Origin of the sequence: Saccharopolyspora oryzae (assembly GCF_027853915.1) — a bacterium.
Taxonomy (GTDB): domain Bacteria; phylum Actinomycetota; class Actinomycetes; order Mycobacteriales; family Pseudonocardiaceae; genus Saccharopolyspora; species Saccharopolyspora oryzae.
On the sequence record NZ_JAQGLA010000017.1, the window covers coordinates 1 to 105,667 of the forward strand.

General features: G+C 70.4%; 77 protein-coding genes and 2 pseudogenes. 40 read left to right on the forward strand and 39 right to left on the reverse strand.

Annotated features, from left to right (window positions below):
* Window positions 1-139 precede the first annotated feature (139 nt).
* On the forward strand, window positions 140-1,684 hold the full coding sequence (locus OU415_RS13980; RefSeq protein ID WP_270949155.1) for an MFS transporter: 1,545 nt from the start codon (window positions 140-142) through the stop codon (window positions 1,682-1,684).
* A 46-nt stretch (window positions 1,685-1,730) separates the two neighbouring features.
* Here the strand turns inward: OU415_RS13980 and OU415_RS13985 are convergent, their stop codons facing one another.
* A complete protein-coding gene (locus OU415_RS13985; RefSeq protein WP_270949156.1) occupies window positions 1,731-2,825 on the reverse strand; it encodes an NADH:flavin oxidoreductase in 1,095 nt (364 codons plus the stop codon).
* Between the two features lie 156 nt (window positions 2,826-2,981).
* On the opposite strand from OU415_RS13985, the gene OU415_RS13990 reads away from it, so the two are divergent.
* Both OU415_RS13990 and OU415_RS13995 read left to right on the forward strand, forming a co-directional pair.
* A complete protein-coding gene (locus tag OU415_RS13990; protein ID WP_270949234.1) occupies window positions 2,982-3,323 on the forward strand; it encodes a winged helix-turn-helix transcriptional regulator in 342 nt (113 codons plus the stop codon).
* A gap of 242 nt (window positions 3,324-3,565) precedes the next feature.
* Entirely contained in the window at window positions 3,566-9,052 is a 5,487-nt protein-coding gene (locus tag OU415_RS13995; RefSeq protein ID WP_270949157.1) for an ATP-binding protein, read from the forward strand.
* A 74-nt stretch (window positions 9,053-9,126) separates the two neighbouring features.
* Here the strand turns inward: OU415_RS13995 and OU415_RS14000 are convergent, their stop codons facing one another.
* Together OU415_RS14000 and OU415_RS14005 are read right to left on the reverse strand one after the other, a co-directional pair.
* Window positions 9,127-9,969 (reverse strand): SAM-dependent methyltransferase, encoded by an 843-nt coding sequence (locus OU415_RS14000; protein ID WP_270949158.1) that lies wholly within the window; start codon window positions 9,967-9,969, stop codon window positions 9,127-9,129.
* 85 nt (window positions 9,970-10,054) lie between these two features.
* Window positions 10,055-10,759 carry a MerR family transcriptional regulator gene (locus tag OU415_RS14005; RefSeq protein WP_270949235.1) on the reverse strand — a complete coding sequence of 235 codons (705 nt, stop codon included), beginning with the start codon at window positions 10,757-10,759 and terminating at the stop codon, window positions 10,055-10,057.
* Between the two features lie 113 nt (window positions 10,760-10,872).
* On the opposite strand from OU415_RS14005, the gene OU415_RS14010 reads away from it, so the two are divergent.
* Together OU415_RS14010 and OU415_RS14015 are read left to right on the forward strand one after the other, a co-directional pair.
* The gene (locus tag OU415_RS14010) at window positions 10,873-12,090 is read left to right on the forward strand and encodes an erythromycin esterase family protein (RefSeq protein WP_270949159.1); all 1,218 of its coding nucleotides are present in this window, start codon (window positions 10,873-10,875) and stop codon (window positions 12,088-12,090) included.
* A gap of 274 nt (window positions 12,091-12,364) precedes the next feature.
* A complete protein-coding gene (locus OU415_RS14015; RefSeq protein ID WP_270949160.1) occupies window positions 12,365-14,011 on the forward strand; it encodes an ABC-F family ATP-binding cassette domain-containing protein in 1,647 nt (548 codons plus the stop codon).
* 76 nt (window positions 14,012-14,087) lie between these two features.
* Here OU415_RS14015 and OU415_RS14020 read toward each other — a convergent pair whose 3' ends face one another.
* The 3 genes from OU415_RS14020 to OU415_RS14030 are packed head-to-tail and all read right to left on the reverse strand — an operon-like array spanning window position 14,088 to window position 17,632.
* Window positions 14,088-16,400 carry a heavy metal translocating P-type ATPase gene (locus OU415_RS14020; RefSeq protein ID WP_270949161.1) on the reverse strand — a complete coding sequence of 771 codons (2,313 nt, stop codon included), beginning with the start codon at window positions 16,398-16,400 and terminating at the stop codon, window positions 14,088-14,090.
* A gap of 25 nt (window positions 16,401-16,425) precedes the next feature.
* Window positions 16,426-17,364 (reverse strand): hypothetical protein, encoded by a 939-nt coding sequence (locus OU415_RS14025; protein ID WP_270949162.1) that lies wholly within the window; start codon window positions 17,362-17,364, stop codon window positions 16,426-16,428.
* Window positions 17,365-17,422: 58 nt separating this feature from the next.
* On the reverse strand, window positions 17,423-17,632 hold the full coding sequence (locus tag OU415_RS14030; RefSeq protein ID WP_270949163.1) for a heavy-metal-associated domain-containing protein: 210 nt from the start codon (window positions 17,630-17,632) through the stop codon (window positions 17,423-17,425).
* A 230-nt stretch (window positions 17,633-17,862) separates the two neighbouring features.
* On the opposite strand from OU415_RS14030, the gene OU415_RS14035 reads away from it, so the two are divergent.
* From OU415_RS14035 to OU415_RS14050, 4 genes are all read left to right on the forward strand, one after another.
* Window positions 17,863-18,300, forward strand: coding sequence for a Fur family transcriptional regulator (locus OU415_RS14035; protein ID WP_270949236.1), 438 nt, complete (start codon window positions 17,863-17,865; stop codon window positions 18,298-18,300).
* A complete protein-coding gene (katG, locus tag OU415_RS14040) occupies window positions 18,293-20,506 on the forward strand; it encodes a catalase/peroxidase HPI (protein ID WP_270949164.1) in 2,214 nt (737 codons plus the stop codon). The genes OU415_RS14035 and katG overlap by 8 nt, the downstream gene beginning before the upstream one ends.
* A 171-nt stretch (window positions 20,507-20,677) precedes the next feature.
* On the forward strand, window positions 20,678-21,646 hold the full coding sequence (locus OU415_RS14045) for a quinone oxidoreductase family protein (RefSeq protein ID WP_270949165.1): 969 nt from the start codon (window positions 20,678-20,680) through the stop codon (window positions 21,644-21,646).
* Window positions 21,647-21,704: 58 nt separating this feature from the next.
* Window positions 21,705-25,244 carry an AAA family ATPase gene (locus OU415_RS14050; protein WP_270949166.1) on the forward strand — a complete coding sequence of 1,180 codons (3,540 nt, stop codon included), beginning with the start codon at window positions 21,705-21,707 and terminating at the stop codon, window positions 25,242-25,244.
* On the opposite strand, the gene OU415_RS14055 is transcribed toward OU415_RS14050, so the two are convergent.
* Window positions 25,245-26,405: a L,D-transpeptidase gene (locus OU415_RS14055; RefSeq protein WP_270949168.1), complete on the reverse strand. Its 1,161-nt coding sequence runs from the start codon at window positions 26,403-26,405 to the stop codon at window positions 25,245-25,247.
* Window positions 26,406-26,802: 397 nt separating this feature from the next.
* Between OU415_RS14055 and OU415_RS14060 the strand changes: the two genes are divergently transcribed.
* The 3 genes from OU415_RS14060 (at window position 26,803) to OU415_RS14070 (ending at window position 30,396) form a co-directional block, all read left to right on the forward strand.
* Complete coding sequence (locus OU415_RS14060) at window positions 26,803-27,129, forward strand: hypothetical protein (RefSeq protein ID WP_270949169.1); 327 nt, start codon at window positions 26,803-26,805, stop codon at window positions 27,127-27,129.
* Between the two features lie 322 nt (window positions 27,130-27,451).
* Complete coding sequence (locus OU415_RS14065; protein WP_270949170.1) at window positions 27,452-28,852, forward strand: uracil-xanthine permease family protein; 1,401 nt, start codon at window positions 27,452-27,454, stop codon at window positions 28,850-28,852.
* 311 nt (window positions 28,853-29,163) lie between these two features.
* Entirely contained in the window at window positions 29,164-30,396 is a 1,233-nt protein-coding gene (locus OU415_RS14070; RefSeq protein WP_270949172.1) for a sigma-70 family RNA polymerase sigma factor, read from the forward strand.
* Between the two features lie 99 nt (window positions 30,397-30,495).
* Here the strand turns inward: OU415_RS14070 and OU415_RS14075 are convergent, their stop codons facing one another.
* The gene (locus OU415_RS14075; RefSeq protein WP_270949173.1) at window positions 30,496-31,128 is read right to left on the reverse strand and encodes a TetR/AcrR family transcriptional regulator; all 633 of its coding nucleotides are present in this window, start codon (window positions 31,126-31,128) and stop codon (window positions 30,496-30,498) included.
* Between the two features lie 119 nt (window positions 31,129-31,247).
* On the opposite strand from OU415_RS14075, the gene OU415_RS14080 reads away from it, so the two are divergent.
* Genes OU415_RS14080 through OU415_RS14090 form a run of 3 tightly spaced genes read left to right on the forward strand, consistent with a single transcriptional unit; the run spans window position 31,248 to window position 35,334 of the window.
* Entirely contained in the window at window positions 31,248-32,780 is a 1,533-nt protein-coding gene (locus OU415_RS14080) for an acyl-CoA synthetase (RefSeq protein ID WP_270949174.1), read from the forward strand.
* 12 nt (window positions 32,781-32,792) lie between these two features.
* Entirely contained in the window at window positions 32,793-33,968 is a 1,176-nt protein-coding gene (locus OU415_RS14085) for an acyl-CoA dehydrogenase family protein (RefSeq protein ID WP_270949175.1), read from the forward strand.
* Window positions 33,969-33,993: 25 nt separating this feature from the next.
* The gene (locus OU415_RS14090; protein WP_270949176.1) at window positions 33,994-35,334 is read left to right on the forward strand and encodes an MFS transporter; all 1,341 of its coding nucleotides are present in this window, start codon (window positions 33,994-33,996) and stop codon (window positions 35,332-35,334) included.
* A gap of 33 nt (window positions 35,335-35,367) precedes the next feature.
* Here OU415_RS14090 and OU415_RS14095 read toward each other — a convergent pair whose 3' ends face one another.
* The 4 genes from OU415_RS14095 to OU415_RS14110 are packed head-to-tail and all read right to left on the reverse strand — an operon-like array spanning window position 35,368 to window position 38,849.
* Complete coding sequence (locus tag OU415_RS14095) at window positions 35,368-36,714, reverse strand: acetyl-CoA carboxylase biotin carboxylase subunit (RefSeq protein ID WP_270949177.1); 1,347 nt, start codon at window positions 36,712-36,714, stop codon at window positions 35,368-35,370.
* On the reverse strand, window positions 36,711-36,950 hold the full coding sequence (locus tag OU415_RS14100; protein ID WP_270949178.1) for an acetyl-CoA carboxylase: 240 nt from the start codon (window positions 36,948-36,950) through the stop codon (window positions 36,711-36,713). Before OU415_RS14100 ends, OU415_RS14095 begins: the two co-directional genes overlap by 4 nt.
* A gap of 13 nt (window positions 36,951-36,963) precedes the next feature.
* A complete protein-coding gene (locus OU415_RS14105; RefSeq protein WP_270949179.1) occupies window positions 36,964-37,950 on the reverse strand; it encodes a 5-oxoprolinase subunit C family protein in 987 nt (328 codons plus the stop codon).
* Entirely contained in the window at window positions 37,947-38,849 is a 903-nt protein-coding gene (locus tag OU415_RS14110; protein ID WP_270949180.1) for a 5-oxoprolinase subunit B family protein, read from the reverse strand. The genes OU415_RS14105 and OU415_RS14110 overlap by 4 nt, the downstream gene beginning before the upstream one ends.
* Window positions 38,850-39,036: 187 nt before the next feature.
* On the opposite strand from OU415_RS14110, the gene OU415_RS14115 reads away from it, so the two are divergent.
* Window positions 39,037-39,804, forward strand: a complete 768-nt coding sequence (locus OU415_RS14115; protein ID WP_270949181.1) for a LamB/YcsF family protein — start codon at window positions 39,037-39,039, stop codon at window positions 39,802-39,804.
* A gap of 1 nt (window position 39,805) precedes the next feature.
* Here OU415_RS14115 and OU415_RS14120 read toward each other — a convergent pair whose 3' ends face one another.
* Window positions 39,806-40,738, reverse strand: coding sequence for a nitrilase-related carbon-nitrogen hydrolase (locus OU415_RS14120; RefSeq protein WP_270949183.1), 933 nt, complete (start codon window positions 40,736-40,738; stop codon window positions 39,806-39,808).
* A 9-nt stretch (window positions 40,739-40,747) separates the two neighbouring features.
* On the reverse strand, window positions 40,748-42,034 hold the full coding sequence (locus OU415_RS14125) for a glutamate decarboxylase (RefSeq protein ID WP_270949185.1): 1,287 nt from the start codon (window positions 42,032-42,034) through the stop codon (window positions 40,748-40,750).
* 285 nt (window positions 42,035-42,319) lie between these two features.
* Between OU415_RS14125 and OU415_RS14130 the strand changes: the two genes are divergently transcribed.
* Complete coding sequence (locus OU415_RS14130; protein ID WP_270949186.1) at window positions 42,320-42,694, forward strand: response regulator transcription factor; 375 nt, start codon at window positions 42,320-42,322, stop codon at window positions 42,692-42,694.
* 25 nt (window positions 42,695-42,719) lie between these two features.
* Here OU415_RS14130 and OU415_RS14135 read toward each other — a convergent pair whose 3' ends face one another.
* Window positions 42,720-43,997 (reverse strand): MFS transporter, encoded by a 1,278-nt coding sequence (locus OU415_RS14135; protein ID WP_270949187.1) that lies wholly within the window; start codon window positions 43,995-43,997, stop codon window positions 42,720-42,722.
* A 61-nt stretch (window positions 43,998-44,058) separates the two neighbouring features.
* Window positions 44,059-45,438 (reverse strand): M20 family metallopeptidase, encoded by a 1,380-nt coding sequence (locus OU415_RS14140; RefSeq protein WP_270949188.1) that lies wholly within the window; start codon window positions 45,436-45,438, stop codon window positions 44,059-44,061.
* Between the two features lie 191 nt (window positions 45,439-45,629).
* Here OU415_RS14140 and OU415_RS14145 point away from each other — a divergent pair, with 191 nt between their 5' ends.
* Window positions 45,630-46,529: a LysR family transcriptional regulator gene (locus tag OU415_RS14145; RefSeq protein WP_270949189.1), complete on the forward strand. Its 900-nt coding sequence runs from the start codon at window positions 45,630-45,632 to the stop codon at window positions 46,527-46,529.
* Between the two features lie 7 nt (window positions 46,530-46,536).
* Here the strand turns inward: OU415_RS14145 and OU415_RS14150 are convergent, their stop codons facing one another.
* Window positions 46,537-48,903, reverse strand: coding sequence for a sugar-binding protein (locus OU415_RS14150; protein ID WP_270949190.1), 2,367 nt, complete (start codon window positions 48,901-48,903; stop codon window positions 46,537-46,539).
* A 235-nt stretch (window positions 48,904-49,138) separates the two neighbouring features.
* On the opposite strand from OU415_RS14150, the gene OU415_RS14155 reads away from it, so the two are divergent.
* From OU415_RS14155 to fxsT, 5 genes are all read left to right on the forward strand, one after another.
* Window positions 49,139-49,867: a Crp/Fnr family transcriptional regulator gene (locus tag OU415_RS14155; RefSeq protein WP_270949191.1), complete on the forward strand. Its 729-nt coding sequence runs from the start codon at window positions 49,139-49,141 to the stop codon at window positions 49,865-49,867.
* 89 nt (window positions 49,868-49,956) lie between these two features.
* The gene (locus tag OU415_RS14160) at window positions 49,957-50,226 is read left to right on the forward strand and encodes a hypothetical protein (protein ID WP_270949192.1); all 270 of its coding nucleotides are present in this window, start codon (window positions 49,957-49,959) and stop codon (window positions 50,224-50,226) included.
* A 276-nt stretch (window positions 50,227-50,502) separates the two neighbouring features.
* Entirely contained in the window at window positions 50,503-52,260 is a 1,758-nt protein-coding gene (locus tag OU415_RS14165; protein ID WP_270949193.1) for a VMAP-C domain-containing protein, read from the forward strand.
* A gap of 19 nt (window positions 52,261-52,279) precedes the next feature.
* On the forward strand, window positions 52,280-53,389 hold the full coding sequence (locus OU415_RS14170) for an AAA family ATPase (RefSeq protein WP_270949194.1): 1,110 nt from the start codon (window positions 52,280-52,282) through the stop codon (window positions 53,387-53,389).
* Window position 53,390: 1 nt separating this feature from the next.
* Window positions 53,391-57,848, forward strand: a complete 4,458-nt coding sequence (gene fxsT / locus OU415_RS14175; protein WP_270949195.1) for an FxSxx-COOH system tetratricopeptide repeat protein — start codon at window positions 53,391-53,393, stop codon at window positions 57,846-57,848.
* A 10-nt stretch (window positions 57,849-57,858) separates the two neighbouring features.
* On the opposite strand, the gene OU415_RS14180 is transcribed toward fxsT, so the two are convergent.
* From OU415_RS14180 to OU415_RS14190, 3 genes are all read right to left on the reverse strand, one after another.
* Complete coding sequence (locus OU415_RS14180) at window positions 57,859-59,676, reverse strand: HEXXH motif domain-containing protein (protein ID WP_270949196.1); 1,818 nt, start codon at window positions 59,674-59,676, stop codon at window positions 57,859-57,861.
* 64 nt (window positions 59,677-59,740) lie between these two features.
* Window positions 59,741-59,935, reverse strand: coding sequence for a hypothetical protein (locus OU415_RS14185; protein WP_270949197.1), 195 nt, complete (start codon window positions 59,933-59,935; stop codon window positions 59,741-59,743).
* Between the two features lie 150 nt (window positions 59,936-60,085).
* Entirely contained in the window at window positions 60,086-61,612 is a 1,527-nt protein-coding gene (locus OU415_RS14190; protein WP_270949198.1) for an MFS transporter, read from the reverse strand.
* Window positions 61,613-61,931: 319 nt separating this feature from the next.
* On the opposite strand from OU415_RS14190, the gene OU415_RS14195 reads away from it, so the two are divergent.
* Window positions 61,932-62,840: an arginase family protein gene (locus OU415_RS14195; RefSeq protein WP_270949199.1), complete on the forward strand. Its 909-nt coding sequence runs from the start codon at window positions 61,932-61,934 to the stop codon at window positions 62,838-62,840.
* A 67-nt stretch (window positions 62,841-62,907) separates the two neighbouring features.
* Window positions 62,908-63,600, forward strand: a complete 693-nt coding sequence (locus OU415_RS14200) for a hypothetical protein (RefSeq protein WP_270949200.1) — start codon at window positions 62,908-62,910, stop codon at window positions 63,598-63,600.
* Between the two features lie 37 nt (window positions 63,601-63,637).
* Here the strand turns inward: OU415_RS14200 and gndA are convergent, their stop codons facing one another.
* The 6 genes and pseudogenes from gndA to OU415_RS14230 form a co-directional block, all read right to left on the reverse strand.
* Complete coding sequence (gndA, locus tag OU415_RS14205) at window positions 63,638-65,077, reverse strand: NADP-dependent phosphogluconate dehydrogenase (protein WP_270949201.1); 1,440 nt, start codon at window positions 65,075-65,077, stop codon at window positions 63,638-63,640.
* 383 nt (window positions 65,078-65,460) lie between these two features.
* Window positions 65,461-66,558, reverse strand: a pseudogene (locus tag OU415_RS14210) (acetoin dehydrogenase dihydrolipoyllysine-residue acetyltransferase subunit); the annotation flags it as partial.
* A 2-nt stretch (window positions 66,559-66,560) separates the two neighbouring features.
* The gene (locus OU415_RS14215) at window positions 66,561-67,574 is read right to left on the reverse strand and encodes an alpha-ketoacid dehydrogenase subunit beta (protein WP_270949202.1); all 1,014 of its coding nucleotides are present in this window, start codon (window positions 67,572-67,574) and stop codon (window positions 66,561-66,563) included.
* Between the two features lie 15 nt (window positions 67,575-67,589).
* Window positions 67,590-68,585 (reverse strand): thiamine pyrophosphate-dependent dehydrogenase E1 component subunit alpha, encoded by a 996-nt coding sequence (locus OU415_RS14220; RefSeq protein ID WP_270949203.1) that lies wholly within the window; start codon window positions 68,583-68,585, stop codon window positions 67,590-67,592.
* Window positions 68,582-69,733: an ATP-NAD kinase family protein gene (locus OU415_RS14225; RefSeq protein ID WP_270949204.1), complete on the reverse strand. Its 1,152-nt coding sequence runs from the start codon at window positions 69,731-69,733 to the stop codon at window positions 68,582-68,584. Before OU415_RS14225 ends, OU415_RS14220 begins: the two co-directional genes overlap by 4 nt.
* A 128-nt stretch (window positions 69,734-69,861) precedes the next feature.
* Window positions 69,862-70,254 carry a VOC family protein gene (locus OU415_RS14230; protein ID WP_270949205.1) on the reverse strand — a complete coding sequence of 131 codons (393 nt, stop codon included), beginning with the start codon at window positions 70,252-70,254 and terminating at the stop codon, window positions 69,862-69,864.
* Between the two features lie 236 nt (window positions 70,255-70,490).
* Here OU415_RS14230 and OU415_RS14235 point away from each other — a divergent pair, with 236 nt between their 5' ends.
* The 3 genes from OU415_RS14235 (at window position 70,491) to OU415_RS14245 (ending at window position 75,255) form a co-directional block, all read left to right on the forward strand.
* Entirely contained in the window at window positions 70,491-71,948 is a 1,458-nt protein-coding gene (locus OU415_RS14235; RefSeq protein ID WP_270949206.1) for a class I adenylate-forming enzyme family protein, read from the forward strand.
* Between the two features lie 77 nt (window positions 71,949-72,025).
* Window positions 72,026-73,831: a DUF3556 domain-containing protein gene (locus OU415_RS14240; RefSeq protein ID WP_270949207.1), complete on the forward strand. Its 1,806-nt coding sequence runs from the start codon at window positions 72,026-72,028 to the stop codon at window positions 73,829-73,831.
* Window positions 73,828-75,255, forward strand: coding sequence for a phytoene desaturase family protein (locus OU415_RS14245; RefSeq protein ID WP_270949208.1), 1,428 nt, complete (start codon window positions 73,828-73,830; stop codon window positions 75,253-75,255). The genes OU415_RS14240 and OU415_RS14245 overlap by 4 nt, the downstream gene beginning before the upstream one ends.
* A 76-nt stretch (window positions 75,256-75,331) precedes the next feature.
* On the opposite strand, the gene OU415_RS14250 is transcribed toward OU415_RS14245, so the two are convergent.
* The 3 genes from OU415_RS14250 to OU415_RS14260 all read right to left on the reverse strand — a co-directional run bounded on the left by OU415_RS14250 (window position 75,332) and on the right by OU415_RS14260 (window position 79,302).
* Window positions 75,332-76,624, reverse strand: a complete 1,293-nt coding sequence (locus tag OU415_RS14250) for a PucR family transcriptional regulator (RefSeq protein ID WP_270949209.1) — start codon at window positions 76,622-76,624, stop codon at window positions 75,332-75,334.
* Window positions 76,625-76,786: 162 nt separating this feature from the next.
* Window positions 76,787-78,100, reverse strand: a complete 1,314-nt coding sequence (locus OU415_RS14255; protein ID WP_270949210.1) for an MFS transporter — start codon at window positions 78,098-78,100, stop codon at window positions 76,787-76,789.
* Window positions 78,097-79,302, reverse strand: a complete 1,206-nt coding sequence (locus OU415_RS14260; protein ID WP_270949211.1) for a M20 metallopeptidase family protein — start codon at window positions 79,300-79,302, stop codon at window positions 78,097-78,099. The genes OU415_RS14255 and OU415_RS14260 overlap by 4 nt, the downstream gene beginning before the upstream one ends.
* A 114-nt stretch (window positions 79,303-79,416) precedes the next feature.
* On the opposite strand from OU415_RS14260, the gene OU415_RS14265 reads away from it, so the two are divergent.
* On the forward strand, window positions 79,417-80,457 hold the full coding sequence (locus tag OU415_RS14265) for an Lrp/AsnC family transcriptional regulator (RefSeq protein WP_270949212.1): 1,041 nt from the start codon (window positions 79,417-79,419) through the stop codon (window positions 80,455-80,457).
* Between the two features lie 39 nt (window positions 80,458-80,496).
* On the opposite strand, the gene OU415_RS14270 is transcribed toward OU415_RS14265, so the two are convergent.
* Window positions 80,497-82,062 carry an alkaline phosphatase D family protein gene (locus OU415_RS14270; RefSeq protein WP_270949213.1) on the reverse strand — a complete coding sequence of 522 codons (1,566 nt, stop codon included), beginning with the start codon at window positions 82,060-82,062 and terminating at the stop codon, window positions 80,497-80,499.
* A gap of 453 nt (window positions 82,063-82,515) precedes the next feature.
* Between OU415_RS14270 and OU415_RS14275 the strand changes: the two genes are divergently transcribed.
* The 4 genes from OU415_RS14275 to OU415_RS14290 all read left to right on the forward strand — a co-directional run bounded on the left by OU415_RS14275 (window position 82,516) and on the right by OU415_RS14290 (window position 91,458).
* Complete coding sequence (locus OU415_RS14275; RefSeq protein ID WP_270949214.1) at window positions 82,516-84,384, forward strand: HSP90 family protein; 1,869 nt, start codon at window positions 82,516-82,518, stop codon at window positions 84,382-84,384.
* A 52-nt stretch (window positions 84,385-84,436) separates the two neighbouring features.
* Window positions 84,437-87,223 carry a tetratricopeptide repeat protein gene (locus OU415_RS14280; RefSeq protein WP_270949215.1) on the forward strand — a complete coding sequence of 929 codons (2,787 nt, stop codon included), beginning with the start codon at window positions 84,437-84,439 and terminating at the stop codon, window positions 87,221-87,223.
* A 307-nt stretch (window positions 87,224-87,530) separates the two neighbouring features.
* Window positions 87,531-90,215 carry a sugar-binding protein gene (locus OU415_RS14285; RefSeq protein WP_270949216.1) on the forward strand — a complete coding sequence of 895 codons (2,685 nt, stop codon included), beginning with the start codon at window positions 87,531-87,533 and terminating at the stop codon, window positions 90,213-90,215.
* A 226-nt stretch (window positions 90,216-90,441) separates the two neighbouring features.
* Complete coding sequence (locus OU415_RS14290; protein WP_270949217.1) at window positions 90,442-91,458, forward strand: ROK family protein; 1,017 nt, start codon at window positions 90,442-90,444, stop codon at window positions 91,456-91,458.
* A gap of 203 nt (window positions 91,459-91,661) precedes the next feature.
* Here the strand turns inward: OU415_RS14290 and OU415_RS14295 are convergent, their stop codons facing one another.
* Both OU415_RS14295 and OU415_RS14300 read right to left on the reverse strand, forming a co-directional pair.
* Entirely contained in the window at window positions 91,662-92,003 is a 342-nt protein-coding gene (locus OU415_RS14295) for a VOC family protein (protein WP_270949218.1), read from the reverse strand.
* Window positions 92,004-92,097: 94 nt separating this feature from the next.
* Window positions 92,098-92,697, reverse strand: a complete 600-nt coding sequence (locus tag OU415_RS14300) for a TetR/AcrR family transcriptional regulator (protein WP_270949219.1) — start codon at window positions 92,695-92,697, stop codon at window positions 92,098-92,100.
* Window positions 92,698-92,811: 114 nt separating this feature from the next.
* Between OU415_RS14300 and OU415_RS14305 the strand changes: the two genes are divergently transcribed.
* Window positions 92,812-93,486, forward strand: coding sequence for a nitroreductase (locus tag OU415_RS14305; RefSeq protein WP_270949220.1), 675 nt, complete (start codon window positions 92,812-92,814; stop codon window positions 93,484-93,486).
* A 21-nt stretch (window positions 93,487-93,507) separates the two neighbouring features.
* Here the strand turns inward: OU415_RS14305 and OU415_RS14310 are convergent, their stop codons facing one another.
* From OU415_RS14310 to OU415_RS14330, 5 genes are all read right to left on the reverse strand, one after another.
* The gene (locus OU415_RS14310) at window positions 93,508-94,443 is read right to left on the reverse strand and encodes a 4-hydroxy-3-methylbut-2-enyl diphosphate reductase (protein WP_270949221.1); all 936 of its coding nucleotides are present in this window, start codon (window positions 94,441-94,443) and stop codon (window positions 93,508-93,510) included.
* Window positions 94,440-95,495, reverse strand: a complete 1,056-nt coding sequence (locus OU415_RS14315) for a polyprenyl synthetase family protein (protein ID WP_270949222.1) — start codon at window positions 95,493-95,495, stop codon at window positions 94,440-94,442. The genes OU415_RS14310 and OU415_RS14315 overlap by 4 nt, the downstream gene beginning before the upstream one ends.
* A 120-nt stretch (window positions 95,496-95,615) precedes the next feature.
* A complete protein-coding gene (locus OU415_RS14320) occupies window positions 95,616-96,473 on the reverse strand; it encodes a geranyl diphosphate 2-C-methyltransferase (protein WP_270949223.1) in 858 nt (285 codons plus the stop codon).
* Between the two features lie 13 nt (window positions 96,474-96,486).
* Window positions 96,487-97,551 (reverse strand): family 2 encapsulin nanocompartment cargo protein terpene cyclase, encoded by a 1,065-nt coding sequence (locus tag OU415_RS14325; protein WP_270949224.1) that lies wholly within the window; start codon window positions 97,549-97,551, stop codon window positions 96,487-96,489.
* Entirely contained in the window at window positions 97,551-98,858 is a 1,308-nt protein-coding gene (locus tag OU415_RS14330; protein ID WP_270949225.1) for a family 2B encapsulin nanocompartment shell protein, read from the reverse strand. The genes OU415_RS14325 and OU415_RS14330 overlap by 1 nt, the downstream gene beginning before the upstream one ends.
* On the opposite strand from OU415_RS14330, the gene OU415_RS14335 reads away from it, so the two are divergent.
* A complete protein-coding gene (locus tag OU415_RS14335; RefSeq protein ID WP_270949226.1) occupies window positions 98,848-99,255 on the forward strand; it encodes a hypothetical protein in 408 nt (135 codons plus the stop codon). The two genes, OU415_RS14330 and OU415_RS14335, sit on opposite strands and share 11 nt — an antisense overlap.
* A gap of 184 nt (window positions 99,256-99,439) precedes the next feature.
* Window positions 99,440-99,688: a hypothetical protein gene (locus tag OU415_RS14340; RefSeq protein ID WP_270949227.1), complete on the forward strand. Its 249-nt coding sequence runs from the start codon at window positions 99,440-99,442 to the stop codon at window positions 99,686-99,688.
* An 86-nt stretch (window positions 99,689-99,774) separates the two neighbouring features.
* On the opposite strand, the gene OU415_RS14345 is transcribed toward OU415_RS14340, so the two are convergent.
* Window positions 99,775-100,323 carry a GNAT family N-acetyltransferase gene (locus OU415_RS14345; protein ID WP_270949228.1) on the reverse strand — a complete coding sequence of 183 codons (549 nt, stop codon included), beginning with the start codon at window positions 100,321-100,323 and terminating at the stop codon, window positions 99,775-99,777.
* Between the two features lie 100 nt (window positions 100,324-100,423).
* A complete protein-coding gene (locus tag OU415_RS14350) occupies window positions 100,424-101,908 on the reverse strand; it encodes an AAA-type ATPase lid domain-containing protein (RefSeq protein WP_270949230.1) in 1,485 nt (494 codons plus the stop codon).
* Between the two features lie 177 nt (window positions 101,909-102,085).
* Here OU415_RS14350 and OU415_RS14355 point away from each other — a divergent pair, with 177 nt between their 5' ends.
* The 4 genes and pseudogenes from OU415_RS14355 to OU415_RS14370 form a co-directional block, all read left to right on the forward strand.
* The gene (locus OU415_RS14355; RefSeq protein WP_270949231.1) at window positions 102,086-103,084 is read left to right on the forward strand and encodes an amidohydrolase family protein; all 999 of its coding nucleotides are present in this window, start codon (window positions 102,086-102,088) and stop codon (window positions 103,082-103,084) included.
* Window position 103,085: 1 nt separating this feature from the next.
* Entirely contained in the window at window positions 103,086-103,838 is a 753-nt protein-coding gene (locus OU415_RS14360; protein ID WP_270949232.1) for a metal-sulfur cluster assembly factor, read from the forward strand.
* Window positions 103,835-104,860, forward strand: coding sequence for an NAD(P)-dependent alcohol dehydrogenase (locus OU415_RS14365; RefSeq protein WP_270949233.1), 1,026 nt, complete (start codon window positions 103,835-103,837; stop codon window positions 104,858-104,860). The genes OU415_RS14360 and OU415_RS14365 overlap by 4 nt, the downstream gene beginning before the upstream one ends.
* 318 nt (window positions 104,861-105,178) lie before the next feature.
* Window positions 105,179-105,667, forward strand: a pseudogene (locus OU415_RS14370) (PHP domain-containing protein); the annotation flags it as partial.

Below are 105,667 nucleotides of genomic sequence, written 5' to 3' on the forward strand. Positions count from 1 at the left end.
GAGGAGTTCTGCACGCACGTGCACCGCTCGATCGCCGCCGCTGAGCCGACTCGATAGAGCTCGTCGGTATACGGAATGTGCCTATGGCACAAGGAATTCCGTACTTGTCCGAGCTGAACCACCCCACGACGATCCTGCTGTGGAACTCGAGCGGAGCGGGACCAAGGCCGATGACGAGGAGAGCGCCGGACGAGATCTCGGCCAGGGACGGCGCAGGTGGCTGGTGCTCGGGGTGCTCTGCACGACCCTGCTGCTGGTCGGCATGGACCTCACGATCCTGCACGTCGCGGTGCCCACGCTGTCCCAGCACTTCATGCCCAGCGCCTCGCAACTCCTGTGGATGGTCGACAGCTACCCGCTGACGGTGGCGGCCTTCCTCATCACCTGCGGGACGCTGAGCGATCGCATCGGTCGCAAGAAGGTCCTGCTCGGCGGTTTCGCCGCGTTCGGGGCGGCGTCGGTCGGTGCGGCGTTCGCCACCAGCCCGGTGGTGCTGATCTGCTTCCGCGCCGCGCTCGGCTTCGGTGCGGCCATGATCGCCGCCGCCACGGTGGCCATCATCCGCATCACCTTCCCCGACGCCCGGGAGCGCGTGTTCGCGATCGGCGTGTGGTCGGCCTGCCACAGCGCGGGCGCGGCCATCGGGCCGATCGCGGCCGGTTTCCTGCTGGAGCACTTCTGGTGGGGATCGGTGTTCCTGGTCAACGCGCCGATCGTGATCGCCGCGCTGGTCGTGGGTGCGGTCGTCGTGCCGGAATCCCAGGACGGGACGCGGCGCCGGTGGGACGCGCTCAGCGCCGCGATGTCGGTCTTCGGACTGGGCGGGCTGGTGTACGCGTTGAAGCAGATCGGCGAGCACGGCTCGGTTTCGCCACCGCACCTCGTCGTCGGCGTGGCAGCGGCAGGGCTGCTTATCGCGTTCGTGTTGCGGCAGCGCAGGATCCGGGAACCGCTGCTGGACCTGTCGCTGTTCGCCGACCGGAAGTTCTCGGTCGCCACCGGGGCGATCCTGGCCAGTTTCGCCGGGTACATCGCGTTGATGTTCTTCGCCACGCAGCACTTCCAGCTCGTCTCGGACTACTCGCCGCTGCTGGCCGGGGCGGCTCTGCTCCCGATGGCGGTGGCGAACGCCCTCGGTGCGGTCTTCGCGCCGAAGGTGGCGGCGGCGCTGACCGATCGCGTCGCCATCACCCTCGCGCTGCTCGTCTTCGCGGGTTCGATGTTCGGCCTCGCGCTGGCCGGTACCGGCAGCGGGTACGGCGTCTTCGTCGGGTTGCTGTCGGCAAGCGGGCTGGGCGCCGGCGTGGTGATGACGCTCGGCGCGGACGCGATCATGTCGGCGGCGGACCCGAGGCGGGCCGGTGCGGCGGGTGCGATCCAGGAGACGTCGTTCGAACTGGGATCCGGGCTGGGCATCGTCGTCCTCGGCACGGCGTTGAGCGTGCTCTACCGGAACGCCCTTGAGCCGGTCGCGGGAGTGGGACCCGCGCAGCTCGCGGAAGCGCGGAACTCGCTCGGCGCGGCGGTGAAGATCGCGGCGGAACTGGGCGGGCAGGCCGGGGCGGCGCTGCGATCAGCGGCGATGATCGCCTTCGGCAACGGCTTCACCGCCGCTGTCGCATTGGGTGGCGGCCTGCTGCTGGCGATGGCCGTGGCGTCCTGGCTCGCACTCCGCGACCGGTGACGAGATCAGTCCGCCTCCTGCGACCGGGAGGCGGACTGGCCGGTGATCAGCGCGGGACGGCCTGGCCGGAGAGGGTGACGTCCGGGGTGAGCATCGCGCGGTCGAACTCGCGGAGCGGGCCACCGCCGGCCAGCACGCGGGGCCAGTCGGGGTTGGCCAGCGCACCGCGCCCCAACGCGACCAGGTCGGCTTCGCCGCCGGTGAGCAGCGATTCCGCCAGCGCGGGCACGTGCATCCCGCCGTTGGCGATCACGGGCAGCCCGGTGATCTCCCTGGCCAGCCGGGTGATCGTCACGCCCGGGGCGAGCTGAGCGCTCTCCGCCCAGTCCCGGCCCTCGCTGGCCAGGTGGAGGTAGTCGGCGCCCGCCGCGGCCACCGCGCGGAAGATCACCTCGGCGTCGCCGGCGCCACCCGCCCAGCGGTGGTCGAAGTCGTTGACCTTGGTCTGCGACAGCCGGACGCCCACCGGGAAGTCGGGTCCCACCGCGGCGCGGACCGCTCGGAGCACCTCGGCGGCGAAGTGCGCGCGGTTCGCCACCGAGCCGCCGAAGCGGTCATCGCGGAGGTTGGTGTACGCGGTGAGGAACTGGTCGACGAGGTAGCCGTTCGCGCCGTGCACCTCCACTGCGTCGAACCCGACCTCGCGCGCCCGGGCGGCGGTCGCGGCGAAACCGGCGACGGCCTGGTCGATCTCCGCCTCGGTGGCCTCCGCCGGAGTCCGGAACGGTCCGGCCCCGCCGCCGTAGGCAGGCATCTTCGCGCCCTTGGGTGCGACCGCCGAAGGAGCGATCGTCGGCCGGTCGAGCTGCGACAGGGCGCCCGCGTGCATGAGCTGCAGCGCGATCCGGCCCCCGGCGTCGTGCACGGCGCGCACGACTTCGCGCCAGCCCGCGGCGTGCGCCTCGGACGTCAGGCCCGGCTGGTCCGGGTAGGCCTGGCTGTGCTGCTGGTCGGTGTAGGTGCCCTCGGTGGTGATCAGCCCGAATCCGCCGAGCGCGAACTCCCGGTAGTAGTCGGCCATCAGCGCGGTGGGCACCCCGTCACCGGCGGTGCTGACCCTGGACATCGGGGCGACGACCGCGCGGTTGGGCAGCTCGGTGCCGCCGATTCGAACCGGCGTCAGGGCGGGGTGAATCGACATCTCGTTCCTCGTTTCGGTGAGCAGCAGCCGTGTTCCCGAGCTGCGGAACGATCATGTGCTCCACGCATGCGGTGGAACAAGTACGGTCTTTGAAGTGCCGTAGTGTCGATTTGTATACCGAGAGGTGATGATCTCGTGCGGGAGAGCGTTTCGGAGATGCCCGAGTACTGCACCGTCGAGGCGGCGATGGAGGTGGTCGGGGGCAAGTGGAAGATGGCCATCCTCAAGCACCTCACCGCCGGGCCGCACCGGTTCGGCGAGCTCCGGCGGGCGCTGCCGTCGGTCACCCAGCGGATGCTGACCCGCCAGCTGCGCGAGCTCGAAGCCGACGGGATCGTGCTCCGCACGGTGTACCCGCAGGTCCCGCCCAAGGTGGAGTACAGCTTGACCGCGATCGGGAAGACCCTGGAGGACGTCATCCACCGACTCGAGGAGTGGGGCGCGTGGTACCGGCAGCAGGATCTCCCGAAGCCGGCGGACCCGCTGAGCCGCGGTTGATCTCCCTGTGTGGCCTGGTGGTTGCAGGCGGTGCGGCTCGGGTGGTGCGCTGGGGCGTCGGGCGGGCCGGAGCGGGCCCGGGGCGGGGGCTTTTGGTGGGACCCTACAAATCTTGGTCTTGAATGCTGGCGCGCCGCTCCTCACGCTGCCGGGCGCTATGAGGCAATGTTGGGGTCACGTTCGGCGACGTTTCCGCACCCGGGGGCCGTCGCCTTTCTCGTGCGCAGAAGATGTGAGGCTCGGTGTTCAGTCGTATCGCCATCGTGAACAGGGGAGAGGCCGCTGTGCGGCTGATCCACGCCGTCCGGGAGGTCAACGCCGAGGGCTCGGCGCGGATCGAGACGGTCGCGCTCCACACCGACGTGGACGCCACCTCCACCTTCGTGCGAGAGGCGGATGTCAGCTACCTGCTCGGCCCGGCGTCCGCGCGCCCCTACCTGGACCTCGACGTGCTGGAACGCGCCCTGCGCGAGACCGGCGTCGACGCGGTGTGGGTCGGCTGGGGCTTCGTGGCCGAGGACCCCGCGTTCGCCGAGCTCTGCGAGAAGCTGGGCGTGACCTTCATCGGCCCGAGCCCGGAGGCGATGCGCCGGCTCGGTGACAAGATCGGGGCGAAGCTGCTCGCCGAGGAGGCCGGGGTTCCGGTGGCGCCTTGGAGCCGCGGGGCCGTCGAGAGCCTCGACGGTGCGCTGAAGGCGGCCGAGGAGATCGGCTTCCCGCTGATGCTCAAGGCGACCGCCGGTGGTGGCGGGCGCGGTATCCGGGTCATCCACTCCGCAGCGGAGTTGGAGGAGGCCTACGAACGCACCAGCCTCGAAGCCGAGCGCGCCTTCGGCAGCGGTGTGCTGTTCCTCGAGCGGTTGGTCACCGGCGCCCGGCACGTCGAGGTCCAGGTGATCGCTGACGGACAGGGCACGGCCTGGGCGCTGGGCGTGCGGGACTGCTCGGTGCAGCGCCGCAACCAGAAGATCATCGAGGAGTCGGCTTCGCCGGTTCTCGGCGCCGAGCAGGTGCGCGAGCTCAAGGCTGCCGCCGAGCGGCTGGCGCTGGCCGCCGACTACCGCGGCGCCGGGACCGTCGAGTTCCTGTACCAGCCCGCCGAGGAGCTGTTCGCGTTCCTCGAGGTCAACACCCGGCTGCAGGTGGAGCACCCGATCACCGAGGCCACCACCGGCATGGACCTGGTCAAGGCCCAGCTGCACGTGGCGTCGGGCGGCAAGCTCGAGGGCGCGGCCCCGGCCGAGATCGGGCACGCGGTCGAGGCGCGGCTCAACGCCGAGGACCCGGACCGCGACTTCGCGCCCGCGCCCGGCCGGATCTCCCTGCTCGACCTGCCCGCCGGTCCCGGCATCCGGGTCGACACCGGCGTCAGCGAGGGCGACACCATCCCCGCCGACTTCGACTCGATGATCGCCAAGATCATCGCCTACGGCCGCAACCGCGACGAGGCGCTCGGCCGCCTGCGGCGCGCGCTCGCCCAGACCACCGTGATCATCGAGGGCGGCACCACCAACAAGAGCTTCCTGCTCGACCTGCTCGACGAACCCGAGGTCGTCGACGGCAGCGCCGACACCGGCTGGATCGACCGGGTCCGCGACGAGGGCCGCCTGGTCTGCGACAGCGGCTCCGGGATCGCGCTGGCCGCGGCGGCCATCGAGGCCTACGAGGACGAGGCGCAGGTGGAGCGCCAGCGGCTGCTGTCCACCGCGCACGGCGGGCGACCGCAGGTCCAGCACGAGGGCGGCCGCGCGATCGACCTCAAGCTGCGCGGCGTCGGCTACCGGGTGCTGGTCGCCCAGGTCGGCCCGCAGCGCTACCGCGTCGGCTTCGCCAACGGCGACGACGTGCGCATGGTCGACGCCGAGCTCGAGCGGTTCGACGCCGCCACCGGCCAGCTGGTCGTCAACGGCCAGCGGTTCCGGCTGGTCACCAGCACGCACGGGCCCATCCACCTGGTCGAGGTGGACGGCGTGACGCACCGGATCAGCCGCGACGAGGGCGGCGTGCTGCGCTCGCAGTCGCCCGCGCTCGTGGTCGCCACCCCGCTGGAGGTCGGCGACGAGGTCGAGGCCGGGGCACCGGTGCTCGTCCTGGAGGCCATGAAGATGGAGACGGTGCTCCGCGCACCGTTCCGCGCCAAGCTGCGCGAATGCCTGGTCTCGATCGGCAGCCAGGTGGAGACCGGCGCTCCGCTGCTGCGCCTCGAGCCGATCAGCGAGGACGGCGACGAGTCCGCCAGCTCGGACAGCGCCGCCGCGGAGGTCGAGCTGCCCGCCGAGCCAACCGGTGTCTCGGCGCGCGACCGCGTGCAGCGCGGGCTGCAGGATCTGCGCAGCCGCCTGCTCGGGTTCGACGTCGACCCGCACGACCAGCAGCGCGTGCTCGCCGACTACCTCGCCGCCCGCGCCGAGGTGACCGAGGACGGGGACCGGCCGCTGGCCGGCGAGGTCGACCTGCTGTGGGTCTTCGCCGACCTCTCGGAGCTGAGCCGGAACAAGCCCGCCGCGCAGGACTCCACCGCTGACGTGCAGGTGCACAGCCCGCGCGAGTTCTTCCACACCTACCTGCAGAGCCTCGACGTCGAACGGGCCGGGCTGCCGGAGACCTTCCAGAACCGCCTCACCCGCGTCGTCGGGCACTACGGGGTCAAGGAACTGGACCGGACCCCGGCGCTGGAGGACGCGGTCTTCCGGATCTTCCTGGCCCAGCAGCGGGCCGCCTCCGACGTGGTCGTGGTGACCAAGCTGCTGAAGCAGTGGCTGTCCGAGCCGGTGCCGCCGGCATCGGTGCGCGAGACCGTGGGCCACGCCCTGGAACACCTGATCGTGGCGACCCAGGTGCGCTTCCCGGTCGTCGGCGACCTCGCCCGCAACGTGGTGTTCCGCTGGTTCGCCCAGCCGATGCTGCGCCGCACCCGCGCCGAGGTCTACGCCGACGTGCGCGGACACCTGCGCTACCTCGACGAGCACCCGGACGCCGCCGACCGCGCGGAGCGGATCGCCGCCATGGTCGCCAGCCCGGAACCGCTGGTGCGCCTGCTCGGCCAGCGGATCGGTCGCAACGGCTCGGACCACGGGCCGCTGCTGGAGGTGCTCAGCCGGCGCTACTACCGGGACCGGGCGTTGGAGGACGTCCAGTGCCGGCGGATCGGGGACCGCTCGCTGGTGACCGCCGAGTACGACCTGGACGGTCAGCGCCTGCAGCTGGTCGCCACGGCCGCCGAGTTCGCCGACCTCGGTGAAGCGGTCCGCGCCGTCGCAGAGGCGGCCAACGGTGCTGCCGAGCTGGTCGCGGACATCTACCTGACCTGGGACGACCAGCCCGCGGACGCCGACGCGGCCGCCGAGGCGCTGCGCGGTGCCCTGGCCGAACTTCCGCTGCCGAGCAGCCTGCGGCGCGTCACGACCTCGGTGGCGGGGCGCCGCGGTTCGGCGATGCACCACCACTTCACCTTCCGCCCGAGCGAGGACGGGCTGGTCGAGGAGCGCATCATCCGCGGCCTGCACCCGCTGGTCGGCCTGCGGCTGCAGCTGCACCGGCTGGAGAACTTCGACATCACCCGGCTCCCGTCGGCGGACGAGGACGTGCACCTGTTCCGCTGCGTCGCGCCGGAGAACCCGGCCGACGAGCGCCTCGTCGCGATGGCGCAGATCCGCGACCTGACGCCGCTGCGCGATTCCGACGGCCGGGTCGCGGCCCTGCCGGCTGCCGAAGCGGTGCTGGACGCCTGCCTGGACGCGATCCGCCGGGTCCAGGCTCAGCGCCCGGCCAAGAAGCGGCTCGACGCCAACCGGATCGTGCTCTACGTGTGGCCGTCGATCGACATCTCCCGGGAAGCCCTCGACGCGGTGGTGGCGCGCGTGGCGCCGCGGACCGCGGGCGCCGGGCTGGAGGAGGTCCTCTACCTCGGTCGACGGCGGGACCAGGAGACCGGCGAGCTCAGCGAAGTCGCGCTGCGGCTGTCCTACGGCGGCGCCGGTCTGCAGGTCGAGATGGCCGAACCGCCGACCGAGCCGATCCAGCCGCTGGACGACTACGGCCAGAAGGTGCTGCGCGCCCGGCGGCGCGGGAACGTCTACCCGTACGAGCTGATCGACGTGGTGGCCGGTTCCAGCGGCACGTTCGTCGAGTACGACCTGGACGACACCGGCGCTCTGGCCCCGGTCGACCGCCCGAAGGGCCTGAACAAGTCCGGCATCGTGCTCGGCGTGGCCAGCACCCCGACCGAGCGCTACCCGGAGGGCGTCAAGCGGGTCGTGCTGCTCGGCGACCCGACCAAGGCGCTCGGCGCGCTGTCCGAACCGGAGTGCTCGCGGGTGATCGCCGCCCTGGACCTCGCTGAGCGCGAAAACGTCCCGGTGGAGTGGTACGCGCTGTCGGCGGGTGCCCGGATCTCGATGGACTCCGGCACCGAGAACATGGACTGGGTGGCCGCGGCGCTGAAGCGGATCGTGCACTTCACCCAGGACGGCGGTGAGATCAACGTCGTGGTGGCCGGTATCAACGTGGGCGCCCAGCCCTACTGGAACGCCGAGGCCACGATGCTGATGCACACCAAGGGAATCCTGGTGATGACGCCGGATTCGGCGATGGTGCTCACCGGCAAGCAGTCGCTGGACTTCTCCGGTGGCGTGTCGGCGGAGGACAACTTCGGCATCGGCGGCTACGACCGGGTGATGGGACCGAACGGGCAGGCCCAGTACTGGGCGGCCGACCTCGCCGGTGCCCGGCGGGTGCTGATGGGGCACTACGACCACACCTACGTCGTGCCGGGCGAGTCCGCGCCGCGCCGGGCCCGCACGTCCGACCCGGTCGACCGCGACATCTCGGACTTCCCGCACGCCGTGGTCGGCAGCGACTTCACCACGGTCGGCGAGATCTTCTCGGCGGCGACCAACCCGGACCGCAAGAAGCCGTTCGACATCCGGACGGTGATGCGCGCCATCGCCGACCAGGACCACGCGGTGCTGGAGCGCTGGGCGGGCATGGCCGACGCGGAGACCGCCGTCGTGCAGGACGTGCACCTCGGTGGCCTGCCGGTCTGCCTGGTCGGGATCGAGTCGCGTTCGGTGCCGCGCCGGGGCTTCCCGCCCACCGACGGCCCGGACACCTACACCTCCGGCACGCTGTTCCCGCGGTCGTCGAAGAAGGTGGCGCGCGCGATCAACGCGGCCAGCGGCAACCGCCCGCTGGTGGTGCTGGCGAACCTGTCCGGCTTCGACGGCTCGCCGGAGTCGATGCGCAAGCTGCAGCTGGAGTACGGCGCCGAGATCGGCCGCGCGGTGGTCAACTTCGAGGGCCCGATCGTGTTCTGCGTGATCTCGCGCTACCACGGCGGTGCGTTCGTGGTGTTCTCCAAGGCGCTGAACCCGAACATGACGGTGCTGGCGGTGGACGGCTCGTTCGCCTCGGTCATCGGTGGTGCCCCGGCGGCGGCCGTGGTCTTCGCCGGTGAGGTGAACGCGCGCACCGCGAAGGACCCGCGGGTGCAGGAGCTGGAGGCCCGGGTCTCGGAGGCCACCGACGTCGAGCGCGTCACGCTGGCCGACGAGCTGGCGGAGCTGCGGTCGTCGGTGCGGGCCGAGAAGCTCGGCGAGGTGGCCGCGGAGTTCGACTCCGTGCACAGCATCCAGCGCGCGGTCGAGGTCGGATCGGTGGACGCGATCGTCCAGCCGGAGCGGCTGCGGCCGGACATCATCGCCGCCATCGAGCGCGGCCTGGCGAAGTAGGACTGGCAACGCGAGAGCGGCGAGGGATTGAACCTCCCTCGCCGCTCTCGTCGTTCAGTCCACTGTGCACTCGCTCAGCCGGTGGGCTTCCCGTCGAGGAAGCCGACCGCGCCCAGGACGTTCCCGCGGCGCGCTGCCGCGTCGTCGACGGGCTGGTCCGGGCGCCAGTACGCCGCGGGCACCACACCCGGTTCGACCAGCGTGTAGCCGGGGAAGAGCGCGGCGACCTCATCGGCGTTGCGGATGTGCATCTGCGGCGTCGAAGTCGAGGCGAGCAGTTCGCGGAGCTCGGCGATCTCCTGGTCGGTGCGGCTCAGCTGGGCGTTGTTGGAGACCGCCAGCGCGCTGCCCGGCACGCAGGCGTCCCGGTAGCGGGCGACCAGCGACGCGCCGTCGGGGCTCGGGATGATGTCGAGGATGCCGAAGGCCAGCACCGCGACCGGTCGGGAGAAGTCCAGCAGTCCGGTGACGGTGGGGGAGTTGAGCACCGCGTCGACGTCGCAGACGTCCGCTTCGGTGACCGTGACCCGCTCGTCGTGGCCGAGCAGGTGCCGGGCGTGGTGGCAGGCGACGGCCTCCCAGTCCACGTACGCCACGCGCGCTTCCGGGTTGTGCGCTTGGGCGATCTCGTGGACGTTGCCGACCGTCGGCACGCCGGATCCCAGGTCGATGAACTGGTCGATCCCCGCCTCGACGGTCAGGAAGCGCACCGCGCGGCCGAGGAACCCGCGGTTGATGTAGCAGTAGTCGCGCTCCGTCGGGGCGAACTCCAGCGCCTTCTCCGCCGTTTCGCGGTCGATGGCGAAGTTCGCCGAACCGCCGAGCAGGTAGTCGTACATGCGGGCGATGTTGGGGTTGTCGAGGTCCGCGTGCGAGACCTTGGCCGCCAGCTCCGCATCCCGGGAGTTCTGATGCATGTCGCACACGGTAACCGCTCGAATCCCCTTCGAGGAGGGGCGACCGAACGGGCGGCACGAGGATGCCCCGAATGGCGGCGGCCGGTCACCGCGACTGCTGCCTGTCGAGCGCGGTGAGGTAGGCGTCGAGCTGGGCTGCGCCGGCCAGGAGGTTGCGGCTGCGCGTGGTCAGCCGGTCCTGCCAGGAGTCGAGGAAGGTGCTCAGCGCTTCCGTCCCCCCGGCCTCGCGCAGCGAATCGATGAACTGCGCGATCTGGTGCAGCAGGTAGCCGCCTCGGCGCAGCTGCCGCGCGATCTCGGCGTCGCGCACGCAGTCCGGTCCGTATTCGCGGTAGCCGGTGGCGCGATTGCGTTCGGGGCGCAGGATTCCCCCGGTCTCCCAGGTGCGCAGCGTCGCCGGGTGCAGGTCGAGCCGACGCGCGAGTTCGCCGACGGTCAGCGGTTGTCCGGTGAGCGGCGTCGGTGTCGTGGTGGACAGAACATCCAGGGCCGTCGCGACTTCGGCGCGGGTGTCGCGTTCGGTGAGCAGCGCGACGTGGGCGGAGTCGATGAGCCGGTAGGCGGATTCGGTGTCGCCGCGGTTGGTCGCGCGCATGATCTCCACCGCCTGCTGGTGCCCGTGCCCGGCGCGCAAGGCGAGGAAGGCGCGGAGGGCCTGGGCGTGCAGGGCCGTGTAGCGCCGGTACCCGGTCTCGCTGCGTTCGGTCGGTGGGAAGACCCCGGCGTCCTCGTAGTTGCGGATCGCCTGCGCGGACAACCCGTGCTCCCGAGCCAGGTCGATGGGTCGCAGCTTGCACCTCCGATTGAGGGTTGAGCTCGGAACTTCCAGGTAGGTGTTGACCAAGTTTCACCCGAGTGTTCAACGATACGTTGAAGAGCAGTTCCTTCGAGAAGGGGTTGTTCATGCCTGCTGTCGCATCTGCGCGCGCCATTGCCCGCCAACTCGACGACCCGGCGGACCTGGGACGGGTCCTCGACGAGCTGCTCGCCGCGAGGGCGGAGCCGCCGGTCCTGCTCGGCCTCGGCGAGCCGACTCACGGGATCGAGGCGTTCCCGTTGCTGCGCAACGAGATCCTGGGCCTCCTGGTCGAACGCGGATACCGATCGATCGCGCTCGAGACCGACATCTTCGCCGCGTCCGCCGTCGACGACTACGTGAACGGGGCTGCGGCGGACATCGACGACGTGCTGGCGACCGGGTTCAGCCACCGCTTCGGTGCCGTGCCGGGCAACCGCGAGCTCGTCGAATGGCTCCGCGCGCACAACGCCGACCGCGCACCGCAGGACCGGGTCCGCTTCCACGGCTTCGACGCGCCGGTGGAGTTCGCCGCTGCGCCGAGCCCGCGACGTGCGCTGACCTCGGTCAGCGAGTACCTGCCCGCGGCGCTGCGGCCCGAATCGGTCGGCGACTTGGACGCGCTGCTCGGCGAGGAGGCGGACTGGACGAACGAGGCGGCCATGTACGACCCGGCAGCGTCCGTCGGCGGCTCGGATCGCGCCCGTGCCCTGCGCGTCGTCGCCGACGACCTCGCCAGCGCGCTGCGCCGAGCGGCACCAGCGCTGCGCCCCGCCGATCCGGCCGGCTACGACCACGCCCTGGCGCACGCGCGCACTGCACTCGGCCTGCTGCGGTATCACGCGGCGATGGCCAGTTCCGGTCCTGATCGCATCGGGGCATTGCTCGCCTTGCGCGCCGAGATGATGGCCGAGAACCTGCTCGCGATCGCGGCTGAGGAGCAGCAACGCGGACCGACCCTGGTGTTCGCGCACAACGTGCACCTCCAGCCCGCGCAATCCCGAATGCCGGTCGGAGGGGACATCGCGAGTTGGGGGAGCGCCGGGGCGCTCGTGGGAATCGCGCTGGGCGAGCGGTACGTGTTCGTGGCGACCGATGCCAACCCCAACAGCGATCCGGACACCCTCCAGGGCGTGCTGGCCGAGGCGACCACGCGGCGTGCGCTGTTCCCGGCACCGGCTCTCCGCGCCGCGCTCGCCTCGTCGATCGGCGCGGGCGAACCGATCGTGCAAGGCCACATCCCGCTCACCCCGGCTGACTTGGACGGTGCCGATGCGGTCATCTTCGTCGCCGACACCGACGGGCAGCGGCACGATTACTGGTGACCGCTCGCGGTTTTAATCGTTTGACGCCCCTTCCAGGGCGGCGGTAACTTGGCCGGGCTTCTGTTGCCGTCGTGTTGGAGAAGGACGTTGTTCATCTGAGGTCCTGAGATGCCGTGTGTCGTGGCTCGTGCCGAGCCCGATGCGGTAGCGACCTCTGCGCTGTGAGCCGTCTTCCCCACTCGTCTTCGGGTATCGACCTCTCCGCTGCACCGCTGTCGCTCGCGGCGTCTCGAACGTGCCCCGCACCGTTCGATCCGGACTCCGGGAGGTCCTCATGTCACCATCCCCGCATGCGCCCGTCGTCGCAGGCATCAGCTGCGTCGGGCTCGAATTCGAGTGGCCGGACGGCGGCCGCGTCTTCAGCGGTCTCCAAGCGGCGTTCGGCCCCGGCCGCACCGGGCTCATCGGGCTCAACGGCTCGGGCAAGTCCACGCTGCTCAAGCTGCTCGCCGGTGAGCTGACCGCTACCGGCGGCGTGCTCCGGGTGGCCGGCGAAGTCGGTTACCTGCCGCAGAACGTCGCGCTCGACACCGCGTTGCGCGTCGACGAGGTCCTGGGCATCGCCGGGATCCGCGCCGCGCTGCGCGCGATCGGTGCAGGTGAGGTCGGCGAGGAGCACTTCACCGCGATCGGCGAGAACTGGGACGTCGAAGAGCGCGCGTCGGCGGTGCTCGCCGGTCTCGGGCTGGGGCACATCGGTCTCGACCGGACGATCGGTGAGGTCTCCGGGGGCGAGTCGGTGCTGTTGCGGCTGGCAGCGCTGCTGCTGGACCGGCCGGACGTCCTGCTGCTCGACGAGCCGACCAACAACCTCGACCTGCCCGCCCGGCGGCGGCTGTGCGCAGCGGTCGCCGGGTGGACCGGGGTGCTGGTCGTGGTCAGCCACGACCGCGAACTGCTGGCCGAGGTGGACCAGATCGCCGACCTCCGGGACGGCGAGATCCACTGGTACGGAGGTGATCTGGCCGCTTACGAGGAAGCGGTCGCGGTCGAGCAGGAGGCGGCGCAGCGGATGGTGCGGGTCGCCGAAACCGATCTGCGCAAGCAGAAGCGCGAGCTCGCCGACGCCCACGTCAAGCTGGCCCGCCGCAAGCGGTACGGCCAGAAGATGTGGGACACCAAGCGCGAACCGAAGGTGGTGATGGGCCAGCGCAAGCGCGATGCCCAGGTGTCGGCGGGCAAGCACCGCATCATGCACGAGACGAAGCTCGCCGAGGCCCGGGAACGGCTGGTCGAGGCGGCGGAGGCGGTGCGCGATGACGACGAGATCCGGGTCGACCTCCCGCGAACCGCGGTGCCGCCGGGACGAGCTGTTCTGGCCCTGCGCGACCTGCGCTTGCGCTACGGGGCACGGGTGCCGGGAGGGCTGGACCTGCACGGGGCGGAACGGATCGCGCTCGTCGGTCGCAACGGTGCCGGCAAGACGACGTTGCTGCGCACGATCGCCGGGGAGCTGGAACCGCTGGAAGGGGATGCGGTCGTCCACGTCCCGCTGCGGTTCTTGCCGCAACGGCTCGATGTGCTGGACGAGGGGTTGACCGTCGCGGAGAACGTGGCGCGGTTCGCGCCCGGTTCGACCAACAACCAGATCCGGGCGCGGTTGGCCCGGTTCCTGTTCACCGGGGATCGGGCCGACAAGCAGGTGTCGACGCTCTCCGGTGGCGAGCGGTTCCGCGCGACCCTCGCCGCTCTCGTGCTCGCCGAGCCCGCGCCGCAGCTGCTCATGCTGGACGAGCCGACGAACAACCTGGACATGGCGAGCGCGCGGCAGCTGGTCACGGCTTTGGAGTCCTACGGAGGGGCGTTGATCGTGGCCAGTCACGATGTGCCGTTCCTCGAGTCGATCGGTGTCACGAGGTGGCTCCTGCTGGACGGGGAGCTGCGCGGGACCACACCGGAGGAGGTGCGCGGGATGGAATAGCGCGCCGGAGCCGACCGGGAGAACGCGGAACGGGCTACCGCAGTGCGCGATAGCCCGTTCCGGTTCGGTTGCTGCGTTATGCGGCCACCGGCTCGCGGTGCTCGGCGGCCGGTTCGACCGAGGTGCCCGCGGTGCCTGCTGTGCTGCGGAAGGTGCGCAGGCGGAGGCTGTTGGAGACCACGAACACCGAGCTGAAGGCCATGGCGGCTCCGGCGATCATCGGGTTGAGCAGTCCGGCCGCGGCCAGCGGCAGGGCGGCGATGTTGTAGGCGAAGGCCCAGAACAGGTTGCCCTTGATCGTGCGCAGGGTCCGGCGGGACAACCGGATCGCATCCGCCGCGGCCCGCAGATCCCCGCGGACCAGGGTCAGATCGCTGGCCTCGATCGCCACATCGGTGCCGGTGCCCATCGCCAACCCGAGGTCGGCCTGGGCCAGAGCGGCGGCGTCGTTGACACCGTCACCGACCATCGCCACCACCTTGCCCTCGGCCTGCAACCGCGTGACGACCTCGACCTTGTCCTTGGGCAGGACTTCGGCGATGACCTCGTCGATGCCGACCTCGGCGGCCACCGAGCGGGCCACGGCCTCGTTGTCCCCGGTCAACAACACCGGAGTCAAACCAAGCCCCCGCAGCTGCGAAATGGCTTCCGTCGAGGTGGGTTTGATGGTGTCGGCCACCACCAGCACGGCCCTGGCTTGTCCGTCCCAGGCGACCACGACCGCGGTCTTGCCCTGCTGCTCAGCAGCGGTTTTGGCTTCGGCCAGCTCCGGGGTCAGGTGCTGGCTCCACTGCTCGAGCAGTGCGGTCCGGCCGGCGAGCACGGCGTGTCCGTCGACGATGCCCTGCACGCCGAGACCTTCGACGTTGGTGAAGCCCTCGACCGATGGCAGCTCGCCCACTCGTTGCTGCGCGCCGCGGGCGATGGCCTGGGCGATCGGGTGCTCGGAGGCGTTCTCCAGCGCACCAGCGATCCGCAGGACCTCGTCGCGGTCGGTGTCAGCGGTGGTGTGGACGTCGACCAGCGACATCTGCCCGGTGGTGACGGTGCCGGTCTTGTCCAGCACCACGGTGTCGATGCGGCGGGTGGACTCCAGCACTTCCGGTCCCTTGATCAGGATGCCCAGCTGGGCACCGCGACCGGTTCCCACCAGCAGCGCGGTCGGGGTGGCCAGGCCGAGTGCGCACGGGCACGCGATGATCAGCACGGCCACGGCGGCGGTGAAGGCGGCGGCGATTCCGCCGCCGGTGCCGAGCCAGAAGGCCAGGGTTCCGACGGCCAGCGCGATCACGATCGGTACGAACACCGCCGAAATCCGGTCGGCCAACCGCTGCACCGCCGCCTTACCGGTCTGCGCGTCCTCCACGAGCTTGGCCATCTGCGCCAACTGCGTGTCCGCACCCACCCGAGTCGCTCGCACGACCAACCGGCCACCAGCGTTGACCGTCGCACCCACGACGTTGTCGCCGGGACCGACCTCGACCGGCACCGACTCACCGGTCAACATGCTCGCATCGACGGCCGAACTGCCCTCCTCGACCACACCGTCAGTAGCGATCTTCTCCCCGGGCCGGACCACGAACCGGTCGCCCACGGTGAGTTCCGAGGTGGGGATCCGTTCTTCACGGCCGTCGCGCAGAACCGCGACGTCCTTGGCACCCAACTCCAGCAACGCCCGCAACGCCGCACCAGCACGACGCTTCGACCGAGCCTCGAAATACCGCCCGGCCAAGATGAACGTCGTCACCCCAGCAGCAACCTCGAGATAGATCGACCCATCACCGCTCATCCGCTCGATCGTCAACTCGAACGGGTGCGTCATGCCGGGGACTCCGGCGGTGCCGAACAGCAGCGCGTACAGCGACCACAGGAAGGCCGCGATGGTGCCCATCGACACGAGGGTGTCCATTGTGGCCGTTGCGTGGCGGAGGTTCGTCCAAGCGGCCTTGTGGAACGGCAGAGCGCCCCACACCAGCACGGGTGCGGCCAAGGCGAGCGAGATCCACTGCCAGTAGGTGAACTGCAAGGCCGGCACCATCGCCAACACGATCACCGGCACCGACAGCACCGCCGACACGATCAACCGCTGCCGCAACAACCGCGTCGGATCGTCCTCCTCCTCGGCTTGCGCAGGCTCGGCTTCCCGTGCCGCCTTGGGCAGCGTTGCGCCGTAGCCGGCGGCTTCGACGGCTTCGACGAGCTGCTGCGGGTCCAGTCCCTCCGGGACGCTGACCTTTGCCTTCTCCGTCGCGTAGTTGACGGTCGCCGCGACACCGTCGAGCTTGTTCAGCTTGCGCTCGATCCGCGCCGCGCAAGAAGCGCACGTCATGCCGGTGATGGCGAGTTCGACCTCGCCGGTGCTCTGCGGGGTCCGCTCCTCGGTGGTCATACCGGTTCCTCCTCGTTCCTCTGCCTCAGTGCCCGGTGTGACCGTGCTGGTCGGCTGCGGGGGCGGTGCTGCTGGTGTCCACTGCGAACTCCGCGGTGCGCACGACGCCGTCGTGCTGGAAGTCCAGGAACAGCCGGTAGGTACCCGCGGTGGGTACCTCTGCGACGAAGTCGATCCGCGGGCCGGGCGCGGTGCGACCGTCACCGGGCGCCCCGTCGGGGTGCACGTGCAGGTAGGCGAGGTCGCCGCCGCGCAGGGCCACCAGGTGGCCGTAGGCGGACAGGTACGGCTGCAGGTCGGTGACGGGTCGGCCGTCCTTGCTGACCGTCAGCTGCAGCGGGGACGACTGCCCGGCCACGAGCTCGCCGTCGAGGCGGACCTGGTAACCGTCCACTTCGGACACCCGCGACGGGGCGAAGCTGCGCGGTTCGAAGTCGCCGGCCGCGGAGATGTCGGTGCCGAGGGTGGTCGCCGCACCGCCGGTCGGGGTGAAGTCGGCGAAGACCCGGTAGCTGCCCGCCTCGGGCAGGTCCAGCGGGGTGGTCCAGGTGCCGTCGGCGGCCATCTGCGGGTGCAGGTGCTGGAATCCCGCGGTGTCGCGGCGCACCAGGACGAGGTGCATCTGCTTGTCGTGCTCGACGTCGAAGTTCGTGACCGCGCGCCCGTCCGGGCCGAGGACGCGGAAGGAGAAGGGCTCGGTGGTGCCGGCCTGTCGGGTCGTGCCGGTGGGCGCGAGGGTGTAGCCGCCCCTGGACGACGCGAGTCCGCCGGGCAGGTCGGTCTCCGCGACGGTGCCGCTGTGGGCGTCCCCGTGTCCGGTGGGCTCACCGCCGGGCATGCCGTCGTGGCTGCTCGAGGCGGGGGCGGCGGAGAGGGGGCCGACGGCGGTGCCGACCGCCCAGCCGCCGCCGGCGACCAGGGCGAGCACTGCACCGTAGGCGGAGAGCTTGCCTGCTGCGTTCATGGCGAATCCTCACTGGGAGCGGGGCGGGCCGGGGGAGCGGCCCGCCCCGGGGATCAGGTCAGCTGTCGGCCAGCTGGTAACCGGCTTCTTCCACGGCGGTGCGCACGTCGGCGGAGTTGATCGCCTCGGCGCTGGAGACGGTGACCGCCCCGGTGGGGAGGTCGACGGCCACCTCGGAAACGCCGCCGATCTTGCTGACTTCCTCGGTCACCGACTGCGCGCAGTGCCCGCAGGTCATGCCGACGACGGTGAAGGTGGACTCGGCCATCGGGAGCTCCTCTGGGTTGTTACCCCTGGGGGGTATGTGTTGCTGACGAGTTCGATTTATACCCCCAGGGGGTATAGATTGCAAGCGGCGGGGCGATCCCGAAAGAAAGTTCAAGGCGATCGATGAGTTCAGTGTCAATCGAAATTGTCCCCGATCGCGGGTTACTCTTGATTCGCTCCAGAAAACAGGCCAGACTGCTGCACGTGCCGACGACAGCCGACCACGAGCGCATGCTGCGCGAGGCTGCACTGCGCGTGACCCGCCCGCGGGTCGCAGTGCTGTCAGCCGTGCACGACCACCCGCACGCGGACACCGAGTCGATCATCGGTGCCGTGCGCGAGGTACTTCCTAAGGTGTCCCACCAGGCGGTTTACGACGTGCTGCGGGCACTGACCGACGCTGGACTGCTCCGCCGGATCCAGCCGATGGGCTCCCTGGCCCGCTACGAGGCGAGGGTGGGGGACAACCACCACCACCTCGCGTGCCGGTCGTGCGGGGTGATAGCCGACGTCGACTGCGCCGTCGGCTCCGCGCCCTGCCTGACGGCCTCGGACACCCTGGGCTTCAGCATCGACGAAGCCGAGGTCATCTACTGGGGCCTGTGCCCGAACTGTTCCCCCGATTCACCAGCAGCACCTGAAACATCCCGAGAGGAATCCCGTGACTGACAGCACGAACGTCGGCCAGGCCGCGGAGCAGAGCGAGGGCAAGTGCCCGGTGGCGCACGGACGCGCTCCGCACCCGACCCAGGGCGGCGGCAACCGGCAGTGGTGGCCGAACCGGCTCAACCTGAAGATCCTCGCGAAGAACCCGGCGGTGGCGAACCCGCTGGACGAGGACTTCGACTACGCCGAGGCCTTCAAGAGCCTCGACCTGCCCGCCGTGAAGCGGGACATCGAAGAGGTGCTGACGACCTCGCAGGACTGGTGGCCCGCTGACTTCGGCCACTACGGTCCGTTCATCATCCGCATGGCGTGGCACAGCGCGGGCACCTACCGGACCAGCGACGGCCGCGGTGGCGCCGGTGCCGGTCAGCAGCGCTTCGCGCCGCTGAACAGCTGGCCGGACAACGTCAACCTGGACAAGGCCCGCCGCCTGCTGTGGCCGGTCAAGAAGAAGTACGGCCAGAACATCTCCTGGGCCGACCTGATGATCCTGGCCGGCAACGTCGCGCTGGAGTCGATGGGCTTCAAGACCTTCGGCTTCGCCGGCGGCCGCGAGGACGTCTGGGAGCCCGAGGACGACGTGTACTGGGGCCCCGAGACCATCTGGCTCGACGACCAGCGCTACACCGGTGACCGCGACCTGGAGAAGCCGCTGGCCGCGGTCCAGATGGGCCTGATCTACGTCAACCCGGAGGGCCCGAACGGCAACCCGGACCCGATCGCCGCTGCTCGCGACATCCGCGAGACCTTCGGCCGGATGGCGATGAACGACGAGGAGACCGTCGCGCTGATCGCCGGTGGCCACACCTTCGGCAAGACGCACGGCGCCGCGCCGGACAGCAACCTCGACGCCGACCCGGAAGGCGCCCCGCTCGAGCAGCAGGGCCTGGGCTGGAAGAACTCCTTCGGCACCGGCAAGGGCGCGGACACCATCACCAGCGGCCTGGAGGTCACCTGGACCTCGACGCCGACCAAGTGGAGCACCAACTTCCTGTGGAACCTCTTCAGCTTCGAGTGGGAGCTGACCGAGAGCCCGGCCGGTGCGAAGCAGTGGAAGCCCAAGGGCGGTGCCGGTGAGGGCACGGTCCCGCACGCGCACGACTCCTCGAAGCGCATCGCGCCGAGCATGCTCACCACCGACCTGGCGCTGCGCTACGACCCGGTCTACGAGCCGATCGCGCGCCGGTTCATGGAGAACCCGGACCAGTTCGCCGACGCCTTCGCCCGCGCGTGGTTCAAGCTGACCCACCGCGACCTCGGGCCGAAGTCGCTCTACCTCGGCGCCGAGGTGCCGGAGGAGACCCTGATCTGGCAGGACCCGCTGCCGGCGCAGGAGGGCGAGGTCATCGGTGCCGACGACGTCGCCGCGCTGAAGGCGAAGATCCTCGAGTCCGGCCTGAGCACCGCCCAGCTGGTCTCCACCGCGTGGGCGTCGGCCTCGACGTTCCGCGGCAGCGACAAGCGCGGTGGCGCCAACGGCGCGCGGATCCGCCTGGAGCCGCAGAAGAACTGGGAGGTCAACAACCCCGACCAGCTCGCGACCGTGCTGAGCACCCTGGAGGGCATCCAGGAGTCGTTCAACACCGGCGCCAAGAAGGTCTCGCTGGCCGACCTGATCGTCCTCGGCGGGTGCGCCGCGGTCGAGCAGGCCGCCAAGGCCGCCGGTCATGACATCGAGGTGCCGTTCACCCCGGGTCGCGTGGACGCCACCGAGGAGCACACCGACGCGGAGTCCTTCGTCCCGCTGGAGCCCACCGCCGACGGCTTCCGCAACTACCTGGGCAAGGGCAACCGGCTGCCGGCCGAGTACCTGCTGCTGGACCGGGCGAACCTGCTCACGCTGAGCGCGCCGGAGATGACCGTCCTGGTCGGCGGCCTCCGCGTGCTGGGCGCGAACTACGACTCGTCCGACCTCGGCGTCCTCACCGACAACCCGGGTCAGCTGAGCAACGACTTCTTCGCGAACCTGCTCGACCTGGGCACCAACTGGGCCCCGGCCGACGACGAGTCGCAGACCTTCGAGGCGCGCGACGACTCGGGCGAGGTCAAGTGGACCGGTTCCCGCGCGGACCTGGTCTTCGGCTCGAACTCCGAGCTGCGGGCGCTCGCCGAGGTCTACGCGAGCGACGACGCCAAGGAGAAGTTCGTGCGCGACTTCGTCGCGGCGTGGGACAAGGTCATGAACCTGGACCGGTTCGACCTGGTCTGATCCCCAGCGGTCGTTGACCGGCAGGACCCCGTCCTCGAGTTCTCCGAGGGCGGGGTCCCGCCCTTTTCGGGGGATCCGGGTGCGCGCGGGTTCCGCTGCGGCCATCCTGGGCCAATGCCTCCGACCGGGACCCGGCCGGCACCTCGTGACGGGGTCAGCCGACCAGCGATGATGACCGCGTTGTTCGGTGGCACCGGCCCGGAGTGGGTGTTCAGGGAGATCCCGGTGCCCGAGGTCGGGCCGGGGCAGCTGCTGGTGCGGGTGCGCGCCGCTGGGCTGAACAACGCCGACGTCCCGGTGCTGGCCGCCGCCGATCCGACGGTCGGCGGCACGGGCGAGCAGTACCAGGCAGGTTACGAGTTCGCCGGTGAGGTGGCGGCCGTCGGATCGGGCGTTCCGGGTGTGGCGGTGGGGGACCGCGTGATGGGCACGCAGCCGCGCAGCTTCGCCCAGTACGCGCTCACCGACCACCGGCACGTCCTGCGCATCCCCGAAGCCATCGGGTTCGACGAGGCCGCAGCGCTGCCCACCGGTCTGCTCACCGAGCACGGCGCGCTCGAACTGGGCGCTTTCGAGGCCGGGCAGTCGGTGCTCATCACCGGCGCGACCTCGGCCATCGGCCTGCTCGGCGTGCAGATCGCCAAGGTGCTCGGAGCATCGACGGTCATCGGCACCACGCGGTCCCCGTCGAAGGAGGCGTTGCTGGTGAGCGCCGGAGCGGACGTGGTCGTCGTCGGCGACGACGTGACCGAGGAGGCGCTCGAGGCCACGGACGGCGAAGGCGTGGACGTCGTCCTCGACCACGTCGGAGGGCGGACGTTCGCCAGCTGCTTGCCCGCCACCCGCATCGACGGGCACCTGGTCAACATCGGCCGCCTGGACCGGGCGGAATCGACGATCAACCTCGATCACCTGTCCCACCGGCACCTGCACCTGCGCGGTGTGTCGTTCGGGTTCGGCCGCCCGGCCGAGCTCGGCGAGGTGATGGCCGCTCTGGTCCCCGAGGTGCTCCCGGCGGTGGCCGACGGCCGGATCCGCCCGATCATCGACGAGGTCTTCCCGTTCGACCGGGCGGTGGAAGCCGCCGACCGCCTGCGCACCGGCCAGGCCAACGGCAAGATCGTCCTGTCCGTTCCCTGACCTCGGCTCTTCGGGTTCTTCCTCGAAGGATCACCCGTCGGCAGTAGTCTGGCCGATCGTGGACCTGCCGACCTTGCCCGAGCACCTGCACCTGCTGCTCTCCGATGAGCCCGTCCTCGACGTGTACTCGCACGGACCGTGGCGGGTGCCGGACGGGCTGTACGACGAGGTCCGGCAGCGGGCGGAGGAGCTCAACCGCGATCCGGCGGCCGAGCAGATCGCGATGCAGCTGCCGGAGTTCTTCGCCGAGGGCACCTCGGTCGTCGGCGCCGAGCTGTGGTCCTTGCTGGAGTTCCTGCTCGGCACGTCGTCGGTGCGCGCTCGCAACTGCGTCGACGTCCAGCACGACGTGCTCGGCAGCTTCGTGGCGCAGCCCTGGGAGCCGGACCGCTCCTGGGGCACGACCGTGATCGCCTCGACGTTCCGGCCGCCGGTGGAGTGGCTGCTGGAGGGCGCCGGTGACGACCCGGAGCTGCGCGAGGTGGCTTTCGACCTGGCCCGGCGCTGCCTGGACGTCTTCGCGGGCATCGAGCCCCTGGAATCGCGCCGCCAGGCGCTGATCGCGCTGCACGACCTGCGCGCGGCCGACCCGGCGCTGGCCAAGCAGGACCTCGTCGCTCCGGCCGCCGAGCTGCGGGAGATGTGGGCGCGGCGGGCCGACGACTCGATCCTGGCGGCCTTGCCCGAGCTCGCCGGGCCGGCCGGTTACCTGGACTGGGCGTGCTCGGGCTTCTTAGCCGCGCACCAGCGGCTGCTGGAGCGGGTGACGGGCGCGACGGGGACCGGTCCGGTGCCCGACGTCGACCCCGCCGTGGCGAAGGAGGCCGCGCTGGCCTGCGTGATGCTGCACGCCGATCTGGTGGAGGTGCCGGTCGAGCTGGCGATCACCACCGGGCGCGAGAAGTTCGGCGTCGTGCAGAACATCTTCGCCGGGCTCAAGGGGACCTTCAACGCCAACCAGTGGCACAACCAGGTCAGGGCGTGGCTGGGACGTGCGGTGCTGGCCGGTGAGGTGGACGTCTGCCGCGCCTGGCTGGACATGGCGATGCGGATCAGCGGCGTCGTGCAGGGCCTGCCGAACACCGTGGTGACGCCGAGCTGCAGCGTCCTGGTCGGGGAGTTCCAGCGCCAGCTGCGCGGGCTCGTCGAGCCGCGCCGGGTGGTCAACCCGCTGGTGGAGGAGCTGTCCAGCGACGAGTCGCCGGACGAGTCCGAGCGGGATCCGGCCGCGGAGCTGGTGGGCCAGCCGGAGTTGGCGGAGGCGCTGCGCGCCGGGCTGGCCGACTTCCAGCACAGCCACACCGAAGGCGTGCGGATGCTGCTGTCGGGGCCGGAGAGCACCGGCCGGGGCACTGCGCTGGGTCTGCTGCGCGGTGCGCTGAACAAGATCGGCGCGTACGGCCACGAGCTGTGGCTGTCCGATGCGGAGTTCACCAGCCTGGACGTCAGCAACGCCGTGGTGCACCTGCAGCAGAAGACGTTCGGCCTCGGCCCCCGCGACGTGCTGGTGGTGCACGGGCTCGACCAGCTGGCGGGTCTGGAGTGGTCCGGTGCCGCGCTGCTCGAGGAACTGCGCCGGCTGCTGAACCGCCTGCCGGAACTGCACGTCGTCGCGGTGTGCCGGGCCGGGGGAGCGGACCGGGTCGGGGAGCTGAACCCGGCGCTGCTCCAGCAGTTCCGGATCGCGACGACGCGCCCGTTCACCGAGGAGGAGCGCGTCGAGCTGTTCAAGCGCGCGGTGACCCGGCGAGATGCGGAAGTCGCGGACGAGGTCGCGCGGGAAGGCGCGCGGTTGGCGGCGGCCGGGCAGCAGAACATGCGCGGTGCCCGGCTGGTCGAGGACCTGGCGGAGCGCAGCGTCGAAGCGGCCAAGGCCCGGAGCGGCGACGGGCAGGTGGCGGTCCTGCGCGGCGACCTGCCGGAGCCGCCGGCCGGCGGTGCCGATTTCGCGGACTGCGTCGGCCTGGGATCGGTGCGCCGCGAGCTGGACCTGGTGCTGGCCGAGGTCCGGGCCGCCGAGAAGCGCCGGGAAGCCGGGATGCCGGACGCGGTCCGCCCGCGGCACCTGGTGTTCACCGGCGGACCGGGGACCGGGAAGACCACCACCGCCGGGGTCCTGGGCCGGATGTGCGCCGACCTCGGGCTGCTGTCCTCGGGGCACCTCGTGGTGGTCGACTGCGCGGACCTGGCCGGACGGCACTTCGGCGAGGCAGGGGTCGGCGTCCAGCGCGCGCTCGAGCGGGCAGCGGGCGGTGTGCTGTGCATCGAGGACGCCGGCACGCTCGCCAGGCCCGGCATCGACCTCGACCAGTCCCGCAACCGCGGCGTGATCGACGCGCTGCTGGCCGGTCTGCAAGCGCGCTCGCAGGACCTGCTGGTGGTCCTGTGCGGACCGGATGCGGCGGTGAACGGCCTGCTCAAGGCCAACCCGGAGCTGCAGGCCTGCTTCCCGAAGGTGGTGCGGTTCCCGGACCTGACCGATGCGCAGGTCGTGGAGCTGTTCGAGCGCAAGGCGGCCGAGGCCGGCTTCACGCCGGGCGACGGGGTGCCGGAGAAGGTCGGGAAGCTGGTCCGCGCGGCCCGCCGCGACGCGGCGATGACCAACGGACGCCTCGCGGTGAACCTGCTGGAGCGCGCGATCTCGGCGCAGTCCAGGCGGATCCTGGCCGACGACGAGCCGGGCGGTGCGCTGGACCGGATCGAGGTCGCCGACGTCCCGGACACCCCGGTGGAGCCGGTGCGCGCGGACCTGCCGGAAGACCCGCTGGCGATGATCGACGACCTGGTCGGCCTGGAGACGGTCAAGCGCGAGGTGCGGCTGGTGGTCTCGGAGGCCGAAGCCGACCAGATGCGCCGCGGCGCCGGGCTGGAGCTCGGCTCGCGCACCCGGCACCTGGTGTTCACCGGCAATCCGGGCACGGCCAAGACGACGGTGGCCAGGCTGATCGCGGCGGTGTACGCCAAGCTCGGCCTGCTGTCCTCCGGGCACCTGGTGGAGGTCTCGCACGCGGACCTGATCGCCCAGTACCTCGGCCAGACCGCCCCGAAGGTCCGCTCCGCGGTGGAGCGCGCGCTGGGCGGTGTCCTGTTCATCGACGAGGCCTACGCGCTGACCCCGCCGGACGGCAGGCAGTCCTACGGCCCGGAGGCGATCGCCGAGCTGCTGCGGTTGATGGAGGAGCACCGCGACGACCTGGTGGTGATCGCGGCGGGGTACGAGAGCCGGATGGCGGAGTTCCTGCGCACCAATCCGGGCCTGGCCTCCCGCTTCCCGTCGGTGGTGCACTTCCCGGACTACGGCGAAGCCGAGCTCGTGGAGATCTTCGAGCGCATGGCGGCGACCGCCGGGTTCACCCTCGGCAAGGGCGTCGACGCGCAGGTCCGGCAGATCCTGCGGGCGGCCAAGCGCGACGAGTCGTTCGGCAACGGCCGGGTCGTGCGCAACCTGCTGGACCGGGCGATCGCGTTGCAGGGCGAGCGGATCACGGCCGGGACGTCGGCCCCCGAGGAGATCCGGCTGCTGCGTCCCGCCGACCTGGCGGGCGTGCAGGTCAGCCGGCTCGTCTCCGGGGAGGACCCGTTCGGCCAGTACCTGTGATCAGCGCGCCTGGTAGAGGGCGCTGCCCTGGACGTACTCGGGGTACGGGATTGTCCAGTCCGGGATGTCGCCGTCGGCGGTGGTCAGCGGCCGGTCGGAGCCGACGATCTCCACCGGGTCGCCGATCTGCACGAAGTCGAAGAACCACTTGCCGTTCTCCGGCGACAGGTTGATGCAGCCGTGCGAGACGTTGGACTCGCCCTGGGCCCACACGGTTGCGCCGTTGACGTGCACGAACTCGCCGTTGTTGGAGATGCGCACAGCGTTGGGCAGGACCTCGTCGTAGAACCCGGGGTCGCCCTTCTGCGGCCCGCCCCAGGAGTCCGAGCGCATCCGGACGGAGGTGTGCTTCTCGAAGGCCACGTGCACGCCGGACTGGGTCGGGTAGATGCTCCTGCCGTAGGAGGCCGGCAGCTGCCGGATCTCCTGGCCGTCCTGGTAGACGGTGAACATGTGCGTGTTGACGTCGCCGATCGCGCGCTGGTCCCGCCCGATGCGGAAGTTTGCCTCATGGTCGGCGGTGCCCATCACGCCGCCACCGGTGTCGACCCCGTACAGCCGCGCGCGCACCTTCACGGCGGTGCCCGGCTTCCAGTAGTCCTTCGGCCGCCAGTTGACCTGGTCGTCGGCCATCCAGTGGAAGGAGCCCTCGGTGGGAACCGACGGTTCGACGGACAGGCGGCGTTCGACGGCCGCGCGGTCGGTCACCGGCTTGGTGAAGTAGATCGAGATCGGCATGGCGACCCCGACCTCGTCGCCGTCGGTGGGCCGGGTCCGGTCCACGGTGACCTCGTCGGCGGGGGTGGCGGTGGTGAAGGTCGAGTTCGCCGGCGGCGCGGGGATGCGCTCGGCGTCCTGCGCCTGGGCCTGCACGCGGTAGGTCTTGCTGAACTCCAGCGGGGCGGTCGAGCTCCACTTCCGGCCGCCGTCGGTCAGCTCACCGGGAAGCGCGGTTCCCCCGTCCGCGGTAACGGTGACCGAGGTCAGGACGCCTCGGTGGGCGGTGACGACCAGCGGATCGCTGGGCCCGACGGTGGCCCCGTTGGGCACGGAGGTCGTCACCGACGCGGCGGACACCTTGGGCTCGGGCTCGGTGCACGAGGTCAGCGCGCAGGCGAGCGCGGTCCCGACGACGATTGGCCACGCCAGTGCGACTCGCATACCGACCCCCCGAAACCTCAGCCGTGCGGCTCGACGTTCCCACCACTGTCGGTCCGGATCCGTGACATCTCAACACGATCAAGGCCGCGGTGGTTTTGACCGCACTGCGTGACAGAGGTGGTCCCGGTCGACCCGGAACTGCGTCCGGGCGACGGTTTCCCGCAGTGCGGAGATCGTCGCTGTGGGTGGTCGGCGCGTTTTCTGCACCGATCAGGACGAGCAAGTCGGAGAACAGCGCAAAACGCTCGGCGGGGGAGCGGAAGCCGGGTGGCGTCGCGTGCTGAGCCCGCGCCGTCCGCGCGGCGCTGATCATGAAGTCCACCGAGGACGGAAGGTTGACCAGGGGTGGTGAAGATCGTGGATCTTCAAATGCACCAACGGTTTCCAGTCGACCACGATGATGTCCGCGATCGTCGAGCCGGCGATTCGGATCTTCGTCCTACTTGGACCGGCGGGGTCCGTCGAAGGCGCCTGCGCCGGAGCTGCGCTGTCCGCGATCGGTGTGCCGAGCCGCCTGCGGTCCGGGTGGCGGGAAATCGCCATCCCGGCCCGTGCGGCGGCGAACCTGCTACTCGTCGCGGCGTATACGTTGCGTGACAATGATGTCCGCAATTCCCGTTGTCCGGCCGAATGCGCATCGTTTAGCAGTGTTCCGGCTGCCGTTCAAGGACTTTCCCGGAAGAACTTGGCGTTTTCTTCTCGCGTGGAAAGCTTCCACGCCTGACCGGACGCTTCCGACAATTCCGCGAAACGGAAGTTCAACAAAATGTTGACTCCAGTTGGATTCCGGAAGTAGCTTGCTCGTGCCTGACAGCGAAAAAGCGCTGCGGCACCGCGCTCTTCACCGGGGAGGAGGCAAGGGAACCGGCTCACCTGCCGGTTCACACCGGGTAACGACCGCCCGCCGAGTCGGACGAACAACGCGAGGGGCGGAAGGGACAGGTGCGCCATTCGGTGCCGCCAGTCCTGCGGTCGATGAGAGCAGTCCGGCCCACAGGTCCGCGGCGGACCGGGGCATCCTTTCTTTTTCCAAAGGGGAACTGGTCATGGCATTGAATTCGCAGGGGGAGTCCGCAACCCCGGCGTCCTGCCATCCGGTTGACGAGAAGTTGCCTGCCAAACGGCTTCTTCCAGCCGCCTTCCAGCACGTCGGTGCGATGTACGCGGGAGTGGTCGCGCCACCGCTGATCATCGGTCCCGCCTGCGGCCTGGGCCAGCAGGACCAGATCGCGCTGATCTCGGTGAGCCTGCTGGTCGCGGGCTTGGCGACCTTGCTGCAGACGCTGGGCGCCGGGAAGTTCGCGGGCAACCGGCTGCCCTTCGTCAACGCCAGCTCTTCGGCCGGGCTCGCGTCCCTGCTGACGGTGGCGCACTCGGCGGCTCCCGGCCACCAGATCCAGACGGTGCTCGGCGCGGTCCTCGTCGGCGGCCTGTTCTGCCTGGCGATCGGCCCGTTCTTCGGCCGGCTGATGCGCTTCTTCCCGCACGTCGTCACCGGCGTGGTGATCACGCTGATCGGCGTATCGCTGATGACCGTGCCCGTCGCCTGGGCGCAGGGCGGGTCGGGCGCACCGGACTTCGGGTCCATGGCCAACCTCGGCCTCGCGCTGTTCACGCTCGTCACCATCGTGGTGCTGCAGCGGTTCTCGCGCGGTTTCTTCAAGCAGATCGCCCTGATCCTGGGGATGGTCATCGGCACGCTGGTGGCGGCCCCGTTCGGCATGATCGACACCAGCACGTTCGCGCAAACCTCCTGGTTCGCGCTGCCCGGCCCGCTGCAGTTCGGCATGCCCGAGTTCCAGCCCTCCGCGATCCTCGCGGTGTGCATCGTGATCCTGGTGGCGATGACCGAGAGCGCGGCCGGGATGCTGGCGATCGGCGAGATCTGCGACCGCGAGGTCGAGAAGAAGGTCGTCACCCGCGGCCTGCGGGTGGACGGCATCGCCACCACGGTCGGCTCGCTGTTCGGCGGCCTGCCCACCAGCGCTTTCGCCCAGAACGTCGGCGTGGTGTCGCTGACCGGGGTGCGCAGCCGGTTCGTCGTCGCCGTCGCGGGCATGGTGATGGCCCTGCTCGGCGTGTTCCCGGTGCTGGGCGGTGTCGTCTCGCTGGTGCCGTACCCGGTGCTGGGCGGTGCGGGCCTGATGCTGTTCGGCAGCATCGCCGCCAGCGGCATCCGCACGCTGTCGCGGGCGCACTTGGAGCAGGGGCACAACATGTTCATCGTGTCGGTCTCGCTGGCGGTCGGGCTGATCCCGCTGGCCGCGCCGAAGATCTACGCGCAGTTCCCGCAGTGGTTCCAGACCGTGTTCGGCACCGGGATCGTCGCGGGCGCCATCGTGGCGGTGCTGCTCAACATCGTCTTCAACCACCCGCTGAAGTCCGCGACGCCGAAACCGGTAGCGCAACCGGCAACTCCGGAACCCGCCCGGAGCGCCGGCGGCTAGTACCCCCGTCCCCCGACCGTCGAGTGCCCCTCTTCGAGCGCAGCACGTGCTCGAGCAGGGGCACTCGCGGTTTCCGCGAACGCTCCGAAGTCCCGCCGTTGGGCAAAGCGAGTGACGACGAAGGTCTGGTCTGCCGGGCCGAGTCGGGATTGAGCCGTCCTCGTGATCGACTACGTCTGTTCGGCCGAAAGCCGCCGGGATACCCTTTCTCCCGCTGGGAGAAGTGTTGGCGTTGAAGGTGGTTGTTGGTGGCGGCGGTCCCACAGGAAGATCAGGTCCATGGCGCGAGCGACGCTGAGCTGATCGATGCTGTGCGCAGTGGCAGCGGCGAGGCGTTCGGGACGTTGTACGAGCGGCACGTCGGCGCGGCGCACGCGATGGCCCGGCAGGTCACCAAATCGCAGGCGGAAGCCGACGACGTGGTGTCCGAGGCGTTCGCGAAGGTGCTCGGCCTGCTGCGGGACGGCAGGGGGCCGACGGAGGCCTTCCGCGCCTACCTGCTGACGGCGGTGCGGCACGGCGCGTACGACCGGGCGAACAAGGCGAAGCGGACGCAGACCGTCGACGACCTCGAGACGGTGCCCAACATCGACATCAGCCAGCCGTTCCGCGACGTGGCGGTGGAGAACGAGGAGCGGTCGCTGATCACAGCGGCGTTCCAGCGGTTACCTGAGCGCTGGCAGATGGTGCTCTGGCACGTGGAGATCGAGGGCGAATCACCGTCCAAGGTCGCACCGATGCTGGGCATGACGGCCAACGGTGTGTCCGCGCTGGCCTACCGGGCCCGCGAAGGCCTCAAGCAGCAGTACCTCCAGGTGCACCTGGCGAAGATGGCCGAGGAACCCGACGCCTGCCGCTCGGCGATCGACCGGTTGGGCTCGTGGACCCGCGAAGGCCTGTCGAAGCGCGAGACGGCGCAGGTCAACCAGCACTTGGACGACTGCGACCGGTGCGCGGCGATCGCGGCCGAATTGATGGAGATCAACGGGTCGCTGAAGGTCTTCATCGCACCGATCGTGCTGGGCGGGAGCGCATCGGCGACCGGCTACCTGGCCACCACGGGGAGCGGCCTGGTCGGTGCCGGGGTCATCGGAGCGGTGCGGTCGAACCCGCGCAAGAGCGTGGCGGCGGGCGTCGCGCTCCTCGCCGCGTTGGCCGCCTTGGGCATCGCGCTGGCCGCGAACGAGACCGACCCGCCCCCGCTGGCGGCAGCGCCGGTCACACCGGAAAGCCCGCAGGGGCAACAGGCTCCGGCCCAGAACCCGCCGCCAGCGGCCGTGCCCCCGGCGGCCCCGCCGCCGGCGCAGTCCACACCCCCGGAGCAGCAGCCAGGACAGGACCCGGCTCCCGAGCCGCCGGCGGAGGACGAGCTGTTGCTGCCGCCGCTGCCGCTGGTCCCGCCGGGCCATCAGCAGCACGTCACCGACGTCCAGGCGAAGCTGTCCCTGCCGCTGCTGAACGGCGTGGGCGCGGCGGTCGACCTCGACGTCGACCGGAACCGGGTCCAGTTGGAGGCCGACGTGAACGCGGGACAGCCGCGGTAGCACTGGAGGTTCTTCGCCCAGCAGCGTCCGAAGATCTCTTCGGACGCTGCTGCCGTGCAGTGCTGAGCTCCGGGGCTGGAGCACGTGCTCGCCCCGTGCTCAGTCCTCCGCTGGGATCTCCTCGTCGCGGTCCGGCGGAACGCCGTCGAATCCGTTGGCCCAGTAGCGTCCGCGCAGCGAGAGGTCGAGGAGCATGCCGGTGACCTCCTCCGGTGACAGCCGAGGTGGGTCGGCCTCCAACCACCAGCGCATCACCGCGATCTGCTCGCCCACCCAGGCGCGGGCGAGCACTTCGACGTCGATCCGCGGGGATGTGCCGTGGTGCTCGGCGCGCGCCTGGAAGACGTGCGCCGCTGCGGCGGTGCGCGCATCGGTGAATTCCTGCAGCGCCCGTCCATCGCCCTCGCCGCGCAGGATGACGCGGTAGACGTCGCGCTCCTCTAGCGCGTGCCGGAACAGCTCCAGCACCGGCTTTCCCGTGAAGCCCACCGACGAGGTCGGCACCAGCGGCAGCAGCCTCGCGTGCAACTCCTCCAGGAGGTCGGAGACGACGCGGCTGAGCAGCGCGTCCTTGTCCGGGTAGTGGCTGTAGAAGGTCGCCCGGCCGAGGTCGGCGCGCTCGGTGATGTCCTCCACCGTCACGTTGGAATAACCGCGCTCCAGCACCAGGGACACCAGGGCGTCCCGCAGGAGGCGGCGGGTGCGGCGGGTGCGCCGGTCCTCGGTCGGCATGGCAAGGCCTTTCGTGGTTCTCGTTCCGGCCGGTCAGTTTACCCGCCCGTTGACAAGCCGTGAGTTACTAGACATTGTGTCCAGTACTGGTCGACCTGGCGAAAATCTTGGGAGTCGGCATGAACCTGGGCAGCTACCTCACCCGCAGCAGCAGCTTCTGGCCGGATCGGGAGGCGTTGGTCTGCGGCGGTCAGCGGTGGACCTACCGGGAACTGGAAGCGCGCACCAACCGGCTGGCTTCGGCGTTGCTCGCGCGGGGCGTCCGCCAGGGGCAGGCGGTGGCGACCTTCGCCGGGAACTGCGCCGAGCTGGTGGAGACCGAGATGGCCCTCTGCAAGGGCGGTTTCCTGCGGGTGCCGATCAACGCCAGGCTCGCCGCGGGCGAGGTCGAGCACGTGCTGGCCGACGCCTCGGTCCGGGTCCTGTTCGCGGACTCCGCGCACGTCGAGGTGGCGCGCGAGATCGTGGCCGGCGCCGGGCTGGCGTGCGAGGTGGTCGACTACGACGGCGACTACGCCGATCTCCTGGCCTCGGGAGAGGAGGAACCGGTCGCGGTGGAGGTCGCCGAGGACGATCCGGCGGTCCTCAACTTCACCTCCGGTTCGACCGGGTCGCTGAAAGCCGCCGTGCAGACGACCGGCAACCGGCTGGCGAACATGCGCAAGCGGCTGATGACTCCGGAGCGCCGGTCGGAGGAGGTCGAGCGCTACCTCGCAGCCGGGCCGATCACCCACGCCACCGGGATGGGACTGCTGGCGGCGTTCGCCCGCGGCACCAGCGTGGTGGTGCTACCGCGCTGGGATGCCGGGGAGTTCCTGCGAACCGTGGAATCCGAGCGGATCACCTCCACGTTCCTCGTGCCGACGATGCTGAACCTGGTGCTCTCGCACCCGGATCTGAGCACTGCCGACCTGTCCTCGATGACCTGCCTGCGGGTCGGCGGCGCACCGGTCTCGCCGCAGCGGTTGCGCGAGGCCGTCGCCGCGTTCGGGCCGGTCGTCATGCAGGGCTACGGGCAGGCCGAGACCACCAGCGGAGTCACCGTGCTCACCGCGGAGGACGTCGTGCGCGGCATCGAGGAGGACCCGGAACTGCTGTCCTCCTGCGGTCGGCCCGTCTACGACACCGAGGTGCGCGTGGTGGACGACAGCGGCGCTCCGGTGCCGGCCGGTGAGCTCGGCGAGGTGGTGGTGCGCGGGCCGGACTGCGTCCGCGAGTACTGGCGGGAACCCGAGCTGAGCGCCCAGACCTTCCGCGACGGCTGGGTGCACACCGGCGACATCGGCTACCTGCGAGCCGACGGCTACCTGTTCATCGTGGACCGCAAGAAGGACATGATCATCTCCGGCGGTTTCAACGTCTACTGCAGCGAAGTCGAAGCCGCGCTCTACGAACACCCGGCCGTGTCGGAAGCCTGCGTGGTCGGCGTGCCGGACGAGACCTGGGGCGAGGCGGTGAAGGCCGTCGTCGTGGCCCGCGAGGTGGTGTCGGAAGAAGGACTCGTCGAGTTCTGCGCGACGAAGCTGGCCCGCCACAAGCTGCCCAAGACCGTGGACTTCGCCGCCGATCTCCCGGTGAACCGCAACGGCAAGGTCGACCGGCGCGCAGTTCGCGGCCGCTACTGGGCAGGCAGCGACCGCAAAGTCCACTGAGGAGGGACGACGATGACGTTCACGATCAACCCGACCTACGACGACAACCCGCGCCTGGCCGATCTCGTCGGGCGGTTGCGCGACTACTTGGACGGCGAGCTCGCGGAGTACGAGGCGGACCTCCAGCTCACCCCGGAAACGCGGCTGCACCGCGACGTGCTGGAGCCGGTCTGGAAGCGCAGCCGCGAGCTCGGCTTCTACGGCATCCACCTGCCCGAGCGCTTCGGCGGGCAGGGGCTCTCGTTCACCGAGCTGGCCGCGCTCAAGGAGGAGATCGGTGCTTCGGGGCGCGTCCTCTCGCACTCGGTGCTCGGCGACATGGGCGGCCCGCTGCGCGCCGGGGCGATCTTCGAGTTCGCCACCGAGCTCCAGCTGGAGAAGTACCTGCTGCCGGTGATCCGGGGCGAACGGGCTTGCTGCTTCTCGCTGACGGAGGCGGATGCGGGCTCCGACGTGCGCGCGATGCGCACCACTGCGACGCCGGACGGTGACGGCTGGCGGATCACCGGGCACAAGGTCTTCTCCTCCGCCGGGCCGTTCGCCGACTTCTCGGTGCTGGTCGCCCGCATGGCCGAGGCAGAGAACACCTACTCCGCGTTCCTGGTCGACCTGGATTCGCCGGGGTGCGCGGTGCTCGACGGCCAGACCCCGATGTCCGGTCAGCACATCGAAAGCGACATCGTCCTGGAGGACTGCTACGTCGGCCCGGAGCAACTACTCGGCCGCGTCGGCGACGGGCTGCGCGTCGGACTGGGCCGGGTCACGGCCAACCGGCTGCTGCACTGTCCCACGGTGCTCGGCAACGCACGGCGCGCGCTGCAGCTCACCGTCGATTTCGCCAAGAACCGCCACGCCTTCGGCGCGCCGCTGGTGGCGTTGCAGTCCGTCCAGCACAAGCTCGCGGATCTGGCCACCACTTACTACGCCGCGCGGAGCATGACCTACGACGCGCTGGCCGCGCTCGACGCGGGCGCCAAACCGCGCGTCGAGGCGTTCATGTGCAAGCTCTTCGTCGCGGAGAACGCCTTCCGCATCGCGGACGAGGCGGTGCAGATCCACGGCAAGGCGGGGCTGGTGCGCGGCAGCGAGGTCGAGTGGCTGTTCCGCAGGCTGCGCATGTTCCGGATCCTCACCGGTTCCTCGGAAATCCAGAAGAACGGCATCGCCAAGGAGCTGCTCACCACCTGACCGGGCTACTTCACCTGGAGAGACGATGAAGTCCTCGAACCTCGGCACCCCGGCCGATCCCTCGAAGAAGTCCGGTTCGCGCGCTTGGGCCGTCATGGCGATGCTGCTGGTCTTCATGCTGATCAACTACGCGGACAAGGCCGTGCTGGGGCTCGCCGCCAACCCCATCATGCGGGACCTCGGCTTGAGCCACTCCGAATACGGACTCCTGGCGAGCTCGTTCTTCTTCCTGTTCAACATCTCCGCGATCGCGTTCGGGTTCATGGCCAACCGGTTCCCGGCGAAGTGGCTCCTGTTCGGCATGGCGCTGGTGTGGGGACTCACGCAGCTTCCGGTGGTCGCCGGCGCCGGGTTCGCCGGGCTGCTGATCAGCAGGATCGTCCTGGGCGCGGCGGAAGGCCCCGCGCAGCCGGTGGCGATGCACGCCGCCTTCAAGTGGTTCCCGAACGAGAAGCGCAGCATTCCGGGCGCGCTGATCTCCGGTGGCGGCGGTCTGGGCGGTGTCCTGGCCGCGCCGCTGCTGACCTTGGTCATCATCAACTTCGGCTGGCGCTGGGCGTTCCTGTCGCTGTTCCTCGTCGGCGTGCTCTGGTGCGGGGTCTGGGCCTTCGTCGGTCGCGAGGGCACTGCGGACCGGGTGTCGGCGCCGATCAGCGCGGAACCAGGAGCCGCGGCGGCGTTCCGCGTCCCCTACCGCCGAATCCTGCTCAGCGGGACCTGGCTTGCCGGGTTCGTCGGCGGTTTCGGTGCTTACTGGACGTCCACGCTGCTGCTCGCCTGGGTGCCTTCTTACCTCGAAACCTCGTTGGGCTACAGCGCGGTCGCCGCCGGCACGATCGTGACCGCACCCTGGGTGTTGAAGACCGTCGCGACCTTCGGGCAGGGCGCGCTGACGCAGTGGATGATGCACCGGGGCGTGTCCAGCCGGGTGTCGCGGGGAATCCTGGGCGGCTGCGCGGTCTTCCTGGCCGGCTCGGCCATGCTCCTCGTCCCGCTCGTGTCGCACCCCGGTGTCAAGATCGCGCTCATCACGGTGGCCTTCAGCATCGGGGCGGTCAAGTTCGCGATCGGGCAGACGATCAACGCCGAGATCACGCCACCGGCCCAGCGCGGCGCCGTGATGTCCCTGACCGTCGGACTGGTCACCCTCGCCGGTCTCGCCGCCCCGTACGTGACCGGGCGGATCGTCGAAGCGGCGGGAGACCCGACCACCGGTTTCGCCATCGCGTTCGCCATCCCGGGGACGCTGATGCTCATCGGTGGTCTGCTCGCCTTCGCCTTCGTGCGGCCCGAACGCGACGCGGCGCGGATCGCGGCGCACGGCCGCCGCATCGACCAGCCGAAGGCGGCGGCGACCCCGACGTGAGTCCCCGCTCCGGCAAGACCGCCGGAGCGGGGGTCACTCCTCCAGCAGGTGCTCCAGCCACGTCGTGTGCACCGGCCCGCGGCGCAGGTCGGGTTCGGCGAGCAGGCGTTCGTGCAGTCCTGCGGTGGTGGCGATGCCCTCGGCGCGGAACTCGCGGAGCGCCTGCCGCGCTCGGTCGTGCGCCTGCTCGCGGTCCGCGCCCCAGCACACCAGCTTCGCGATGAGCGAGTCGTAGAACGGGCTCACCCGGTCGCCGGGGCCGATCCAGGTGTCGAACCGGATACCCGGGCCACCGGGGAGCTCGAACTCGGTGACCACGCCCGGCGTCGGTGCGAAGCCGCGCTGCGGATCCTCGGCGTTGATCCGCAGCTCGACGGCGGCACCGCGCGCCCGGACCGAGTCCTGGTCGAAGGACAGCGGGGCACCGCCGCCGATGCGCAGCTGCTCGGCGACCAGGTCGATCCCGGTGATCGCCTCGGTGATCGGGTGCTCGACCTGGATCCGCGTGTTCATCTCGATGAAGTAGAAGTTCTCGTCGGCGTCCACCAGGAACTCGACGGTCCCCGCGTTGCGGTAACCGACGTGCTCGGCCAAGCGCACCGCCGCCTCCGCGATGGCGCGGCGGGCGTCGTCGGACAGCTGGGGTGCCGGCGCTTCCTCGATGAGCTTCTGCCGACGCCGCTGGACCGAGCAGTCCCGCTCCAAGAGGTGCCGGACATTGCCGTGGTCGTCGGCGAGCACCTGGACTTCCACGTGCCGCGCCTGCGGAATGGCGCGCTCGAGGTAGACGGTCGAGTCGCCGAACGCGGATTGCGCCTCCGCCTGCGCGGCGGGCAGCACCTCGCGCAGCTCCGCCGCGTCGCGCACCGGCCGGATGCCGCGGCCACCGCCACCGGCCGATGCCTTGACCAGCAGGGGATAGCCGAGGTCGGCCGCTGCTCGCTCCGCCTGGGCCTGGTCGGTGCACGGGCCGCTGCCCGGCACCACCGGCACACCGGCCGACTGCGCCGTGCGGCGGGCCGTCGCCTTGTCGCCCATGAGCTCGATGGCCTCCGGCGGCGGACCGATGAACGCCAGGCCCGCGTCGCGCACCCCGCGGGCGAAATCCGCGTTCTCCGAGAGGAATCCGTACCCCGGGTGCACCGAATCGGCCTCGGCCTCCTTGGCGGCCTTGAGCAGCACTTCAGCGTCCAAATAGGACTTCTGCGCGGCGGAGCGGCCGATGTGCTGCACGTGGTCGGCCATCCGCACCCACCGGGCGCCCTCGTCGGCATCGGAGTGGACCGCGACCGCTTCGACACCGGCCGCGTGGCACGCGCGGACGATCCGCACCGCGATCTCACCGCGGTTGGCCACCAGCACCCGCCGCAGGCCGCTCATGCCTCGTCCAGTTCGAACAAGGTCTGGCCGACGTCGACCTCGTCGCCGTCCTCCAGCAGGATCTTGGTGATCACCCCGGCCGATTCGGCCTTGATCTCGTTGTAGGTCTTCATCACCTCGATCAGGCCCAACGTCTGGCCCACCTCGACGGCGTTGCCGGGCTCGATGTACGGGTCGGCGTCCGGGGAGGGACGGCTGTAGAACACGCCGGGCAGCTGAGCATCCACATCGGACATCGGTTCCTCCAGGTCACCTCGGGTCGGCGTCGAGCGCGATGCGGGCCTTGCCCAGTCGCGCACGTCGTTCCTGCCGGGCCGCCACCGCGGCGTCCACGTCCACGGCGGTGAAGCGCAGCTTGCTGCCGGTGCGGGTCTGCGCGATCAGGTCGCGATCGGCGGAGATGACCGTGCCGATGGTCGCGTAGCCGCCGCCGGTGACCGCGTCGTTGAGCAGCACGATCGGCTCGTCACCGCCGGGGACCTGCACCGATCCGACCGGGTAGCCGAGGTCCACCACGTTGGCCGGGTCGCTGCCCGCGCCGAAGGGCTGCTCCCGCTCGACGAAGTCCAGCGATCCGCCGCGCAGCCGGTAGCCCACCCGGTCCGCGTCCTTGGTGACCTTCCACTCGGTGTCCAGGAAGGACCGCAGGGCGTCCTCGGTCAGCCGGTAGGAGCACAGGCCGACGATGAACCGCAGCTCGGTGACCGCCGGGAAGTCCAGGCGCAGCTCCTCCGGCAGCTCCGCACCGGTCGCGGCCGCCGCCTGCTCCGAGCCCAGCGGCAACCGGTCGCCGGCGGTCAGCGCGCGCCCCCGGAAACCGCCGATGCCGGTGAGCATGTACGTCGACCGGGACCCCAGGTAGGGCTCCACGTCGATCCCGCCGCTGACCGCGAGGTACGGGCGCGCACCGCGCCGGACCTGCGTCGCGGCCAGCACGTCCCCGGCCTCGACGCGGAGCGGTCGCCAGGTCGGCGCGGGCTCGCCGTTGATCGTGACGGCGCAGTCGGCACCGGTCACCGCGACGTGGCGCGCATCGGTGAACTCCAGCTCCGGACCCAGGTAGGTGGCCTCCAGCACGGCCGCACCGGACGGGTTGCCCACCAGCATGTTGGCGATCTCGTAGGAGTACTGGTCCATGGCCCCCGACGGCGGCATGCCGATCGCGTACTGGCCATCCCGCCCGGAGTCCTGCACGGTCGTGGACAAGCCGCCCGAGCGCACGATCAGTTCGTTCATCGGTACAGCACCTCCATCAGCCGTTCGTTGACGCCGTCGGGATCGGCGAGGAACTCCGCCGGGTGGAACGCCACGTCCCGGGTGCGGTAGCGGAAGGTGCCGACCTCCACCTCGGACCGGATGGACTCGTACTCGTCGAGCCCGATCGACCGGTACCGGAGGATGTCGCTCGGTTGCGGGAAGGCGATGCGCTCGGCGAAGTCCGGCAGCCGCTGGGACAGGTCGAACACCGGTGCGGGCGCGATCCCGAACAGCTGGTACCCGCCGGCGCCGCGCACGGGGTAGACCACGGCGAACGCCCCGCCGAAGCCGAACGCGCGCTCCGGTGTGTCGGTGCGCGGCCGCACGTACTTGGGCACCTCGATCTGCCGGTCGCGGGGAACCATCTGGTAGCAGAACGGAAGCCCGGGGACGAAGCCGAGCATGGTGACGATGAACGGCGCCGAGGTGATCGCGTCGATGAGCGATCCGACGTCGGGGTGGCCGTTGATCCGCGCCGCGTACTCGAGGTCGGTGGCCGAAGGGTCCTGGTGGCGGTCGCGGAAGCGCATCAGCGTCTCGCGGGTCCACGGGTCGTCGAACAGCACCGGCACGTCGACCACGCGCGTCTGCACGGTGTAGTCGGCCGGAAGCTCACCGGCGGAGTGCTCGAGCGCCTTGAGCTGTTCGACCAGCTCGGCCGGGTGCAACCGGTCGGGGTCCAATCGGACCAGGTACGAGGCGTTGGACGGGCAGATGTCGATGACGCCGTCCACGTCCAGCCTGCGCAGCGCGCCGGTGATCGCCATCGCCTTGAAGTTCGCCTCGAGGCTCATCTCGCGGTCCAGCTCGACGAAGACGAACTCGTCGCCGCCGAACTCGTACCGCGCTGGTGGCAGTTCGACCCTGGTAGCGGTCACGGTGCCCCCTCCTCACCAAACCGTCGGCAAGGAAAGGATGCGCCGCTGGACCGCACCGCGCATCGCCATAGTGGCCGCAAGACCCACGTTCGAGTGGGGGAGGGATTGCGCTTTTCGGAGTGCTGCGTTCGGTGCAGCCGGGGTTTACGATCGCGTTCTTCGGGGGCTTTTCGGGAGGTGCGTGGAAGTGCGTGCGCTCATCGATCTCAACGCGGACGCGGGGGAGAGCTTCGGCCGCTGGCGGCTCGGCGACGACGCCGGGGTGATTCCGCTGGTCTCGTCGGTGAACGTGGCCTGCGGGTGGCACGGGGGAGACCCGGCGACGATGCGCCGGTCCGTGCAGCTGGCGCGCGACGGCGGGACGTCGGTCGGCGCGCATCCCGGATTCCCGGACCTGATCGGCTTCGGGCGCCGGGCGATCGCGATGAGCCCGCAAGACGCCGCCGAGGCCTGCCTGTACCAGTTCGGCGCCTTGCGGGCGATCGCTGACCTGCACGGAGTTCCGGTCGCCCACGTCAAACCGCACGGGGCGCTCTACGGGCTCGCCGCCCGGGACGGGGCCGTCGCCGAAGCGATCGTGGAGGCGTTCGCCACCGCAGCACCGGACGTCCGCGTGGTGCTGCTCGCCGGTCCGGTCGCGGAATCCTTGGCAGCGCGCGGTTTTCCGGTGGTGCGCGAGGCTTTCGCCGACCTCGACTACGACGACGACGGCCACATCATCATCGAACCCGACCCCCAGCCGAAATCACCGCAGCGGTGCGCCGATCAAGCGGTGGCCGTGCTCCGGGGTTCAGTGGATTCGGTCTCGGGAACCGCGATCCCGGTCGACGCCGACACCATCTGCCTGCACGGCGACCGGCCGAACGCGGTGGACGTCGCGCGGGCCATCCGCGACCGGTTCGCCGCGGAAGGCGTTGCGCTGGCCCCGATGGCCGAGGTGGCGGGCCAGCGCTGAATCAGCCCGCCGGCTGCAGGCGATCACCGACGTTGAGCCGGGAGTTGCTCAAGTGGTCCCCTTCCGGGCTGAACGGGGGGATCGTGCTCGGCGCGCAATCGGCGACCAGCAGCGAGTCCGCGGTCTGCTCGCTCGGGCCGGCGCACACCACCGGCTGCCCGTCCGGGCCCCAGATCCCGGAGTTGCCGCGGTACTCCCACTGCCCGCGGTCGGAGACCTCCCAACCCCGCCGGTTGGCATATGCCACGAAAACCCGCCACACCGCGGCCATCGCCGGGATGATGTGCTCGGTCGCGTCGGGGTAGGGCACCTGCGTCGGGGAGCCGTCGTGGAGCACGAAGTGCCGGTCGGCGGCGGTCGGGCCGACGATCAACCCGGCACCGCGCCGCGCCAAGTACTGGTACAGCGGCGGGAACTCGCACTCGTAGCAGTTCAGGATCCCCACCCGGAAGCCGTTGATGTCGACCACGGGCGGAAGTTCGTCGCCCGGCGTGAAGTTGGCGCGTTCGGCCGCCCCGTAGAGGTGGGTCTTGCGGTAGTTGGCGATCAACCGGCCGTCGCCGACCACCGCCACGGAGTCGTGCAGGGCGCCGTTCTCGGCGCGCTCCACGTAGGGCAGGACGATGCCGATGTCGTGCTGCTGCGAGAGCTTCACGGCCGCGCGCACCGACAGGCCGTCACTGGGCTCGGCCAGCTCCGCGCACTCGTCGGGGCCGAGCGAGTACCCGGTGTTGTAGCACTCGGGGAAGGCGCACAGGTGACTTCGGTAGCTCGCGGCGAGCGCCACGGCTTCCTCCATCCTGGCCAGGTTGTCCACGACAGCCTGCGGCGAGCCCACGGGGTTCTCCCCCTGGAAGATCGCCAGCCGCAACCCCGAACCTGACTGGGGCGGCGCGGCCTGCGCGAGCTTGCCGAGGACGCGGATCGGACGCATGGTTTCTCCTCACTTGGTGGAACGGGTGAATTCGTCGACGGCCGCGGCGAACGCCACGACCTCGTCGGGGCGAAGGTCGCTGCGGACGACCACGCGCATCGCGGTCAGCTCGTCGAGATCGGGCGGCAGCTGGTACACCGGCACGGACCAGCCGCACTCGCCCAGGTGCGCCGCCAGCTGGGCGAGCTTGAGATCGGGTTCGGCGGTCACCGCCACCACGGGCAGGTCCCGGCCGTCTCCGAGGAAGTGGAACCGGCCGGTCCCGCGCAGCCGGGCGGCCAGGTCCTGCGCCAGGATCCGGGAACGCGCGTGCATGCTGCGGTAGCCGGCGAACCCGTAGCGGACGAAGTTGTAGTACTGCAGGACCACGGGCGCGGCGGACCGGGAGAAGCTGAACTCGTGGTAGGTGTGGTTGCTGCCCAGGTAGTTCACCGGGAAGCCGAGGCGCCTGCTCCGGTGGTCCCGGTCCCGCCACAGCACCCAGCCCAGACCTGGCGGCACCTGCCCGTACTTGTGCCCCGAGGCGTTGATGGAGACCACTCGCGGCAGGTCGAAACCCCACGCCAGGTCCGGGTCCAGGAACGGTGCGATGAACCCGCCCCCGGCCGCGTCGACGTGCACGGGCACCTCGATCCCGGACTCCGCGGCCACCCGGTCCAGTTCCTCGGTGATCTCCCGGACCGGTTCGTAGCGGCCGTCCAGGGTGCCGCCCAGGACGGTCACGACGCCGATGGTGGATTCGTCGCACAGCTCGGCCACCGACCCGGCGTCGAGCCCGATGCAGCCCGGCCGGGCCGGTGCCACTCGGGGCTCGACTTCCCAGTGGCGGCAGAAGTTCCGCCAGCAGGCGTGCACTCCCGCACCCATCACCAGGTTCGGGCGCCGGTTCCCGGGACCGGTGCGTTCGGCCCAGCGGTGCAGGAGGGAGAGCCCGGCCATCATCGCGGCCTCGCTCGATCCGGTGGTGGCCGAACCCACTACGCCGTTCGGGTCGCCGCCCCAGAGATGGCCGAGCATGCGCACGCATTCCCGCACCAGCTCGTCCACGCCCGGGTACTGCTCGCGGTCGGCGAGGTTGCGGTTCAGGTAGGCGTTGTGCAGGCGCTGCGCTTCGGGTTCGAAGGACGTGGTCAGGAAGGTCGCGAGGTTGCGCACGGGTTCGGTGTCGTCGCGCAACCTGAGCCGCACGGCCGCTGCCGCTGCGGCGGGATCGGCGCCGTATTCGGGAATTCCGCCCGGTGATCCGGACGGCCGAGGCCGTGCGGAACCCTCCTTCGTGCCTGACGGGACTGGCATCTTCGTTGTTCCCCCTGTTCAAGATCGTGCTGCGAGGCCGACGTCCGCGAACTTACGGTCGGCCGGAGATCGAGACCATGAACAATTCGGCCCAGTGCTTCCGGACGGGGGTACCGGTTCGAGCACGCGCTGGGCTGTTCGCGTCAATCTGCTCGGCATTCGAGGGAACGGGGGCGACTCAGGGCAACGTTCTGGTCCGTGCGGACGAAACTCTGGTCATCAGCACGGATTCGCTTCGCTGGGTGCGGGGGCACCAGCGATCACACGCACAGGTGGAGGAGCTTGATGGCCCTCACGTACGATCAGGCGCTGGATCGGGCGATGGTCGCCCTGCTGCTGGAGGCCGTCGAGCACTCCCGCGCACTGCGCCACGTCCTGGAACAAGTTGGGCAGCTGGTGGCATTCCGCGTCCAACTCCACCAGTCCGGCGCAGTGCCCGGACCGAACGGCGCACCTCAGGGGGAACAGCTGCCCGCGCTGACCAAGCGCGAGCACGAAGTGATGGGCTACCTCGTCCGCGGTGGCTCGAACCGGGAAATCGCCAAGGCCATGGGAATTTCGGAACGCACGGTGAAGAACCACATGCGCAACATCTTCACCAAGCTCGGGGTCGCCGACCGAACCTCAGCCGCGGTGAAAGCTTTGGAGAGCAGGCGATGATCGGCAGACGGAGCACAGTGGACAGTCAGCGGATTCCGGTGTTGCGCCGGATGACCAGGAGGCTGAGCAGGCTGGCAGCGGCCGCGAACATCAGGTAGAAGCTCGGCGCCAGGTTGCTGCCGCTCACCCCGATCAGCCAGGTCGAGATGAACGGCGTGAACCCGCCGAAGACGCTCACCCCGATGTTGTAGCCCACCGACATGCCCGTCGCGCGGGTCTCGGTCGGGAACAGCTCGGCCATCAGCGCCGGCAGCGCCCCGAAGTAGCACGCCTTGAGCAGCCCGATCACCAGCATCACGCCGACCATGACGCCGAAGCCGGGGAAGGCGACCAGCACGGCGAAGACCGGGTAGATCAGCAGCAGGATCAGCGCGGCGAACGCGCTCATCAGCCGAACCCGCCCGATCTTGTCCGACAGGTGCCCGGCCAGCGGCGTCACCGCGGTCAGGATCACGCCGGTGACCAGCGTCGCGGTGAAGCTGGCCGAGGCGGGCAGGCCGAGCTCCTTGATCGCGTAGGTCGGCATGTAGGTGATCGTGTAGTTGAGCACGGTGGACACCAGCAGCGCGCCGATCACCAGCAGGACCCGGCCCTTCTGGGTGCGCAGCACGGTGCGGACCGGTGATTTCGGGGCTTCGGCCTGCTCGGCGAACTCCGGCGCTTCGTCGACGAACCGGCGGATGTAGTAGCCGACCGGGCCGACCAGCAGCCCGACGGCGAACGGGATCCGCCAGCCCCACGACTGCAGCTGGTCCGGTGGCAGGGTGGTGGTCAGCAGCACGCCCATCCCGGCCGACACCAGGGTGCTCAGGCCCTGGCTGGCGAACTGCCAGCTGGCCACGAACCCGCGTCGGCCGGGCAGGTGCTCGACCATGAACGCGGTGGCGCTGCCGAACTCGCCGCCTGCCGAGAAGCCCTGGATCAACCGGGCCAGCAGGATGCCGATCGGTGCGATCACGCCGATGGCCTCGTAGGACGGCATCAGGCAGATCATCGCGGTGCCCAGCACCATCAGCCGGATCGACAGCGTCAGCGATGCCTTGCGGCCGGCGCGGTCGGCGTAGGCCCCGAGCACGACCGCGCCCACCGGGCGGATCAGGAACGACACGCCGAAGGTGCCCAAGGTCAGCAGCAGGGACACCGTTTCGTCCTGCGCCGGGAAGAACACCTTGGAGATGACGGTCGCGAAGATCGCGTAGACGGCGATGTCGTACCACTCGAGCGCATTGCCGATCGAGGCCGCTGCGATGATCCGGAACGGATTCCGCTGCTGCGCCGTCGTCGTCGCGGGGGAGGTGGCCATCACGAGCTCCGTTTTTCGTCAGGAGGCGTTCGCCTGCGCGCAGGTCCGAACGTCGAGCGGATCAGCGGTGGATCTCGGCGAAGTCCCAGAACAGACCGGCCATGATCTGCAGCGCTTCGCGGGACAGCGACCCGAGCACGTGTTCGTCGGGGGCGTGCTGGGCGCAGGCCGGGTACGAGTGCGGGACCCAGATCGTGGGCAGCCCGAGCACGTCGGCGAAGGCGTCGTTGGGCAGCGTTCCGCCCAGGTTGGGGAGCAGGGCGGGATCGCCACCGGTGGTGGTGCGCAGCGAGTCGAGGGCCCAGCGCACCCATTCGCTCTCCGGATCGAGGCGGGTGGCGGCCACGCCGCTGCTCACCTCGACCTCGACCATCGGGAAGCCGTGCTCGTCGAGGTGTTCGCGCAGGATCCGCTCGGCGTCGCGCCAGTCGGTACCCACCACGAACCGCAGCTGGCAGTGCGCCTCGGCGCTGCCGGGGATGGCGTTGACCGGCGCGTGCGGAGTTCCCGAGGTGAACGCCAGCACTTCCAGGGTGTTCCAGCCGAAGACCCGTTCGCTCGGGCTCAGGCCCGGCTCACCCCAGTCGGCGTCGATCTCCGGCGAGCCCGGACCGCCGTCGACCGCGATGTCGGCCAGCGCGGCCCGCACCGACTCCGGGATCGACTCGGGCCGGAGGCCCTGCACCAACAACGCCCCGCGGGAGTCGACCATGCTGGCCAACGCGTTGGCCAGCACGCTCGCGGGGTTGCGCAGAAGACCACCCCAGTTGCCCGAGTGGTACGCGCTGTCGCGCAGCCGGACGCGCAGCGAGAAGTTGACGGCTCCCCGCGAACCGAGGAACAGCGTCGGCCGCTGCGCCGCGACGCGGCAGCCGTCGGAGGCGATCAGCAGATCGGCGCGCAGCTCGTCGGCGAGGTCGGCGCACACTTCGGTCAACCCGGGCGAACCGGTCTCCTCGCCCATGTCGAGCAGGACCTTCAGGTTGAACCCGAGCTCCCCGCCGCGCGCCGCCAGCACCTGCTCCAGCGCCGCGAGGTTGATGGTGTGCTGTCCCTTGTTGTCCGCCGTGCCCCGGCCGTACCAGCGGTCGCCCTCGACGGTGATCCGCCACGGGTCGAGTCCGCTGCGCCACTGCGCCTCGTGCCCGCGCACCACGTCGCCGTGCCCGTAGGTGAGCAGCGTCGGCAGGGAGTCGTCCTCGTGCCGGTGGGCGACGAGGAACGGCCCGCCACCGGGAACCGGGTTGTCGACGATGCGCGCGGTGCACCCGAGCCGTTCGACGGACGGCGTGATCTCCTCGGCCAGGTACCGGTGCAGCACCTCGGCGCGCTCCGGATCCTGGCTCTCGGTCGGAAAGGCGACACGGCGAGCGAGGTCGGCGCGGAACTCACCGGAGTCGAAGTACTGCGCAGCACCTTCGACGGCCTGCTTCCGAGACATCGCGACGCCCTCCCGGCAACTGCTCGCTCACCGCAGGTCTTCCCGCGAAGAGGACCTGATTTCCGCAAACTCAACCAGACGCCCGCACCGGGGAGAAGCAGCAAAAAAGCAAGGCGCCGTTGCTCGAACAGCAACGCCCGGAGCAGGTGGGCTCGGGGCGCGGCCTACTGTCATCCGCCAGGAGGTGTCGGATGCAGACGGGATTGGGATCTCTGCGGTACTTCGCGGAGGTGGCGCGGACCGGTTCGATCCGCGAGGCGTCCGAGCGGTTGCACGTGGCCACTTCCGCGATCAGCCGCCAGGTGGCGAAGCTGGAGCACGAGGCGGGCGTACCGCTGTTCGAGCGGCAGCCGCGCGGCATGGTGCTGACCGCGGCCGGTGAGGTGCTCGCGGCTTATGCCAGGCGGCGGATGCGGGAAGAGGAGCAGGTGCTCGACGAGATGCGGGAACTGCACGCCGGGCAGCGCCGCACGGTGGATGTCGCGAGCTCGGAGGGTTTCGCGCAGGACGTGCTGCCGGAGGCGATGGCGTCGTTCCGGGCGCAGCACCCCGGCGTCCGGTTCCGCCTGCACGTCACCACTCCGGCCGCGGCGACCCGGCAGGTCGTCGAGGGCGCGGCGGACCTGGCGGTCACCTTCAGCACCGCACCGGAGCAGGGGATCCGGGTCGAGCACTCCGAGCGCCACGAGATCCGGGCGCTGGTGCGGGCCGACCACCCGCTGGCCGAGCGCGCCGAGGCGGAGCTGGCCGATCTGCTGCCGTACCCGCTGGCCCTGATGGAGGAGGGCACCACGCTGCGGCAGCTGTTCGACATCTGCTGCAGCATGGAAGGCCTGCAGTTCGACCCGGTCTTCGTCAGCAACCACTCCATCGCCCTGCACAGCTTCGCCCGGCTGTCGGGTGGTGTGACCCTGACCGGCAGGCTCAGCGTCCGCCGCCGCCTCGACCAGGAAGGCCTGGTGGCGATCCCGCTGACCAACCCGGAGCTGCTCCAGCGGAACCTCCAGATCCAGACGATGGCGCAGCGTCGCCTCCCGGCCCCGGTGCGCGACTTCGTCGACCACCTGATCGGAACCATCCGCGACGACTGATCCGCGGTCAGGAGTGGTCGACCTCGGCGGTGGATGCTGCGGTGGTGCCCTGCGGGGTGGCGAATCCGACCAGGACTTTCGCCGGAGTGCCTGCGGGGATCGGGATCGGCACGTCGCGCTCGCCGTGGCCGTCCACGTCGAGTTGCCGGTCCGCGAGGACCGCGTTGGTCGCGTCGACAACGAACAGGTGGGCTCTGCCCGGGCCGTTCACGTCGAGGCGGGTGTGGACCACGCCTCGCTGGGTTCGGGCATCCGTGATCCGAGCGGCTGAGTCGCCGGCCGGAGGAGCGGAACCCAGCGAGGTCGCGAGCCGTGCTGCTTGGGCGATGCTCTGCGGTGAGTCCACAGAGGACGCCGCGTCGAGCGGGAGCACCGGGGCAGGGGACGGCGTCGGTTGTTCCGGCGGGCGGTCCTGGAGGGTTGCGCGGCCCCAGCGGTACGGATCGCCTTGGACGCCCGCCCAGGTGGACCAGCCGATGCGGGACTGGCCGGTCAGGTCCTGGGTGTCGGAGTCGTAGACCAGGACGTTCAGGCCGAGCTGGCGGGGATCGACCGAACCTGGCAGCGCGTGCAGCGGGATGGCGAGCTCGACGGTGTAGCCGCCTTCGCGGACCTTGGACGACAGCTGGACGCCGGGAGCGGTTTCCGCACCCGGGCCCTGGTGGTTGTCGGCGTCCCGCGCGAAGCAGGGCGTGCCGGTGGTGGTGGTCGGGAGCGCTGCGAGCTTGAACGTGCTGGCGGTGTTCTCCGAATCCGCCTTCGGATCGATGGTGATCTCCACGGCGTCCGTGCGCCAGTGGCGCTTGCAGTCGTCGGGAGCCAGGAGCGCGCCCTGCCGGTCGTCCACGACGTCGACCAGGGCGTGCAAGGTGTCGCCGTGCCACGAGAACCTCGCGGTGGCAGCGCAGTCCGGGGCGGAGCACTGGTCGCCCTCCCAGAGCGCCGATGCGTCGAGAGGGGCGCCCGGGTACTCCTGCGGGCCGGCTTCACCGTCCACCACCGGTGGTGCTTCGGCCTGCTGGATGGTCGTGGTCGGTACCAGTTCCAGCGCCGCAGTGCTCTCGCGGGTCGCGCCATCGTCAGTGCGGGTGATCAGGGTGTAGGGGTGGTCGCCGCCCTGCATTCCGGTGGGCATGTGCGAGTCGGCGCTGCGGACCGTGAAGGTGAGCAATTCCGTTGCGCCGGGCGCGATTTCAGCGAACCGCTGCACGGAGTTCGACACCTCGAACCCCCGAGGTGGCACGAACTCCACAGAACCGGAGCTGGGTTGTGCGCTGTAGTTGTGCACGACCACTCGAACGTCCTGGGCGCCCAGCTTCGGCATTGTCCGAACTGGGGGAACCTGGTTGCGCAGCAAGGGAAATCCAGCATCTTCGGTCCACTGCTGGAACTCCGCGACGCCTGGCAGCGGGGCTTGCTCCGCGACGACGCCGGTGTCCCCGCGACCACGAGGAGCCTCGGCCGGTGAACCTCCGGGAATGGGCAGCAGCGCGCCGAGCAGTGGTGCGTCCGCGCCGCGTGCGCCCGGCGCGTGAGGTGCGCGGTTGGCGAGCTCGGTCAGGTGGTCGCAGCCGATCTGCGCGGGATCGTCCGGGATGTCCGGCCGGGACACCCAGCCCTGGGTCTTGTACTCGCGTTCGGCGATGCGCTCCCGCTGCTCCCAGTTGATGCCGCCGCCGAGGCCGTGGACGTAGTACTGCGGCCCGGGTGAATCCGGCGGGGTGGTGCGCTGCTCGCACTCCGGCCCGCGGACCTCCTCCTCCGGCCCGGCCGCGTTGGACAGCACCCGCCGAACCGACCAGGGCGCGAGACCTTCGCGCTGGATCTGCTCGGGGAACGCCGCCGGATCAGCAGCCCGGCGGTAGGCCTCGAGCGCGAGTCGAGCGGCGTACTGGTGGTTGCCGTGGTTGCCCGGCGCGGGTGAGGGATCCATGGTGACCACGACTTCGGGCCGGGTCTGCCGCACGACCCGGACGAGCTTCGCCAGCACGTCGTCGTGCTTCCAGGCCTGCTCGGTCAGCGGTGCGCTCACCGTGTAGTAGAGATCCGGCTCGTCGAGGTTGTGGACGTCGGTGACGCCGAGCGCGCCAACGGCTCGGCGCTCCTCGCCTTCGCGCAGCAGTCCCAGCGCTGGGCCCTCCTCCGGCCCCACGGCGTTTCCGCCGCCCTCGCCGCGGGTGATGGTCACGACGCCGGTGCGGATCTGGTGGTCGTGCCGCCAACGCCCGAACGTCGACAACGACGAGGCTTCGTCGTCGGGGTGCGCGCCGACGAAGAGCACGTCCACGTCCCGATCCGGACCCGCGGCGGCCGGGAGCCCCGCACCCAGCACTGCCACCAGCGCGACGACCGAACCAACACGAACCGCAGGCACCGGAACACCCCTCAGCCGAGACGATCAAGCACGACCGAGCGTGGCACGACTCCGATCACCGCGCTCCCGGGAATGCGGTGAAGCACTCCGGAATTCGCCACCATCGATAAGTTCAGTGTTGAATGAAATCAATTCCCGGCAGACCGGAACGCCGCCATCCGGCTGACCGCCACCCGGCATTCCGAGGACGGCGTTCGGACGGTTGTCGGACCGCCCGAGGCTCGGCATGCTGTCGATGTCGAGATCACATCGCGACCCGGGGGTGGGCATGGGCGGCACCCACGCCGACTCCCGGCGGAGCCCGTTCGACGGCACGTTCTGGGCGATGCTGGCCCCGCTGGAGCGGGAGCTGGTGCTGCAGGCCGGTGCGGTGCGCCGGTTCGAGCCGGGCGAATCCCTGGGCCGCCAGGGTGATTCGTCCCAGCACGTGTACGTGCTGCTGGTGGGCAGTATCGAGATCGTCACGGACGTCAGCACCGGCTACGAAGGCGTGCTCGCCGTCCGGGGGTCGGGCGACGTCGTGGGCGAGCTCGCCGCGGTGGACGGCAGACCGCGCTCGGCGACGATGCGCGCGCTCGAACGGGTCGAGGCGATCGTCGTCCCGTCCGAGCGGTTCGCCGCGCTGTGCCGATCTCGACCAGAGCTCTCCTGGGTGCTGCTGCACGTGGTCGTCGGCCGGCTGCGGGAGCTCAGCCGGCAGCGCGCGGACGACGGCGGTCGACCCGTCGCGCAGCGGCTCGCCGTCCTGCTCATCGAGCTCGCCGGGCGCTACGGGGTGGCGGTGGGGGAGACCGTCATGATCGCCATCCCCATCACGCAGAAGAGCATGGCCGGCCTGATCTCGGCGTCCCGGGAGTCGGTCGTGCGCGCACTGGCCGAACTGCGGCGCCAGCGCCTGATCGCGACGGCCCGCCGCCGGGTGACGATCCTGCGGCTGGACGCCCTCGAAGAGCTGGCCTCCTGATCGGGCCGAATGAGTCACGTGACGCACTGCGCGGCGCCGGAGTGCCGTACATGTCATTCATCGCCCGTTTTCGGAGGAGGTTGACGAACATGACGAAAACCAGTTCGCCGCAGCGAGTTCGCGCAGGCGCTCCCGGGACGATGCCCATGCGGACCGCGGTGTCGCCGGAACGCCCCGTTCGGTGGTGGGACCGGCCGATGCTGCTGTGCAGCGCCCTGTTCACCGTCATCCAGGTGTGGGCCCTGATCGTCGTGCTGATCTCGGTCCAGCCGGAAGGCGTGGTCCGGGTGGCTCTAGCCAGCGTGATGGCGGCCGCCGTCATGGCGGTCGTGTCGGCCTGGGGGCGGGCGCGTACTTAGCCGCTGGATCCGAGGGGTGTTCAGCGGGAACAGCGCCCGGTGGGCGGGAAGCAGCGGGTGCGTCCGCGCTGCTCCCGCCCACGTTCGCGCGGACGGCCGCGCTCGGAGCCGTCATCAGGACGAAGATCGAACGGGTCACTCGGGAGGTGCGTGTCGCGTACAGTACCTCCGGGATGCCGGGTGACAGCGGTGCGATGTCCCGGGTCAGCCCGCCGATGACGACGGCGGGCCGCGGCGGGGCGGCGTGCGGGTATCGCGGTGCTGGGAGGGGGTCTCATGCCGCTTTACTCTGAGGCGCTTTACCGGAGCGTCGTGCTGGTGGACGTCGCGCGCTTCACCGATGCCCGCCGGACGTTCCACGACCAGGTCGCGGTGCACCGCAGCCTCACCCAGTTGCTGGAGCAGGCGTTCGACGAGTCCGGCATCGAGTGGGGTTCCTGCGACGTGGAGGACCGCGGTGACGGGAAGATCATCCTGGTACCGCCCGACGTTCCCCAGGTCCGGTTGGCCGACCACCTGGGCCACCGGTTGCTCGCGGGCCTGCGCAGGCACAACGCGGTGCACTCCGACGCGGCGGCCATGCAGCTGCGGGTCGCGCTGCACGCCGGGCACGTGCGGCTGAGCTCCAACGGCAAGGTCAGCCCGGCGATCAACTTCGCGGCCCGCATCCTGGACGCACCTGACGCGAAGGCTTGGTTGGCGCAGACGCGGAGCGCGCTGGCCCTGATCGCCTCGGAGGAGTTCTTCCGGGACGTGATCCAGCACGAGGCCGCCGAACCCGAGTCGTTCCAGCAGATCTCGGTGGTGGTGAAGGAAACCAGCGCCGTCGCGTGGTTGCGGCTGCTCGGGGCGGCGATCAGGGTGTCCGAACCGGAACCGGAAGAGGTGCTCGAGCTGCTTCCGCCCGGTGTGCTGGAAGAACTCCGCGATCCGCTCGACGAGCTCGTCGTCTCGCAACTGCCGACGCTGCTGCACCGAGCTGCGGGGCCGGGTGTTCCACCGCCGCCGCCTGGTTCGACGCCCTGGGGCGTCCTCGAGCACTTGGCCGATGTCAACGCGGGCCCGGACGGGTTCCCGCCGGCGCTGGCGTTCGTCGAGCTCCTGGCGCGCCAGGTCGGAGACCGCGCGGTGCGCGCCAAGCTGGAGGGTTGGAGCAGCGCGCAGGCCCGGCGCCTCCAGCTCGACGCCGAACTCGCGGAATTCCGCGCGGCGCACGCGGATCCGGTAGTCGCCGACACGCGGTTGCACCTGATGATCGTGATCCAGCACGACGGGATCGATCCCGAGTTGTTCGTGCTCTCCCACTGGCGGCAGGACGATCCGGAGGAGTGGCCACCCGCGCGGGGGCGCAGCCGGACGGTCCGGGTGCACGAGATCGAGCGGCACGTCGACGAACTGGTCGTCGAGGCGGAGCGGGCGTGGCGCGGGCATTCCGGCGCGGTGGCGCTGGAGGTCGTGCTGCCGCGGGCGCTGCTGAACCTGCCGGTCCACCAGTGGCACAAGGAGCACGACTCCGGTATCCCGCGCCCGCTGTGCATGGATTATCCGATCGTGGTGCGCTCTTTGGAGCGGATGATGTCCGACCACTGGCACCGGGTGTGGAACCTGCGGTGGCAGATGATGCGCGAAGATCCGCGGAGCGCGGAGGTGCACTACGCCAGCACTGCGAATCCGGACAGCCCGCACGCCATCGAGGCCGCGCTGGGGCAGCAACCGCAATGCGCGGCGATCGTGCTCGCCGCTGCGCCGTCGCGCGAACCCAGCCGGGGTGATCAGTTGATGTCCGCGCTGCGGGCGGGATTGCCCGCGGTGTTCTGGCATCGCACCGATGCGGAGCCCGAACGGGTGCGGGAGATCGTGGAAAGGCTGGTGGAGGAAGGCGGTTTGGGCGAGCTGCCGACCCGGACGCAGGCCGTCCGGCGGGACGCGCACCTCGATTCACCGGCGCGATTCGACGTCAAGGTAGTGCAAGAACTGGTGGTCATGTGGGATGATCCAGCTCGATTGGTGAATCCCGAAGAGCTCGCGGGCTAGGCCGGGAGGGACACCGCGGATGAGCATCGACGAGCGTTCGAACGGCGACGCGTCGCGAGAGCGGTTGGCGGGATTCGGAACGCCCGACTGGTGGATCTACCGGGGCACCGGTCGGCCGCTGCGCGACGTCCGGTTGACCGATCTCCTCCCGGATCCGCCGCCCTGGCGGAACTTCCGCGGTGGCCCGGTGCCCGAGCGGTACGTGCCGCCGCCGGACGACGGCGAGGCCCAACGCCGGTTGGGCGCGGAATCGCACCTGTCCGAACGGGACGTCGATCCGCACGAGGTCGACATGGTCAACTCGGCGCTGTACTTGCGCCGCCCGCTGCTGGTCACCGGTCGCCCCGGCACCGGGAAGTCCAGCCTGGCCTTCAGGATCGCGCGGGAACTGGGCTTGGGGCGGGTGCTCAGGTGGCCGATCACCAGTCGCACCACGCTGAAATCCGGTCTGTACGCCTACGACGCGATAGGTCGGGCGCAAGCGGCCGCGACGCGGCAGGCGATGGTCCGCTGGGGTGCCGACGCCGAGCCGCCGACCGCGGAACCGCCGGTGGGCGAGTTCGTGCGGTTGGGCCCGTTGGGCACGGCGTTCCTGCCTGCGGAGCTGCCCCGGGTGCTGCTGATCGACGAGCTCGACAAGAGCGAGGTGGACCTCCCCAACGACCTGCTGAGCATCTTCGAGGACGGCGAGTTCACCATCCCGGAGCTGGAGCGGATGCGGGACCGCTCGCCGGAGGTGACCGTGCTGGCCGACGATCCCGGCACCGCGGCCACCGTGGCAGACGGTCGGGTGAGGTGCCGCGCGTTCCCGGTCGTGGTGATCACCAGCAACGGCGAGCGGGAGTTCCCGGAAGCATTCCTGCGCCGCTGCCTGCGGTTGACGATCCGGGAACCGGACGCGGAGCAGCTCGCCGCGATGGTGGCCGCGCACCTGACCGGGACCGGGGACGAGCAGCGGCAGCGGATGATCCAGGAGTTCCTCGACCGCGGGGCCGATGGTGGCGGACTGCCCGCCGACAAGCTGCTGGACGCGCTGTACCTGGTGACTTCGGGAACCTACCGCGACGACGACGAGTCGTGGTCGCGGTTGCGGGACGCGCTGTGGCGACAACTCACCTCGGTAACGTGACGTGCGCGGCGGGGATGGCAGTGCGGAGGCCCGCCCGGTCCGGTCGGCGGGGCGGGACGACTCCGCGTCTCCGCTCGGGACGGGCGACCTGGGGTGGGCCGAAGTCGCCGACGCGCTCTGGCTGACCGCCGCCACCCAGTCGGCGTGGGGACGGCACCGGAGTAACGGCGCGCCGCGGGAACCCGACGAGGAAGGTGGAGCGGATTCCCCGCAGGACATCGAGGAATCCGACCGGCCGGGCGAGGACGACCGGGAACCATCCGAACTCCCGTCGAACGATGCCCGGGATCCTGAGCAGGACGCCGGTCCGGAGCCGGAGGACGCAGTCCCCGCGATCGGCACGTCGGTCCAGGCGTCGGAATCGGCGGAACCCGTTGGGATCGTGGGGGATTCGTCGCCGCCGGTGGTGCGCCGCGCGGCTGCCGGTCCGAACGTCTTCCGGGCGCTCCGGCCGTTCAAGCGCAGGATGTCGTCGCCGCACGACGAGGACGCACTCCTCGACGAGGACGCGACCGCGGAACGCGCGGTCGAGGACGGGCTGTGGTTGCCGATGACCCGACCGGGCACGACGCGCTGGCTCGACCTGACGCTGGTCGTGGACACCAATCCGTCGATGGCGCTGTGGCGGGCGAAGATCGACGCGTTCACCAAGTCCCTGGAGCGGCTCGGCGCCTTCCGGTCGATCCAGCGCCGGATGCTCGACACCTCCGAAGCACCGCAGTTGCGCGGGGGAACGGCTGATGCCCCGGTCCGCAGCCCGGCGGAGCTGAACGACCCGTCCGGACGGCGGGTCGTCCTGGTCCTGACCGACGGCGTCGGCGCCGGTTGGCGGCGGGGTTCCATCACGCCGTTGCTCGCGCAGTGGGGCGATTCGATGTCGGTCGCGGTCGCCCACCTGCTGCCGCAGCGGCTCTGGCGACGCGGTGGATTGCACGCGCAGCGCGCGAAGCTGACGACGCCCCGCGCGGTGGCGCCGAACCGGCAGTGGCAGGTGGAGCTGCCCGACGCCTGGCTGGACCCCGACCCGAGTCCGCCGGCCGGTGCGGTCGCGGTGCCGGTGCTGGAGCTGGAAACGCGGTGGCTCTCCCGGTGGGCGCAGCTGGTCGCGGGGCAGCGCGGGCGGTCCGCGGACGCGGTGGTGCTGCTCGCCGGTGACCGCCAGCCGCAGCCCCGGGAGGACGAGGTGCCCGCTCCGGGCAGCGGTCGTGGCCGGTCGCCTCGGCAGCGGGTCATGAACTTCCTGAGCACGGCCTCGCCGCCGGCCTTCCGGCTCGCGACGTTGCTGGCCGCGGTCCCGGTGAGCGTGCCGGTCGCGCGGGCGATCCAGACCGAGCTGGTGCCCGGATCCGGACCGGACGACCTGGCCGAGGTGCTCACCAGCGACCTGCTGCGGCCCGTCGACGAAGCCGCTGCGGGAGGCTGGGACAACACCACCTTCGCCTTCGACCAGCCGGTCCGCGAAGTCCTGCTCAGCGGTGCGCGACGTTCGGAGACCGCGCACGTGCTGCGCCTGGTCGCCGCCGGGTTCGGCGACCGCGTGGCCGGTGTCGGACGTGTTCGCGATGCGCTCGCCGATCCGGATCTCCCGCCGTCGCCGGAGGGAGGTCTCGAGATCGAGCGCTCCGTGATGCGCGCCCTGTCCGGGCCTTACCTCGCGCGCGCGAAGAAGATGGATCGACTGCTCGAGCCGGAGGACGCCGCTCGACAAGTCACACTTTCGGAGGAAGATCGCTTCAGTTCCACGACCTCGGAGACCGATGAAACCGTGAGTCCCGCAGAAACGACGGCGAGTGGAAACATGTCTGGTCAGAGCACTGGTTCAGCGAATCCCCCGCAGCAGTCGACCGACTCGCCGGAAACGTTGCGGGTGGTTCCGTTCGAGCCCCGTGCGGACGCGGTCGGCGCCGAGGAGGACCCGTCCAGCCCACCGTCCACTGTGGTGGCTCGCATCCTCCGCGAGCGGCGCGCGGACGACGTCCCGCCGATCTGGGGCGACGTGCCGCCGCGGAACCCGATCTTCACCGGCCGCGAGGAACCCCTCGCGCAGCTGGAAGGCCGGCTCAAGGACGGCGGCACCACCGCCATCCTGCCCTCGACGCTGCACGGCATGAGCGGGATCGGCAAGACCCAGATCGCCGTCGAGCACATCTACCGTCACCTCGCGGACTACGACCTGGTGTGGTGGGTGCAGGCCGGGCAGCCTGCGCAGATCCGCGCCGGGCTGACCGAACTGGCCCAGGCGCTGCAGCTGCCGGGCAGTTCGGAAGCGCACACCGCGGTGCCCGCCGTGCGCGAAGCGCTGCGCCGGGGCTATCCGATCCGCCGCTGGCTGCTGGTGTTCGACGCGGCGGAGAGCCCGGAGGACGTGCGCCCGTTCTTCCCCGCCAACGGGCCGGGCGACATCATCATCACCTCGCGCAACCCCGATTGGGCCGAAGTGGCCCGTCCCCTGGAGGTCACGCTGTTCGAGAGGTCCGAGAGCAAGGCGTTGCTGCGCAGCCGCGGCCCCGAGATCACCGAGGAGGAATCCGACGCCCTCGCTGAGAAGCTCGGTGACCTGCCGCTGGCGATCGCGCAAGCAGCCGCCTGGCGGGCGGAGACCGGGATGCCGGTCAGCGAGTACCTCCGCGTGTTCGACGAGAAGGTGGCCGAGATCCTCGACGTGTCGGCGCCCAACGACTACGAGGTGTCGCTGGCAGCGGCGTGGAACGTCTCGCTGGAAGAGCTGGAGGAGCGCAACCCCGCAGCCCACCAGCTGCTGCAGGTGTGCGCGTTCTTCGCGCCGGAGCCGATCTCCCGCAGCCTGTTCACGGGTCTGCGGGGCACGTCGATCGCGCCGGAGCTCGACGCCGCGCTGCGCGACCCGCTCCGGCTCGGCCGGGCCATCCGCGACATCAACCGGTTCGGCCTGGCCAAGATCGACCACCGCAACGACACCCTGCAGCTGCACCGCCTGGTCCAACTGGTCGTGCGCGACCGCATGTCCCCGCAGCGCCGAGCGGACATGCGCCACGGCGCGCACCTGCTGCTGGCGAACATGGACCCGGGCGACCCGGCGGACGCCGTGCAGTGGCCCCGGTTCCAGGCGATCCTGCCGCACGCGACCGCGTCGAACGCGCTGAACTGCGACGACCCCTGGGTCCGCCAGCTGGTCATCGACCTCATGGAGTACCTGTTCTCCTGGGGCGACCACAACGAAGCTGCCGCACTGGGCAAGCAGGTGCTCGAAGTGTGGTCGGAGAAGTGGGAGGAAACCGACCCCCAACTGCTCCAGGTGGCCGGGAAGCTGGGGCCGTACCTGTGCGTCCTCGGCCGCTACCAGGAAGCCGCCGAGCTCAACGCGCGAACGCTGGCACTGCGCCGGCAGATCTCCGGCGAGAACAGCGAGGACACGCTCGGCGCGGAGCTCAGCGTCGCGTTCGACCTGAAGGCCAAGGGCGAGTACCTGCAGGCCCGCGAGCTGAACGAAGAGGTCTACCGCAAGGCGAAGGCGCTGTACGGCCAGGACGACCCGGTCACGCTGGGCGCCGCGCACGACCTCGCGGTCACGCTTCGACTGCTCGGGGACTACAAGCGGGCGCGGGATCTGGGCGAGGAAACCGCCCGCCGGCAGGGCGAGGTCCGGGGAGTCGACAGCCCGCAAGCGCTGAACGCGCTGGGCGGTCTCATCCTGGACCGGCTGGAGCTGGGTGACTACGCGTGGGCGCACGGCGAGCTGGAGCGGCTGTTCGAGCGCTGCCGGAAGCTCTTCGGCGAGGACAAGGCGATCACCCTGTACCGCCAGCACCGGTTGGCGATCGCGGCCAGGAAGAACGGTGACCACCAGACGGCTTTCGAGCTGTCCGGGCAGGCGCTGGAGTTCTACCGGTTCCGCTACGGGGCCGATCACCCGAGCACCCTGGGCTGCGCGATCTCGCACTCCATCGACCTGCGGCAGGCCAGCGAGCTGCGGGCAGCGCGCGCGCTCGGCGAAGACACCTTCGACCGGTACCGCCGCAGCCTGGGGGAGAACCACCCGCACACCTTGTCCGCCGCCATCGACCTGGCGGTGACGCTGCGGCTGCTCGGCGATGTCAGCAGCGCCCGGCAGCTCGACGAACGCTCCTTCGAGCAGTTCCGCGCGAAGTTCGGCCCGGACCAGCCGCACGGGCTGATCGCGATGATCAACCTGGCCAGCGATGTGGCAGCGCTGGGAGATTTCGAGACCGCCCTGGAACTGGGCACCGAGGCGGCGCAACGCATGGAGGGCGTGTTCGGCGCGGAACACCCCACGACCATCGCGGCGAACCACAACCTCGCCCTGGACCTGCGCAGTGCGGGTGAGAACGAGATCGCGGAGGCCAAGCACGTCGAGGTCCTGACCCGCTACCGACGGGCGCTGGGGGAGGCGCACCCGACGGTGGTGGCTGCTGCGCAGAACGTCCGGGCCAACTGCGACATCGACCCGATGCCGCTGTGAGGAGGCCGGGTCAGGGCAGGAAACGCCCGATCCAATCGGCGAGTTCGTCCGGCGCGACAGCGTTCGCCGCGCTGGTTCGAATCCGTCGGTGCACCGCTCGAACCAACTCGGGGCAGGTCAGCAGCGCTCGAGCGGGCGCTTGCGCGCCGAGTCCGGACAGCGCGAGTCCCAGCCCGGTCCAGGAGGCAGGGCGGCCGGGGTCCGCGTCCAGCTCCGTCCGGTAGCCGCGCGCGGCTTCGGTGAGCTGACCGCGCGCGTAAGCCAGATCCGCCGGCGTGGCATCGGGGACTGCCGACCACGATGCGGAATCGGCTGATTCGACGAAGCTGAGCCGGACCAGGTCGAGCCGCGCCTGGGACCAGGAACCGTCCGAGACGGGAGTGGGTGTTCGGCCGTCGGCCACGCGGACTCCGGCCAGCCGCTGGCGACCGGCCAGCCAGGCTTCCGACACCGCTCGGACGGTGTCCGGATCGGGGCGGACGTGCCGGATCCGCCAGCCCGCGCGGTGATCCGCGATGAGCGCGACGGCCTGCTCCGCCAGGTCGGCGGGCACCGGTTCGTCCTGCCAGGGGCCGAGTTCGGCGGCGATGCCCTCGACGAACCGGTGTCCCGCGGTGGTCAGGGCCGGATCGTCCCGCAGTGCCTGGAGGGTGTCCCAGGTCCCGGCGCGCCAGTACGCGAACTCGAATGCGGCTCGCCGGTCGGAGCCGCGCTGCGCCAGTGCTCGCCAGAACATCGTCACGCCGAAGAACGCGTAGACGCCTTGCAGGACGCCGGCGAGCGGGCGCGGATCGTCCCGCCACGGCGTGTGGAAGCGCAATCGCGGATCCTTCTCGCGCAACCGGATGAAGTGGAGCAGCCCGCCCAACCGGATGTGCTGGAACTCGTGGACGAGCATGGCCGCGAGCTCGAACCCGTCGACGGGACGGCTGACGATCGCGCTGCCGAAGGCTTCGCCGGTGGATGCGCTCGGCATGCGGAACGGCACCGCGGGGCGCGGCACCAGCGACTCCAGTCCGGCGCGCAACGCCGGGGCCATCTCGGGGAGGTGCTCGGTGATCAGGCGCCAGGCATCGGTGATCAGGGCCCGCCAGGTGTCGACCTCGTCGGTGCTGAGCCGCTGTGGCAGGACTGGTTCGTGCAGGCCGCGATAGGGATCGATGTCGTCCAAGTGGACTGAGAACGACTGGCCGCGGGTGCGGACCGACACGTGCCGCAGGGGCCACCACCCAGGGGCTTCCGCAGAGCGGTCGTTCGGCAGGCGCACGCAGGTGGATCCGCTGCGGACCTGGACGCGCTCGCCGTCGCTGTGCACGTCGGCCACCGAGAACGGCTCGTCCGCGGGGAGGCGGGCCATGCCGATGGTCGGGAGGATGGCGCCGCCGTCCCAGACCGGGACCGAGGTCCGGAACGGGAGCCCGGCGTGGATCGCCGCTGCCGCGGCGAGTGCGTGCACGTGTCCGACGTGCACCCACAGCGGGCAGACGCCGGTGGTCTGGTGGTGGAACAGGCGCGTGGTGTAGCCGACCCAGCTCCCGGTGTAGGGGTGCGCGAGGATCCGGTCGAGCACCCGGGGTGCTCGTGCTTGGACGCGGGCCAGGATCTCCCAGGCGTCTTCCGGGGAGGGGAGCGGTTCGCACTGGTCCGGAACCTTGGCGACCACGTCCACCAACCCGCGGAGCAGGAGCAGCCGCCGACTGCGTTCGGCGCGGCGGAACTGGCGCACCGTGCGGGCCCCGCCGGCAGCGCGGGCGAGTTCGTCGAAGTCCGGCCACGACAGGCGGTGGAGTGCGAAGTCCTCCGGGGCGTTCTCGCTGCCGACGGGCACGGCTCCCTCCTTCGGCGGATCGCGGTCGGAACCGAATTGCGCGAGCACGGCGGGAACCGCGGCGTCAATCGACCCGTTCGCCGCCTTCGCCGGGAGGTGACGGGATGACCCCGATGTCCGCGGTTTGCTGCACCACGTGCCGCAACGAGCGGTGCAGCGTCGAATCCTTGAGGGTGCGCAACTCCGGCAGCGAAATCGCACCGAGGTCGACGAGCTCCGAGGAAATGCCTGGTTCGGCGTTGAGTGAGGAGAAAGTCATGATGGCGACAGCTCCCTCGTGTGCAGCGCGTACTGGTAAGCACGTCTTCCACATGATGTCTTGCTCAACAACAAATGTGAAGAAGTCTTCGTTCTCGCGTGGTGCGGTGGAATTCCGGCCACACCGCCATGATCTGCAGCGACAGCGCCGCTAATCGGGCCGGTTCCGCAACAACGCGATGGCGGCCAGGGCCGCGACTGCTGTGATGATCGCGGCGGCGGTGGAGATCGCGTTCAGACCGCCGGTGTAGGCCTCGCGGGAGAGTTCCAGCAGGTCAGCGCCGGGAGTGCTGGGAAGTTGTGCTGCTGCGGTGGTTGCGCCTGCCATCGTGTCCTCGGCGCGTTCGGCCATGTCAGGTGGAATTCCCGCGGGAACTGCCGCGGACATCCCGTTGCGGTAGGCGAGGGTGCCGAGGGTGCCGAAAACGGCTGTTCCGACGGCTACTCCGAGTTCGGTCGTGGTTTCCGACATCGAGGCCGCCGAGCCGGCCTTGCCGGGTGGGGCGGCGCCCATCGCCAGGTCGGTGCCGAGCACGTCGGCGGGTCCGCTGCCGAAGTGGGCGATGGCCAGTCCCGCCACCAGCGCGACGAGCGCGGTGGGGCTGCCGACCTGCACCAGGATCGCGAATCCGGCGCTGGAGAGCAGCAATCCGGCGCCGATGACGTAGCCGGGCCTGACCAGGCGTGCTGCCACGGGTGCCAGCATGGCGCTCGCGATCAGTGCTGCGGTGGAAGGCAGCAGCCACGTTGCGGCTCGCAGCGGCGGTAGTCCGACGGCGAGTTGCAGGTACTGGGCGGCGAACATGGCGATCCCGCTCGTCGTCGCCGATCCGATGAGCAGGACGATCAGCGCGGTGCTGAAGGAGCGGTCGGCGAACAACCGCACGTCGAACAGCGGGTCCGCCGACTTCCGCTGGCGCCGCGCGAAAAGCGCTCCGGCGATCAACCCGATCAGCACGGCCAGTACCGCCGTCGTGGCACTGCCGTCCCTGGTCAGCTCCTTGAGCGCGTACGCGGGCGGAAGGGCGGTTGCCAGTGACAGGCCGACGCTGATCAGGTCCAGGCGACCGGCCGCGGCGGGGCGCTGCTCGGGCAGCAGAATCGGGCCTAGCACAAGCAGCAGCACCATAACCGGCGCTGCCAGTAGGAACACCGAGCCCCACCAGAAGAACTCCAGCAGAGCACCGCCGATGACCGGTCCGATTGCGACGCCGGCCATGAAGGTGCTCGACCACCCGGCGATGGCGATCGTGCGTTGACGGGGATCGCGGAACATCGTGCTGATCAGCGCCAGCGTGCTCGGCATCAGGGTTGCGGCGACAGCGCCGAGGAGCGCTCGGGCGGCGATGAGCATCGCCGGGTGCGTCGCGAACGCTGCCAGCACGGACACGAAGCCGAATCCGGTGGCACCGATCAGGAGCAGCCTGCGGTGGCCGATCCGGTCGCCCAGCGCGCCTGTGGTGAGCAGGAATCCGGCGATCGCGAAGCTGTAGATGTCGGTGACCCACAGCAGTTCCGCACTGCTGGCGCCCAGATCCGCGGCCAGGTGCGGGAGAGCCAGGTACAGCACGCTCATGTCCAGGGCGACGAGCAGGGTGGGCAGGCCCAGCACGGCCAGGCCCAGCCATTCCCGCAGTCCGGCCCGTGGTTCGGGAGTGCGCGGGGAAGAAGACGACATGGGAACTCCGTCGAAGCGGTGACGCGGTCGCGTCGTGCGGACCAGGACAGGTGCTTCGACGTCAGCTGCGGACGCGCGGAACTCGCCGACCGCCGTGCGGTCGGCCCAGCACGCCCCGCGGGGTCAGGTCAGAACGCGGTCCGCGCCTGATGTAGAAGCACAGGTCAGAGCCGTGCCGTAGACCACGAACGCCAAGTCGCCCTCCCGCTGCCGCTCCGTTCGACCGGGCCAACATGGCACGGTCGCACTGCGTCCCGCAACGTCATTTCCGGCGCTTCGGGAAGTCGTCGTCCACGAGCTCCTCGCGCCGGGGAGTGGGATGATCGGCTGCGTGATCGCGCTGCTGTCAGCTCCGTCGAACCTGGGCCTCAGACCGCCGGAACCCGGTGCGACGCCGGGTGCCGCGAAAGCTCCGGAAGCACTCCGCGAGGCGGGCCTGTTCACCCGGTTCATCGACGAAGGGGCGATCGATGACGGCGTGGTGCTGCCGCGGCGCTACCGCGACGACGCGGAACCCGGGCGGCTGCGCAACCAGGACGCCATCATCGAGCATTCGCGCCGCCTCGCGGACCGGATCTGCGAGGTCATCAGCGGTGAGCACCGCCCGCTGGTGATCGGCGGGGATTGCAGCATCCTCACCGGCGTGGGACTCGGGCTCAAGCGCCTCGGCCGGTTCGGCCTGCTGCACGTCGACGGCCACACCGACTTCCGCCATCCCGGGAACAGCGCCGAGTGCGCCAGCCTCGCCGGGGAGGACCTGGCCGCCGCGATCGGCCTGCACTGGCCGGAAGTGGCCGACGTCGATTCCCTCGGCCCGTTGTTCCTGCCGCAGGACGCCACCCACCTCGGCTGCCGCGAGGACGACGAACACCTCGCCGAGGTGCGGTCCCACATGCGCGCGACGACGGTGGACGAGCTCCGCGGCGAAGGCATCACCGCTGCTGCCACCCGGATCCGCGATGGCGTGGTGTCGGCGGAGCTCGACGGCTACTGGCTGCACATCGACGTGGACGTGCTCGACCCGACCCACCTGCCGGCCGTGGACAGCCCCGCTCCCGGTGGTCTGGCGCCGGAGGAGCTGGTGGAGCTGCTCCGGGTCCTCGCCCCATCGGCGTGCGGCGCCGACGTCACGGTCTTCGACCCGGACCTCGATCCGTCCGGCCGTTACGCGTGCCGCCTCGCCGAGATCGTCCACGCCGGTCTGGCCGACCTCGGCACGCGCATTTGACCGCCGTGCGCGACTCGCGACCACCGCACCCGCGCTAAGGCGGTGGCTGGGACTAGATTTGGCAGCTATGACTCATGGGGGACCCGGTCCGGGCTATCCGCAGCAGCAACCCGGCTGGCAGCCGGGCCAACAACCGCACCCGCCGCAGCAATATCCGGTGCCGCCGGGATATCCGCAGCAGGGGCAGCCGCCGTATCCGGTTCAGCCACCTCCGCCGCAGCAGGAGCCGCCGCTGACGTTGCCGGGTTGGGGTGCGATCCCGGCCGTGCTCGGCGTGCTGCTGGCAGTGCTGGGCCTGTTCGCGTTCAAGTGGGCCGGTGACGCCGCCTTCGGCGACGTGTCCGCGGCCGTCCGGGAAGCGGCGCGCAACGCGACCGACCTCACCGCGAGCGACCGGTGGGTCAAGGTCTACCTCGGCCAGGGCGTGTTCATCGCCCTCGCACTGGCTGCGATCCCGCCCGCGCTGTGGTCGCTGGGAACCTTGCGTTCGAGGGAGAGCATCAAGAGCCGCGGCGGCCTCACGAAGAAGAGCTTGTCGGAGGGGCGGACCGGCCCGACCCGGATCATGCTCTCCGCCATCGCCGGTCTCTGCCTGCTCTACCACGTGGTGACGCTGCTGATCATGACCGACGGCGGCCGCCACCTGGGCTCCCTGGGGCCCGGTCCCTGGCTCCTGGTGGTCGGCACCGCGCTGTCGGTGGCCGGCGCAGCGATCGGTCCACGCGTCCCGCCGCGCCACCCCGGCTGGCGACCGCGCTGAACAACAGCGCGACCAGTGTCCGCAGTGGACTGGTGCGTCACACCTGCACTTCGGAGCGGTCTCCGGCCCAGAGGGTGTGGAAGGAGCCTTCGCGGTCGGTCCGGCGGTAGGTGTGGGCACCGAAGTAGTCGCGCTGGCCCTGGGTGAGCGCAGCCGGGAGCCGGGTGGCGCGCAGGGAGTCGTAGTAGGACAACGCCGCCGCGAATCCCGGTGTGGGCACGCCCTGGCTGGTCGCTGCGCCCAGGACCGAGCGCCAGTCGTGCTGGGCATCGGCGATCTCGGCCGCGAAGGTCTCGTCGGACAGCAGGCTCGGCAGGTCCGGTCGGGCGTCGTAGGCGGCGCGGATGCGGTCCAGGAACGCCGCACGGATGATGCAGCCGCCGCGCCAGATGGACGCGATCGCGCCCAGGTCGATGTTCCAGTCGTACTCGGCGCTGCCTGCGGCGATCTCGTGGAAGCCCTGCGTGTAGGACACGATCTTCGACGCGTACAGCGCCTGCTCCACCTGGTCGGCGAAGGCGTCGGCATCGGTGCCGCTGAGCGGTCGGGCGGTCGGACCGGCGAGTCCTCGGGACGCCTCGCGCAGCGCGGTGTGGCCCGACAGGGAACGGGCGAACACCGCTTCGGCGATGCCGGAGACCGGCACCCCGAGCTCGAGGGCGAGCTGCACCGTCCAGCGACCGGTGCCCTTCTGCTCGGCCTGGTCGGCGACGACGTCCACGAACGGTTCGCCGGTGGCGGCGTCGACGTGCGACAGCACCTCGGCGGTGATCTCGATCAGGTAGGACTCGAGGCGACCGGTGTTCCAGGTGCGGAACACCTCGGCGATCTGGGCGGGGGAGTACCCGGCGACGTCGCGCAGCAGCTGGTAGGCCTCGGCGATGAGCTGCATGTCGGCGTACTCGATGCCGTTGTGCACCATCTTCACGAAGTGCCCCGACCCGTCCGGGCCCACGTGCGTGACGCAGGGCGCGTCGTCGGCGGCCTTGGCGGAGATCTTCTCCAGCATCGGGCCCAGCGAGGCGTAGGACTCGTCGGAGCCGCCCGGCATGATGCTGGGTCCGTGCAGCGCGCCCTCCTCGCCGCCGGAGATGCCGGTGCCGACGAAGTGGATGCCCCGTTCGCGCAGGTCGCGCTCGCGGCGCCGGGTGTCCGCGAAGTGCGCGTTGCCGCCGTCGATGATCACATCGCCGTCCTCGAGCAGCGGCGCGAACTCCTCGATCACCGCGTCGGTGGGATCCCCGGCCTTGACCATGATCACCAGTCGGCGCGGGCGTTCCAGCGCGGCGACGAAGTCGGCGACCGATTCGGCCGCGACGAAGTCGCCCTCGTGCCCGAACTCCTCGACCAGCTCCCGGGTCTTCGAAGCGGTGCGGTTGTGCACGGCGACCGAGTAGCCGTTGCGCGCGAAGTTGCGGGCCAGGTTGCGGCCCATGACCGCGAGCCCGGTGACGCCGATCTGAGCTGATGTGCCCATGTGCAGCTCCTGCGGGTGGCTGGCGAACCGCAGTGGTGCGGCCGGGCCAATTCTCGGCCACCAGCCGTCCCAGCGCAGAGAACGCCGGCACCTTCCGGGGGAGGTTCAGCGCGAGGTGGGGGCTCCGCTGGCTTCTTGGCGGAGGAACGCCACCCGGTAGGAGGCCAGGACGGTGTCGAGCCGGTCGCGGGCGACCCTCGCCTCCCGGACGTCGGAGCCGATGCCGATGTGCGCGCACACGGCCCGGGTCGCTGCGCTCTTCGGGAGCCGTGCTTCTTCGACCTCGTCCATACCCCGAATGGTGGCAGAAGCGCTGCGCACCGCGTCGACCGGATGCCCCGAAGGATGAGCCCGAACAGGCCTTCGAGGCCGAGCACCGACTCGACGGCTTCGCGGGTCGCCGCCGGGTCCTCCATGTGCACCATGTGGCCCGCGCCCGCGACCACGCGCACCTGTGCGCGGTCGCCGAACGCGGACTGGTCGGCCACCGGGATGACCTGGTCCTGCGCGCCCCACACCACCGCGGTGGGGACGGTGACCCCGGCCAGCAGCGATGCCGCGTCGATGGCCTGCTTGTCCCCGTCGAGGATGGAGCCGAGCAGGGCCTGCAGGCAGTCCTGGACGCCGTCGATGCGCTTGAACTTCAGCAGGTCGTCCACAAGCTGGCGGGTCACCTGCGACTCGTCGGCGAACAGGGCGCGCAGGTGCGGCTTGAGCTCCCGCCGGGTGCTCGCCCCGACGAAGCCGCGCAGGTAGTCGGCGTTGACCTCGGTGCCGTAGCCGGCCGGGGCGACCAGCGTCAGGGAGCGGACCCGGTCCGGTGTCCGGGCCGCCACGGCGGTCACGACCGCACCGCCCAGCGAGTGGCCGACCAGGTGCGCCCGTTCGACGTCCAGCGCGTCCAGGAACCCGATCACCGCGTCGGCCAGCGAGTCCAGGCTGCCGTCGCCGACGTCCTTGGTCGAGCTGCCGTGCCCCGGCAGGTCCAGGGCGTGCACGGTGCGGCCCTCGGACAGCGGTTCCTGGACGAACAGCCAGGAGTTCTTGTCGCCGCCGAAACCGTGGACCAGCACCACGACCTCGGGGCCGTCGCCCAGCGTGGCGTAGGACAGGGTGCGCCCACCCACCTCCACCTCGCCGGTCGCGGGCCCCGCGGCCTCCTCGACCTCGCCGCTGGCCAGCTGCTCCTTGGCCTCGGCGACCGCCGCTTCGATCTCGGCGTCGGGCACCTCCGCCGGGGCGACGATCGCGATCGTGCCGCCCACCGGGGCGGATTCGCCCTCCGCGACGACGACCCCGCGCAGCACTCCCTCCTCCGGGGACTCCAGCGTCCCGGCGATCTTGTCGGTGTCGATCTCGGCCAGCTCGGTGCCGTCGGTGATGTCGTCACCTTCGGAGACCAGCCAGTCGGTGATCGTGCCGGTGGTCATCGACAGCCCCCACTTGGGCATCTTGATCCGGCGGATCCGCTCGTCGGTCATGCTCAGCGCTCCCAGCTCGTGACTTTCTTGACCGCGTTGACCACCTGCTGCGCGTCCGGGATGTACATCGACTCCAGCGCGTCGCTGAAGGGCACCGGCGTGTGCGGGGCGGTGACCATCTCGATCGGTGCCTGCAAGCTGCCGAAGGCCTCCCGCGCCACCAGGGCGGAGACGTCGGTGGCGAGGTTGCAGCGCGGGGTGGCCTCGTCGACCACCACCAGCCGCCCGGTGTTCTCGACGCTCTCCAGGATGCTGTCGGTGTCCAGCGGGCTGGTGGTGCGCGGGTCGACGACCTCGCACTCCACTCCGGACTTGGCGAGTTCGTCGGCCGCTTCCGCCGCGATCGGGACCATCCGCCCGAAGGCCACGATGGTGACGTCCTCGCCCTCGCGGACGAAGTTGGCCTCGCCGAACGGGATCGCGTAGGACTCCTCGGGAACGTCTCCGACGACGTCGTACATCGCCTTGTGCTCGCAGAAGATGACCGGGTCGTCGTCCCGGATCGCTTGCGTCATCAGGCCTTTCGCCTCGTACGGGGAGGAGGGCAGGACGACCTTCAGGCCCGGGATGTGGGTGAAGACCGGGTACAGCGCCTGCGAGTGCTGCGCCGCGGCGTTGAGCCCCGCGCCGTACATGGTGCGGATGACGACCGGGGTGACCGCCTTGCCGCCGAACATGTACCGGAACTTGGCCGCCTGGTTGAAGATCTGGTCGAAGCACACGCCCATGAAGTCGATGAACATCAGCTCCGCGACCGGCCGCAGACCGCTGGTGGCCGCGCCGATCGCGGCGCCGATGAACGCCGATTCGCTGATCGGGGTGTCGAGCACCCGGCCGGGGAACCGGTCGTAGAGCCCCTTGGTGACGCCGAGGACGCCGCCCCAGGCGTCCTGCTCGCCGGGTGCACCGGCGCCGCCGGCGTTGTCCTCGCCGAGCACGACGACGCTGCTGTCGCGTTCCATCTCCTGCACGAGTGCTTCGTTGAGCGCTTCCCGGTAGCTGATGCTGCGTGCCATGTGAACCTTCCCGTGTCAGTAGGAGATGTAGACGTCGGTTTCCAGGTCCTCGCGGGTGGGCTTCGGAGCCGCCAGCGCCGCTTCGACGGATTCCTCGATCAGCTGCGCCACCTCCCGGTCGACCTCGTCGAGCTGCTCACCGGCGAGCGCGCCCGAGCTGGTGACGCGGTTGCGGAAGGCCTTGAGGCAGTCCTGCTGTTCCTGGGCGCGGGCCACCTCGTCGCCCCGGTAGGCCTGCTGGTCGCCCTCGAAGTGCCCGTAGTAGCGGGTGAACTTGACCTCGATCAGGGTCGGTCCGCCGCCGTTGCGGGCCCGTTCGATGGCCTCACCGGCGACCTCGTGCACGGCGAAGAAGTCGAAGCCGTCGACGATGACGCCGGGCATGCCGAACCCGGCGGCGCGGTCGGCGATGTTGTCCGCCGCGACCGACCAGGTGGCCGAGGTGGCTTCGGCGTAGCCGTTGTTCTCCGCGACGAAGATCGCCGGCAGGTTCCACACCGAGGCGAGGTTGAGCGCCTCCAGCGTGGTGCCCTGGTTGCTGGCGCCGTCGCCGAAGAACGCCACCCCGACGCCGCCGGTGCCCTGCTGCTTGGCGGCCAGCGCGGTGCCGCAGATCAGCGGCGGGCCGCCGCCGACGATGCCGTTGGCGCCGAGCATGCCCTTGCTGAGGTCGGCGATGTGCATCGAGCCGCCCTTGCCCTGGCAGGACCCGGTCTTGCGGCCGTAGATCTCGGCCATCATCCCGCGGACGTCCACGCCCTTGGCGATGCAGTGCCCGTGGCCGCGGTGGGTGCTGGCGATCGAATCGCGGCCGTCCAGGTGCTGGCACACCCCGGTCGCCGAGGCCTCCTCCCCGGCGTAGAGGTGCACGAAGCCGGGGATGTCGCCCTTGGCGAACTCCTGGTGGACCCGGTCCTCGAACGCGCGGATGGTCCGCATCGTGCGGTACGCGGCGAGCAGACCGGCCTCGTCCAGGGCCCCGGCCGGCTTCGCTGACACGGTCTCGGTCATCGGTGGCTTCCTCCGTCGCTCGGTGGAACGCGCCACGAATCAACCCCGGTGGCGCCCTCGGGGACAGTGGGGGAGCCGCTGCGGAGCAGGCCGCGCCGCGCAGCCGTGTCGAGCACGGCCTGGACGTCGAGCACGCGCGGTCCTCGGTTCGTCAGCCGCACGGTCACCTCATCGCCCGGCCCGAACTCGCACTCGCGCTCGCCGTCGAGGGCGACCGTGCCCGCGGGGACGTGGCTGGCGACCGGCTCGCCCAGCGGGAGGTGCTGCACGGCGGAGACGTCGAGGGCGGTGAGCTTGCCCGGGGTGATCGGCGCCAGCACGCGGTACTGCGGTGCGGATCCGGTGGCGAAGTGCACGGCCACCCCGTGCGGCTGGTCGCGGGTCGTGGGCAGCAGCTGCCCGGCGATGCTGGACAGGCCGATCGCGTGCGGCTCGGCGAAGGCGCAGTACAGCTCGCGCAAGGTCTCGGGCTTCCACAGCGCCCGCGCACCCACCTGCGCGGTCGCCGACACGCACACGTCGACCAGCGCGAGCTCGGTGGCCGTGCCGCACTGCACTTCCAGCACTTTCGCCTGCTGCGTCGCGCTGCGCACGTCGACGTCGCCGCGCGCGACCAGCGCGGCCGCCACACCTGCCACGGTCGCTTCCCACATCTGGGGGAAGGCGTTGTTGGTCCCGGTGCTCAGCGGCAGCAGCGGTGTGCCACCCACCTCGCTCGCGGCGGCCCGGACCGTGCCGTCACCGCCCAGCACGACGATCACCCCGGCACCGTCGGCGCGCATGCGGCGAACCAGCTGCTTGGTGTCCTCGGCGGTGCCGGTCAGGGGGTCGAGCTCGCAGAAGGTCAGCTCGGGCCAGTGGTCGGTCTGGGCGGAGTGCTGCTGGGAACCTCGCAGCACGCTCGCCGCCACCCCGAAATCGTCGGTGGAGACCAGCACCCGGCCGACCCCCAGCGCGCCGGCGGCGGCGACCATGCGCAGCACCATGTTGGCCTTCTCGGCGTTCGGGAACACCGACGCCTGCGCCACCACGCGCCGGATGTCCCGACCCGAGAGGGGGTTGACGATCACCCCGATCGCCGCGTCCCGGCTGCTCGCCGTGACCGGTCGCCAGGGGTGGTGACCGTTGTTCGAGCCGCTCTGCGCCACGCCGCCTCCCCGCTACCCGCCGGTAGCCGCGATGTGTAACCGGGGTCACATCGCGGACCTCTCCAGCAGACGCTCCGGGGCCTCTCGCGGCAAGGGTTGCAGGGGGTTGCAGCCCGGACGGGCGGTGCTCAGCGCGGGCCGAGGAGGTCCCAGCGGTTGCCGGCGACGTCCAGGAACACCGCTACTCGGCCGTAGGGCTCGGTGCGGGGTTCGGTGACGAACTCGACGCCGGCCGCCGACATCCTGGCGAAGGCTTCGTCGAAGTCCTCGACCTGCAGGAAGAAGCCCACCCGGCCGGCGACCTGGTTCCCGACGGCGGCGGACTGGTGGTCGCCGTCGGCCCGGGCGAGCAGGAGCCCCGTGCCGGCGCCGGGTGGGCGGACCACGACCCAGCGCTTCGGGCGTCCGTCGTTGGTGAGCGACGGGGAGTCTTCGGCGAGTTCGAAGCCCAGGGAGTGGACGAAGAAGTCGATGGCTTCGTCGTAGTCGGCCACGATGATCGTGACTAGGTCGATCCGCATCCAGCCGATCTTAGGCCGGGCATCGGGGCGGTCTCCTGCTCGCGGCGTCGCACGGGCCGCCGGTATCAGCGAAGTCCAGTGTGGACTGATCGGGAATAGGCCTCGTCGTGGTGGGCGCGGTTGTGAACGGTCGACAAGGCGGATCGGGGAGTTCGTCGATGCTGGATATAGGAATGCGCCACCGGCGCACATAGTGTTCGGCGTCACATGAAGTCTTCGCGTCTCAGAGGTGACACGTGAGCGTCGGATACCTGCCGTGGAATCTGCCCGAATCAGCCATGGACCGACCGTGCTTGAGGGATGGCCGCAACGACCTCACCTACGCGGAGGTCGTGCAGCGGGCCGCGGCGTTCGCCGAGGAGCTCGCCGAGCGCGGTGTCGGCCCGGGCGACGTCCTCGCCGTCATGCTGCCGAACCGGGTCGAGCTGCTCATCGGGCTGCTCGCGGCCTGGCGCCTCGGCGCCGCCGCGACGCCCATCAACCCGTCCTTCACCGAGGGCGAAGCCGGGTACCAGCTGCGCGACTCCGGAGCTCGTCTCGTGCTCAACAGCGGGCCGGCCGCGCCGAGCGCTGGGCTCCCCGTGATCCACGTCGACGAGATGCGTTGCGAACCAAGGGGAATCCCGCAGCAGCGGGAGGTCCGACCGGACGAACTGGCATTGCTGGTGTACACCAGCGGGTCCACCGGCCGCCCCAAGGGGGTGATGCTCGACCACGCCAACCTCGATGCGATGGCGTCGACGATGGCCGGGCACTTCGGAGCAACCGACGCCGACCACTGCCTGCTGGTCCTGCCGCTGTTCCACGTCAACGCGATCTGCGTCAGCTTCCTGACCATGATGCTGCGCGGCGGGCAGCTCACCGTGCTGGAGCGGTTCGAACCGAGGTCCTTCCTCGCCGCCGTCGAGCAGCACCGGCCGACCTACTTCTCCGCCGTGCCGACGATCTACGCGCGCCTGGCCGAACTCCCCGACGAGCTCTCCGCGGACACCTCGTCGGTCCGGTTCGCCGTGTGCGGTGCGGCTCCGGTGTCGCGGGAACTGCTCGAACGCTGTGAGTCGCGGTTCGGATTCCCGCTGGTCGAGGGGTACGGGCTGACCGAAGGCACCTGCGCATCGGCGTGCAACCCCGTCGACGGCGTGCGCAAGCTCGGCACCGTCGGCCCGGCCTTGCCCGGTCAGCGCATCGCCACGATCTCGCCGGAGGGGGAGCTCCTGCCGACCGGTGCGACTGGTGAGGTCGTCATCCGGGGCGCCAACGTGATGCGCGGTTACCTCGACCGGCCGGAGGACACCGCCGCGACGCTGGTGGACGGCTGGTTGCGCACCGGCGACGTCGGGCGCATCGACGAGGACGGCTACCTCACCCTCGTCGACCGGGTCAAGGACATGATCATCCGCGGTGGCGAGAACCTGTACCCGAAGGAGATCGAGTCCGTTCTGCACGGCCACCCCGGGGTGCTGGAGGCGGCCGTGGTCGGCGCCCCGCACGAGGTGTACGGGGAGGTCCCGGTGGCCTACGTGGTGCCGTACCCGGACGCCGAGGTGACGGTCGACGACCTGCTCGCACGCTGCCGGCACGAGCTGACCAAGGTCAAGCTGCCCGTCGAGGTCCACCTGCTCGGCGAACTGCCGAAGAACCCGGTCGGCAAGATCGACAAACCGACCCTGCGCAAGGCCCTCCGGGCCCGCTAGTTCATCCCGCTGAGACGACGGACCGGCACCCACCAGCCGGCCCGGCGGTACCCCCTGCCCGAGCGAAGGAGACGAGAATGGGCTTCAGAACAGGCGATTTCCCGCCAGTGGACACCACGACGTTCCTCGACGAACCGCTGCGGGAGCGCATCAAGGCGTTGGCCGTGCACTGGGTCGAGTACGGCTTCGGCACCCCGCGGCAGGTCCACGTGGTCTACGTGGTCAAGCTGCTGGTGCTCTACATCGGCATCGGGACCGCGCTGGCGACCTGGACCTCCGGGGTCGGGCCCTTCTGGGCGGTCGGCGAGTGGTGGAACGAGCCGATCGTCTACCAGAAGCTGGTGCTGTGGACGATGTTCCTGGAAGCGCTGGGACTGGCGGGTTCGTGGGGGCCGCTGGCCGGCAAGTTCAAGCCGATGACCGGCGGCGTGCTGTTCTGGGCCCGTCCCGGCACCATCCGGCTGCGGCCCTGGAAGCGGGTGCCGCTCACCAGCGGTGACCGGCGCACCGCTGCCGATGTCGTGCTGTACCTGGGTTTCCTGGCCGCGATGCTGGTCGCGATCGTGCTGCCCGGTGTCCCAGGCGCCGGGCTTGCCCACGGCGCTGCGGGGCTGGTGAACCCCGCCCTGCTGATCGCACCGATCGCGCTGGTCGTCCTGTGCGGACTGCGGGACAAGACGCTGTTCATCGCCGCCCGCGGCGAGCAGTACCTGCCCGCGATGGTGTTCTTCGCGTTCCTGCCGTTCGTCGACATGATCATCGCGTTGAAGCTGCTGATCGTGAGCGTGTGGGTCGGTGCGGGGGTGTCGAAGTTCGGGCGGCACTTCACCAACGTCGTTCCGCCGATGGTGAGCAACACGCCGTTCTGGCCGCCGCGGTGGCTCAAGCGCGCCCACTACCGGAACTTCCCGCACGACCTGCGTCCGTCGAAGTTGGCGACCTTCATGGCGCACGTGGGCGGCACGCTGGTCGAGATCGCCACACCGCTGGTGCTGCTGCTGTCCACCAACCGCTGGCTGACCTCGGCCGGTGTGGTGCTGATGGTGCTGTTCCACCTGTTCATCACCTCGACGTTCCCGCTGGCGGTACCGCTGGAGTGGAACGTCCTGTTCGCCTACGCCGCCGTCTTCCTGTTCCTCGGCTTCCCGGCCGGGACCGGTTACGGGCTCGGTGACATGTCCTCGCCGTGGTTGACCGCGGGCATCGTCGCCGGGCTGGTGCTCTTCCCCGTCCTGGGCAACCTGCGGCCGGACCTGGTGTCGTTCCTGCCGTCGATGCGCCAGTACGCGGGGAACTGGGCCTCGGCGCTGTGGGCCTTCGCGCCCGGTGCGGAGGAGAAGCTCAACTCGATCGCGCACCGCCCCACCGCGAACCAGCTCGACCAGTTGCTGGCCATGGGGTACCCGGCGCCCGCTGCGGAGATCACGATGCAGCAGACGATCGCCTGGCGCTCGATGCACAGCCAGGGGCGCGGGTTGTTCTCGGTGCTGCTGGACAGCTTGCCCGACCTCGACCAGCGGACCGTGCGGGAGGCCGAGTTCGTCTGCAACTCGCTGATCGGGTTCAACTTCGGCGACGGGCACCTGCACGACGAGAGCCTGATCCGCGCGGTGCAGAGCCGGGTCGGGTTCGCGCCGGGGGAGCTGGTCGTGGTGTGGGTCGAATCCCAGCCCATCCACTCCGGGATCCAGCGCTACCAGGTGATCGACGCCGCGCTCGGCGTGGTCGAACGCGGCAGTTGGAAGGTCGCCGACGCGGTCGCCGAGCAGCCGTGGCTGCCCAACGGCCCGATCCCGCGCGACGTCAGCTGGAGGCGCGCGGGCGGACTACTGTCGGTGCGCGAGAGCGGTGCAGCGGATCCGGCGATGGGGAGCTCGGCATGAGTGCGGCGGTCGTGGTGGGCAGCGGCCCGAACGGACTCGCCGCCGCAGTCGCCCTCGCCGAGGCGGGTGTGCAGGTCACCGTGCTGGAGGCGGCCGACGAGATCGGCGGCGGCACCCGGACCGCCGAGGCGATCCTCCCGGGTCTGCTGCACGACCAGTGCTCGGCGACCCATCCGATGGCCGTCGGGTCGAGCTTCCTGCAACGCCTCGACCTGGGCCGGTACGGCCTGGAGTGGCGGTTTCCCGAGATCGACTGCGTGCACCCGCTCGACGACGGCACGGCCGGGGTGCTGCACCGCTCCGTCGCCAGGACGGCCGCCGGTCTCGGTGCGGACGGCAGCCGCTGGTCGAGGCTGTTCGCCGGGCCGGCCGCTGACTACGACGTGCTGTCCGAGGACATCCTCGGGCCGCTGCTGCGGATTCCGCGCCATCCGCTCCGGCTCGCCCGCTTCGGCATCCCCGCGCTCCTGCCGGCGTCGGTGCTGACGGAGATCTTCCGCGGGGAGCAGGCGAAGGCGCTGTTCGGCGGAGTGGCCGCGCATGCCTTCCAGCCCCTGGACCGCCCGCTGAGCACCAGCATCGGGCTGGGCATCCTGACCGCGGGGCACCGGCACGGCTGGGCGGTGGCGGCCGGCGGTTCCAGGGCGATCACCGACGCGCTGGCCGCGTTGCTGCTCGACCTGGGCGGCAAGATCGAAACCGGGGTCCGGGTGCGCTCCGGTTCCGACCTGCCGAACAGCGACGTGACGATGTTCGACCTCGCCCCGACCGCGGTGGCCGAGATCCTGGGCGACCGGTTGCCGAACCGGATCGCCCGGGCCTACCGCCGGTTCCGCTACGGGCCGGGTGCGTTCAAAGTGGACTTCGCCGTCGAAGGCGGGGTGCCGTGGACCTCCGAGCCGGCTCGACGGGCGGGCACCGTCCACCTCGGCGGCACGTTCGCCGAGATCGCCGCGACCGAGCGGGAGATCCACGCGGGCCGGATGCCGGAGCGGCCGTTCGCGCTCGTCGGGCAGCAGTACCTGGCCGACCCGCAGCGCTCGGTCGGCGACGTGCACCCGGTGTGGACCTACGCGCACGTGCCGAACGGCTACGCCGGCGACGCGACCGAAGCGATCATCGCGCAGATCGAGCGCTTCGCCCCCGGGTTCCGGGAGCGGATCGTCGGCACCGCGGTGCGCACCACCACCGGATTCGCCGAGCACAACCCGAACTACGTGGGCGGCAACATCCTCACCGGGGCGAAGGACTTCCGGCAGCTCGTGTTCGGCCCCCGCCCGACGTTCAACCCGTACGACGTCGGATTGCCCGGGCACTTCATCTGCTCCGCGGCCACCCCACCCGGTCCCGGAGCGCACGGGATGTGCGGTGCGCACGCCGCGGCCCGCGCCCTGAAGTACCTGCGCGGCGGCCACCGCACCTGACGACGCGCCGCAATTTCCATTGAAATCGGACCCGCGATTTCAATGGAAATTGCGGCACGGGAAGTTGGGGTGGTCGTCAGACGGCGGTCGTGGGGCGCAGGACTCGCGGGCCGAGGAAGTGGCAGACCTGCAGGGCGAGGGCCACGTCGAGCCGGTCGTGGGTGGACGGGCTTGCTCCGTCGGCGAAGACCTTGCCGAGCCGGTATTTGACGGTGTTGCGGTGCAGCAGCAGTTCCTCCGCCGTCCGGCCGTAGTTCTCGCCGTTGAGCAGGAACACGCGCAGCGTCTCGCGCAGCACGGCGGCGTTCTCGTCGTCGCAGGCCAATCGGCCCAGCACCTCCGAGACCCAGAGCCGAGTGGACTCGATGTCCTTGGCCAGCAGGGAAACGATCGCCACCCCCGGGTCGCCGAAGCTGACCGCGGGGGACGTCCGGCCGCCCGAAGCGAGGGCCACAGCTCTGGCCGCTTGGGCCTGTTCGTGCGAGCGCTTGAAGCCGGCCGTTCCCGAAGCGGGCAAGCCCAACGCGATCCGGCAGCCGGGTTCGTCCTCGGCAGCTCGCCGCACCTCGTCCACGTCGACGGCGCGCTGCCGGCGTCCCATCGGGATCCAGCCCCAGGCGGTGCTCCGGTCCACCGCGGTGATGATCGGCGGGCTGCCCGCGCCCCACCGCGCCGCGAGCGAGCGCAGGAACTCCTCCAGCGCGCGGAGGTCGCCCGCACCCTCCTCGGGGCGGGTGCTCCAGACGACCGCGGCCAGGTGGAACTGGCCCAGCCGGTAGCCGGTTTCGGCCTCGAAGGTCGACGCTTCGACCGGCTGCTGCGCGAGGATCTTGTGGACGAGCGAGGACTGCACGTTGCCGCGGGCGTTGTTCCAGCGCTCCCGCTCCTCGGAGTACGCGTCGATGACGTAGAGCGAGATCCAGTCGATGTACTGGTAGACCACCTGCGAGATGTGGCGCAGCACCTCGAACTTCACCTCGGCGGCGCAGTCGAGGCCCTGGACCTCCTCGAAGACGCGCTGGATGAAGTAGTCCTGCCCCATGTGGTAGGCCCGCACCAGCGAGTTGCCCGGGATGTCGCGCTGCGCCAGCCGCAGCGCGTACTCGACGGCTGCGGTCGTCGGCTGCAGGTGGTCGATCGGGATGTGGTTGGTCAGGACGTGGACGATCGTCTTGGTGTTGGCGTCCACGCTGGCGTGCAGCAGCTCCACCAGGTGCTGGTCGACGTCCAACCGGTCGATCTCGCGGGCGAGCCGGTCGCTCATGTCCCTGGCGATCCGCGGTTGCCGCGCGTTCAACCGCCGTGCGGTCTCGGAGACGAGCGCCAGGACGTCCCCGTCCGATCCGGATGCGACTGGTGCCCTGGACAACGCCGTCACCTCTTCGCCCGATCCCGCGGCAGCAGTTGTCCAACGGTAGTGCACCGCTGGCCCGGGCCTCCACGTCCGGCGCTGACGAAGCTCGGACGACCAGTTGTGCACGATCGACAACGCCGTCGGCCCGCCGGGGGGGGGGTGGCCCCGCGACGGCGGTCAGGATCGTTCGGCGACCTGCGCGGTGGGCCGTTCGTCACCGGCCAGCTTGGCGCCCTTGGTCTCCGGCAGGAGCCAGAACGTGATCAGCGTCAGCACACCGAGGAAGATCGCGTAGGCGTTGAACAGGCCTGACAACCCCTGCTCCGACAGGTAGGTCTGGATGTACGGCGCGGTTCCGCCGAACAGCCCGACCGTCAGCGCGTAGGGCACGGCCAGGCCGAGCGCCCGGATCCCGGTGGGGAACAGCTCCGCGGTGATCGCCGGTCCGATCGCGTTGAGCACGCCGTTGAGCACCACGCCGATGGACATCGCGACGAACAGCTGCCAGACCTCGCCCTGGATCATCAGGTTCAACGGGTAGAACAGGACGAGGAACACCGGCCAGACGATCAGCAGCAGCCGGCGGCGCCCGATCTTGTCCGAGAGCCAACCCCAGAACGGCATCGCCGCGACGTAGAGCGCCGTGGCGCCGGCACCGGCCAGCATCGCGCCCGTCGGGTCGGTGCCGCGCTGGGAGATCGCGAAGGTGGGGGCGTTGATGGCCCACACGTAGTAGACGATCGTGCCGCCGAGGTTGATGCCCACCACCTGCAGCATCGGCTTGATGTTGGCCCGCAGCTGCTGCAGCGTCGAACGCTTCGGGGCGGCCTGCTCCTCGCTCGGGGTGTTGGCGGTGAAGATCTCGGTCTCGGTGAACTTCCGGCGCAGCACCAGCGCGTACAACCCGAGGAAACCGCCGAGCGCGAACGGGATGCGCCAACCGAACTCGCCCATCTGCTCCGGCGTCAACACCGCGGAGAGCACGCCGGCGAGCCCCAGCGCGAACAACGTCCCGATCCCGCCGGACACGTAGATCACGCTGGACCACAGCCCGCGCCGCTGCGGGGGTGCGACCTCCGCGAGGTAGGTCTGCACCGACGGCAGCTCACCGCCGTGCGCCAGGCCCTGCGCCAGCCGCGCCAGCACCAGCAGCGTCGGTGCGAGCAGCCCCACCTGGTGCGCCGTCGGGCACAGCGCGATGAGGAAGCACGACCCGGCCGACATCCCGATGCTCAGCGTCAGGACGGGTTTGCGGCCCACCCGGTCGGCCATCCAGCCGAAGAACATCCCGCCGATCGGCCGCGCCACGAAGCCGATGGCGAAGACCGCGAGCGTGCTCAGCAGGTTCGACGCCGCACTGCCACCGGTGAAGAACTGGGAGGCGAAGAACACCGAGTACGTCGCGTAAACGCCCCAGTCGTACCACTCGATGGCGTTGCCCAGGCCGAGTCCGACCAGGACCTTGCGCCGCGAGAGCGGGAACGTGCTCATGCGCCCAGCCTTTCCGCTGCGAGACCGGCCAGGAGCGCGGACGCCCGGCCGACCATCGAACCGTCGAAACGAGCCATCGGCGAGTGGTTCGCCGCGGCGTTTTCGGGGACCGCTCCCGGGGCGTGCGCGCCCAGGAACAGCAGTGCGCCGGGGACGTCCTGCAGCACCCGGGAGAAGTCCTCCGAGCCCTGCGTCGGGTGCTCCTCGGCGCGGTAGTGCTCCGCGCCGAACAGCTCGCGGACGACACCACCGGCGAACTCGGCCTCCGCGGCGTCGTTGACGGTGGCCGGATAGCCCGCGACCAGGTCGACGTCCACGCGGACGCCGTGCGCCGCCGCGATTCCCTCCAAGCACCGGGTGAACACCGCCCGCAGCCGCGGTTCGGCATCGGGGTCGACGGTGCGGACGGTCGCCTCGAAGCGCGCGGTGTCCGGGATGATGTTGGCGGCGGTGCCCGCGCGCAGCATCCCGACCGTGACGATCACCGGAGAGGACGCGTTGAACGAGCGGGTCACCGCGGTCTGCAGGGCGCCGACCATCTCCGCGGCCGCGACGACCGGGTCCGCGGCCTCGTGCGGTGTCGCGCCGTGCCCACCGGTGCCGCGCACCACGACCTCCAACGTGTAGGAGGCGAACAACGTGACTCCGGCGCGGCCGGACACCAGTCCAGCGGGGAGCCGGTGGGGCACGACGTGCAGCGCGTAGGCGTGGTCGGGGCGACGCCCGGAGGCATCGAGAACGCCCTCGTCGAGCATGACCCGCGCGCCGTCGTAGCCCTCCTCGCCGGGCTGGAACATGAACACGACATCGCCGGCCAGCCGGTCGCGGTGCGCGCTGAGCAGCTGCGCCGCGCCGACCAGGCCGGCCGTGTGCAGATCGTGCCCGCAGGCGTGCATCGCGCCGTTGGTGGCGGCGAAGTCCTCCCCGGACCGCTCCTCGATCGGCAGCGCGTCCATGTCCCCGCGCAGCAGTACGGTGGGCCGCGCGCTCGCTGCGGCATCCGATCCGGTCCCGCGCAGCACCGCGGTCACCGACGTCGTGCTGCTGCCGGTGCTGATCTCCAGCGGCAGCCCGCGCAGCTCTTCGAGCACGCGCTCCTGGGTGCGCGGCAGCTGCAGCCCGACCTCGGGAACCCGGTGCAGGTCCTCGCGCAGCCGCACCAGATCCGGCTGCAGCGACCGGGCGTCGTCCAACAGGTCCAACGTCGTGCACCTTCCTCATCTCGTCCTTGAGCTGGGTAGAGTCTGCGCACGCAAGCCGGGGAGGCGGAGATTCCGCTGGATTCGCTCACCCGATGTCGAGCACGGGGGAGAAGCGTGCACGAGGACTTCTCGGAGGACGATCTGGCGCTCATCCACGCCCTGCAGCTGCGGCCTCGAGCTCCGTGGGCCGCGCTGGCGCCGGCGCTGGGGTCCTCGCCGACGGTGCTGGCGCAGCGCTGGGCGCGGCTGCGGGCTGCCGGGCTGGCCTGGATCACCGCGTACCCCCTGCACGGCGAGCTCGCGGGCGGGGCCATGGTCGCCCTGGTCGAGATGAACTGCGCCCCGGGCTCGGTGGAGGCGGTGGCGCGCAGGCTGGAGCGGATGCCGCGGGTGCACAACATCGAGTACGCCGCGCAGGGCCGGGACCTGCTGGTGACGGTGTCGGCCGCGTCGTTCGAGAAGCTGTCCGCGCTGCTGCTCGACGAACTCCCGGCGCTGCCCGGCGTGGCCTCGCTGCACTCGCACATCGGCGCCAAGATGCACATCGAAGGCAGCCAGTGGCAGCTGGACGCCCTGGACCGGGCGCAGCGCGAGGAGGTCCTGCGCACCGGGCGCACCGAGCAGGACCGGCCCAGCGAGCGGATCTACCTCCGGCCCGACATCTACGGGCCGCTGGTGGCCGAACTCGCCCACGACGGCCGGGCCACCGCCGCGGAGCTGGCCGAGAAGGTCGGCCGCCCCACCTCAACGGTCCGCCGCCAGTTGGCGGCGCTGCTGCACTCGCGGACGCTGCGGATGCGGTGCGAGGTCGCGCAGCTGCACACCAGGTGGCCGATGGCGGTGATCTGGTGGTGCCGGCTGCCCAGCAGCGCGCTGGCCGAGACCATCTCGCGGCTGCGGGAGGACTCCCGGGTGCGGTTGTGCATGTCGGTGACCGGGTCGGCGAACCTCGTGATCAACGCCTGGACCGCGGACATGACGGACCTGCTGGCCATGCAGGCGCACCTCGAACGCCTGATGCCGACGGGGCAGGTCCTGAACAGCTCGGTCATCCTGCGCACCCGCAAGCGGGTCGGCTGGCTGATGCACCCGGACGGCCGGTGCACCGGCGAAGTCATCCCGCTGCCCGGCGACCTGCGGGCCGGCTCGGCGTGACGCGGGGTGGCGGCTCCGGACGAACCGCCACCCCGGGGGTCAGGCGAGGTTCGCGCCGGGCTTGCCGTCGTCGATCACGAAGCGGGCCCGGTCGCGGATGGGCGAGCCGGGCGTCTCCACGTAGTCGAGGACCCGGTAGTCGGCCGTCCACGACGAGGGCGTGATCGTGTTGCGGACGTAGCCGCGGTGCCGGTTGATGAACTTGATGTGCGGGTTCTCCTGCAGCTGGACCGCGTCGCCGGGGTTCTGCTCGACGCCGTTGCCGTTGGAGGTGATGGAGGTGCCGACCAGTTCGGTGGCCACCGTCGCCGAGGAGGGGTCGTCGAAGTCGGCCTTGACGTCGCAGACGTAGTTGGCGTGCACGTCACCGGTGATCACCACCGGGTTGGAGGTCTGCGCCATGCGGTCGCGCACCAGGTTGCGCTCGGCGACGTAGTTGTCCCAGGCGTCATCGCTGAAGGAGTCGTCGTCGCCCGAGGTGAAGTCGCGCTGCGAGAAGAACACCTGCTGCGCCAGGACGTTCCAGCGCGCCGTCCGGCCGCCGAGGTTGCGCAGCAGCCAGTCCCGCTGCTCGGCGCCCAGGATGGTGCGCTCGGGGTCCAGCCGCTTGTCCTGGTCCTGGAAGTCGCGGTACTGGCGGGTGTCGAGCAGGTGGAAGTCCACCAGGTCGCCGAAGGTGAGCCGCCGGTACAGGCGCATGTTCGCGCCCTGGACGTGCTGGGTCTCGCGCAGCGGCATGTTCTCGTAGTAGGCCTGGAACGCGTCGGTGCGGCGCTTGCGGAAGACCGCCGGGTCCTGGTCGGGTTCGCTGTCGGGCTGGGACCGGTCGCCCGCCCAGTTGTTCTCCACCTCGTGGTCGTCGAAGACCACGACCCACGGGAACGCGGCGTGCGCGGCCTGCAGGTCCGGGTCGGTCTTGTACTGGGCGTGCCGGATGCGGTAGTCGGCGAGGTCGAAGGTCTCGCGCGCGGGCGCGTGCGGGCGGCCGATGGTGCCCGCCGCACCGCCTTCGTAGATGTAGTCGCCGAGGAAGGCCACCAGGTCGAGGTCCTCCTGGGCCATGTGCGAGTAGGCGCTGAAGTGGCCGACCGGGAAGTTCTGGCAGCTGGCGAAGGCGAAGGAGAACCGGTCGAGCTGCGCGCCGGAGCGCGGCGCGGTCCTGGTGCGGCCGACCGGGCTGAGCTCGTTGCCGACCCGGAAGCGGTAGTAGTACTCGGTGGACGGCTGGAGGTTGGACGGCTCGACGTGCACGGAGTGCGCGGATTCCGGCCGGGCCTGCGCGGTGCCCTCGGCCACGACCTTGCGGAAGCCCTCGTCCTCGGCGATCTGCCACTGCACCGGCACGATCTGGTCGGGCATCCCGCCGAGCCCGTCCTCGGCGAGCGGATCCACGGCCAGCCGGGTCCACAGCACGACGCCGGTCGGCAGCGGATCACCGGACGCCACGCCCAGCGTGAACGGCGAGCGGATCACCCGCCCCGCGCCGGGCAGGGCGCTCGCGGTGGAGCCGAGACCGGTGCTGGTCAGCGCTGCGGCGCCGAGTGCTGCCGTGCCGGCTAACAGGACCTGGCGGCGGGACGGGGTCGAACCGGAATTCGCTGTCATGCTTCCCCTTGTGAGCCGTGCGCGGAGGTACCGCGCGGAATCGGTGGAGGCCGGTGCACGGTAGATCCACCAGATGGCCGCCGGGCGAACCGGTGTTGACCCTTCGATGTACGCGGACGTGATCGTCGCGCGCATCACCCTCCAATGTGTACGGAGTGTGTTCGCGGAATGGACGCTGCGTGCATTCAGTTCCCATTCCGCCTGCATTTCCGCTCGGGTGATTTTCCTCCGCGCTTTTGCCGAGTGCCGCGTGATGAACTCGTTACGCTGCGGGGAATCGTCGTCGATGTCGGGTACGGCTACCTACGTTGGTTGGTGGTGCGCTCGCGAAAACCGTTCTACCAGGCACGATTCGACTCCGATACCGCTGGTTGCGCGCATCGGGGATGGTCGGGTCGGTGGGGGTGCCCGCGTATGATCAAGAGCGTGCGCGGTGCGGAAGGGGAATTCTGGATGCAAGACACCGAGGGCTCGAATGCGCGCCCGTTCCAGGTGGACCTCGGTGGAGTCGTCGATCTGCTGGGCCGGCACATTTACTCCGGTGCGCACGTCTACTTGCGCGAGTTGCTGCAGAACGGGCGCGATGCGATCGCCGCTCGCGCGAAGGTCTCCGGGCAGCAGGCGCGGGGGAGCATCGAGATCTTCCCGGTGGGCACGATCCCGGATTCACCGGAGGAGTTCGTCTTCCGCGACTCCGGGCAGGGTTTGAGCGCGGCCGAAGCCGGTGAGCTGCTCGCGACGGTGGGCCGCAGCTCCAAGCGCGACGACGTGCTGAACCTCCGCGACGAGGACTACCTGGGCCAGTTCGGCATCGGTCTGCTGAGCTGCTTCATGGTGTCCGACCGGATCGTGGTCCGCAGCCGCTCGGTGCACGGGCACCCGCCGGTGGAGTGGACCGGCGCGGCCGATGGAACCTTCTCGATCCGGGAACTACCGGAGGACGAGGCCGCCGGACTGGCGATCGGCACCGAGGTGCGGCTGTCCCCGCGACCGGACGACGCGGCCCTGCTCGCGCCGGAGAAGGTGCTGCGGCTGGCCCGACGGTTCGGCCGCTACCTGCCGGTGGAGGTGCGGGTCCGGCGCACCGACGACGCCTGGGACACCGCCAACGAACCGGCGCTGTTCCTGCCGCAGGAGCGGCCGGCGGACGAGCGCTCGGCGGCTTCGGCGCTGGAGGAGTTCGGCGAAGAGCTGATCCAGCACCGTCCACTTGAGACGATCGAGCTGTCCGTCCCGGCCACCGGCACGCAAGGCGTCGCCTACGTGCTGCCGTACGCACCGCCGCCCGGTGCGCGGCGCAGCGGTGAGCTCTACCTCGGCCGGATGCTGCTGGGCGAGGACCTCTCCGAGCTGCTGCCGGAGTGGGCCCACTTCGTGCGCTGCGTCATCAACACCGAGGGCCTGCACCCGACGGCGTCCCGGGAGCAGCTGGTCGCCGACGAGGCGCTGGAGTACACCCGGGAGGAGATCGGCAAGGCGCTGCGGCGCTGGATCGTGCAGCAGGCCACCACCAGGCCGGCCCGGTTCGAACGGTTCGTCGCCGTCCACGACCTGGGCCTGAAGTCGATGGCCGTGCACGACGACGACCTGGCGGCGGCGGTGCTGCCGTGGCTGACCGTGGAGACCTCGGTCGGCCGGATGACCGTGCACGACTACTTGGAGCAGTCCCGGCACGTCCGCTACGTCGAGACCGTCGACGAGTTCCGGCAGATCGCGGCGGTGGTCCCGACCGAGCACCCGGTGATCAACGGCGGCTACACCTACGAGTCGGACCTGCTGCGGCGCCTGCCGCTGCTGGTCGAGGACGTCACGGTGGAGCAGGTGCAGGTCGGCTCGATCCTGGACGAGCTCGCCCCGCCGCCGATGGACGACCGGAGCAGCACCAGCGCGCTGGAGCGCCGGGCATCTGCGGTGCTCGCCGAGCTCGGCTGCGAAGCGGTGGTCCGGTCCTTCCGGCCCGGTGATGTGAGCGCTCTCCACGTCGCTGACGCCGCGGCCATCCGCCGGATCGAGCGCACCGAGGTGCGCGACTCGGCACCCGGCGTGTGGGCGGACGTGCTGGGCGGGGTGGAGGCGATCACCGCGGGCAAGCCCGGGCTCGCCTCCCGCGGCACCACCGCGCGGCTGTGCTTGAACTGGCAGAACACGATGATCCGTCAGTTGTCCAACGTGGACGATCAGGTCGTCTTCGACCGCAGCGTCCGGCTGGTCTACGTCCAGGCCCTGCTGGCCGGGCACCGGCCGCTGTCGAAGACCGACCGGACCGTGCTGACCACCGCGATGAGCGACCTCATCCAGCTCAGCGTCGGCGTCGCGGGCTGAACCGGCCGTTCGCGCAGCACCACGGGTTTTCGGGAAAAACGGGGGGATGAAGGTGTCCGAAGGGACGTCCGAGGTCGAGCGGCTGCTCGACGAGAGCGAGATGATGGCCTACGGGCCGGAGGAATCGGCGATGGTCGCCGACGCCGTCCGGCTCGCGCAGGAGGCCGGTGCCGAAGAGCTGCTCTACCGGGCGCGGATGCGCCAGGTCTCCAGCGCGGCGCTGACCGGCGACAGCGACACGATGTTCACCGCGTTCTCCTGGTGCTTGGGCAAGCACGACTCGGATCCGGCGCGGTTCCCGAGCCGGATCGACGACCTCGACCTGCTCTGGTACTACAAGTGGATGGCCGAGGCGGTCGCGCTGAATCCGGCCTTCCCGCAGAGCCAGGTCGACCAGGTCCTCGACGACATGGAGCACCGCTACCGCGCCGCCGGTGTCGGGCTTTCCGGTGTGTGGCAGGCGAAGACCGCCAATGCCACCGCTGCCGGCCGCTTCGAGGAGGCAGCCGAGTTCCGGGCTGCGCGCGAGGATCTGCCGCGCGACGACTACAGCCACTGCGAGGCCTGCGTCCGCAGCGACGACGCCGACTTCTTCCGCCGGTCCGGCGACGAGGCGAAGGCGCTGGAGCTCTTCGACGAGATCATCGAGAACCGGGTGCGGTGCGGCTCGGAACCGGAACGCGCCCAGGGCAAAGCGCTGTTGCCGCTGCTGCGCGCGGGCCGTGCCGACGAAGCGAAGTGGCACCACTTCCGCAGCTACCGCGCGGCGACCTCGAACGCCGACGGGTTCGGCATCGTGGCCGACCACCTGATCTTCCTCGCCGTCACCGGCAACACCGAACGCGGGCTGTCCTTGCTGGAACGGCACATCGGCGAACTGCCGAAGGACCCGCTGGACGTGTACAAGCGCTTCTGCGCTTTGGTGTCCTACGGTGTGCTGCTCGACGCGGTGGTCCGCAGCGGTCACGGTGACGTTGAGGTCCGGGGTAGCGAAATGCCCGACGTGGCAGCCATTTTCGGTGTCGAGCCCGAGCCGCGAACCGCGGCCGAGCTGGCGGCGGATTCCTGGCGGGTCGCGGAGGAGATCGCCGCGGCGTTCGACGCGCGCAACGGCAACGGGTACTTCGCCTCCGAGGTCGAGCGCGCTCGCGCGCTGGAGGACGAGCATTACGACCTGCCGATCGAGACCCAGGCGTTCGTGCCCACCGAGCTGGCCGAGCCCGCCGCGCCGACGACCCCGGCGGACTACCTCGACCTGGCGGTCGTGGTCAAGGACGACCACGACGCGGCGATGGCGCTGCTCGACGAGATGGGTGAGCCGTCGGAGCCCGAGCTGAAGCCCCGGTTCCACAGCAGCGTCCTGGCGGTCTGCAGGGCCCGGGAGGACCGGGACGGCGCGCTGGCGGCTGTCGAGGCCCGGATCGACGCGTTGCGCGCCTTGGGCGAGGACCAGCAGGCCGACGCCGAGGAGGAACTCGGCCTGGCGCTGTACGCACCGTTCAACACCGGCGACGAGGACGAGCTGCGCGCTGCGCTGCAGCGGGACCTCGATCCGGACACCAAGGTGAAGGTCCTGACCGCGCTGGCCGCGCTGCCGAGCTCCGGTGACGAGCCGGACGGCGCGATCGAGCTGGCGCGGGAAGCCGTCGGCGTCGCCGAATCCGCCGGGCTGGAGCAGCTGGGCAACACGCGCTTGCTGCTGGCCCTGACCATGCTGCGGATGGGCGACCAGGAAGACGCCGCGGAAGCCCTGGACGCCGTGCTGGTCTCCGACGCGGAGCGGTGCTGGCGGATCAAGGCGCTCGACGTGCGGGCCCGGTTGGCGGGCGGCATGGGCGATTTCGAGGTCGGGATCCGCGCCGCCGACGAGCTGCTGGGCCTGCACACCGCGATCGGCCACCGCGCCGGTGCTTCCGACGCGGCGATGCTGGCCGCGCACCTGCTCGACGACCTCGGGCAGTCGGAGGAGGCGGTGCACCGCGCGCAGGTCGCGGTGCGGCACGCGGAACTCGGCGACACCGGCGACCTCAACACCAACCGGTACTGGCTGGGCCGGTTCCACCTCCAGGCGGGCGAGCCCGACCTGGCGATGGAGGCCTTGGACGCGGCGGCCGCTGGCTTCGCCGGTGTCGAAGGCGGCGGAGCGTCGGCGCTGGAGGCTCGGTACTGGCTCGGTGCGGCTGCTCGTCGGGCCCAGGAGCTGGGCACCGCGTACCGCGTGCTGTCCGAGGTGGCGCGCGTCGCGGAGGAGTCGGGTGACGAAGCGCTGGTCGAGCTGGCGTTCCGCGCCCACTTGGCGCTGGGCGAGCTCCTGGTGTCCGTGGAGGACGCCGACGCGGTGCAGAGCCTCGAATCCGCCCTCCGGCTCGCTCGTGGCCAGGAGCAGCCCGAGATGCTGGCCCGGGCGCTGCACCAGCTGGGCCAGGGCAAGATCAAGTTCGGTGACGAGTCGGGTCTGGCGGATCTCGACGCCGCTGTCGAGATCGGCCGGGATGCGGGGCAGGATTGGTTCGTCGCCGACGTGATCGACACGAAGGCGCACGCGCTGGCCTCGATGGAGCGCGTCGAAGAAGCGGTCTCGAACGCCTTGACCGCAGCTGACGCGTACGCCGAGTCCGGCGACGACGGTTCCGCTGCGATGTCGGAGCTGCTGGCCGCCCGCGTGCTCGACGGCGCCGGTCGCTCCGACGAGGCGGTCGGCCTCTACCGGGCGTCGCTGCAACGACTTCCGCTGGGCATCCCGGCCCACACCGGTGTCTCGCTGGAACTCGGCGAGATCCTGGAGAAGCTCGGCCGCACGACCGAAGCCGAAGAGGTCCGGGCCGCGATCGCCGACTGATCGACGACCGACCAGGGGCGCCTCTCGCACCACGAGAGGCGCCCCGAGTCCTAAGTGGACCTGCAATGCCGGCCGGGTTCTCCTGTTCGGCGCGGAATTCGCGGTCCGCGTTTCGAGAAGCCGTTGACTTTCCCGTTTTCATCTTCCTAGGATTCCTCGATCCCGGTTCGCGAGGAAGTGGTGACGTGGCCTTCGGGTGCCGAAAAACCGCAGTTCCGGGGCGTTCTCGGGGAACTTTGTTTCTGTTCTCGCAGATATTTTCCGACGCCTTGCTTCTTTTTCGTCGGATCCCTTTTGTGGAGGAAGAATGCGGAAGTCCACGGCGATCGCAGCAGCGGTCGCGACGTTCTCGCTGGGGGTGGGTCCGGTTGCGGCTGCGGCACCGCCACCACCCGATCCCGTCGGGCTCGACGTGCTGTTCATCGGGGCCCACCCCGATGACGAGGCCAGCACCCTGTCGACGCTGGGGCAGTGGAGCGAACAGCACCACCTCAAGGCCGGCGTCATCACGACCACCAGGGGCGAAGGCGGCGGCAACGCGGTCGGACTGGAAGAAGGCCCGCCGCTGGGGCTGATCCGCGAGGGCGAGGAACGGCGTGCGGTCGGCAAGGCCGGTGTCGAGCACGTCTACAACCTGGACAAGCTCGACTTCTTCTACACGGTCAGCGCCCCGCTGACCGCGCAGGTCTGGGACCGGGAAGAAACCCTGTCGCGGGTGGTGCGCATCGTCCGGGCGACCAAGCCCAAGGTGATCGTGACGATGAACCCGTCGCCGACGCCCGGCAACCACGGCAACCACCAGCAGGCGGCCCGGCTCGCCGTCGAGGCCTACCTGAAGGCCGGTGACCCGTCGGTGTTCCCGGAGCAGGTCTCGCAGGAAGGCCTCGAACCCTGGAACCCCGGACGGCTGTTCCGGTCGGGCGGGCAGGGCGCTGCCGACACCGGTCCGGATTGCGAAGCTGCCGGCTATCGCCCGGCCGAACCCACCGACCGCGTCCTCGGCGTGTGGGCCGGGCGCACGTCCCCGGCCAACGACGGCAAGACCTGGGCGACCGTGGAGCGCGAAGCGGAATGGGAGTACCGGACGCAGGGTTGGGCCAGCAACCCGCCCGCGCCGGCAGATCCTGCGAAGATCGCCTGCGATTGGTTCACCGAGATCGACAGCCGAGCCCCCTACGGCCCGGACGCGACCGGGGCTACCGCGCCGCTGGACGGTGCTGCGCTGCCCGGCTCCGGTGGTCTGCCGGTGGGCACCGAGCTCGCGATCGACACCGAGCGCTTCGACGTCGTTCCGGGCGCCGGGTTCGAGGTGTCCGTTCAGGTGGGGGCGGCAGATCGGGCGCTGCAGCAGAGCAAGGTGCAGCTGACCGCGCCGACGGGTTGGCAGGTCGCGGGTTCCGGCGACCTCGGCACGGTCACCCCGGGCGGGAACAAGACCGCGCAGTTCACCGTGACGCCCTCGGCCGATGCCGCGCCGAACACGCGGTTCCGGCTGGAAGCACGACTCGACACCGCCGACGGTGCGAGTGGCATCTCCTCGCGCGTGGTGCGGGTCGTCCCCGAAGTGCGGGGCACGATCGAACCGCTGCCGCAGGTCGGCCAGTTCCGCGACTGGGCCGCCGAGGTCGGCGCGCCCCAGCTGGACAGCCTGATCAAACCGGTGCTCACGGTGGGCAGCGGCAGGACCCGCCCGGTGCGGGTGGATCTGGTCAACCGCGGGACGGCACCGGAAAGCGGTGTGGTTCGGCTGAACCTGCCCGCAGGCTTCAGCGCCGACGCACCCGAGAAGCCCTACGCGGATCTCGCACCCGGTGCAACCGGTGCGGTGACCTTCGAGGTCACCAACACCGACCCGACCCTGCCGACGTCCAACCGGGCGCCCGACGACGGTGATTACCCGGTCGGCATCGAGACCACCTCGTCCAAGGGGACCGGGACCGAGTCCGCGGCGCTGGAACTGGTGCCGGTGGCGGTGGTGGAGAAGGCGCAGACGGCCCCGGTCGTGGACGGCGTCGAGGAAGAAGGCGAGTACACCGGCCCCGAACTGGACCTCTCCTCGTTGTGGGAGGGCGAGCCGACCGGGCGGGACGACATCTCCGGCACCGCGAAGGTGAACTTCACCGACGACGCGCTGCACGTGGTGGTGCACGTGACCGACGACGTGCTCGGGACCGTCCTCGCCCCGGAGGACTGCAAGCGGCACCGCCGCACGGACTCGGTGGAGATCACCATCGACCCGAAGGGCACGTCGGAGAACACGGCGACCGCGTTCAAGACCGGGATCTTCCCGATCACCGACGACCCGGCGGCGGGCAACCCGCCGTGCTTCGAGCGCGACGCCGACAACCACCAGGGGCCGGGCGCGGAGACGGCGCCGGGCATGGAGGTCGCGTCGAAGGTCTCCGAGCCGTACCGCGGCTACACGCTCGAGGCGAAGATCCCGTTCGACGTGCTGCCGGACGCGGTCGACCCGGCGCGCATGGGGCTCAACGTGCTGATCTACGACTCCGACACCCAGGACAGGACCAGCCAGACCCGGGTCGGTTGGTCGACCTGGAACGGCGTGCGCGGTGACCCCTACCGCTGGGGCCTGGCCGAGCTGCCGGGCCTGCTCCCGGGAACCACCGGGCCGAAGGAGCCGGTGCTGCCGGATCTCGCGGCCGAGAGCGTGGATTCACCGCTGAGCATCCTGCAGTCCAGCGCAGACGGGGTGCCGCTGTCGGGCGGGCGCGGGCTCGCCGCTGACGCGGTGCAGATCCGCTCGGTGAAGCGGGTCGACGCGGAGACCGCCGAGGTCCGGTTGGCTGCGGAGGTGCCCGGTTCGGTCCGGTTGTTCGGTTGGGACGGCGAGCAGGTGACCGGCCGCGGGACCAGCGAGCTCACCGCTGGTGAGTCGGTCGTGCGACTGCCGATCGGTGCCGCTGATCGCGTGCTGCTGTCCTACGAGTCGGGTGGTGCGGCGCTCGCGCGGACCGCGCAGGTCGACGGCTGACGGGAACGTCGAGCGGCCTGGCGGCTTCGGCGGTCGGGCCGCTCGACTGCGCTCTGGCCCTGGTGGCGGGATCGATCGTGACCTAGACTTTCATTCCGGTAGAAAGAAAGTCGAGGCATCCGTGACCAGAACGACCACCGCGGACAGGCGGAGCGAGGGGGGCAAGGCTCCGCGGGGGCGGCGGGACGGTCGCGCGGCAGTGCTCCGGCAGCTCCGCGAACGCCCGATGTCGCGAACCGATCTGGCCGAGCTGACCGGTATCAGCCAACCCGTGATCACCCGGCTCGTGCGCGATCTGCTGGCCGACGAGGTGGTGGCGGAGATCGGGGCGGCCGGTTCGTCCGGCGGTCGTCGCCCGGTGCTGCTCGCGATCCGGTCGCGCAGCAGGTGGGTGCTGCTGGCGCGGTTGGCCCGCGGCCGGGCCGAGCTCGCGCTGGCCGACCTCACCGGCACCGTCGTGACCCACCGCCGCGCGGACTACCAGGGCGACCGGATGGAGCTGGACTGGCTCGTCGCGGAGCTGGCCGAGCTGTGCCGGATCAACGGGCTGGACACCGCGGACGTATGCGGCGTGGCGGTCGCGGTGCCGGGTGTCGTGACGCCCCGCACGGGCGTGGTCGGCACCGCGCCCGACCTCGGTTGGACCGCCCCGGAACCGCTGGGTGAAGTCCTCGCGAACCGGTTCGGCGATTGCGTGCTGGTGGACAACGACGTGAATCTGATGCTGACCGGAGAACGGGTGCACGGTGCGGCGCGAGGCGCTGACGACGTCGTCCTGCTCTACATAGGACGGTTCATCGGCGCGAGCATCATGCTGGGTGGGCGGGTGTTGCCGGGGGCGCACGGCGCCAGCGGCGAGATCGGCCTGCTGCCCCTGCGCGATTCGGATTCCGGTTCCACGGTGGAGCAGCGCTACGGCCTGAGCGGCCTGGCCGACGAGATCGGTGCCGCCGAGCCGGTGCGGGAGCTGGCCGAGAGCGGCCGGCTGGACGAGGTGGTCTCGGCGTGGGGGCACCTGGTCGTGGCGTTGTCGCTGGCAGTGGACCCCGCGTTGGTGCTGGTCGGCGGGGCGGCGACCGAACTGGGCGAGTCCGGGCTGGTGCGCATCCGCTCCGAGCTGGGCCAGCGGGTGCCGGTCTGCCCGGACGTCCGGTTCGCGGAGCTGGGGGACCGGGCGGTCACCCAGGGGGCGCTCGAACGGATCCGCGACCTCGTGATCGATTCCGGAGCGATCCGGCCCTGATGACCAGCCGCTCGTGTCGCGCCTGGGCAGCTCGGCTGGTCGTCCGATGTGGATGGATGTGCCGCGGGTGTGAGGTGGCTGCCCGTCGGGGCAACCGCTGGTGCCGCTTGGGCGAGGAATTCCAGCAGGTGCGAATTCGTTCCCTGCCTGAGTCGGCGACGGGAACCGCGACCTGACGGACATCGCAGAGCCGGGCGAACCGCTCAGCCCGGGCCGCCGCCGAAGCTGATCTCGTTGCCGTCCGAGTCGCGGTAGACCACCTTGGTCACGCCGCCTTCGTACGTCTCGCGCTTCGCGGGCTCGACGCCCCGCCGGGCGACCTCGGCGACTCGGTCCTCGAGGTCGTCGACGAACGTCAGGACCAGCGCGTTCCCCGCCCGTTCCGGGTCCTCGACGATGTAGACGTAGCGATGTTCGGCGACTTCCCACACCGCCTCGACCTCGTTCGGCAGGAACGACGGCGGGCGGCCGAAGAGCCGCTCGTACCACGGCAGTGCAGCGGCGTAGTCGGTCACGGCGATCCCGGCGAAGAGGTCCTGGGTCATTCGGTCCTCCACGTGCACTCGATGTGTCCTGAGTACCGACTTCGCCGGTGGCGAGAACTCATCGTCCCCGTCCGGGCAGACGAATCCGGGGAATTCAGCCTGGCTCGCGGTGATCCGGTGTTGCCGCGGCGAGCAACGCCCGTGCCGCCGCCTTCGCGTGCTGAGCGCAGTTCGCGTCGTTGAGGACCATCGATCGGCTGGCCGCGCCGTCGACGAGGACGGCCAGTTGTTCTGCCAGCGATCGGGGGTTCGCGGCCCCCAGCGCGCTCGTCAGGTCGGTCAGGTGCGTGAGCAAGCGGCGCTTCTGCTCGGCGGCGAACTCGTGGACCGGGCTGGTCGGGTCGGGGAACTCGGCGGCCGCGTCGATGAAGGGGCATCCGCGGATCGGGTCGACGTCGTCGGGTGCCTCGAACAGCGCGAGGACGCGTTCCTCGGGCGGGAGGTCTGCGCGCTCGAGCACCCCTTCCAGGGTGCGCCCGGATTCGACCAGGTCCCGCAGGTAGCTCACCACCAGGTCGTCCTTGGTGGGGAAGTGCGCGTACAGGGTGCGCTTCGACACCGGGGCTGCGGCGGCGACCTGTTCCATGCTGGTCGTGTTGATGCCCTGCGCCTCGAAGAGCGCGGTCGCTGCGGCGAGGACGCGCTCGCGCCCGCCTCGTCCCCTGCGGCGCTGGACCGCCTGCTGCTCAGCCACCAGCAAAGTGTACAGCCCCGTGTACTTAACGAGCCGATGCGTGATAGCGTCCCGCTAAGTAAACGAAGTCGTGTACTTAGGTGCACTGTTGGGCGAGTTGCGAGGTAGAGCGAAGTGACGGTCCTTCCTGAACACGCGGAGGAGCTGATCCGGGGCCGGCGAGCGGTGCGCTCGTTCCGGCCGGACGCAGTGCCGGGCGAGACGCTGCAAGCGATCTTCTCCCTGGCCGGCGCGGCCCCGTCGAACTCCAACACTCAGCCGTGGAGCGTCGAGGTGGTCAGCGGGGCGACCCGGGACCGGCTGAGCGAGTCGTTGCTGGCGGCGCACGCGGAGCAGCGCTTCTCCGTGGACTTCCCGTACCAGGACGAGCTCTACAGCGCGGTGCACCGGGAACGCCGGTCGGCCTTCGGCTCCGCCCTGTACGGAGCGCTGGACATCGCGCGGGACGACCACGAGGCGCGCGACGCCTTTCAAGCGGAGAGCCTGCGGTTCTACGGGGCGCCGCACGTGGCCCTGCTGCTCACACCGTCCAATGCGGACGCTCGGATGGTCGCGGACGTCGGCATGTACGGCCAGACGCTGCTGCTGGCGATGGCGGCGCACGGAGTCGCCAGCTGCCCGCAGGGCCTGCTCGGCTTCTACGGGGACGTGGTCCGCGACTGCTTGGGGATCCGGGACCGCAAGGTGCTCTTCGGCGTCTCCTTCGGTTATGCGCAGGATTCGGCGCCCGTCAACCAGATCGAGGTGGGCCGCGCGGATCTCGGCGAGACGACGAGGTTCCACGGGTAGCTCCTGGCTCGCCTCCTCCGGTCAGCCGGTGCGCAGGGCGAGCGGGAGGCTGAAGCGTTGTGGTTCGGCGACACCGCTCTGGGCCTCGACCTGGTCGTAGCCGAGTTCGGCGAGGCGGTCGAGGAGGTGGGAGACCAGGACCTCCGGCACGGACGCACCCGCGGTCACGCCGATGGCTTCCGCTCCGTCCAGCCATGCCGGGTCGAGTTCGGCGGCGCCGTCCACGAGGTGTGCGGCGCCCGCGCCGGATGCGGTGGCGACCTCCACCAGGCGCTTGGAGTTGGAGGAGGTGGGGGAGCCGACCACCAGGACGACGTCGCAGCGCGGCGCGATCGATTTGACGGCGGTCTGGCGGTTCTGGGTGGCGAAGCAGATGTCGTCCGACGGCGGGTCCGCGAGGTCCGGGAAGCGGCGCCGGAGGACGTCGACGATCCCCATCGCATCGTCGATGGCCAGCGTGGTCTGGCACAGCCACACCACCCGGCCGGGGTCGGGCACCTCGACCGAAGCCGCGTCGTCGGTGGTCTCGACCAGCTGGATCGACTCCGGGGCCTCGCCCAGGATGCCGATGATCTCCTGGTGGCCGGCGTGCCCGATCAGCAGGACCGCGTACCCGTCGTCGGCGAACCGCACCGCCTCCCGGTGCACCTTGGTCACCAGCGGGCAGGTCGCGTCGATCACCTCGAGCTGCCGGGTGGCGGCCGCGGTGTGCACGGCGGGGGAGACGCCGTGCGCGGAGAAGATGATCCGCGCCCCCTCCGGCACTTCCGCGACGTCTTCGACGAAGACCGCTCCGCGCGCCTCGAGCGCGGCGATGACGTGCGTGTTGTGCACGATCTGATGTCGCACGTACACCGGTGATCCCCACCTGGCCAGGGCGTTCTCCACCGCTTCGATGGCCCGGTCCACGCCGGCGCAGCAGCCGCGCGGTGCGGCGAGCAGAACTCGTTTCGTCATCGGTCACGCTCCACAGCTCGGTCGGCGACGGTGCGCAGCGCATCGGCCACCTCGGTGGGCAGGTGCGGGCTGTCGAGCGCGGCCAGCGCTGCGCGGTGGTGCTCGGCGATGAGGTGTTCCGCGGTGCGGACTGTTCCGGTTGCGGACAGGATGTCCCGCACGACGTCCACTTCGGACTCGGTGATGTCGGGTTTGCCCCACAGCTGCGCCAGTTTCACCGCTTGTGACGGGCTCGCGGCGGTGCGGGCGTGGGTGATGAGCGCGGTGTGCTTGCCCGCCCTGGCGTCGTCGGTGATCGGTTTGCCGGTGACCTGCGGATCGCCGAACAGGCCCAGCAGGTCGTCGCGGAGCTGGAAGGCCTTGCCCACCGGCATGCCGTAGTGGTGCAGCGCCCGCGTCACCTCGCGGGAGGCGTCGCCCGCCGCGGCACCGATCGACAACGGCCGGTACACGGTGTAGTAGGCGGTCTTGTAGCGGATGATCATCTCGGCCAGGTCCGCGTCGGAGGACCCGGCGCCCGCCGAGTGCAGGTCCAGGAACTGGCCGACGGTGACCTCGTGGCGCATCTGCGCGATCTGCGGCAGCACGCGGCCGAGCTGCTCGGCGCTGAGCTGCTGGCAGGCGAGCTTGTCGGCCCAGGCCAGCGCGAGGTCGCCGAGCACGATCGCCGCGCAGTTGCCGAACCACTCGTCGTCCTGCGGGGAGCCGCCGGGGCGGAGGCCGGCCATGACGCGGTGCACGGTCGGCCTGCCCCGCCGCGTCGCGGACCGGTCCACCACGTCGTCGTGGATCAGGATGGCGGCGTGGAACATCTCCAGCCCGGCGGCCAGCCCGATCAGCGGTGCGCGGCAGCGGGGTCGCGGATCGGCGGCCAGCCAGCCGAGGACGCACAGCACGGGGCGGATGCGCTTGCCGCCGGTCAGCACGAACCCCTCGATCACCTCGATCATGTCGTCGGAGTGCGGTTCGACCCCGCCGGCCAGGGTCGTGCGGTCGAAGAACCCCGCGAGCGCCGAGTCGACCTCGGCGCGGATCTCGTCCAGGTCCACCATGCCTGCCTTAGAGCTCGTCTTCGATCCTGGTTTTCGATCTTGTGCTTTGATTCGCCGTCAGGCGAAAAGCCCGCCCTCGGCGCTTGCGCCGCCACGCAGAACGAGTTCAAGGACAGGTTCTTAGACGCGGTCGGCGGCGATGAGCAAGTACTGGAAGGCGCCGCTCTCGTAGGCTTCGATGAACGCGTCCTCGATGCCCGTGACCAGCGGCGACTTCGCGCGCAGCCGCCAGTACGGCAGCGTCGCCCCGGTCAGGTCGACCACCGCGGTGGGCACCAGCCGGTTCTCGGCCATCGCGCGGAAGTAGCCCGAGCGGGGGTGGATGTCGCAGATGTAGTGCGCGTTGATGGTGGACACCGCCCGCGAGGGCAGCCCGTAGACGTCGTTGTAGCAACCGGTGATCGTCACGTACCGCCCGCCGCGCGAGAGCAGCCGGGAGTGCTCGGCGAACAGGTCTCCCAGATCGGTGTACATGGTGGACTCGTTGTTCCAGATGGCGCGCATGCTGCCGGTGTCGAAGCCGGTGTCGAGCATGTTGAGCTGGTGGAACACGACCCGGTCGGACACCCCGCGCTGCTGGGCCTGCGCGTTGGCGAAGTCCACCTGCTTGCGGGAGATGGAGATCCCGTCCACCGCGCAGCCGAACCGCTCGTGGGCCATGAACGAGCTGCCCCCGCGACCGCACCCGGCGTCCATGATCCGGTGCTCCGGCCCGACCTCCCCGAGGTGGCCGAGCAGCAGGTCGGCCTGCTGGGTCTCCAGCCGGTGCAGTTCGGCGGTGATGCGCTCGCGGGCGGTCGCCGGATCACCGCCGGTGACCGACCAGTCCGGATCGCCGATGCCGTAGTGGTGGTGGAAGTAGCCGTCGACCTCGCCCAGCTCGAGGTTGACCGGGTTGGCCTCCCGGTTCCAGTAGTCCGCGACGCTGCCCTGGTAGATGCTGGCGGCGGTGCCGTTCTGGTGGATGGTCTCGGTCATCGATCGGGTCCTCTCACGCGTTGTGGCGGGCGGTGGTGAAGTGCCAGTGGCGGCTTCCGGCGATCCAGGCCCACAGCCCGGTCAGGAAGCGGGCGACCACCGGATCGGGAAGAGCGGCGGTGGCGCGTTCGGTGTCGTCCTCGAAGGCCCGGATCAGCTCGTTGTGCACCTCGCAGGCCTTGATGAACGCCTCGTCGAGCGGGAGCTGCTCCTCGGCGGCGATCACGGCCGGCAGGTTGAACGGCAGGCCGTGCTCGCGGATCTCGCGCTCGCAGGAGGCGAGGTCGTTGTGCAGGGTGGCGATCAGCGACGCCCGCGCGGTGCAGTCCTGCACCAGCGGGTGGGTGTGCAGCTCGTCGGGGAGCTCGTAGCCGTCGAGCACGTCGGTGAGGTCCAGGCACGGGCGGAACGAGTTCATCTGGCGGTTGGCCAGGTACTGCCAGACCGGCGGCAGGCGGTTGGCCATCCGCCACCCGTTCTCGGCGTTGTACCCGAGGTAGAGCTGGGCGATGTCGTGCCGCGTGCGCTGCGCCTGCGCCGGGCTGCTGATCCGCTTGAGGTCGTCGAAGGCCTCGTGCTGGGCGCGCAGCACCGGGTGGCCGGAGCGCTGCTCCTCCCACAGCGCTTGGTAGTCCGGGGTCAGGCACGGCGCGTCGATCGCCGACTGCGCCAGCGACAGGTTCGGTCCGATGGTCTGGTCGTTGGCGTCGCGGCGGCTGTTGGTCTCGCAGAAGTAGTCGTCCACGGCGGTCTCGGCGACGATCATCTTGCCCGCCGCCGTCATCCGGTCGACGTCCTGGCTTCCGGGGTGGCACAACGTGATTCCGCGCCCCGGATCGTGCTTGTAGACGCCCTCGACGTTCTCCGCGCTGCCCAGCCCGAGCCCGGTCATCCACGCGACGACGCGGCTGTTGATCTCCGCGGCGGCCTCGGGGCGCTCGGGCGGGGCCGGCGGGCAGTGCAGGACGGTGGTCCGCCGCTGCGTTCCCGGTGCGGTGCAGGCGCTGGTCCCCTGAACGCCATCGGTGTGCCGCTGCTGGACGGGGACCGGTGTTTCGTGCGCGATGAGCTCGATCATCAGGTGTCCGCCCGGCCGATCTCGACGTGCTCCAGCAGCCCGACCGCGTCCGGGACCAGCGGCGCGACGCTGTAGTAGGCGGTCACCAGGTAGCGCAGGATGGCCTGGTCGGTGATGCCCATGAACCGCACGTTCATCCCGGGCTGCACCTGGTCGGGCAGCTCGGCGGGCTGCAACCCGACGACGCCCTGCTTCTCCTCGCCGCGGCGCATGGCGATGATCGAGGTGGTGTTGTGGTCGGAGAGGCCGATCTTGCCCAGCGGGTAGACCGGGATCCCGCGCCAGGAAAGGGCTTTCGACCCGTTCTCCTGGGTGGTCGCGTCGACCGCGATCCCGCGCTTGTTGCACTCCCGCAGGAACGCCGTGATCGCCTTGGGATGCGCGAAGAACGCGTCCGTCGAGCGGCGCATGGACAGCAGGTCGTCCAGGTCGTCGGGCGTGGGCGGGCCGGTGCGGGTGGAGATCCGCTGGTCGTAGGCGGTGTTGTTCAGCAGCCCGAAGTCCGGGTGGTGCAGCAGTTCGCGCTCCTGGGTCTCGCGGACCTCCTCCGCGGTGAGCCGCAGCTGCTCCTCGACCTGGTTCATCGGGTCGTTGTAGAGGTCGGCGACGCGGGTGTGGACCTGCAGGACCGTCTGCGTCAGCGACAGCTCGTACTCGCGCGGGCCGAGCTCGTAGTCGACGAACGTGCCGGGCAGCTGCGCCTCGCCCAGGTGCCCGGCGGACAGCGCGATCTCGGCTTCGCCCCGCCGGTTCTGCGGGAGCGAGCGGCGCCGCGCGAAGTCCTCCAGGTGCGTGCGCAGGCTCTCCTCGGAGCCGAGCAGATCGCGCAAGGCGTCCCAGTTCAGGACCATGATCGTGCCGGCGGTGGCGCACCGCAGCGTCGCCGACCAGGTCGGGTCGTCGACCCCGACCGCCTCGTCGCCGACCTGATCGCCGTCGGTGATCACGCCCAGGTGGTCGACGGTGCCGTACTCGCCGGTCGCCAGCCGCTCGATGCGGCCGTGCGCGACGACGAAGACCTCCCGGATCGGACTGCCCTCCGCCGCGAGCACTTCGCCCGGCGTGACCTGTCGGACCGTGAACATCCCGGCGAGGCGGGTGAGCACGTCGACGTCGGTGTAGCCGCGCAGAGCGGAGAGCTCGGTGAGGGTTTCCGGGATGATGCGGACGTCGGTGCCCTCCTGGACGAATGACACGCGACCGCGCCCGACCTTGATCTGCAGGCGCCGGTTCACCCGGTACGTGCCGCTGGAGACGGTGAGCCACGGGAGCTGCCGGAGCAGGTTCCGGGAGCTGATGGACTGCATCTGCGGCGGCGTCTTCGTCGTGGTTGCGAGCAGCCGCGCCGCGCGGGTCTGCAGGGAAGAGAACTGTTCGGCAGCGGGTGACGACACGTCACGAACCTCCCGTGGGTGGATTCTGTTCGGCGAATTCCAGCCGCCGTTCAGCGGGCAGCACGACTTCCGCTCGGGACGTCGAATCGCGACGTTCCTCCGCGAGATCTGGATCTGGTGTCGGGTGGCGGGGCATTGGTCGGCGGGGGTGCCGGCGTGCTGCGTGATCGCGATGTTCTCGCAGGTGGCGAACTGGATCGATGCCCGAGTCTATGCGGCGCCTTTTTGGGTATATACAGATGAACGGGTGATCGCCTCGTCGGTTGTTTTCACTCGGATCAGTGAGGTGTTTTCGGTCGGCTACTTTTGATTCGTCGACCTGATTCGGGCTTTCGGAATTCATTTCGGGAAATGCGAGTGGAGATCGTTCCTCTTCAATCGGCGCCGGCGGTCGGCTGCTCCGTGCGGGTGACATCGGACGAAACCGACGCGGTTCCGGCGGTGGCTCGGGAGACTGGCCCCGCATCGACGGTCCAACTGGGGAGGAACTCGAGATGGCGGATGGATTTCCCGCGTGGTACCGCGCGTACGGGGACGGCGTGAACATCCGGACCCGGCCCGATTCCGGTGCCACGTCGGTCGGCCAGATGCAGACCGATGACCGGATCCTGGTCACCGCGCTGCCGGTGACGGGTGGTGAGTACGGACCGGCGTGCGGCAGCCAGCCGAGCAACCGGTGGTACCCGGTCGACCACTTCGGCCAGCTCCGCTACGTGATCATGACCTGTCTCGAACGGGTCTGACGCAGTCCGGGGCCGGTCGTCCTTTCCCGCGACCCGCCCCGCGACCGTCTCTTGTGGAGGAACCGCCCGTCATGGGCGGTGCGGTACTAGTCCCGTTCGGACTTGCGGGCGGCCGCGTGCAGTCGCGCCTTGGCCGGGTCGGTGGGGTGTGCCCGCGACCGGCTCTGCTTGGAGCTGTCGCCCTCGGCGGGCGCGTGGCGGACGAACAGCGTGACGGTGACGCTGTCGTTGAAGCCGCACCGCTGCATGAGCTGAGCCGAAGCCGTGTTCGTCTGCTCGACGTCGGTGATGATCCTTGTCGCGCCCGCCGCGAACAGCGCTGCGCAGGACTCCTCCAGCAGAGTCCTGGCCAGCCCCTTGCCCTGGTGGTCGGGCGCGACGGCGAGCCACTCCACGTACCCCCAGTCCGCGCGCTCGTCGTAGGACAGGGAGCCGAGCACGAAACCGGCCACCTCGCCGTCGGCTTCGGCGACCCAGCACGCGTCCGGCTGGGCGTCCAGGTGGACGGCCACGCTGGACAACGACCACGAGGTGTAGGGCATCGCGGACACGTCGAAGACCTGGTTGCCGAGCTCGAGCACGCCGGCCAGGTGCGACAACCCCATCGGTGAAAGCTGCACGTCGGATTCACTCATGACGCCACGATTTTCGTGCAGACCAGAACCGCCCGCCACCCCGGCCCCGGCAGAGCGCACCGGGAACCAGTCTGTCCCCTGTGGATGGATCCGTTCGTCGTCAGCGGTTCGGGCCCTGCTCCGGGATCTTGATGCGGTACTGGGCCATCTTGCGGTAGATCGTCGCTCGTCCGACGCCCAGTTCGACCGCGGCTTGGGCGATGGTGCGACCGGGTTCGGTCAGGCAGCGGATGATCTCGTCGCGCTCCACCAGCTGGAGCCGGGTCAGCGGGCGGCCCGGGCTGGTGAAGACCTCGGCCGGGAGGTGGTGCAGGTCGACCGTGCGGGCGCCCGACGCGGCCGCGCGCATCGCTTCGCGGAGCTGGCGGACGTTGCCCGGCCAGTCGTAGGCGGTCAGCGCCCGGGCCGCTGCCGGGGTGAAGCTCGCGTCGCGCCTCCAGTCCTGGCGGGCGAAGTGGTGGGCGAGGGGCAGGACGTCGTCGGGCCGGGTGCGCAGGGCGGGCGCCTCGACCACCGCATCGATCAACGGGCGCAGCTCCTCGGGGATCGCGGAGTCCGTCTCGGCGGTGATGACGAACGGTGCCAGCCCGTCGGACCAGCGTCGCGCCGCGGTCAGCAGCCGCGCGAGTTCGGTCGTGGCCCACGCGGGGAGGGCCTCCACCGCGGAGACGATGATGCAGGTGCAGTCCTTGCCCAGTTCAGGCGTCCACAGCGCCATCCACGAGTCGACCTCCTCCGGCGCCGGGGGCCGGACGCTGAGCACGCGCTCGCGCCGCAGCTCCCGGCGGGCGAGGACGGCCAGCGCGGTCTTGCCCGCGCCCGGCTCACCGACGACGGCGACGCCCAGGCCGTGCTGGAACGCCGCGCGCGCCTGCGCGACCGCGTTGGTCCACGCGGGCGACAGCGCGGTGCAGGTGGTGCCGGTTCGCTGGAGGCGGTCGGCGTAGACGCGGAACACCGCCCCGCGCGGCATCGGGCGGATCTTGCGCCCGGTGCTGCGCGCCAGCATCAGCGCGGCGGTGTTCCCGGCCGCCGACTGGGCCAGCGCGAGCAGGAGCTCGGAGGACGAATCCGACCAGGTGGTGAGGTTGATGCTGCCGGCGACTCCGCCGTTGACCGGGTCCAGGACGGGCGCGGCGGCGCAGGTGTAGCCCTGCAGGCTGGTGCAGTAGTGCTCGTCGGCGCGCACCAGCGACGGCGCGCGGTCGGCCAGCGCGAGGCCGAGCCCGTTGGTGCCCGCGTTGCGCTCGCCGAAGTAGAAGCCAGGGGCGAGGTGGACGCGGTCGAGGGACCGGTTGATCGCGGTGTCGTCGCACAACCTGCTCAGCACCAGGCCGTCGCTGTCGGTCACCATCATGCTGACCGGTTCGTTGGCCAGCGTCGCCTGCAGGCCCCGGAGCACCTCGTGGCCGCATTCGTACAGCAGCGAATCGGTGTCCACCGCACCGGTGAACGCCGGGCGCATCTCGTCGGCGGTGAGCCCGTAGCGCTCGCTGCGCCGCCAGGAGGCGCGCAGGCGTGGAGCGATCCGGCCGTGCCCGGTGAGGCACGCCGCTGGGTCCGGGTGGGGTGCGCGTTCGGTCATTCCGGCCTCCACGGGGACGCATCGTTGCGCCGACCCCAGCCACGGTAGTGCTAGGAGCGCCGAGCTTCACCGGTGTGCGTGTCTCAAACTGAGACAGCCGCGGGCTCCCCGGTGCCGTCCGATCGCCCTAGCGTTCGGACCCGACGTGCCACAGCCGCCACGTACGGGAGGGTGCACATGTACAGCAAGGACGGCGAGGACTACTTCATCGTCGACGCCCACGTCGCGCTCTGGGACGCACGTCCCGACAACCAGCTCAACATCCACGGCAAGCAGTTCATCGACTGCTTCTACGACTACCACCGCAACCTGAGCCCGGAATCGGAGGTGTGGCCGTACGAGGAGTACCTCTACTACGGCGGCGAGCGCCTCCTGCGGGACCTGTTCGACGACGGCTACGTCGACCACGCCATCTTCCAGCCGGCGCACCTCGGCGCCTTCTACCGCAACGGGTTCGGGCAGACCGAGGAGGCCTTCTCACTCGCGCAGCGGTACCCGGACAAGCTCACCTACAACCACTGCTGGGACCCTCGCTTCGAACAGGCCGGACTGGACCAGCTGCGGCGCGACGCCGAGCGGTTCGGGCTCAAGGGCGTCAAGCTCTACACCGCCGAGTGGCACGGTGATTCGCGCGGCTACAAGCTGGACGACCCGTGGACCTACCGGTACTTGGAGACCTGCCAGGAACTCGGGATCCGCAACATCCACATCCACAAAGGACCGACGATCCGGCCGCTGGACCGCGACGCGTTCGACGTGGCCGACGTCGACAAGGCCGCCACCGACTTCACCGAGCTGAACTTCGTGGTGGAGCACTGCGGACTGCCGCGGTTGGAGGACTTCTGCTGGATCGCCACCCAGGAGCCGAACGTGCACGCCGGTCTCGCGGTGGCGATGCCGTTCATCCACACCCGGCCGCGCTACTTCGCGCAGATCATCGGCGAACTGCTCTACTGGCTCGACGAGGACCGCATCCAGTTCTCCAGCGACTACGCGCTGTGGACGCCGAAGTGGCTGGTCGAGCGGTTCGTGGACTTCCAGATCCCGGCGGACATGACCGAGTACGCGCCGCTGACCACGGCGCAGAAGAAGAAGGTCCTGGGGCTCAACGCCGCCGCGATGTACGACATCGAGGTCCCGGCGGGCCTCGGACTCGACGAAGAGGTGGTGGCCTGAGATGTCGCCGGAGGAGCTGGAACGGGTGGCGCGCGCGGCGCTGGGCGAGGTGCTGGACCCGGAACTGGACGAGCCGATCACCGATCTCGGCTTCGTCCGCTCCCTGGACGCGACGGCCGACGGGGTGGTGACGGCGCACCTGCGGTTGCCGACGTCGTTCTGCGCCCCGAACTTCGCCTACTTGATGGCGTCCGACGCCAAGGATGTCCTGAGCGCGCTGCCGGGCGTCGCAGCAGCCGAGGTGCTGCTCGACGACCACCACGACTCGGAGCTGATCAACCGCGGCCTGCGCGCCGACGCCGGCTACCGCGGCACGTTCGGCGACGAAGCCGAGGAAGACCTCGAAGAGCTGCGCCGGACGTTCCGCCGCAAGGCGCACGCGGCGGCGATGGAGCGGTGCCTGGGCCTGCTGCTCAAGGCCGATCCAGCGCTTGCCGAGGAGGACCTGGTCGGGGTGACCATCGCCGACCTGCCGGCCACACCGGCCACCCGGTCGTTGCTGGAGCGGCGCGCCGATCTCGGGCTCAGCACCGACCCGTCGTCCCCGGTGCTGGTGGACGATCGCGGTCGGCCCCACCCGAGGGACGAGGTGCCGTTCCGGCTGCGCTTCGCCCGGGCGGTCCGGATCTCCATCGAGGGCAACGCGCACTTCTGCCGCGGGCTGCTGCGCACCCGCTACCCCGAAACCGCCGCCGACCAGACACCCCGTGCGCGGGCGGCCGCGCACGGCCAAATCGAGGAGAACGCATCATGAAGGCAGTCCAAGTCGTCGGGTACGGCCAGCCGCTGCGGATGACCGAGGTCCCCGAACCGGAGATCACCGGCCCGCACGACGTGGTCATCAGGATCGGCGGCGCCGGGGTGTGCCGGACCGACATCCACATCCTGGAAGGGCAGTGGGCCGAGAAGTCCGGTGTCGCACTGCCTTACACGATCGGGCACGAGAACGCGGGGTGGGTGCACGCGGTGGGCAGCGCCGTCACCAACGTCGCGGAAGGCGACAAGGTGATCGTGCACCCGCTGATCACCTGCGGTCTGTGCCGAGCGTGCCGGTCCGGCGACGACGTGCACTGCGAGCAGTCGAGCTTCCCCGGCATCGACACCGCGGGCGGCTACGCCGAATACCTCAAAACCTCGGCCCGCAGCGTCGTGCGCATCGACGACTCGCTCGAACCGGCCGGGGTGGCGGCGCTGGCCGACGCGGGCTTGACGGCCTACCACGCCGCCGCGAAGGCCGCCCGCACCCTGCGGCCCGGCGACCGCTGCGCGGTGATCGGCGCGGGCGGGCTCGGCCACATCGGCATCCAGGTGCTCAAAGCCATCACCGCCGCGGAAATCCTCGTGGTCGATTCCAATCCGGCGGCTGTCGAGCTCGCCGCGTCCATCGGCGCCGATCACGGCGTCGTCGCGGACGGCAGCCAGGTGGAGGCGGTGCTGGACCTGACCGGTGGGCACGGCGCCGAAGCGGTCATCGATTTCGTCGGAGAAGGCGGCGCCACCCGGGACGGCGTGCGCATGCTGCGCAGGGCGGGCGACTACCACGTGGTCGGCTACGGCGAGAACATCGACGTCCCGACGATCGACATCATCTCCGCCGAGATCAACTTCATCGGCAACCTGGTCGGCTCCTACAACGACCTGTGCGAGCTGATGGTGCTGGCAGCGCAGGGGAAGGTCCGCCTGCACACCGCCGAATACCCGCTCGACCGCTTCCAGGACGCTCTGGACGACCTCAACGCCGGGCGCATCCGCGGCCGCGCGATCCTCACCCCGTGATCGGAATCGCAAGTCGCACCCCGCCCGCGAGCGGTGCGATGGGCGCCGGGGTAGAACGGGCCGGAAAGGCGATGCGAAGAGGTGCTCGGCTGCCGACAGTTCGAATTCGGGTGAGCCATCCCGAAGTCGGTGAGGTAGAGCCGCCGACCGTCGGTGTGCATCAAGTTCACGGGGTGCGGCAGAGGTGTCCCACGGCGGCCTGCCTCCTGAAACAACTAGTAGTTGTTGATCGAGGCATGTTACTTGTTGGACGCGTGTCTTCGCGCTCGGTTCGAATGTGGCCGCTCAGGCGGTAGTTCGAACATCGGGAGAGTCGGCATGGAGCCTTTCGTCCACCTGCATGTGCACACCGAGTATTCGATGCTCGATGGTGCTGCGAAGGTGGGGGCGTTGTTCGCCGAGGCCCAGCGGTTGGGGATGCCTGCGGTGGGATGACCGACCACGGGAACATGTTCGGTGCCGATGAGTTCTACCAGCAGGCGAAGAAGACCGGGATCAAGCCGATCATCGGTATCGAGGCTTATCTGGCGCCGACCAACCGTTTCCATAAGAAGCCGGTGTTCTGGGGTGAGGCGAAGCAGCGTGGCGCCGACGAGTTCGGTGAGGGTGGTGACGTTTCGGGTGCCGGTGCGTATACGCACATGACGATGGTGGCGCGTAACGCCACTGGTCTGCGGAATCTGTTCACGTTGTCCAGTCGCGCGAGTTTCGAGGGCATGTACCGCAAGCCGCGGATGGACCGCGAGTTGATCTCGGAGTTCTCTGAGGGCATCATCGCCACCACGGGTTGTCCGTCCGGTGAGGTGC

Bases quoted from the DNA above. Each gene is read 5' to 3' on its own strand.
- OU415_RS14340 (WP_270949227.1), top strand. From the start codon at position 99,440: ATGGCGGATGGATTTCCCGCGTGGTACCGCGCGTACGGGGACGGCGTG.
- OU415_RS14295 (WP_270949218.1), bottom strand. From the start codon at position 92,003: ATGACCCAGGACCTCTTCGCCGGGATCGCCGTGACCGACTACGCCGCT.
- OU415_RS14055 (WP_270949168.1), bottom strand. From the start codon at position 26,405: ATGCGAGTCGCACTGGCGTGGCCAATCGTCGTCGGGACCGCGCTCGCC.
- OU415_RS14030 (WP_270949163.1), bottom strand. From the start codon at position 17,632: ATGGCCGAGTCCACCTTCACCGTCGTCGGCATGACCTGCGGGCACTGC.
- gndA (WP_270949201.1), bottom strand. From the start codon at position 65,077: ATGGGCACATCAGCTCAGATCGGCGTCACCGGGCTCGCGGTCATGGGC.
- OU415_RS14130 (WP_270949186.1), top strand. From the start codon at position 42,320: ATGGCCCTCACGTACGATCAGGCGCTGGATCGGGCGATGGTCGCCCTG.
- OU415_RS14080 (WP_270949174.1), top strand. From the start codon at position 31,248: ATGAACCTGGGCAGCTACCTCACCCGCAGCAGCAGCTTCTGGCCGGAT.
- OU415_RS14170 (WP_270949194.1), top strand. From the start codon at position 52,280: ATGAGCATCGACGAGCGTTCGAACGGCGACGCGTCGCGAGAGCGGTTG.
- OU415_RS14140 (WP_270949188.1), bottom strand. From the start codon at position 45,438: ATGTCTCGGAAGCAGGCCGTCGAAGGTGCTGCGCAGTACTTCGACTCC.
- OU415_RS14245 (WP_270949208.1), top strand. From the start codon at position 73,828: ATGAGTGCGGCGGTCGTGGTGGGCAGCGGCCCGAACGGACTCGCCGCC.
- OU415_RS14095 (WP_270949177.1), bottom strand. From the start codon at position 36,714: ATGAGCGGCCTGCGGCGGGTGCTGGTGGCCAACCGCGGTGAGATCGCG.
- OU415_RS14035 (WP_270949236.1), top strand. From the start codon at position 17,863: ATGCTGCGCGAGGCTGCACTGCGCGTGACCCGCCCGCGGGTCGCAGTG.
- OU415_RS14360 (WP_270949232.1), top strand. From the start codon at position 103,086: ATGTCGCCGGAGGAGCTGGAACGGGTGGCGCGCGCGGCGCTGGGCGAG.
- OU415_RS14015 (WP_270949160.1), top strand. From the start codon at position 12,365: ATGTCACCATCCCCGCATGCGCCCGTCGTCGCAGGCATCAGCTGCGTC.
- OU415_RS14090 (WP_270949176.1), top strand. From the start codon at position 33,994: ATGAAGTCCTCGAACCTCGGCACCCCGGCCGATCCCTCGAAGAAGTCC.
- OU415_RS14085 (WP_270949175.1), top strand. From the start codon at position 32,793: ATGACGTTCACGATCAACCCGACCTACGACGACAACCCGCGCCTGGCC.
- OU415_RS14135 (WP_270949187.1), bottom strand. From the start codon at position 43,997: ATGGCCACCTCCCCCGCGACGACGACGGCGCAGCAGCGGAATCCGTTC.
- OU415_RS14285 (WP_270949216.1), top strand. From the start codon at position 87,531: ATGCGGAAGTCCACGGCGATCGCAGCAGCGGTCGCGACGTTCTCGCTG.
- OU415_RS14215 (WP_270949202.1), bottom strand. From the start codon at position 67,574: ATGGCACGCAGCATCAGCTACCGGGAAGCGCTCAACGAAGCACTCGTG.
- OU415_RS14290 (WP_270949217.1), top strand. From the start codon at position 90,442: ATGTCGCGAACCGATCTGGCCGAGCTGACCGGTATCAGCCAACCCGTG.
- OU415_RS14275 (WP_270949214.1), top strand. From the start codon at position 82,516: ATGCAAGACACCGAGGGCTCGAATGCGCGCCCGTTCCAGGTGGACCTC.
- OU415_RS13990 (WP_270949234.1), top strand. From the start codon at position 2,982: ATGCCCGAGTACTGCACCGTCGAGGCGGCGATGGAGGTGGTCGGGGGC.
- OU415_RS13985 (WP_270949156.1), bottom strand. From the start codon at position 2,825: ATGTCGATTCACCCCGCCCTGACGCCGGTTCGAATCGGCGGCACCGAG.
- OU415_RS14310 (WP_270949221.1), bottom strand. From the start codon at position 94,443: ATGACGAAACGAGTTCTGCTCGCCGCACCGCGCGGCTGCTGCGCCGGC.
- OU415_RS14320 (WP_270949223.1), bottom strand. From the start codon at position 96,473: ATGACCGAGACCATCCACCAGAACGGCACCGCCGCCAGCATCTACCAG.
- OU415_RS14330 (WP_270949225.1), bottom strand. From the start codon at position 98,858: ATGCAGTCCATCAGCTCCCGGAACCTGCTCCGGCAGCTCCCGTGGCTC.
- OU415_RS14240 (WP_270949207.1), top strand. From the start codon at position 72,026: ATGGGCTTCAGAACAGGCGATTTCCCGCCAGTGGACACCACGACGTTC.
- OU415_RS14220 (WP_270949203.1), bottom strand. From the start codon at position 68,585: ATGACCGAGACCGTGTCAGCGAAGCCGGCCGGGGCCCTGGACGAGGCC.
- OU415_RS14355 (WP_270949231.1), top strand. From the start codon at position 102,086: ATGTACAGCAAGGACGGCGAGGACTACTTCATCGTCGACGCCCACGTC.
- OU415_RS14270 (WP_270949213.1), bottom strand. From the start codon at position 82,062: ATGACAGCGAATTCCGGTTCGACCCCGTCCCGCCGCCAGGTCCTGTTA.
- OU415_RS14345 (WP_270949228.1), bottom strand. From the start codon at position 100,323: ATGAGTGAATCCGACGTGCAGCTTTCACCGATGGGGTTGTCGCACCTG.
- OU415_RS14335 (WP_270949226.1), top strand. From the start codon at position 98,848: ATGGACTGCATCTGCGGCGGCGTCTTCGTCGTGGTTGCGAGCAGCCGC.
- OU415_RS14190 (WP_270949198.1), bottom strand. From the start codon at position 61,612: ATGTCGTCTTCTTCCCCGCGCACTCCCGAACCACGGGCCGGACTGCGG.
- OU415_RS14000 (WP_270949158.1), bottom strand. From the start codon at position 9,969: ATGCATCAGAACTCCCGGGATGCGGAGCTGGCGGCCAAGGTCTCGCAC.
- OU415_RS14065 (WP_270949170.1), top strand. From the start codon at position 27,452: ATGGCATTGAATTCGCAGGGGGAGTCCGCAACCCCGGCGTCCTGCCAT.
- OU415_RS14200 (WP_270949200.1), top strand. From the start codon at position 62,908: ATGACTCATGGGGGACCCGGTCCGGGCTATCCGCAGCAGCAACCCGGC.
- OU415_RS14325 (WP_270949224.1), bottom strand. From the start codon at position 97,551: ATGATCGAGCTCATCGCGCACGAAACACCGGTCCCCGTCCAGCAGCGG.
- OU415_RS14075 (WP_270949173.1), bottom strand. From the start codon at position 31,128: ATGCCGACCGAGGACCGGCGCACCCGCCGCACCCGCCGCCTCCTGCGG.
- OU415_RS14020 (WP_270949161.1), bottom strand. From the start codon at position 16,400: ATGACCACCGAGGAGCGGACCCCGCAGAGCACCGGCGAGGTCGAACTC.
- OU415_RS14010 (WP_270949159.1), top strand. From the start codon at position 10,873: ATGCCTGCTGTCGCATCTGCGCGCGCCATTGCCCGCCAACTCGACGAC.
- OU415_RS14100 (WP_270949178.1), bottom strand. From the start codon at position 36,950: ATGTCCGATGTGGATGCTCAGCTGCCCGGCGTGTTCTACAGCCGTCCC.
- OU415_RS14060 (WP_270949169.1), top strand. From the start codon at position 26,803: ATGATGTCCGCGATCGTCGAGCCGGCGATTCGGATCTTCGTCCTACTT.
- OU415_RS14155 (WP_270949191.1), top strand. From the start codon at position 49,139: ATGTCGAGATCACATCGCGACCCGGGGGTGGGCATGGGCGGCACCCAC.
- OU415_RS14145 (WP_270949189.1), top strand. From the start codon at position 45,630: ATGCAGACGGGATTGGGATCTCTGCGGTACTTCGCGGAGGTGGCGCGG.
- OU415_RS14255 (WP_270949210.1), bottom strand. From the start codon at position 78,100: ATGAGCACGTTCCCGCTCTCGCGGCGCAAGGTCCTGGTCGGACTCGGC.
- OU415_RS14185 (WP_270949197.1), bottom strand. From the start codon at position 59,935: ATGACTTTCTCCTCACTCAACGCCGAACCAGGCATTTCCTCGGAGCTC.
- OU415_RS14160 (WP_270949192.1), top strand. From the start codon at position 49,957: ATGACGAAAACCAGTTCGCCGCAGCGAGTTCGCGCAGGCGCTCCCGGG.
- OU415_RS14045 (WP_270949165.1), top strand. From the start codon at position 20,678: ATGACCGCGTTGTTCGGTGGCACCGGCCCGGAGTGGGTGTTCAGGGAG.
- OU415_RS14105 (WP_270949179.1), bottom strand. From the start codon at position 37,950: ATGAACGAACTGATCGTGCGCTCGGGCGGCTTGTCCACGACCGTGCAG.
- OU415_RS14025 (WP_270949162.1), bottom strand. From the start codon at position 17,364: ATGAACGCAGCAGGCAAGCTCTCCGCCTACGGTGCAGTGCTCGCCCTG.
- OU415_RS14120 (WP_270949183.1), bottom strand. From the start codon at position 40,738: ATGCGTCCGATCCGCGTCCTCGGCAAGCTCGCGCAGGCCGCGCCGCCC.
- OU415_RS14125 (WP_270949185.1), bottom strand. From the start codon at position 42,034: ATGCCAGTCCCGTCAGGCACGAAGGAGGGTTCCGCACGGCCTCGGCCG.
- OU415_RS14315 (WP_270949222.1), bottom strand. From the start codon at position 95,495: ATGGTGGACCTGGACGAGATCCGCGCCGAGGTCGACTCGGCGCTCGCG.
- OU415_RS14165 (WP_270949193.1), top strand. From the start codon at position 50,503: ATGCCGCTTTACTCTGAGGCGCTTTACCGGAGCGTCGTGCTGGTGGAC.
- OU415_RS14365 (WP_270949233.1), top strand. From the start codon at position 103,835: ATGAAGGCAGTCCAAGTCGTCGGGTACGGCCAGCCGCTGCGGATGACC.
- OU415_RS14195 (WP_270949199.1), top strand. From the start codon at position 61,932: ATGATCGGCTGCGTGATCGCGCTGCTGTCAGCTCCGTCGAACCTGGGC.
- OU415_RS14230 (WP_270949205.1), bottom strand. From the start codon at position 70,254: ATGCGGATCGACCTAGTCACGATCATCGTGGCCGACTACGACGAAGCC.
- OU415_RS14350 (WP_270949230.1), bottom strand. From the start codon at position 101,908: ATGACCGAACGCGCACCCCACCCGGACCCAGCGGCGTGCCTCACCGGG.